We start from the raw sequence: 113838 nt of genomic DNA, 5'->3' as shown, positions 1-113838 counted from the left end.
TGGCGTAGCTGCCCCCAGCGCGTCGTCGCCACGTAAAAATGCCTGTTCAAACCCGGCGGCAAAATGGTCGCTCAGCTCGATAATCAGCTGCTGCGCCGCCTGCTGTCCGAAGGGGACGAGCTTAACGCCCGCCATCACCGCGCTCTCTATCCAGCTGTAGCCGAGGCTCAGCGCCAGCTCGCGCGCGCCAATGCCCCAGCGCACGCCGAGCCACGCCATGCCGCAGAGCTGGCTCTGCGCAAACAGCGGCTGCCACTCTGGCGGGCAGTTCGGCTCCCAGCTTTTAATCAGGCGCGTAAAGGCCGCGCCACGGTTGCGCTCCTCTTCGCGCAGCTCGCGCGTTTCCCGGCAGGCGAGCAAATATGCCGTCCAGCGTTTTGCTGCCGCGACGTCCTGCTGTTCGCAGGCCCGGAACAGCCGGATAAACAGCGGCAGGTCGACGCAGAAAAAGCTCTGCTCCATCTGCTGGATCTGCCAGCGCCTGAAGGCGTCGGTGCTCGTAACCCAGCCCGCCTCTACGGCCCACTCCAGCCCCTGCGACCAGGTAAACGACCCGACCGGCAGGCTGCTGCTGGAGAGCTGCATCAGGCGCAGCCGCTGGCGGGCGTGCTCCATCAGCTCATCAGCGCCAGCAGGGCGGAGACAATCAGCCCGCCGCCGAAGGTTTTACGCAGCCCGTCGTGGCGGCGCAGCAGCAAGCCTGCGGCGAAACTGGCGCCCAGCACCGTCGCGCTGGCCAGCATAAAACCGCTGGTGAACAGCCAGAAGCTGTGGCCAGACATCTCCACCCCGTGCGCCCAGCCGTGGAACATCGCCAGGGCAGGCACCGCCAGCAGCAGGCGGTTTTCAGTTTTAAACATCATCACCCCGCAGACCGCCAGCGAGGCGATAATCAGCATCTCCATGCCGCTAAAGTCGCCGAGCAGGCTGCCCGCAACGGCGCCAACAAGCATCATGCCGAGGGTGGCAAACGGCAGCAGGAGCTTGCGGCCGCTCAGGGCAGACAGCACGCCAGCCCCGGTCAGCATCAGCAGGTGATCCAGCCCGGTCAGCGGGTGGAGAAAACCGGCCTGAAAGCTGTCGGCGCCGTGGCCGGGATGCGCGAGCGCGGGAACGGAAAAAGCCAGCAGTAACAGCGGTAAATACTTACGCATGATTGATCCTTAATGTGAATGAGCGTGAGAGTGAGTGTGGGCATCGCTGGCGTAAGCGCCCGCTTCCGGTTCAAACGGCAGGCTGGCGAAGGTTACCTCCAGCCCGAACTGGCGCAGCATGTCGTCGAGAACGTGATCGTGGTGATAGCGCAGCTCGCCGGGCATGACCTGCAGCGGCACGTGGCGGTTGCCCAGGTGGTAACAGGCGCGGGCGAGCAGGAACGGATCGGCGCAGCGCACCACGGAAACCGACTCCGGGGCGGCGATCACCTCAATCACCTCGCTGCCGTCTTCGTTACTGAGCAGGTCGCCCCCGCGCAGCAGCAGGCCGCGCGGCAGCATCAGTCCGGCTTCGCGCCCGTCGTTAAGCGCCACGCGAGCGCGGCTTTTCACCCGCACGTCAATCGGCAGCGTGACGCTGGCGGTGATCGGGTGCGCGTGGTCCAGGCGTTGGGTCAAATAGATCATCTTCACTCCTCAAAACAGGAAATAGCGTTGCGCCATCGGCAGAACGTCGGCCGGTTCGCTGGTTATCAGTTCGCCGTTGACGCGCACCTCGTAGGTTTGCGAGTCAACGGTGATATTCGGCTGCAGGGCGTTATGGATCATGTCGGCCTTTTTCACCGTCCGGCAGCCTTTTACCACCGCCGTGGCGCTCTGCAGGCTGAGCTGCTGCGGGATGCCGTTCGCGTGGGCCGCCTGAGAAACAAACGTCAGCCGCGTGGCGTGACGTGCGGCGCCCAGCGCGCCAAACATCGGGCGGTAATGCACTGGCTGCGGCGTGGGGATCGAGGCGTTGATGTCGCCCATCGGCGCGCAGGCGATCATCCCGCCTTTGACGATGGTTGCGGGTTTTACGCCAAAGAAGGCGGGGGACCAGACCACCAGATCCGCCAGCTTGCCCGCCTCAATCGAACCGACTTCATGGGCGATGCCGTGGGTCAGCGCCGGGTTAATGGTGTATTTGGCGACATAGCGCTTCACGCGGAAGTTATCGTTATCGCCGGTCTCTTCCGGCAGCGCGCCGCGCTGGACCTTCATGCGGTGCGCCACCTGCCAGGTGCGGATAATCACTTCCCCGACGCGGCCCATGGCCTGCGAATCTGACGAGGTGAGCGAGAACGCGCCGATATCGTGCAGCACGTCTTCCGCAGCAATGGTCTCCCGGCGTATGCGGGATTCGGCAAACGCCACGTCCTCGGCGATATCTGGGTCAAGGTGATGGCAAACCATCAGCATGTCGAGGTGCTCGTCGATGGTGTTCACCGTGTAGGGCAAGGTCGGGTTGGTGGAAGAGGGCAGAATATTCGGGTGCGCGCAGGCGGTGATGATATCCGGCGCGTGGCCGCCGCCCGCGCCTTCGGTGTGGAAGGTGTGGATCGTGCGCCCGCCGATGGCCGCCAGCGTGTCTTCGACAAACCCGGACTCGTTCAGCGTGTCGCTGTGCAGCGCCACCTGAATATCCATCTCTTCGGCCACCTCCAGCGAGCAGTTGATCGCCGCGGGCGTCGCGCCCCAGTCTTCGTGGATCTTCAGCCCGATGGCGCCGGCGGCGATCTGCTCGCGCAGGGCATCCGGGTTGGAGCCGTTACCTTTGCCGAGCAGGCCAATATTCACCGACAGCGTATCGGCGGCCTGCAGCATGCGAGCGATATACCACGGCCCCGGCGTGCAGGTGGTGGCGTTGGTGCCCGCCGCCGGTCCGGTGCCGCCGCCAATCATGGTGGTGACCCCGGAGACCAGCGCCTCCTCCGCCTGCTGCGGGCAGATCCAGTGGATGTGGGTGTCGATCCCGCCTGCGGTGACGATCTTCCCTTCGGCGGCGATGACTTCGGTTGCGGCACCAATCGGGATCGTCACGCCGGGCTGAATGTCCGGGTTCCCGGCTTTGCCGACGGCGAAGATCCGCCCGTTCTTCACGCCGATATCGGCCTTCACGATCCCCCAGTGGTCGACAATCAGCGCGTTGGTGAGAACCAGATCCACGCAGCCGTCAGCGGTCATCTGCCCCTGACCCATGCCGTCGCGGATCACCTTCCCGCCGCCGAACTTGACCTCTTCGCCGTAGACCGTGAGATCGTCTTCCACTTCGATCCACAGCTCGCTGTCCGCCAGCCGCACCTTATCCCCGGTAGTGGGGCCGAACATGTCGGCATACGCCTGACGTGAAATTTCAGCCATGTTTCACCTCGCCCATGACCTCGCCGCGAAAGCCAAAAATGCGCTGCGCGCCCGTCACCTGCACCAGCGTCACTTCTCGCTTCTGGCCTGGCTCGAAGCGCACGGCGGTACCCGCCGGAATGTTCAGCCGGTAGCCCCTGGTGGCTTCGCGATCAAACTTCAGCGCCGGGTTGACCTCGTAAAAGTGGTAGTGCGATCCGACCTGGATCGGCCTGTCGCCGTGATTTTCAACAACAACACTTTGGGCTTCGCGCCCGACGTTGATCGCAATAGTGCCGGGCTGGATCTGGTATTCACCTGGGATCATCACGTGCTCCTTACACGATCGGGTTGTGGACGGTGACGAGCTTGGAGCCGTCCGGGAAGGTGGCTTCCACCTGAATATCCGGGATCATCTCCGGCACGCCCTCCATCACCTGATCGCGCGTCAGGACGTGGCGGCCCGCCTCCATCAGCGCGGCGACGGTTTCGCCGTCGCGCGCGCCTTCCATGATGAAGGCGCTGATCAACGCGACCGATTCCGGGTAGTTGAGCTTTACCCCGCGCGCAAGGCGGCGTTCGGCAACCAGCGCGGCGGTAAACAGCAACAGCTTGTCTTTTTCTCTGGGGGTCAGTTCCATAACGTTTCTCTTATGTCTGCCAGATGCGCGGCGAACAGGCGGTTTTGGTAGTAAGAAGCGGGCGAAGCGACTGCCAGATGTCGCGCATCGCCCGCTGGCAAATCAGGTTGTCGTGGGAGAGAAAACGCACCGACAGCAGAGCGTCGGTGTGCGTTGCCCCCGCAAAATGGCCCAGAGGCGCGAGCAGCGCGCGCACGGTGTCGAGATGTTCTTCCCGGGCCGGATAGAACAGCAGTGTGCCGATCCACGGGTGTCCGGCAACGGGCGTGAGATCGCCGTCGCCGAGGTGCTGGCGCTCTATCAGGCGCGGTTCGTCATCCACCCACACCTCAAGGCGGCTCTCCAGCGTGCCGTGGCTGAAGGTCTCACCGATTACCGGGCGGCCCAGGCAGTACAGCTCCCACGCCAGCAGCGTGCTGGAAGCCTTAAGGTGGAAGACGGAACGCAGCGCGGCGTTCGCGCCGGGAAAGATAATGGTGTCCTGCGGCAGCCACTCCAGCGTGGCGTTTTCATCAAGATAAAAGTGCTGGCTCAGACGCGCCTGCGGGCCGCTGCTGCGGTAGAACTTGCTGGCGCCGGGCATGGTGATAAGCGCGTGGCTTTTGGCATCGAGCCGAACGGAAATATCCAGCGAATCGCCGCCCACAACGCCGCCGGGCGGGTGCAGCAGATAGAGGTGGCAGGTTTTTCCTTCGGGGTAAAACGGACGTTGTACGGTGAGCGGCCCGACGTGGCGCGCGGAACGCAGGAGGGTTTTCTCAGGGGCGTGACAAAACTGCAGGGCAAGCGACGCCTGCCAGCCTTTATACGTATTATCAGTGACCTGAGCTGCTAACATGCTGCTTCCATCTGCGCATCATCGGGGTCGTTTCAGTATGCCCTGGCGGAAATGAAGGCTGTCATATGAGTCGCTTATGGATAGAGGAAATTAAAAAGCACGGCCCGGGGCCGTGCTCTGTATGAAGCATGACGATCCTATTTCAGGTGGTCATGCAATGCTGCACCTGCCTGCTCAAGGGCGACTTTAACCGTTGGCTCCTGGCTCAGCGGGTTAAGCAGGCCGTAATCGTGGATCATACCGTTATAGCGCGTGACGGTCACCGGGACGCCAGCCGCATCCAGTTTACGCCCGAATGCTTCACCTTCATCCCGCAGAACGTCCAGCTCAGCTGTCTGAATCAGCGTCTCCGGGAAGCCTTTCAACTGTGCAGTGCTGGCGCGAAGCGGTGAGGCAAGGATATTGTTACGATCGGCAGCGCTGGTGGTGTAGTTATCCCAGAACCATTTCATCATGTTTTTTGACAGGAAATAGCCATTTTCGAACTGGTGATAGGAAGCCGTATCAAAGCTGGCGTCCGTCACAGGCCAGAGCATCACGTTGTAGCGAATTTTCGGCCCATTGAACTGTTTGGCCTGCAACGCCACTGAAGCCACCATGTTGCCGCCCACGCTGTTACCTACCAGGCCCAGACGGCTGCCGTCCACGCCAATTTCCTGGCCATGCTCGGCTACCCATTTTGTCGCTTCATAGGCCTGATTGATTGCCACCGGGAAATGGGCTTCAGGTGACGGTGTGTAATCAACGTAAACCGCTGCGGCACCAGATGCACGAACCAGATCGCGGATTAAACGTTCGTGGGTTGGAAAATCACCCAGCACCCAACCGCCACCGTGGAAGAACATAAACACCGGGAGCGTACCGGCAGCATGTTCAGGCTTCACAATTTTTAGGGCGATCGTCTGGCCATTGACCTGGATCGTTTTTTCAGTCACCTGAGCGGGCGGCAATTTTGCTCCTTGCTGTGCGCCGATCAGTACCTGGCGGGCCTCCTGCGGGGTCATCTGTTCCATCGGTTTCCCTTTGCCAGCATTCAGGACATCAAGAAATGCCTTTACGCCTGCGGTCGGGGCTGGAGTATTAGTGATTTGAGCGGATGCCGCGGCTGACGCGAAGACGGAAGAAATCAGGATGGCGGTTAATGTTTTCATGGTGGTACCCCTTTTAACGTATTTGATTGGATAACTAAATAGTGCGCTACTTAGTTGTTGATGTAATACTTGCGCGCAAGATACTTTTAGTCAAACATTATTTATAATTTTTTTAGACAACAGATTCAGGGTTGATAGAAAAATGAAAGAAAACAAAACACTAGATGATTTATTGTGCTTCTCGCTGTACTCGGTCACCAATGCGTTCGTGCGCCAGTATCGCCCCCTGCTGCAGGAGATGGATCTGACCTATCCGCAATTTGTTGTTTTGATGGCGCTTTATGAGAAAGACAACATCCCGCTTCGCGATCTCAGCGATAAAACCTATTTTGATTCAGGCACATTGACCCCGCTGGTCCAGAAGCTTGAGGCAAAAGGTTTTCTCAACCGTATGGCGGTTGTGGGGGATGAAAGGATGAAAAATGTCGTATTGACCGATAAAGCGAAAGAACTGAAAAGGCAGGTGATGGCGCTGCCGGACCAGATTCGTTGCAGCATGCGGATGAATGATGATGAACTGGAAATGCTAAAAAAACTCTCCCGAACGCTGCTGGAAGATTTGTAAGCGCACTTCGGTGGGGGTGAACCCACCGAAGCGATGTGTCGTTACCGGTAGTCCTCCGCATCCACATCATACCCGGACGGCTCCCAGCGGATCGCCAGCAATGACGCCAGACCGATAAACGGCGCCAGCGCAATCACCCAGAACACGGCGGTGTCGAGAGACGCGACCAGCAGCGGGAACAGGAACAGCGACAGCGTGGAACTGCTGCGCATCAGCGTCTGGTTTAAGCCGACGCCCACGCCGCGCAGCGAGGTCGGGTAGCTCAGCGAGGCGAACGTCATGGTATGCGCGCCCGGGCCAAATCCCTGACCGAACAGGAAAAGCGCCAGCATCGCCACGGCAAGCACCCCTTCAGAAGCACCGTCCGGTCGACCAATCAGCGCCAGCCCCAGCAGCGCCACAAGCTGACAGGCGTAACCCGCCAGCGACATCCGCCACGCGCCGAAGCGCGGCACGTAGCGCACCGCCAGTAATCCGCCGATAAACGCAAACAGCAGGTTCAGCGCCAGCGAGATCACAATAGTGGTCAGCATAGATTGCACGAAGAAGCTTGAAATAATCACCGGCAGGCCAAAGGCCACGGCGTTATAGGCGAATGAGGAGACGACGGACAGCAGCGTGGCGAGTGTGGTACGCCGCAGATAGATGCCGCGGAACAGGTTCAGATAGTTCGACCATTTGGCTTTATTCACGACAGGCGCAGGCTGGCTGAGCGCATCCTGCGGGACGTGGGCGTTAATATTGTACGACTGCCGCAAAATGGACGCCGCCTCTTTCAGGTTGCCCTGATTCGCCGCCCAGACCGGCGATTCGCTCATATAGCGGCTGCGGATGGCGATAATCACCAGCGCGGGTACTGCACCAAAGCCGAGAATCAAACGCCAGAGCCAGTCGCTGTGGCCTTCCGGCAGCACGGCGTAGAAAAAGAGAACCAGAAGGTAAGAGATGCTGATCGCCGCATACCAGGTAGGGCACCACATCGCGACGCTGGAGGCCTTATTGCCCGGCCCTTTCAGCCTGGCAAACTCGCTCAGGAACGCCATCGCCACGGGAAGGTCGATCCCCACGCCAAGGCCCATCACAAAGCGCGCGCCCGCCAGCACATATTCATTCGGGGCCAGCGCGCAGGCGATAGCGGCGACGACAAAGAATACCATGTCGGCCATAAAGACGCGGTAGCGCCCGATTTTATCCGTGAGGTAACCGCCGAGCAGCGCCCCGACAATCGCACCAAAGGTAATCGCCGAGGCCACCATGCCGGTACCGGCGGGCGTCAGGTTAAATTCGCGGGTAATGTCTTTAATGCCGAACGCCAGCGCGCCTAGATCGTAGGCATCGAGGAAAATCCCGCCCAGAGCGATACCGACCACGATCCGGGCGTTAGCCCGGCCCTGTGAGCCGTCATTAACGAGACGTGAAACGTCCGATGCACTGCGCACCCACTGAATGTCGCCATCAGGGGGAATTCCTGCCGTTGAAAGGGGAGTGGTGTCTGTGATTTCTGCCATTTTCTTTTTGTGTGGTTGTGTTGTGTCTCTAACAGTTACCACAGGCAGAAGGTGACAAAAATCACATTTGGTTATAAGGCATAACTAACCGCCTACTCGGGATCTTTTTTCTTTCGCTTGAGCTTCGTCCAGATCTTCGTTTCCTGGCGTCGCCACAGGCGCTGGATATTGTCGTGATGACGCAGCAGGATCAGGCAGGAGAGCATCGATACCGGGAAAGTGAATTGGGGTTTAAACCACCAGACGTAAAACGGGGCGATCAGCGCGCTGACGATGGCACCCAGCGACGAATAGCCGCTTAGCAGAATGGTCAGCAGCCAGGTCCCGGCCATGACGCCGGTTAAGTCCCATCCGATGGGCGCGATGGCACCAAAGGCGGTCGCCACCCCTTTGCCGCCTTTAAAGCCGAAGAATACGGGCCAGATATGGCCGACGCAGGCGGCGATGGCGATGAGCCCCAGCCAGAACGGCGTGACGCCCAGCGCATAGGCGCCCCAGACGGGTAGCATCCCCTTCAGAACATCAAAAATCAAAACCGCTACGGCTGCTCCCTTGCCGCCAATTCGAAGCACGTTGGTCGCTCCCGGATTCCCGGAACCACTTTCACGCGGGTCAGGTAACCCGGCAATGCGGCAGACCAGAATGGCGCTGGAGATTGAGCCGCAAAGATAGGCGAGGAGGATCATTCCAGGCGCGATTGCACTCATAACGCTGTTCCGTTTTGAAAATGTATCTGTATTCTCAGCATCTGTGGATAATACGCATAATTCGCCGGAAGTGGTATCCGGTTTAGCCAAAAAGCAGGCAGGTCGTGATGGATATTGTATTTATAGAGCAACTTTCGGTAATCACCACAATTGGTGTTTACGACTGGGAACAGACCATCGAGCAGAAACTGGTGTTCGATATCGAAATGGGATGGGATAACCGCAAATCGGCAAAAAGCGATGACGTGAATGACTGTCTGAGCTATGCCGACATCAGCGAAGCGGTGATCGGCCACGTGGAAGGACAGCGTTTTGCGCTGGTGGAACGGGTGGCGGAAGAGGTGGCGGATCTGCTGCTGACCAAATTCAACTCACCGTGGGTACGCATTAAGCTGAGCAAGCCGGGGGCTGTGGCGCGCGCCGCCAATGTGGGCGTCATCATTGAGCGTGGCACAAATCTGAAAGGAAAGATTTAACGTCATAATTGCTAAACCATTTTAGGTTATATCGGTCTTAAGGCTGTATCTTTCACGGTAGCCGTTAGGGGCGACCGTTTTTTTATATCTTTTTTTAGGGGTTTATAGATGAGCGATATGCACTCGCTGCTGGTGGCGGCAATTCTGGGTGTGGTCGAAGGATTGACGGAGTTTTTACCGGTTTCCAGTACGGGCCATATGATTATCGTTGGCCATCTGCTGGGCTTCGAAGGCGATACCGCAAAGACGTTTGAGGTGGTAATTCAGCTGGGCTCGATTCTGGCGGTGGTGGTGATGTTCTGGCGTCGCCTGTTTGGCCTGATCGGCATCCATTTTGGCCGTCTGCCGCAGCGTGAAGGAGAGGGCAAAGGCCGCCTGACGCTGATTCACATCCTGCTCGGGATGATCCCGGCGGTGGTATTGGGGCTGGTATTCCACGACACCATTAAATCGCTGTTTAACCCGATTAACGTCATGTACGCGCTGGTGGTGGGCGGTTTCCTGCTGATTGCCGCGGAAGTGCTGAAGCCAAAAGTCCCGCGTGCGGAAGGCCTGGACGATATGACCTATCGTCAGGCGTTTATCATTGGCTGCTTCCAGTGTCTGGCGCTGTGGCCGGGCTTCTCCCGTTCAGGTGCGACCATTTCAGGCGGGATGCTGATGGGCGTGAGCCGCTATGCGGCGTCCGAGTTCTCGTTCCTGCTGGCGGTGCCGATGATGATGGGCGCCACCGCGCTGGACCTTTACAAAAGCATTGGCTTCCTGACCACAGGCGATATTCCGATGTTTGCCGTGGGCTTTATCACCGCCTTTATCGTGGCGCTGATTGCCATCAAAACCTTCCTGCAGCTGATTAAGCGTATCTCGTTTATTCCGTTCGCGATCTACCGCTTTATCGTCGCGGCTGCGGTGTACGTAGTCTTCTTCTGATAACCGATTGCCCTCACTCTTTCGGCTGAGGGCAACGCTTTTCCTTCCACGCGGTAACCGCGTCAATCCGCCGTTTGGTTAGCTCCTCGCGAATCTCCGGGCCTTTAAATCCTGCCTCAACCACGTCTTTCGTTGGCACCGCTTTTGCGACTTCCCACGCTTCGCGCAGCAAACGCCCCTGGGGATAATCGGACGCTTCAAACCCGGTGCGGCCGCGCACGTCCGCTTCGCTGGTGAGCGCAATCTGCTCCACGCGCTGCGGCTTGCGCCAGGCGTCAATATTATCGAACAGCTTCACGATGGTGGCGGGCTTCAGGATCGGGAAGGTATGGATCAGGTCGTGGAACTCGGCGACCAGCTTTGCCAGATCGCGGATGTCATTCGGCACGCGCAGACGCTGGCAGAGCCCGTCAACCAGCTTTACCCCCGCCGGACCGTGCCCGTGATGGCGCGGCCAGAACTCTTTCGGCGTTAAGCCTTTGCCGAGATCGTGGCACAGGGTGGAAAAACGTACGTCCACCTCAGGGCTGAGCATGGCGGCCATGCTCAGCGTCATCAGCGTGTGCACGCCGGTATCAATTTCGGGATGCCATTTCGCCGGTGCGGGCACGCCAAACAGCGCGTCGATTTCCGGGAACAGCACCTTCAGCGCGCCGCAGTCGCGCAGAACCTGGAAAAAGACCTGCGGGTTGCGGGTGGTGAGGGCATTTTCCGTCTCTTTCCAGACGCGCTCCGGCGTCAGGTGTTCCAGCTCGCCCGCCTCGGTCATGGCCGTCATCAACGCCATCGTCTCATCCGCAATACGGAAGCTCAGATGCGCGTAACGCGCGGCAAAACGCGCCACGCGCAGCACGCGGAGCGGATCTTCAGAAAATGCCGGGGAGACGTGACGCAAAAGACGATCGCGCAGGTCGTCCTGCCCGCCGTAGGCGTCGATGATATGGCCGTTTTCGTCCTGGGCCAGGGCGTTAATGGTGAGATCGCGGCGCAGCAGATCCTGCTCCAGCGTCACATCCGGCGCGGCGTAGCAGGTGAAGCCCGTATAACCGGAACCGGATTTCCGTTCGGTACGCGCCAGGGCGTACTCTTCCCGGCTTTTCGGATGCAGGAACACGGGAAAATCGCGGCCTACCTGCTGGTAGCCCGCGTCGAGCATCTCTTCCGGGGTGGCGCCCACCACCACCCAGTCTTTATCTTTGACCGGCAGACCTAATAACGCATCACGTACCGCACCACCGACCAGATAACTCTTCACGCCCAACTCTCCCGTTTTCTCTTTTCCAGAATGATACGTAAGTCTGGCAGAGAAGACGAATTAGTTCATCCAGCGATCTTTACGCTTACGGCTTGGGATCAGATGTGGCAGAACCAGACCCAGCACCAGACCAACGCCCAGCACGCCGCCGCCATACATAAACCACTGCATGATGATGGTGCGCTGTTTGTCATCAAGCTGCAGGTTCGCGGCGTTCACTTTTTTCTGCGCGACGATCAGCTCGTTTTTCAGCTTCTGGTTCTCTTCTTTCAGACCGTTGATCACGCCGTCGCTCTGCGCCACTTTCTGCTGCATTTCAGCGGTGCGCTGGTTCCAGGTCCCGTCGATGTTGTTCAGCTTGTCGGTCAGGGTCTTCACCTGGTTTTCCAGATCCGGCACGCGGGTGCGCAGGCTTGGCACGGTGCTCAGCTCTTTCATTGGGATCCAGGAGGTACGGCCGGAACTGTCGCGAACCTGACCGTAATTGGTCTCCGCGTTGGTCTGCAACAGGGTGACTTCCTCGCCGGCATTCACCGTGCCCACGAGGCGATAATTATCTCCGGGGCCACTGCGCACCCAGGTGTTAAGTTCGTCAGAAACGTAACGCTTCTCTTCAGCGTGCACTGCGGTTGCGGCGCTAAAAGCGAGTAAAGTAAGTCCAATCAGGCGTAATTTAAGCATCATTAGTCGTTATTTTCATAAAAAGTGGAACGATAGTAGTGGCAACAGTGTCTCTACGCAAAGCATTCATCAGCAATCAGAATCATCTGTGTCACGACTCTACACATTTACGCCCGACAAATTGCTCATTGCATGGCAATTTGGCGCAAAATACTATGTACTGACAAATAAATGGCGAGGAAGTTCGCCCTCATTGACGCGTCTGTGACGCCCGCAAAAGTACAAGGCTATGGCTCAGGAAATCGAATTAAAATTTATCGTCGAAAAAGACAGCGTTGACGCGCTCCGTCAGCATCTGAATACGCTCTCCGGCGAGCACCATGAACCCGTACCGTTGCTCAACATCTACTACGAAACGCCGGACAACTGGCTGCGCAACCACGATATGGGGCTACGCATCCGCGGCGCGAATGGACGCTACGAGATGACGATGAAAATCGCCGGCCGCGTGGTCGGCGGTTTGCATCAGCGCCCGGAATACAATATCGACATCAGTAAGCCAGAACTTGAGCTGGAACGTTTCCCGGCGGAAGTCTGGCCGGAAGGCGAACTGCCCGCCACGCTGGCAGGGCAGGTGCAGCCGCTGTTCAGCACCGATTTCGCTCGCGAGAAATGGCTGGTGACGGAAGGCAAAAGCCGCATTGAAATCGCGCTGGATTTAGGCGAGGTGAAGGCGGGTGAGTTCCAGGAACCGATCTGCGAGCTGGAGCTGGAACTTCTGGAAGGGGATGCGAGCGACGTGCTGAAGCTGGCGCGCAAGCTGGTAAGCCAGCCGGGTTTACGTCAGGGCAGCTTGAGCAAAGCGGCGCGGGGCTACCACCTGGCTGCCGGAAATGCGCCACGCGTGCTGAGAGAGACTCCGATTTTGCGCGTCGTCCCGAAAGCCAGCATTGAGCAGGGCATGGAAGCGGCGCTGGAGCTGGCGCTCTCCCAATGGCAGTACCATGAAGAACTGTGGGCGCGTAACGTCAAAAATGCCAAAAAACAGGTGCTGGCCGCTATTGGACTGGTGCGTCATACCCTGACGCTGTTTGGCGGTATCGTACCGCGTAAAGCTAGCGCTCACTTACGCGATCTGCTGACCCAGACCGAAACGCTGCTGCTTTCCGACGTGTCGGCGCAAACCGCGCTTTATAGCCCGCAAAATGCCGCGGCAAAACTGGCGCTGACCGAGTTTCTGGTTACGCGCGGCTGGCGCGTCTTCCTCGATGCAAAAGCGCAGACCAAAATCGCGGACAACTTTAAACGCTTCGCGGATATCCATCTTTCCCGCCACGCCGCCGAGCTGAGAACCACCTTCGCGCATCCGCTGGGCGACCAGTATGGCGACCAGCTTCCCCGCCTGGCGCGTAATATCGACAGCATGTTGCTTCTGTCGGGAGCGTACGAGGGCGTGAAGGCGCAGGCCTGGCTGGAGAACTGGCAGGGGCTTAAGCATGCCATTGAGACCCGTCAGCAGATTGAGATCGAGCATTTCCGCAACGAAGCCATTTCGCAGGATCCATACTGGCTGCACAGCGGAAAACGTTAATTCTGGCAAGGAACCCCTGATATGCCGCTTTCTTCGCAGTTACAGCAGCACTGGCAAACCGTTTGCGAACGTCTGCCCGAGTCGTTACCCGCGTCATCGTTAAGCGAGCAGGCGAAAAGCGTGCTCACGTTCAGTGATTTTGTGCAGGAGAGCGTCAGCGCCAATCCTGACTGGCTGGCAGAGCTGGAAAGCGCGCCGCCGCAGGCTGACGAGTGGCGGCACTATGCTGGCTGGCTGCAAACCGCGCTGGCAGAGGTGGCGGATGAAGCCACGCTGATGCGCGTCCTGCGCCAGTTCCGCCGCCGGGTGATGGTGCGCATTGCCTGGGCGCAGGCGCTGGAGCTGGTGAGTGAAGAGAGCACCTTGCAGCAGCTGAGCGAGCTGGCGCAGACGCTGATTGTCGCCGCGCGGGACTGGCTCTACGCCGCCTGCTGTAAAGAGTGGGGCACGCCGTGCAGCGAAGAAGGGGTTCCGCAGCCGCTGTTGATTCTGGGGATGGGCAAGCTGGGCGGCTGCGAGCTGAACTTCTCCTCGGATATCGACCTGATCTTTGCCTGGCCGGAGAATGGCGCCACGCGAGGCGGTCGTCGCGAGCTGGATAACGCCCAGTTCTTTACCCGACTCGGGCAGCGTCTGATTAAGGCGCTGGACCAGCCTACGCAGGACGGCTTTGTTTACCGCGTGGACATGCGCCTGCGCCCGTTTGGCGACAGCGGCCCGCTGGTGCTGAGCTTCGCCGCGCTGGAAGATTATTACCAGGAGCAGGGGCGCGACTGGGAGCGTTACGCGATGGTCAAAGCGCGGATCATGGGCGACAGCGACGACGCTTACGCCAATGAGCTGCGCGCCATGCTGCGCCCGTTCGTGTTCCGCCGTTACATCGACTTTAGCGTGATCCAGTCCCTGCGCAATATGAAAGGGATGATCGCCCGCGAGGTGCGCCGTCGCGGTCTGAAGGACAACATCAAGCTTGGCGCGGGCGGCATCCGCGAAATCGAATTTATCGTTCAGGTCTTCCAGCTGATCCGCGGCGGGCGCGAGCCGTCGCTGCAGTCCCGCTCGCTGCTGCCGACGCTGAGCGCCATTGAGCAACTGCATTTGCTGCCGGACGGCGACGCGCAAACCCTGCGCGAGGCCTATCTGTTCCTGCGCCGTCTGGAAAACCTGCTGCAAAGCATTAACGACGAACAGACCCAGACCCTGCCGGGGGATGACCTTAACCGGGCGCGTCTGGCCTGGGGCATGCGGGTGGATGACTGGTCAACGTTGACCGAACAGCTGGATGCCCATATGGCAGGCGTTCGCCGCATCTTTAACGATCTGATTGGTGACGACGAAAGTGAATCGCCGGACGATGCGCTCTCCGAGCACTGGCGCGAACTGTGGCAGGACGCGCTCCAGGAAGATGACACCACGCCGGTGCTGGCGCACTTAAGCGACGATGCCCGCCATCGCGTGGTGGCCTTGATTGCCGATTTCCGCCTTGAGCTGAACAAGCGCGCCATTGGCCCGCGCGGTCGGCAGGTACTGGATCATCTGATGCCGCATCTGCTGAGCGAGGTCTGCTCCCGCGAGGATGCGCCGGTGCCGCTGTCGCGCATGATGCCGCTGCTGAGCGGGATTATCACGCGTACCACCTACCTGGAACTGCTGAGCGAGTTTCCCGGCGCGCTGAAACACCTGATTTCCCTCTGCGCCGCGTCGCCGATGGTAGCCAACAAGCTGGCGCGATACCCACTGCTGCTGGACGAACTGCTTGACCCGAACACGCTCTATCAGCCGACGGCGATGGACGCCTACCGCGACGAGCTGCGCCAGTATCTGCTGCGCGTGCCGGAAGAGGACGAAGAGCAACAGCTCGAGGCGCTGCGTCAGTTTAAGCAGGCCCAGATGCTGCGCGTAGCGGCAGCGGATATCGCCGGTACGCTGCCGGTAATGAAAGTGAGCGATCACTTAACCTGGCTGGCGGAGGCGATCATCGACGCGGTAGTCCACCAGGCGTGGGTGCAGATGGTGGCCCGCTATGGCCAGCCGAAGCATCTTGCTGACCGCGAGGGGCGAGGGTTTGCCGTGGTTGGTTACGGCAAGCTGGGCGGCTGGGAGCTGGGCTACAGCTCCGATCTGGATCTGATTTTCCTGCACGACTGTCCGGCGGACGTCATGACCGACGGCGAACGTGAGATTGACGGGCGGCAGTTCTACCTGCGCCTGGCCCAGCGCATCATGCACCTGTTCAGCACCCGCACTTCGTCGGGCATTCTGTACGAGGTGGACGCGCGCCTGCGCCCGTCCGGCGCGGCAGGCATGCTGGTCACCTCGACGGACGCGTTTGCCGATTATCAGAAGAACGAAGCCTGGACGTGGGAACATCAGGCGCTGGTGCGCGCCCGCGTGGTGTACGGCGATCCGCAGCTCAAAACGCAGTTCGATGCGATCCGCAAGTCAGTCATGACGACCCCGCGCGAGGGCAGCACCCTGCAAACTGAAGTGCGCGAAATGCGTGAGAAAATGCGCGCGCATTTGGGTAACAAACATCGCGATCGCTTTGATATCAAAGCCGATGAGGGCGGGATTACCGATATTGAGTTCATCACCCAGTATCTGGTGCTGCTGCACGCGCACGACAAGCCGAAGCTGACCCGCTGGTCCGATAACGTGCGCATTCTGGAACTGCTGGCGCAAAACGACATTATGGACGAGCAGGAGGCGCAGGCCTTAACCCGCGCCTACACCACGCTGCGCGACGCGCTGCATCACCTGGCCCTGCAGGAGCAGCCGGGGCACGTGGCGCTGGACTGTTTTGTCGCAGAACGCGCTCAGGTAACGGCCAGCTGGCAGAAGTGGCTGGTGGAACCGTGCGTAACAAATCAAGTGTGATATTATCGCGCGCAAATTGTGAATCTTTCTGGAGTCAGGAATGAAAGTAACACTGCCAGAGTTTGAACGTGCTGGAGTAATGGTTGTTGGGGATGTGATGCTGGATCGCTACTGGTATGGGCCGACCAGCCGCATCTCTCCGGAAGCACCGGTACCGGTGGTCAAGGTTGACACCATTGAAGAGCGTCCCGGCGGCGCGGCAAACGTGGCGATGAACATAGCCTCGCTGGGCGCGCACTCGCGTCTGGTGGGCCTGACCGGTATCGACGATGCGGCGCGTGCGCTGAGCAAGTCGCTGGCGGACGTGAACGTGAAGTGCGACTTCGTTTCTGTTCCGACACACCCAACCATCACCAAGCTGCGCGTGCTGTCGCGTAACCAGCAGCTGATCCGCCTCGATTTTGAAGAAGGGTTCGAAGGCGTTGATCCCGAGCCGCTGCACGAGCGCATTAACCAGGCGCTGGGCAACATCGGCGCGCTGGTGCTGTCTGACTACGCCAAAGGCGCGCTGGCGAGCGTGCAAACGATGATTCAGCTGGCGCGTAAAGCCAGCGTGCCGGTGCTGATCGATCCGAAAGGCACCGATTTTGAGCGCTATCGCGGCGCAACCCTGCTGACGCCAAACCTTTCTGAGTTCGAAGCGGTGGCGGGCAAGTGTAAAACCGAGGAAGAACTGGTTGAGCGCGGCATGAAGATCATTGCTGACTTCGAGCTGTCCGCGCTGCTGGTCACCCGTTCCGAACAGGGGATGACGCTGCTGCAGCCGGGCAAGGCGCCGCTGCATATGCCAACCCAGGCGCAGGAAGTGTACGACGTGACCGGTGCCGGTGATACGGTGATCGGCGTGCTGGCGGCAACGCTGGCGGCGGGTAACTCCCTGGAAGAGGCGTGCTACTTCGCGAACGCCGCGGCGGGCGTGGTCGTCGGTAAATTGGGTACTTCAACCGTTTCGCCAATCGAGCTGGAAAACGCGGTGCGCGGGCGTGCGGATACCGGTTTTGGCGTGATGACCGAAGACGAGCTGAAGGTGGCCGTCGCCGCCGCGCGCAAGCGCGGTGAAAAAGTGGTGATGACCAACGGCGTGTTTGACATCCTGCACGCGGGCCACGTTTCGTATCTGGCGAATGCGCGCAAGCTGGGCGATCGCCTCATTGTGGCAGTGAACAGCGATGCGTCGACCAAACGCCTGAAGGGCGAAACGCGCCCGGTGAACCCGCTCGAGCAACGTATGATTGTGCTTGGCGCGCTGGAAGCGGTGGACTGGGTGGTGTCGTTTGAAGAAGATACCCCGCAGCGCCTGATTGCCGGGATCCTGCCAGACCTGCTGGTGAAGGGCGGCGATTACAAGCCAGAGCAAATCGCAGGCAGCGAAGAGGTCTGGGCCAACGGCGGTGAGGTGATGGTGCTCAATTTTGAGGATGGGTGTTCAACCACCAACATCATCAAGAAGATCCAGAAAGACAGTCAGTAAAAAACGGGCCAGTTGGCCCGTTTTTTTTCACCCTCTCCCTGTGGGAGAGGGTATCAGGCCGCACTTACTCCTGATCGTCCACCGGTGGAATGGCCGGTGCCGGCTTCACTTCTTCCGGCGCATTGCGGTTTTCCAGCTCGCTCAGACGCTGTTCCAGCAGCGCCAGCTTCTCGCGGGTGCGCAGCAGAACCTGGGTCTGCACGTCAAACTCTTCGCGGCTGACTAAATCAAGGCGAACCAACTGCGCCTGCAGCGTCTGGCGGATTTTCTTCTCAACGTCATCACCAAATTCACGAATGCCCTTTGGCATGGACTCATGAACCTGACGCGCGATCTGCTCAATTTTTTTCGGGTCAATCATAATGGCTTCCCTTGATAAGTCGGTGTTGATGAACATTGTAGCGCGTCATGACCCAGGATAAAGCAGATTTGTTTGAAGCTTATGCATTGCCCAGGTTAATCAATAGCGTTATAGTTATCTCGCTTATTCTCAGGGCGGGGCGAAATTCCCCACCGGCGGTAAATCAGCTTAGCGCTGAAAGCCCGCGAGCGCTTTGGGTGAATTCTCAAAGGTCAGCAGATCCGGTGTAATTCCGGGGCCGACGGTTAAAGTCCGGATGGGAGAGAGTAACGATCCAGTCGGGCATGGGCCCGCTCACGTTATCTTTTTGCCGCTTATACGGCGCTCCTAAGACTGCCCTGATTCTGGTAACCATAATGTTAATGAGGTTTTTTTACCATGAATCAGACGCTACTTTCCTCTTTTGGCACTTCAACTCAACGTGTTGAACATGCACTGGATGCACTGCGCGAAGGCCGCGGTGTGATGGTGCTTGACGATGAAAACCGTGAAAACGAAGGCGACATGATTTTTGCCGCCGAAAACATGACCGTTGAACAGATGGCGCTGACCATCCGTCACGGCAGCGGCATCGTATGCCTGTGTATTACCGAAGATCGTCGTAAGCAGCTTGAGCTGCCGATGATGGTTGAGAACAACACCAGCGCCTTTGGTACCGGCTTTACCGTGACCATTGAAGCGGCGCATGGCGTGACTACCGGTGTATCGGCGGCTGACCGCCTGACCACCGTGCGTGCCGCCATTGCTGATGATGCGAAACCCTCCGATCTGCATCGTCCAGGCCACGTCTTCCCGCTGCGCGCGCAGGCGGGCGGCGTGCTGACCCGTGGCGGTCACACCGAAGCGACGATCGACCTGGTGACACTGGCGGGCTTTAAGCCTGCGGGCGTGCTGTGTGAACTGACCAACGATGACGGCACCATGGCCCGCGCGCCAGAGTGCATCACCTTTGCGCGTCTGCACAACATGCCGGTTGTCACAATTGAAGATCTGGTGGAATACCGCCAGGCGCACGAGCGCAAGGCCAGCTGAGACAGCTAATGTGAAAAAGCCGGGGAAACCCGGCTTTTTTGTCGCTAGTGGTAGTTAATTTTAAACAGCACCACGGTTTCAAACGGTCCGGACTGGATCGCTTTTCCCTCATCCCACGACAGCTCTGCCGTGTACTTTTGCTCATACTGCAACGTACTCCCGGTGAAGTCGGCATACTCCTGGTAGTGGTTGAAGGTAAACGGATCCGTTCCGTTCAGAATACGCAGTTTTAGCCCATTCCCAATCAATAGCGCCGTATCGTCAGCGCTGAGTTTTTCGTTCGTGTAGAATGACGAGTCCATTTTGAATCCATCAGAGCACTGCGCGTCCTGCACCTTGGTGGTTTTGACCGTAAATTCGCGAACGCGCGTTTTCTGGTTCACGATGTCGCGAGCGCTGAAGGTGCCAAAATCGATCTCCTGGTTTTCAGGGTAGATGCTGAAGGTTGCCCCGCAGTCCAGAACGGTAATGTTTTGCAAGCCGTTGATGTGATACTTCAGGTTTTTCGCGTCGGCCATCTGGTTGACCCCGCCTTTACCGTCAAACTGCACCACGATGTAATCGCCGAGGGAACTCACGTAGCCGTGAGGCGGAATCGCCTTAATTTTTACAAACAGGCGAAAGCGGGCAATAAACGTGCGTGTCGGATGAATGTCATCCGGGTTTCCGGAGCAAATCAGGTTTTCCCAGCCCATCTGCCGTATCTGATCCGGTGTATAGATGAGGATATTCTTGTTATCAAGACACTGGCGGGTGTCCACGCCATTCGGCTGGCCCGTGGCATCGTAATCCACCCCTTCGTAGGTTACGCCAAGCTCATAGTAAGGGTCCGTTGCGGCAGGATAAGGGTTAACCCAGGCGAATACGTCTTCCGGCTCAAAGCCGCCGTTGACGTTGTGATCGCAGGTGACCGGGATTTTAATGTCATCTGATTCCCAGATTTTCTGCCCCACCTGCGCGTTGCTGGGGATAGCAAAGGGCGAGATGGTTTTTGTCTCTTCAACCGGCCCGCCTGAAGCACCAAGATAGCAGTCCAGCGCCAGCGCTTCTCTTACGGGCAGAGCGGATATCAGCAGCAGGAACAGCAGATTAGCGAGCTTGCGCATCTTTATCGACCTTATGCTCGCTGAGCGTACATTTCGCCGTACCTGAACATTGCGCGTCGACCTTTTTCAGCGCACCGTAATCATCGATGTAGCCAATGCTGTAGTAGTTGCCGTGATAGTCACCGGTAGAGGTTGTCGCCGTCGCAAACGGGGCGATCATCAGGCTGTCAAAACCGGGCAGCATGGTTTTCGCATTTTTGCTCAGCCACGCCAGCGTGATGTAATAAGGCGTAGGGTTATGCACGGTGAGCCCTTTCGCGTTTGCGGTGACTTCCATACGCATTTCTGCCTGATCGCCTGCCTTTTTGGCGATCGCTTTGGGACGCCAGAATAGTTTGATCCTGCTCTGCATCGCGACCTGCATGACGCTGCGTTCCTCGCTCGCGCTGGAACTTTTCGGCGGCACCTCGCGCAGGTTGAAATAAAACAGCGATTCCCGGTCTTTCGGCAACCGGGCGGTCGCGGCCTGCTTCACAATCCGGACCTGAGACGAGGCGCCCGCTTCAAGACGTTGAATCGGCGGAAGCGCCATAAAATGGCTGTCCTCCTTGCGTCCGTTTTCATCTTCTATCCAGGAGAGCGCCAGATAAGGCAACGTTTTGCTCTGATTATCAATCTTGAGGCTGCTGGCCTTATCGCTTTCCGGAAACACAATGCGGGTGCGGTCCAGGTTAACGGCGGCGTGGGTGGTAAATGCGGTGCCGATTAACATCAGGCACAGGCTAGTGAATGAGGTCAGTTTCATCATGGTTTCTTACTGGCATGGCAGTATCAACTGCATACTGTTTTCAAGGTGTGAAGGCAGCGAGAAGCGACACTGCTGATTGTCACCCCACGTTACCCGGAATTGTTGTTCAGGCTCGACTGCTCCCAGCCAGACGTGGCCTTCGTCGGCGACCATGCCGATTTGCTGGTCACTTTCCAGCAGGTGAACAATCGCGCCCAGCGGCGGAGTGCCGGCTGGCGTACGGATAATGCCGGCAATATCGTTGCCAGCGCGCGTGGCAATCTGGCGGTAGCCAATCGCCCCCTCGGTCCAGGTGGTGGTCGTGATGCGGTTGTCCACATCGACGCCGTCAGGCAGGTTATCCAGATTGACCTGTACGCTGGCGGGAGAGTAACTGGAAACCGACGGTAAAACGCCGATACCAAAGCGGTTGGTTTCATCCCGCGACATGTTCAGCGGAATGTTGCCGACGCCGTCGGTGCTGACCATTACGCGCGGTTCGTTTCCGTAGCTGCGACGGTGCAGCGCCGCGCCTTTGGCCGTTGAGGTAAACGAGCCATTCCAGCTGGCGCTCAGGGAGTTATATTCATCAGCTTTATAACTTCCGGAGATATTCAGATCGCCAAACGGTGAATAATGCTGATAGTTGCCGCTCATCTGTGCGCCCGCGTCCGCGTGTTCACTCTCCGTCCCCGCGGAGACGCCCCAGGTATTATTGCGATCGGACGTGTCGTACCAGGAGACATTTTGGCTCAGGCTATCGCTGTTGTGCAGATCGTAACTGAGGCGATGATCCGGATCGATCGGTACGCTCAGGGAAAGATAAAACTGCGTATCGTCGTCTTCATCTTCGTAATGCGTCTTGCTCCAGGAGAGGGTGACGCCGAGGTTTTTCCAGCGCCCCAGATCAAAGTTATAGCCTGCGGTAATGCTTCCGGTCGTGGACGGGGCTTCGTTCCACCAGGTCTGACGCAGTACGTTGACGTAGAGGTTGAGCGATAACGAGCTGATGTACTGGCTGGCGGTTACGCTCAGCGTCTGCTTTTCTGTCTGACGATCGTTGTCGTCATAATCAAGGAAGCGGGCATAGCTCAGGAATTTCCGATCGGAGTAGCGGTAGCTGGCAAGCGTAAGCTGGCTGCCGGTGGTATCGAAACGCTTACTGTAGTTAAAACGGTAGCTGTAACCCGTCTGGCTATCCTGGAAGGGGAGCTGGCTGGTGGCCTGCGTGACGTCAAAAGAGAGGGCACCCAGATGCGCCATATTTTGCCCGATCCCGGCTGCAATGGAACGGTAATGATCCCCGTCGGCAAGCGTCCCGCCATAGAGCGAGGTGTTTGACAGCATTCCCCATGAGAATTCACCGCTCATAAAACCGGTGTCTTCGACGTCATGAGAGGCGTCTTTACGCGCTTTACCCGCCGCCAGCTTGTAGCGAACCTGCCCTTTACGCGTTAAAAAAGGCACCGATTCCGCCGAGACCTGGAAGGTGCTGACGCGCCCGTCTTCCTCCGTCACTTTTACGTCCAGCGTCCCCTGAACGGACTGGTTAAGATCCTGAATAACAAAGGGGCCAGGCGGAACTTTACTTTGATAAATTACGCGATCGGACAGGCTGACGGTGACGGTCGCGTTGGTTTGCGCGATACCGGTAATTTGTGGCGCATAGCCACGCAGCGACCAGGGGAGCATGCGCTCATCGCTGATCAGGGAGGCGCCGGTATAGGTAAAAGCGTCAAAGATTGAGGACTGGAAGTCCGTTTCACCCAGCGTCAGCTTAGCACCAAGTGAAGGAAGAGGGCGGAACATGTAGACGCGCGAAAAGCGTCCGTCATGATCCGAACCTGCATCGGTATGCGTTTGGCTGTACTGATAATCACTGCGCAGGCGCCATGCGCCCATATTCGCGCCCGCCGTGCCATAGGTGTTGGCGTTGTTGGTGCTGCTGCCGTCGCTGGGCTGATAGTGGCTGGCGAACAGGTTGTAATCCAGAATCACGCCCGGTACGCCATTGTCCCACGTTGCGGGTGGCATCCAGTCGGCGGCGCGGTACTGCAACCATGCCTGGGGTACGGTGACCTTCAGCGTCTGGGTCGCTTGTTCAAAATTAAAGGTGATATCCGGTCTGGAGGAAAAGTCGACGCATCCCTCTTTTTCGGGTAAGGCGTCGCGGACTTCCTCTTTCAGGGCAAACGTATCCGCCAGTTCAGGAGGAATACACACCTGTACCGTGTTATTTACCTCTTTCCAGCTAAGCTGCCAGCCGTTAGCCAGCGGTGTGTCGTTAATTGATACGGTAACAAAATAGCTGCCAGGGGTAACCGCTATTTCATTTTTAAAAAGGGAGAGATCAACGCTGCCCCGCTGGTCTTTATCAATGGCATTGATATTAAACTCGGTGGCAGAGGCAATCTTCGTCATTAACAGGGACGCAATGATGATTTTAGATTGTAATTTATATGTCATCATCCTGTTACCAAAATAATATCACATACCGGCTGGCAAATAATGCCAGCCGGTTTTATCGTGATGCATTGCCTTATTTGTACATCAGCACATAGTTGGCAGTCGCTTCAACCTGACCCGCTGTGGCAGTTTTACCCTGAGCAACTTCCATTAATGCTTTGAAGTGCAGAGTCTGAGTGGTGGAACCCGACAGCAGATCGACCGTTTGAGCCGAACCCAGGGTGATGTTGGCTTCGTTGTTGTCCAGCAGACGAACACCGACGTTTTGAGCACCGCTAGCATAGGTGTTGCTCATCAGGCTGGTGTCAGTAGCGTCAGTTGCTGCGCTGGTGAAGGTCACGTCAACTTTGGTCACTGGCGTATCCGTTTCGTCCGCCGGATCGTCAAGCTGGCAGTTCTCCAGATTGATATCAACCGGAACAGCGGTTGATTTTTTGTTAGCGTTAATCACGGCAGTGGTGACTTCACCCAGGTCCACTTCTTTATCAACGCTGTCTGGTGCAATGCTGCACGGTGCATCAATGACCACGCCTTTGAATTTGATTTTGCCGGAACCCTGGTCATCAGCAAAAGCAGAACCCGAAACAATGGCAGCCATAGCAACCGCTAACAGTACTTTTTTACCCATATACATGAAAATATCCTTTTTCAATTGAATTCATAATCTGAATATTAATTTCAGAATACTCGTAAAGTATAACGGGTTGAGGGCGGCTTTTACGATTAATGAGGCTTAAAGATATTTTTAGAGGAGGTTAATATATAATTTATTACTATCGTAACCGATTAATATTTCATGCAGCAGCGGTTTTTTAAGCGCAATTTAATTGGGGAATATTGCGCTTAAAAATATCCATAAAAACTCTTGATTTTCCAATTGTAAATACAGAGCCGCAGACAGTGTAAAATGCAACGGCTGCGCTGGGGCGCATCAAAGAATTGCCCTCATCGATGAGGGCATCCGTGTCAGCCTATACCTGCCGTTTGCAGCAGAACCAGGCTTAACCCCATCACCGACATGCCGCACAGCACGCCGTAGCTGGGATTATTGTTAGGATCGATCTCTTTCGCCAGCGGCATCAGCTCATCTACGGAGAGCGCAACCATAATCCCGGCCACGGCAGCCATAATCGCCGCCATCACGACAGGGGAGACGAGGCTTCCAAGGATCAGCCACGCCAGCACGCCGCCGAGAATTTCGGCCATCCCGGAAATCCCCGCCCAGAAGACGGCAGTACGTTTTGAACCCGTTGCGGCATAAACCGGCCCGGCCACGGCAAGTCCTTCAGGAATATTGTGTAAGGCTACCGCCAGCGCGACACCAAATCCCATTTCCAGATTGCTGCTGGCCGTGACATACGTGGCGACACCTTCCGGGAAGTTGTGCAGGCTGATACCCAGCGTCAGCAGGATCGCCGTGCGCTTGATGTTGCCGGGGATTGGAGTAACGCTTTTTTGCATCAAATCCTGAGGGTGGGCGTGGGGCAGCATACGGTCGAGCGCAAAATAGCCCAGCAGACCAACGATGAACATGCCGTAGCCCAGAACCGGAGACATTCCCTCGGTGTGAAGCGCTGCTGGCAGCATCTCCATCAGCGAGATAAGCAGCATGATCCCAGCGGCGAAGCCCAGCGAGAACGCCAGAAGACGATTAGACGGTTTTTGCCCGAGCACGCCGAGGAACGCACCGATAAAGGTCGCGGCACCCGCAAGCACGGTCAAAATTAAGGGTACTGACATGCACTCTCCTTAAGCGATATCTTACGTTCAAATTTCCTGATGATGATCTTCACGGTTATCTGCGTTTATCTTCACCTGAATGCGCGTAATGTAGAACCATCAAATTGACACCTTCTCTAAGGATACCACCATGTCTTCTTCTCGTATGCCTGCACTGTTTTTAGGCCACGGCAGCCCAATGAACGTTCTGGAAGACAACGTTTATACCCGCGCCTGGCGTCATCTGGGGGAGACATTGCCGCGTCCGAAGGCGATTGTGGTGGTGTCTGCGCACTGGTTTACCCGTGGTACCGGCGTGACGGCCATGGAAACGCCTAAAACCATTCATGATTTCGGCGGCTTCCCGCAGGCGCTGTATGATACGCATTATCCGGCTCCCGGCTCGCCTGCGCTGGCACAGCGGCTGGTAGAGTTGCTCGCACCTGTTCCAGTGACGCTGGATAAAGAAGCCTGGGGATTTGACCACGGCTCGTGGGGCGTACTGATTAAGATGTACCCTGATGCAGATATTCCGATGGTGCAGTTAAGCATCGACAGCACTAAACCGGCGGCCTGGCATCTGGAAATGGGCCGCAAACTGGCGACCCTGCGTGATGAGGGCATCATGCTGGTGGCAAGCGGCAACGTGGTGCATAACCTGCGTACGGCGCGCTGGCACGGTGAGAACACGCCATACCCGTGGGCGAGCGCTTTTAACGCCTACGTCAAAGCGAACCTGACCTGGCAAGGCCCGGTTGAGAAGCATCCGTTAGTGAACTATCTGGATCACGAAGGCGGTTCGCTCTCTAACCCGACGCCGGAACACTTCCTGCCGCTGCTGTATGTGTTAGGTGCATTTGACGGTCAGGAGCCGGTTACCATTCCGGTTGACGGCATTGAGATGGGCAGTTTGAGTATGCTGTCGGTGCAGGTGGGGTAAAAACATGCCCGGTAAGCGTAGCGCCACCGGGCAAGTTTTATTCAACAAAAATATGCGGATAGAACCGTGACAGATCCTGCGTAATCAACGCGCGATCTTCGCGAATACCAATCCCGGCAGGTTGATCGTTAATAAGCCAGCTGCCGATCAGCGTATAGCTGTCGCCAAACTTCGGCAGTTGATAAAACTCCTGGACGATCATCCCTTCTTCACCGTACGGCCCTTCAACCGCTTCCAGCGTTTTACCGTTTTCGATAATGGAGACGTTCGCGCCTTCGCGGGAAAAGATAGGCTTAACGACGTATTTCTCCATCGGCGGGAACTCATCTTCGGCAAAGTAAGCTGGCAACAGGTTAGGGTGGTTCGGGAACATCTCCCACAGCATCGGCAGCAGGGCTTTGTTGGAGATAATGCTCTTCCACGCCGGTTCCAGCCAGCGCACGCCCGCGTCTTCCAGCTTGGTGGAGAACATTTCACGCAGCATATATTCCCACGGATAGAGCTTGAACAGGTTGCTGATCACCTGATCCTGCATATCCGTAAACTGACCTTTTTCACCCAGGCCGATATCCTCGATATAGAGGAATTCAGTCGCCACTTCCGCTTCGGCCGCGCAGTCCTGCAGATACTGAACCGTGCCCCTGTCTTCTTCCGTGTCGCGACAGCAGGCAAGATGCAGCAGATTGAAGCCAAACTGCTCCCGCAGTTCGGCGAAACGCTCAATCAGCTTTTCCTGCAGGCTGTTGAACTGGTCGCTACCTTCCGGCAGGTTTCCGGCGTTCATCTGATCTTCCAGCCAAATCCACTGGAAGAATGCCGCTTCGTAAAGAGAGGTCGGCGTATCCGCGTTGTTTTCTAAAAGCTTCGGCTCACCCACGCCATCCCACGCCAGATCGAGGCGAGAGTAAAGCGAAGGCTGATTCGTTTTCCACGACTGACGGACGAAACTCCAGGTGTGCTTCGGAATACGGAATTTAGTCATCAGCTCGTCGCTGTCGATGACTTTATCCACCACCTTCAGGCACATCTGGTGCAGCTCGGCCGTCACCTCTTCCAGTTTTTCCACCTGGTCGAGCGTCAGTTTGTAGTAAGCATCTTCACACCAGTACGGCTCGCCGTACATGGTGTGGAAGTTAAAACCGTATTCAGTGGCTTTTTCGCGCCAGTCCGGGCGCTCGGTAATACCGACTCGTTCCATGATCAGCCGCCCATTGAGCGAGTGGAAGTGCCTGTTGCACTACGCTGCATGCTGGTCTGTTTCGCCACAGACTCACCGAACCCACCGCGGGTGATGGTGCTGGTGGTCGCAGGCTTCGGCGCCATCGCGGTTTTCGGGACGGTCACGGTGCGGCCCGGGGTCGCTGCGCCATAACCTTTGCCGCTGGCATCGGTATATTGACCATAAGCCGGGCTGGCCGGGTTTTTCGAGCTAAACAGCGGTTGCTGCTGATAGCCCGCACCGCCTCCCATCAGGCGGCCCATCATGTAGCCTGCCATTAATGGCATCCAGAAGCTGCCGCTGGACTGCGCCTGCGCCTGATTTTCCGGCGCAGTACCTGCCTGAGCTGGCGTCTGCTGACACTGTCCTTCACCAAATTCCGCCACGCAGTCTTCGCGTGAGGCGTATTTCGGCGCGGTGCGTTCCGCTTCTTTCAGGGCGTTGGTGTAGGCGGTTTTACATTCTGCTGTCTGGCCGGTTGCGGCGGAGCAGTCGTCCGCGTTTTGATACAGCGAAACCGTTTCGTCGTTTTTCTCACAGCCTGCCAGCATAAAGACAGCGGTTACTGCCAGCGCAACAGGGGTGAGATGACGTGCGTTCCAGCTTTTGCGGAACGACGCGTGGTTAATCGTTTTTGTCCGTTTCATGTTTGTCTTCCAGGACCCAGTGGTAATAACGCTCAGGATAGTGGATGAGTGGTTGAAAATGAAGCGAAGAGGGGCGGAATCAGGGGGATCTTTACGTTGGCTTACGTTCGGGTGTGATTCAGCTGCGCCCTCTCCCGGTGAGAGAGGGCGTGATAACACTCTTAGTTACGGAACGGGTTAGAACCGCTGCTTGCAGGTGCCGTGCTACGCGCGGCCGCTGGCTGTGCGGCAGGGGCGCTGCCGTTAGCGTTGAAGTTATCAACGGCGGCAACCTGCTCCGGGTTCTCCGGCGCAACGCTGTCCGGCGAGGTAGAGACCGGCTTGCCCAGCGCGCTGTTCAGCATCTGCAGGTCTTGCTCGTTCAGCGTACCCAGAGCCTGCTTAATGTTCAGCTGGTTAATCAGGTACTGATAACGCGCGCTGGAGAGCTGCTGTTTCGCGTTGTACAGCGTGGTGGTCGCGTCGAGCACGTCAACGATAGTACGTGTACCGACCGAGTAACCCGCTTCCATCGCGTCCAGGGAGCTCTGTGCAGACACAACGGCCTGTTTATAGGCGTTGATGCTACTGATAGACGCGTTCACGTTGTTGAAGGACGAACGCACGGTCTGCACCACGTTGCGGTGCGCGCTTTCCAGCTGCTCGCTCGCGCCAACAAAGTTGTACTGCGCCTGTTTCACCTGAGAGTTTACCTGACCGCCCTGGTACAGTGGCAGAGAGAAGCTCAGGCCCACTTTGTTCTGACCCATATTGCTGTCGTCATACTGGGCAGAATTGGTTTTAGAGCCGCTATAGGTCGTGTCAGAAACGCCGGTGGACGCGCTCAGGCTCAGGGTTGGCAGATGGCCGTCCTGCGCCTGACGAATTTGCTCGCGGGCCAGGTCCTGGCTCAGACGCGCCTGCAGCAACGTCAGGTTGCGGTTTTCCGCCTCTTTCAGCAGGGCGTTAACGGCTTGCGGCTTATCCGTTTTGAAGCTATCCACGTTCAGGGAGGCCAGCTCAGGGTAGTAATTCCCGGTCACCTGGCGCAGGGATTCCAGCGCGTTGTCGAGGTTATTACGCGCGGTCACTTCGTTGGCCAGCACGGTGTCGTACTGTGAACGGGCGTTCTGCACGTCGGTGATCGCCACCAGACCCACGTTGAAGCGCTGGGTGGTTTGATCCAACTGGCGGTAGATCGCCTGTTTCTGCGCTTCGGTGTAGGAGAGCGCGTCAATGGCGCTCAGCACGTTGAAGTACGCGGTGGCAGTATTCAGGATCAGCGTTTGCTGGTCGGTCTGATAGGTCACATCCTGGATGCCCGCGCTCTTTTCCTGCAGGGTCAGGGCGCGCCATTTGGACATATCAAACAGCGTCTGTGTTAATTGCAGTGAGGCGCTGGTAGCATTGGAGTTAACGCCGTTAGCGTCGCGGAAACCGTTGCTGTAGGTATAATCTGCACCTAAACCTAACTGCGGCAGCAGTGGGCTACGCGCTTCGTTAATCTTTTCAAACGCAGCATCACGATCGGCCGCTGATTTACGTAAATCAGGGTTGCCCAGACGTGCCTGCTGGTAGACCTGTAACAGGTTTTCCGCCTGGCTCATTGCACTGAAGCCCGTCAGGCTCAGGCCGATAAGGATGGGGAGCAATTTCTTCATTTGCATTCCTTGTTGTGAAGCAGTATTAGCGCTGATCTAATTAAAAAATAATTGCCGATTCTAACAGAATCATCCACACCAAAAGGTTGGCGTTACGTGCCATCTGGCGGTAATTTGCACCAATCTACCATATAGCCTTACAAACGGCAGCCAAACAGCCTTGAAATTCATAATTTCATCACCATTGCTACCAGGACTCGACTCATGCAAAAACCAGAAAAGTTGCCCGTGACATTCGCCAAAAACGATGTAGAAATTATTGCACGAGAAACGCTTTATAGCGGTTTTTTTTCGATGGATCTTTACCGTTTCAGGCATCGCCTGTTCAACGGTGAAATGAGCGGCGAAATCAGACGTGAAATTTTTGAGCGCGGGCATGCGGCTGTCTTGCTACCCTTTGACCCAGTGCGTGACGAAGTCGTGCTGGTGGAGCAGATCCGCATTGCCTCGTATGACACCAGTGAAAGCCCGTGGTTGCTGGAGATGGTGGCAGGGATGATCGAAGAGGGCGAGTCGGTTGAAGACGTCGCCCGTCGCGAGGCGCTGGAAGAGGCCGGGCTGGTGGTAGGCCGCACTAAACCGGTGTTGAGCTATCTGGCGAGTCCGGGTGGCACCAGCGAACGCTTATCCATTATGGTGGGCGAAGTGGACGCCACGACCGCAGAAGGTATTCACGGTCTGGCTGATGAAAACGAAGATATTCGGGTTCATGTGGTGAGCCGGGAACAGGCTTATCAGTGGGTAGAAGAGGGGAAAATCGACAACGCAGCGTCTGTCATCGCCCTGCAATGGCTGCAGCTGCATTATCAGACATTACGAAACGAGTGGAAAAAATGAAGCGCTATACGCCTGACTTCCCAGAAATGATGCGCCTGTGCGAAACCAATTTCGCACAGCTGCGCCGCCTGCTGCCGAGAAACGACGCACCCGGCGAAACGGTAAGCTATCAGGTGAGCAACGCGCAGTATCGGTTAACGATAACAGAATCAACGCGCTACACTACGCTGGTGGAAATAGAACAAACAGCGCCCAGCATCAGCTACTGGAGCCTGCCGTCAATGACGGTGCGTCTCTATCATGACGCGATGGTCGCTGAAGTGTGTTCAAGTCAGCAGATCTTTCGCTTCAAGGCGCGGTATGATTATCCGAATAAAAAGTTGCATCAACGCGACGAAAAGCATCAAATTAACCAGTTTTTAGCCGACTGGCTAAGATATTGTTTAGCACATGGAGCAATGGCGATTCCGGTTTGTTAGCGTCATAAACCTACCTAAGGACACCATTTGGAAAGCCTGTTGAACCTGACTGTTGCTGGTGGGGCGCCAGTCAGGATATTACAAATCACCGATACCCACCTTTTTGCCGAAAAGCATGAAACTTTGCTGGGGGTTAATACCTGGGAGAGTTATCAGGCGGTACTGAGCGCCATTCACGCTGAACATCGCGACTGCGACCTGATTGTCGCAACGGGCGATCTGGCGCAGGACCAGTCCTCCGCGGCCTACCAGCATTTTGCTGAAGGCATCGCGAGCTTTAGCGTGCCTTGCGTCTGGCTGCCCGGAAACCACGATTTCCAGCCCGCAATGTACAGCTCCCTTCAGGATGCGGGGATTTCTCCGGCGAAGTGCGTATTTGCGGGTGAACAGTGGCAGATCCTGCTGCTGGACAGCCAGGTATTTGGCGTCCCGCACGGTGAATTAAGCGAGTTTCAACTCGACTGGCTGGAGACCAAACTGGCTGCCGAACCTGAACGTCATACGCTGCTGTTGCTTCATCATCATCCGCTGCCGGCGGGCTGCAGCTGGCTGGATCAGCACAGCCTGCGTAACTCCGCGGCGCTGGATAGCGTGCTGGCGAAATACCCGCGCGTGAAACACCTGCTGTGCGGACACATCCATCAGGAACAGGATCTCGACTGGAACGGACGCCGCATGCTGGCGACGCCGTCAACCTGTGTGCAGTTTAAGCCGCACTGCGCCAACTTTACGCTGGATACCATCGCGCCAGGCTGGCGCTGGCTGGAACTGCATGCCGACGGCACGCTGACCACGGAAGTCTGCCGTCTGGCAGGCGCAGAGTTCCGCCCGGATACCGCTTCAGAAGGCTACTGATGTCTACGCTCCTTTATCTGCACGGATTCAACAGCTCGCCGCGCTCCGCAAAAGCGACGCAGTTTCGCCAGTGGCTGAGCGAGCATCACCCCCACGTTGAGATGATTATCCCGCAGCTGCCGCCGTACCCGGCGGAGGCGGCGGAAATGCTCGAGTCGATCGTGCTTGAACACGGCGGTGAATCCTTTGGCGTAGTCGGCTCATCGCTGGGCGGGTACTATGCCACCTGGCTCTCACAATGCTTTATGCTGCCCGCCGTTGTGGTTAATCCGGCGGTACGGCCATTTGAGCTGCTGAGGGACTTTCTTGGCGAAAACGAGAACCCCTACACCGGGCAGCAATATGTGCTAGAGTCACGCCATATTTACGATCTCAAAGTTATGCAGGTCGACCCGCTTGAAGCGCCGGATCTCATCTGGCTGCTGCAGCAGACGGGTGATGAAGTGCTGGATTACCGCCAGGCAGTGGCGTATTACGCCTCCTGCCGCCAGACTATAGAAGAGGGCGGAAACCATGCTTTCACGGGCTTTGAGGATCATTTCACCCAGATTGTCGATTTTCTTGGACTGCACAGCCACTGACAATCAATGCGAATTGCTAGTTTAAATCATGACGCAAACCTATAACGCTGATGCCATTGAGGTACTCACCGGGCTTGAGCCGGTTCGCCGCCGCCCGGGGATGTATACCGATACGACGCGCCCGAACCATCTGGGCCAGGAAGTTATTGATAACAGTGTGGACGAAGCGCTGGCGGGCCATGCCAAACGCGTTGACGTCATCCTGCACGCCGATCAGTCGCTGGAGGTCATCGACGACGGTCGCGGCATGCCGGTGGACATCCACCCGGAAGAGGGCGTGCCTGCCGTTGAGCTGATTCTCTGCCGTCTGCACGCGGGCGGTAAGTTCTCCAACAAGAACTATCAGTTCTCCGGTGGTCTGCACGGCGTGGGGATTTCCGTGGTGAACGCCCTGTCCAAACGCGTGGAAGTGAACGTCCGTCGCGACGGTCAGGTGTACAACATCGCGTTTGAAAACGGCGAGAAGGTGCAGGATCTGCAGGTTGTCGGCACGTGCGCTAAGCGCAACACCGGCACGAGCGTCCACTTCTGGCCTGACGAAAGCTTCTTCGACAGCCCGCGTTTTTCCGTTTCTCGCCTGACGCACCTGCTGAAAGCCAAAGCGGTACTGTGCCCGGGCGTGGAAATTACCTTTAAAGATCACGTCAACAACACCGAGCAGACCTGGTGCTATGCCGATGGCCTGAACGACTACCTGTGCGAAGCGGTAAACGGCCTGCCGACGCTGCCGGAAAAACCGTTTGTCGGTAACTTTAGCGGTGATACCGAAGCGGTGGACTGGGCGCTGCTGTGGCTGCCGGAAGGCGGCGAGCTGCTGACCGAAAGCTACGTTAACCTGATCCCAACCATGCTCGGTGGTACCCACGTCAACGGCCTGCGTCAGGGACTGCTGGACGCGATGCGTGAGTTCTGCGAATACCGCAACATTCTGCCGCGCGGCGTGAAGCTCTCGGCGGAAGATATCTGGGACCGCTGCGCCTACGTGCTCTCCGTGAAGATGCAGGATCCGCAGTTTGCCGGTCAGACTAAAGAACGTCTGTCATCGCGCCAGTGCGCGGCGTTCGTCTCCGGCGTGGTGAAAGATGCGTTTACCCTGTGGCTGAACCAGAACGTTCAGGCGGCTGAGATGCTGGCTGAAATGGCCATCTCCAGCGCCCAGCGTCGTCTGCGTGCCGCGAAGAAAGTGGTGCGTAAAAAGCTGACCAGCGGCCCTGCGCTGCCGGGCAAGCTGGCGGACTGCACCGCGCAGGATCTCAACCGCACCGAGCTGTTCCTCGTGGAAGGGGATTCGGCGGGTGGGTCGGCCAAACAGGCGCGCGATCGTGAATATCAGGCGATCATGCCACTCAAGGGTAAGATCCTGAACACCTGGGAAGTCTCTTCAGACGAAGTGCTGGCCTCGCAGGAAGTGCACGACATCTCCGTTGCGATCGGCATCGATCCGGACAGCGAGGATCTGAGCCAGCTGCGCTACGGCAAGATCTGCATTCTCGCGGATGCGGACTCCGATGGTCTGCACATCGCCACGCTGCTGTGCGCGCTGTTTGTGAAGCACTTCCGCACGCTGGTGAAAAACGGTCACGTCCACGTGGCGCTGCCGCCGCTCTACCGTATCGACCTCGGCAAAGAGGTTTACTACGCGCTGACGGAAGAAGAGAAGGCGGGCGTGCTGGAGCAGCTTAAGCGTAAGAAGGGCAAACCAAATGTGCAGCGCTTTAAAGGGCTGGGCGAAATGAACCCGATGCAGCTGCGCGAAACGACGTTGGATCCGAACACGCGCCGCCTGGTGCAGCTGACGATCAGCGACGAAGACGAACAGCAAACCAACGCCGTGATGGATATGCTCCTCGCCAAGAAACGTTCGGAAGACCGACGTAACTGGCTGCAGGAGAAAGGGGATATGGCGGATATTGAGGCCTGATGCCCTCACCCTAACCCTCTCCCACAGGGAGAGGGAATGGATCGTAGGCCCGGTAAGCATTAGCGCCACCGGGCTTTTTTACATCAAAACTCCATCTTCACCGTAAACTGCACTTCGCGCGGGTCGCCAATCTGGTTGCCCAGGTTGTTGGTCGCAATCGACGACGTGTAGTAGGTCTTATCAAACAGGTTCTTCACGTTCACCTGCAGCGTCACCGGATACTGCAGCTTCATCTTATACGCCGCAAACGCATCCGCCACGAAATAGCCCGGCAGATAATAATCCGCGCCGTTGGTCGCCGAGCGGCGGCTTACGCCGTGCCCGCCGCCGCCGAGCGTCAGGGTATTCCCGGCAAACGCATTATGAATATCGTACGTCAGGAAGAGTGAGCCGGTGTGGCGCGGCACGTTCGGCAGCGGTTTGCCCGCGTAGTCCGGGTCTTCAAGCACCTTCGCGTCGGTATAGCCGTAGCTGGCGATAATATTGGTGTTCTCGGTCAGTGACCCGGCAAGATCCACCTCCACGCCCTGGGAGCGCACGCGGCCCGCGGTTTTGGCGATGGTTTCACCTCCCACGCTTTCGGTATACAGCACGTTGCGCTTGTGAATATCAAACAGCGCGATATTGGCGGTAATGCCGTCGAACAGATCGAACTTTGCGCCTACTTCGTACGCGTTTGAGGTTTCCGGCGGCAGGTCGCCAATGTAGCTCGCAATGGACGACTGCGGCATAAACGTCTGCGAATAGTTGGCAAACAGCGAGACCGCGGGCGTCAGTTTGTAAACCAGCCCCAGCTTCGGCGTCCACTGCTCGTCGCGGCTATCGGTATTGACGTTAAACGGACGGCCTTTGCCCGCGTACTGGGTGTAATACTGGTAGCGCAGCCCGGCGACGGCGATCCATTTATCCGTCAGGTACAGGGCATCCTGGGCGTAGGCCGAGTAGCTCTCCTGCTTGAGCGTCTGGTCGCTGTCAGCGGCGGAGACGGTTGTACACTCGTCGAGTTTGCCGTAAACCGGATTATAGATATTGAAACCTTTAACGTTCTTACAGCGCATCATGTCCGTGCGCAGCAGATCGTAATTTTCATACGACACGCCGGTGAGGATCTCATTATAAAAGCCCGCGATATCCACGTTGCCCTGCAGATCCGCACGGGTGCTGTGCATGCGCTGGGTCGAGCCCTGGGTTGCATCCACCCGGCGGGTCAGGGTGCCGGTTTTTGAATCGTAGGCCATGACGCGGGCCTGGTTGTCACTGTATTTATCCTGGCTGTAGCTGTAGTCGAATCTCGCGGTCCACTGGCTGTTGAGGCGATACTCCGCGTTAAGCTGAGCGAGATCGGACTGCCCGTCGGTCACGTTAAACGGCTCGTCAAAGCGGGTTTTGCGATCGACGTCGACGGCCTTTTTAGTGTTGAGATCGAAGATCGTTCCGCGATCGAACGGCGTCTTATAGTCGCGATGCGAATAGAGCACGCTCACGGTGGCATCGTCGCCGAACCAGGTCAGCGACGGGGCGATAAACGTGCTGCGTTCGTTGCCGAAGTTGCGCCAGTAATCCTCGTCCTGATACTCGCCCGTGAGGCGATACGCCAGGCGCGTGCCCTCAATCGGACCGGTGACATCGACCTGTCCGGTGCCGCCGCCAAAGCTGGAAGAGGTGGCAGAAATCGAGCCACCGAAGATTTTCTCCGGGCGCTTCGTGACGACGTTAATCAGGCCGCCCGGATCGAGAATGCCGTACAGCGTTGAGGCCGGGCCTTTCAGCACCTCCACGCGTTCGGTTGAGGCGTTAAAGCTGCGCGGCAACACGGTGCGCAGGCCGTTGGTCATGATCGAGCCGTCGCGGTTTGCGCCAAACCCGCGGCGTACGAAGGCATCCTGCGTACCGCCCAGAGTGTTGGTCTGCACCACGTTGCTGACGTTATAGAGCGCTTCATCGAGCGTGGTGGCGTGCTGATCCGCCAGCACCTTATCGCTGACGGTATTCACCACCTGCGGGATATCCAGCATCGGCATGTTGGTCAGCGTGGCGGTGGAGGTATTCAGCGGCTGGTAGCCGTTGGTGGCCTCCGCCGTAGCATTTGGATCGGCGGTGACGGTAAGCGTTTCGCCGTCTTTAGCCGTGGTGTCTGCTGCCTGCGACAGCGGCGCCATAAACAGCAGTGAAAAGAGCGCGCGCCCTTTTATCCCAGAGAGTGAAGGTGTGAACGTAGCCATTACAACTGTTATCCCAAAATATCCGTGAAGCACCTTCACGGAAGAACCTGTGAGTCATTGCCCTTTATGGTCTGCCCGTTAGCCAGAACTGGCATCGAACATGTAATTGAGAATCATTCAATCATGCGGAAATGTAGTAGTAAATGAAAAAAGCTAAAAATCGGCTACATCTCTGAAACGTAACGGGAAAGCACAGGGGTAATCAATTAATCAATTGAAAATTAAGTCTTTATTGTTTTACCGGCCAGTGTAGTAGCACACCGTTACCCCTGGTTTTTTCAGGGTGTTTCTTCCCTTGACTACTACATGGCGCGGCCTCAAACTCTCAAAAGAGAATGATTTTTATTTATATTTGTTTCCCTTTTTTATTACGTTGGCATGCACGTGGCTCACAACACGACAAAACCGGGTCTGGTTCTGGAGAATCTTTCTGCCGGTTATCAGAAAAAAATCATCGTTGATGATATTTCCCTTGCGATCCCCCAGCAGAAAATCACCGTTCTGGTGGGGGCGAACGGCTGCGGAAAATCCACGCTGCTGAGTACCATCGCGCGTTTGCTTCAGCCGCTTGGCGGCGCGGCGGTTCTCGACGGCAAGGCGATCCACGCGCAGCCGACGAAAGCCGTCGCCCGCCAGCTTGGTATCCTGCCGCAGTCTCCGCTGCTGCCGGAAGGGTTAACCGTCTTTGAGCTGGTCTCGCGCGGGCGTTTTCCCTGGCAGAACGTTATGCGCCAGTGGAGCGACGAGGACGAGCAGGCGGTAGAGGAGGCCCTGCGCCTGACCGGCACGGCCGAGTTTGCCCACATGCCCGTCGAAAGCCTGTCCGGCGGCCAGCGTCAGCGCTGCTGGATCGCCATGGCGCTGGCGCAGCAAACGCCCTATATCCTGCTGGATGAACCCACCACGTTCCTCGATCTCCGCTATCAGGTGGAGATCCTCGAACTGCTGCATACGCTGACGCGCGAGCACGGACGTACCGTGGTGGTGGTGCTGCACGATCTCAACTTCGCCGTGAGCTACGGCGATTCGCTGGTCTTTTTACGCCAGGGAAAAGTCGAGGGCGTACTGCATGAAGGGGACGCCTGCACGCCGGAGCTGATTAAAGCGGTGTTTGATGTCGACGTGCATATGTCCATCAATCCGCTGACCGGTAAACCGTTCTTTATGCCGTTTCGCCAGATCGCAAAACAGCCATGATGCGCACCTCTCTGGCTTTCCTGATGTTCGCCCTGCTGCTGGCAACGGGCGCGATTGCCCATCTGGGGATCGGCGCCCGCTTTATCGCCCCGCAAACGGTGGTGGAGGCCATCCTCCACTTCGATCCGCGCAATTTCGACCATAACATCATCATCAAGCTCAGACTGCTGCGCCTCTGCGCCGCGATGGTGGCGGGGGCCGCGCTCGGCGTGGCGGGCGTGCTGCTGCAATCCACGATCCGCAACCCGCTCGGCGAACCGCATATTCTGGGGCTCAACGCCGGGGCGGCGCTCGCGGTGGTGCTGACGAGCGCGCTGGGGATGACGCTGCCGTTTGGGCGCCCGCTGATTGCCGCCGCCGGAGCCGCGGCGCTGTTTCTGCTGGTGCTCACGTTCTCCTCGTCCGGACGCACCGGGCTTACGCCGATGAAGGTCACGCTGTGCGGCGTGGCGATGTCGGCGCTTGCCTCGTCGATTACCGCCACGGTGCTCATCCTCGATGAACAGACGCTGCTCGCCATGCGCACCTGGCTGGCGGGGGATTTAGCGGGGGTCAGCGGTGAAACGATTGCCGCTGCCCTGTGGGTGGCTGGCGTGGGCTTTGCGCTGGCGCTCTGGCTGTCGCCCTCGCTCAACATGCTGGCGCTGGGCGACAGAATGGCGCAGGGGCTTGGCGTATCGCTGCTGAAAACGCGGCTGCTTGCCCTGATGGCCATCGCGCTGCTCTGCGGTGCGGCGGTCTCCCTCGCCGGGCCGATCGGCTTTATCGGCCTCGTGGTGCCCCAGCTCGTTCGCCGTCTGGTGTCGGTCGATCTGCGCGTGATGGTGCCGCTGTCCGCCCTGTGCGGGGCGCTGGTTCTGCTGCTGGCGGATATCGCTGCCCGCACGCTGTTTTCGCCCTGGGAGCTGGCAACCGGCATCATGACCGCGCTGGTTGGCGCCCCTGTCTTTATCTTCATGGCCTCGAGGATGTTTAAATGAACCGCGCCGGACTGCGTGCGCTACGCGTTGGCACCTTCTCGGCGCTGGTCCGCCCAAAGGCGCTGGTATGTCTGGTCTTCCTGACGCTGGCCGCCTGCCTGCTGACGGGGTTTGGCCTGACGCACGGCTCTCTGCCCATCCCCACTTCCGCCATCGGGCGCGCGCTGTTTTATCCAGAAACCCTGACGTCAGAGACGCGCTACATCGTGATGGATATCCGCCTGCCGCGCCTGCTGATGGCGGCGCTGTGCGGTGGGATGCTCGGCATGGCGGGGGCAGCAATGCAGTCCATTACCCGCAATGGCCTGGCCGATCCGGGGCTTATCGGGGTGAAAGAGGGCTGTAGCGCGGCGGTACTGCTGCTGATATTTCAGTTCCCGGCGCTGGGCCTGGCCTGGCGGCCGCTGGTTGGCATGGCCGGGGGGCTGCTCACCGCGCTGCTGGTGGTAGCCCTGGCGCGCGATATCTCACGTCCGCGATTCATCCTGATCGGCATCGGCGTGTCGTGGGTCTTTGCCGCCGCAATGGGCGTCTTTATGACCACGGCGGACTTGCGCGACGTGCAGACGGCGATGCTATGGCTGGCGGGCAGCCTCCACGCGGCAAACTGGACGCTGGTCTGCATTGCCGCAGCCTGGGCGCTTCCGGCGTTTGCGCTGCTGCTGGTTACCGCCCGCGCTGCGGACGTGGCGCTGCTTGGTAACCACACCGCAGCGGGCCTTGGCGTGCGCACAAACCGGCTGGCGCTTCTAAGGGTTCTCGCCCCGGTAGTGCTGACGGCGGCCTGCGTCTCCTGCGTGGGCAGCATTGGTTTTGTCGGGCTGATTGCGCCGCACATGGCGCGCCTGCTGCTCCGCGGCGGGCAAACGGCGCTCCTGACGGGTAGCGCCGTGCTGGGGGCGCTGCTGGTGCTACTGGCGGATAACGTCGGGCGGCTGGCATTCCTCCCGCTGCAGCTGCCGGCGGGAATTGTGATTTCACTGATTGGCGGACCGTTTTTCCTGCTGCTGCTCTGGCAGCGTCGGGACAGATTTTAGGGGATTAACATGCGCATACTGTTTTCATTGCTGTTGCTGGTGGGATTTGCGGCGAGCGCGACCGAGCCGACGCAGACGTTTACTGACGATCTGAACCGTAAGGTGGTGGTGCCGGTGCATCCGAAACGGATCGTCTCGCTACACGACCTGGACATTACTATTCCGCTGATTGAGCTTGGCGTACCGCCGGTGGCGAGCCATGGCCGCACCCGGCCGGACGGCAGCCATTTTCTGCGCTCCAGCGGCATGTTGACCGGCGTCGACTTCGATAATTCCGACATCAAGTTTATCGGCACTGCGGATATCGACATTGAAGCCATCGCCGCCGCAAAGCCTGACCTGATCATTACCGAGCCGACGCGAAATACCCCGGTGGAACAACTGGAGAAAATTGCCCCGACGGTGAGTATCGATCATCTCGACGGCGGCGCGCCGGAGATCTACCGCAAGCTGGCGCAGCTGACGGGCACGCAGGCGCGGCTCAAGATTCTGGAGCGGCGCTATCAGGAGCAAATTAAGGCGCTGAAAGCGACTATTGATACCCGCAAAGTGAGCGTGTCGGTGATTCAGGCCAATCAGGGGAAAATCAACGCCATGCACAGCTATCACTCGCTGGGCCGCGTGCTGCGTGATGCCGGGTTCACCTTCCCGCCGCTGATTGAGTCCATCCCGGAAGGGGGACGAATTGACGTCAGCGCCGAGCGGCTGCCGGAGCTGGATGCGGATTTCGTTTTCGCCACCTGGCGCGGGGATACGGGCGGCAAACCGCAGGATGAGCTGGCGGCGATGGATGCGGTGATGCCGGGCTGGTGTCAGTTCCTGAATGCCTGTCGCACCGGACATTACGTTCTGATCTCGCGTGAAGAGGCCATCTCGAACTCGTTCGCCTCGTTAGGGCTGATGGCCGCGCAGGTCCAGTCGCAGATTGCCGGACGTCCGCTGCCGGAGGCGTCACGATGAGCCGTAAAGTTGATCTCTTCGGCGACCGCCTCCGCTCCCGGTCGCACCAGCTCACGCCGCGCCTGCTGCAGGTGGCGCGCTATATCAATGAAAATCGTGAAGCGGTGATGGAGCAGACGGCAATGGAGATCGCGACGCTGCTGAAAACGTCGGACGCCACCGTCGTTCGCGCCATCCAGGCGCTGGGTTTCGCCGGGCTGCGCGATCTCAAGCAGACGCTGGAGCAGTGGTTTGGCCCGGTGGTCACCTCCAGCGAAAAGATCTCCACCACGGTGAATACGCTGACCAGCGACGTCAATGCGAGCATTGATTTCGTGCTGGAGGGGCATCAGCACACCTGTGAGGTGTTGTCTGAACCCCACAACCGCTTCGCGATGGCGCAGGCGGTCTCGCTGCTGGCGCAGGCGAGGCAGGTTGCCATATTTGGGATTGGCGCATCCGGGATTTTGGCCGACTACACCGCCAGGCTGTTCAGCCGGATGGGGCTACCCGCCACGCCGCTTAACCGCACCGGAATAGGGCTGGCCGAGCAGCTGATAGGTCTCCAGCGCGGGGATGTGCTGATCATGATGACGCAAAAATCCGCGCATCGGGAAGGACAGACCACGCTGCGCGAAGCGAAACGGCTGGGGATCCCCACCATTTTGCTCACCAATGCCACCGACTCCCGATTCAGCAAAGAGGCCAGCGTGGTGATCCACGTTCCGCGCGGCGGCGAGAAGGGCAAAATCCCGCTCCACGGCACGGTGCTGCTGTGCCTGGAGATGATTGTTTTATCCGTCGCCTCCACCGAGCCGCAGCGCACCATCAAGTCGATGAAGCGCATCAACGAGCTTCACCGTGGGCTAAAGCCGGGCAAGAAAAGCAGTTGATTGTCTCCCTCTTCCCGCGGGAGAGGGGCGGGTGAGGGTGTCATACCGCACGATGATTCTTCCGGTACTGCAGCGGCGTCTCGCCAATCCCCTTCTTAAATGCGCTGATAAACCAGGTCACGTCGGAAAATCCCACCCGCACGGCAATCTCCCGCACGCTCGCGTCACTGTGCAGCAGGCATTCGCACGCCTTACGCAGGCGGAGCGTGTTCAGGTAGTGGTGGATTTTCTCCCCCGTCTCCGCATGAAATTTTCGCGACACGTAGCTGCGCGATCTGCCCAGTTCCGCTGCCAGCGCGTCGAGGCGGAATTTCTCCTGATAATGCTCGTCCAGCCAGAACATCACCTGGCTGGCGATCCCCGTGCTGCTGCCCGGTGCGCCGGTACGATCGTCAGGCAACATAGCAAACAGGCTAATCAGCAGCCCGGCGATGCTTTCGCTGCTCATCGGCGGCGGATAACAGCTGAACAGATGATCGACATGGCTGTGGCAGTGTGCCAGGTCAACCACCCACGCCTCTGAGCCGCGACGCGAGAGTTTCTCCAGCCGCTGCTGCGTGTGCGGAAAATCACGCAGGCACTTCAGCACCGCGTGGTGGTCGAGGTGAATAATCGTGCGGCGGTAAATCGCTTCCGCCTGTTCGTCCACCCTGACTTTATGCAGGGTAAATGGCGGAAAGAAAAACAGGCGTCCGGGGCGCATGGTGTAGTGACGGTTATCGACAATCGCGACGCCAAACCCTTCTTCCACATAGAGAATTTCAAGACACTGATGCCAGTGGTGGTAACGCACCGTGTTAGCAAACAGGCGGCTGAACGACGCTACGGTGTCGTTTAAAGTAATGAGCTCAAGACGATCGGTTATGGGCGCGTCATGCATAGTGCAATAAAACTCAACTTTTTCCCGTCAGAAGAGATTTATAAACCACCTTTTTAAATTTTATCAACCGCAGGTTTATCGAACGTTCCCACCTGTGACGTGGCTAACATTTCTCCACCTTACGCATTCACTATGCTTGGCCGCAGTTGATGACGAGGGTGGAACTATGCGGGCGGAAAGCGAAGAAAAATCAAATCTGTTGTCTTCACGCCAGGACGTCGTGGCGTCTCTGAATACCTTACTTGGCGCGCTGGATAAGCAGTTTCCGGTAAATCATTCGCGGTTCTCGCTGGGTGATACCTGCGCGCACTACGCGACGGATATCGCGCAGATGGAGGGGCTCTCCCGCGCGCTATGGGGGCTGTTTCCGCTGTTGGCTTCGGGCGATGCTTCGCCGTTTAGCGAGAAGTACATGCAGGCCATCAGGATCGGCACCGATCCGCAAAGTCCGGGCTACTGGGGCGAAACCGGTCCGTACGATCAGCGTCTGGTCGAGATGGCATCCTACGGTCTGGGGCTTTCCCTGCTGGGGAATAAACTCACCGATTGCTTCAGCGAGCGCGAGGTGATGAACCTGCACGCGTGGCTGAATCAGATTGCCGACGCGCAGATGCCCGACAGCAACTGGAACTACTTTGCCATTATGGTCCAGCTGGGCTTCAAACGCGCCGGGCTGCCGTACGACCAGGCCGCCATCGACCATCGGTTTGCGCTGATGGAGGCCTATTACCTGGGTGACGGCTGGTATTCCGACGGCGCGGGTCGCCCGAAAGATTATTACATCTCCATGGCGTTCCACTTCTACGGCCTGATTTACGCCACTTTAAGCGGCGACGAGGCGAGGGCAGAAGTGCTGCGCGAGCGCTCGCGTCTGTTTGCGGAGGACTTTATCTACTGGTCCGCCGCGGACGGCGCGTCGGTACCGTTTGGCCGCAGCCTGACCTACCGCTTTGCGATGGTCGCCTTCTGGAGCGCGGTTGCCTTCTCTGAACTTGACGTGTTCACGCCGGGTATTGTGAAAGGCATTATCCTGCGCCACCTCCGCTGGTGGCAGCAGCAGACGATTACCGATCGGGACGGCATTTTGACCCTCGGTTTTGCCTGTCCGAACCTCGCCATGTGTGAGGACTATAACTCTCCCGGCTCGCCCTACTGGGCGCTAAAAAGCTACCTGATTCTGGCGCTGCCGGAGACGCATCCGTTCTGGCAGGCAGAAGAACAGCCGCTGCCCGCGCTGGCGGAGAAGCACGTCATCCCGCACGCGCAGCAGATCCTGATGCATTCGACGAATTCTCAGCACGTCACCATGCTCACCGCCGGTCAGCTGGAGCTGAACAACTACGTCAACACCGAAGCGAAATACACCAAATTTGCCTACTCCAGCCGCTTTGGCTTCACCATTGAGCGCGGGCGCTTTGGCCTGAAGCATGCGGCCTGTGATTCCATGCTGCTGCTGGCGGACGGGGATAACTATTTCCGCGGACGTCGCGAGTGCGACGCGGTGCGGGTGGATGAAAACTACATCTATTCACGCTGGTCGCCGTGGCACGACGTGCACATTGAGACCTGGCAAATCCCCTTCGGCGAGTGGCATTTGCGCCTGCACCGCATCAACAGCGCGCGCACGCTGCAAACGGCGGAGGGCGGTTTCGCCGTGATGAAAACGGAGCACCAAATCCGCGCGCGCGGCAGCTATCTGGCGGCAGAGAACGGCAGCAGTGCGATTGTCGATCTGTCGCCTTTCATTGAACGCACCCCGGACAGCATCGTCACGCCGCCGAACAGCAGCATCATGTTCCCGGAGTGCGCCTCCATTCCGCTGTTAAAAACCGATCTCCAACCGGGAGAGCGCTGGCTCTGCTGCGCCGTCATTGCCAGTGAAAAACAGAACGTTGCGGCCGCGCCGCAGCTGGATATGAACCATAACCGGGTCGTAATCCGCGATCCTGGAGGCGAACGTCTGCTGTCGTTCACGTTATAAAAATTCTGACCCTACACCTCGGCGAGGATGGTATGAAAAATACATCGACAACCAACAGAACCGAATATTACAAAATCAGCAGCTTTATTTTTCTCTATTTCTTTACCTGGTCCGCGAGTATTGGCCTGCTGGCGATCTGGCTGGGTCAAAAAGCGAATCTCAGCGGGACGGTAATTGGAACCGTGTTCGCGGTGAACGGAATATTTTCCGTTATCCTCAAACCCATCTACGGCTATATTCTCGATAAAATCGGCATGAGCAAATACCTGCTCTATTTTGTGGTCGCCATGTCGGCCCTGATGGCGCCGTTTTTTATTTACGTCTATCAGCCGCTGTTAATGTCCAGCACCTTGCTGGGGATTATTATCGGCGCGCTCTATTTAAGCTTTGCCTGGTATGCGGGCGTGGCGGCGTGTGAATCCTATTCCGACCGATTCAGCCGCTTAAACGGCATGGAGTTCGGGCAAATTCGTATGTGGGGCTCGCTCGGCTGGGCGGTGGCATCGTCCTTCTCCGGCCTGCTGTTCAACCTCTCACCGACCTATAACTTCATTATGGGCAGCGTGACGTCGATCGTGATGCTGGTTGTCCTGCTCAGCCTGAAAGTGAACACTAACTCCGTTCATGCCGATGCGGTACTGACCAAAGAGAAAATTGCCCCCGCAGATGTGTACGCCCTGCTGCGTAACCGTAAATTCTGGGCTTTTTGCCTGTACGTGGCGGGCGTGGCGTGGATGATGTTTATCGCCGAGCAGCAGTTCTCGCGCTATTTCGTTACCTTCTTTGACGATATTCATGAGGGCAACGCGGTGTTTGGTTATCTCGGCACCGTGCAGTCGGGCATAGAATTCGTCATGTATATGGTTGTCCCGCTGTTCGTTAACTTTATTGGCGCCAGGCGCGGGCTATTAATTGTCGGGCTGATCGTCGGGGCGCGTTTGATTATTTCCGGGATGTGCGACTCGCATCTGTTAATTTCCGTGCTCAAGCCGCTATATGGTATAGAAATTTGCCTGCTGCTGGTGTCGGTCTTTAAATATATTGCGGAGCATTTCGACAAGCGCGTGAACGCCACCATGTATTTGCTGGGCTATCAGGCGATGCTGTACGTGGGGAACGTGGTGGTTTCCTCGCCTGCCGGATATATGTATGACCGCATCGGCTTTGAACAGACCTATATCATCATGGGGGCGACGGCGCTGATCTTTACCCTTATTTCTGCTTTTACGTTATCCGCCTGCCAGAGCAAATGGCGCGGCCCCCGCCCGCTGAACGTAGCAGAACCTTCATCACGCTGACCACAAGGAACCGAAATATGTTAAGTCGTATCAGAGAGGAACGCCTGTCTGCCATTCCTGCTCCCGTAGACTCGCGCCTGTTTAGCGATGAACTGATCTCTGCGCGTAGCCACGTCCTCGAGTTGATTAGCCGTCATTTAACGGCATTCGGAGAGCAGTTCCCGGCGGAAACCTGCCGGAACGGTTATTACCCGCTGACCGACAACGTAGAGTGGACAACCAGCTTCTGGACCGGCCAGCTGTGGCTGGCGTGGGAGATGAGCGGCGAGGAGAAATTCCGCTCGATGGCGGAAAAACACGTGCGCTCCTTCGGCCTGCGCATCGCCGGGCGCAGCGACACCAACACTCACGATCTGGGCTTCCTGTACACGCTCTCCTGCGTGGCGGCCTGGAGACTTACCGGCAGCCGCGAGGCGCGCGGTTTCTCCCTGCTGGCGGCTGAAGCCCTGCTGGAGCGCTTTCATGAGAAGGCGAAAATCATTCAGGCGTGGGGCGATCTTTCAGACCCGGAGCAGGCCGGACGGATGATCATCGACTGCAACATGAACCTGCCGCTGCTCTACTGGGCGACGGAGCAGACGGGGGATCCGCGCTTTGCTGACGCCGCAAAAGCGCACGTCATGCAGGCGGCAAACTATCTCATCCGCGACGATGCCTCCACGTTCCACACCTATTATATGGACGTACAAACCGGCGCGCCGCGCTACGGCAATACCCAGCAGGGCTATGCCGATGACTCCTGCTGGTCGCGCGGGCAGGCGTGGGGGATTTACGGCTTCCTGCTGAGCTATATCTATACCGGCGACGAGACGATGATTGCCCTGTCGAAGCGGCTGGCGAACTACTTCCTCAACCGCCTCCCGGAAGACTACGTCTGCCACTGGGATCTGGCGCTGGTGGGGACCAACGCGCTGCGCGATTCGTCCTCGGCGGCGATTGCGGTGTGCGGGCTGCTGGAGCTGGTGAAGCACCTGCCCGTGACGGATCCAGACCGGGAGCGGTATCTGGAGTGGGCCAAAGGCATTATGTCGTCACTGACGAAGCACTACCTGATGGGCAAAGAGGAGAAGGGCACCGGGCTGCTGAAGCACTCGGTCTATCACCTGGCGAGCAACAAAGGGGTGGACGAGTGTGCGAGCTGGGGAGATTACTTCTACGTGGAGGCGCTGGTGCGCTTTACGCAGAGCTGGAAACTGTACTGGTAAAAACGGTCGGGGGGCGACCCCCGACTCGCGGATCACGCTTTAGGAATACGCAGCGTCTGGCCGGGATAGATTTTATCCGGGCTGGAGAGCATCGGGCGGTTAGCCTCAAAAATCTTGTTGTACTGGTTGGCATCGCCGTACACGGTTTTGGAGATAGCGCTCAGGGTGTCGCCGGATTTTACCGTGTAGTAGGTGGCTTCATCTTTGGCATCGGTCGTGGTGATGTTGTTCTCCACCTCGCTGACGCCCGCGATGTTGCCGACGGCGACCTGGATTTTTTCTTTCTGCTCCTGGGTCAGCCCGTCACCCGTCACGCTGGCCTTGCCGTCGGTAACATTAACCTGAACTTTGTCTGAACCGGGAATGTTGAGTTTCTTGAGGTGCTCGGTGATTTTGTCGCTCTGACCTTTGTGGTCGGTCAGGTTATCCCATAGCTTTTCGCCTGCTTCTTTCACGAAGTTAAAAAGACCCATTCCATCCTCCTGTTAATCATGAAGTCAGAATAAGCATAGCAGGTCAGAGAGAATTCCCTCCCCGGAAGGAGAGGGAAGGCAGGTTTTAAACCCCTTGCTCCAGAATACGGATGTGGGTCTCCAGCACGTCACCCTTCACCGCATCGCTCCACGCTTTCATGTGCGTGGTCTGCAGGTGTGCTTCGAGGTGCGCGACGGTTTCCCACTGCTCAACCATGATAATGGAGTCTGGCGCAGTGGCCTGGAAGCTTGCGTCGGTAGCGGCGTCCACCATCGGCGCGTAGCCGTGGCAGCCTTCTTCTTTCAGTACGGTTGGGATGATTTTCGCGAACTGATCCAGCACCGCCTGGCGGTGATGTTGACCTGGACGAGTACGGATTTCTGCGATTACTGTAAGCATGGTTACTACTCCTTTAATTCCAGGCTACCAGTTAAGCAAAAATTTTCGCGAGATGCTTGCGATATTCTGCGATATAGCTCGGGACGTCAGGCATTTTAATCACGTCGTTGACGATAAAGGTCGGCAGCGGATCCATCCCCAGGAACTGGTTCGCCTTGTGGAACGGCAGATACGCGCCGTCTACGCCCACGCCTTCGAAGAACTGATCTTTTTCGGTGAAGGCCTCCAGAGGGGCGTTCCAGGTCAGGGAGAGCATATATTTTTTGCCCTGAATCAGGCCGCCGGAGCCGTATTTTTTAGAGGCGTCTGAGCGGGTGCGTCCGTCGCTGGCATACAGCGAACCGTGACCTTCGGTGAAGACGTCGTCCATGTACTTTTTCACGGTCCACGGCGCGCCCATCCACCAGCCCGGCATCTGCCAGACAACCACATCGGCCCACAGGAAGTTCTGCACTTCGGCCTTCACGTCATAGTTGCTGTCCGCGCGCACGACCTTAACATCATGCCCGGCGTCGCGCAGGAAACCGTCCGCGACCTCGGTCAGGGTGTCATTCAGCTGGCCTTTAGAGTGCGCGAACTCTTTAGCGCCGTTGATAATCAGAATATTGCTCATTATTTGTCCTCGGTGATGAGAGTATGCCAGGTATTCTACGCGCGAGGACGGAGCGGAAAAATAAGCAAAATGTGCAAAGTCTTTTGCGCTAAATGCAATAATCCCTTACCAGTTAACCTTCACTTCAAAGCCGCCTTCTGGCGCATTGCCCAGTGAGACGCGCATGCCGTGCAGCGCGGCAATGCGTTTCACAATGGATAGCCCCAGCCCGCTGCCCGTGGCGTCCTGACCCGGTGGACGATAAAAGCGCTCGCCGAGACGCGCCAGCGCATCGGGCGAAATGCCCGGGCCATTGTCGCGCACGGTAACGCTACGGGTGTTCAGCGTCACGTCTACCACGCTGCCGCGCGGGCTGTAGCGGGTGGCGTTATCCAGCAGGTTACGCGCCAGCAGGCTCAGAAGCAGCTGCTGACCCGTTCGGGTCACCTCCGGCGCGTTGATGTGCAGGCGTATATCAATACCCGCCTGCTGTGCCGAAGGATAAATATCCATTACCGCAGACTGCAGCAGATCAGCCATCGCTATCTGTTCTACGCCGTCCAGGCTGTCCAGAGAGTCCAGGCGCGACAGGGTGAGGAGCTGATCCACCAGCCGGGAGGCGCGGTCGATACCCGCGTGCAGCTGCGCCAGCGCTTTTTCCTGCGCCTGCGGATCGTCCTGAGAAAGCTGCGCCACGTCGGTTTGCACCTTCAGCGCCGCCAGCGGGCTGCGCAGCTCGTGGGCGGCGTCGGAGGTAAAGCGGCGCTCGCGGGTCATCATCTCCTGGGTACGGGTAAAAAGATGGTTCAGCGAGTCGAGCAGGGGGCGCACTTCCGCCGGCACGCCCTGAGTGGGCAGGGCGTCGGTGGCGTCCGGCGAGCGGGAACGCAGGGTCTGGGCCAGCTTTTTCAGGGGCTTCAGCTCCCGGCTCAGCAGGACAATAAGCAACAGCAGCATCACCGGCAGCGCCACCAGCCACGGCGTCAGCTGCGAGCTGACCACGTCCAGCGCCATATCCTGCCGGTACTCCCACTCCTGGCCGACAACGACACGGTATTTTGCGTCTGGCGACGTCAGCCATAAAAAGCGCCATTCATCGTTGTCATCCTGAAGCCGTCCGTCATCAAAGCCGTCACGACGATAGTGATACGGGATATCGCGCCCGTTTTCGCCGTCGTTAAGGAGCATCGTGCCGTCTGAAGCGTAAATAGCGAAGGCCAGCGCGTCATCGTCCAGATGCCCGTGTTTGGCCTTTTTCGGCACCTCGCGCATGCGCTCCGGCGCGCGGATCTCGTCCAGATCCATCGTCAGCAGCCGTTTGGCAAACAGCATCTGCTGGGTGTCGAACAGCTTATCGAGCTTGTGGGTGGTCTGCTGCCACGCCACCAGGCTGGCGGCAAACCAGGCCGTCAGAGACAGCGCTAAAAAGAGGAGCGTCAGGCGCAGCTTCAGGCTCAGCTTCATGCGTCACCCAGGGTGTAGCCGATGCCGTGCACGGTGCGGATAAACTCGCTCCCGAGCTTGCGGCGTAAATGATGGACATGGACTTCGACGGCGTTGCTGGAGACGTCATCGTCCCAGGTATAAAGCTTTTCCTCGATCAGCTTGCGCGGCAGCACCCGGCCCGCGTTGCGCATCAGCAGCTCCAGCAGGGCGAACTCTTTGGGTTTAAGCGTCAGCGTTTCGCCCTCCAGCGTGGCGACGAGGCTTGCCGGATCGAGCGTCACCTTGCCGTGGCGCAGCTCGCTGCGGGTATGACCGTGGCTGCGGCGCACCAGTGCTTCCAGACGGGCGGCCACTTCTATCAGCGCGAACGGCTTACAGAGATAATCGTCCGCACCGAGGCGCAGCCCTTCAACGCGCTGGTTCAGCGCATCCCGCGCGGTCAGGATCAGTATCGGCTCGCTGCGGCCGCTTTCGCGCCAGGCGCGCAGGATCTCCAGACCGTCAATTCCCGGTAGAGTCAAGTCAAGCACCACGGCATCATAGGGCGCTGAGGCGAGCGCGGCCTGCCCGGTTTTCCCGTCGGTAAACCAGTCCACGCTAAAGCCCAGTTTGCTTAAGCCTGCTTTGATGCCATCGCCGATTAACCTGTCGTCTTCTACCAGTAAAATGCGCATGTTCCCTCCTTGATGCCGTCAGTAAACCCTCTGCAAGCGCCTGCTGTACAGTAAAAATAAATAAATTTTTCCCTTAAGAAGTTGTTAAGGTTTACCCTGTTTAATGGACTGCGAAACGACGTTAAAGGGAGAGATGAAGATGAAAAAATTCGCTGCAATTGCTGCCATCATGATGATGACCACCGCGCCGGTCTTTGCTGCACAGGGCGGCTTTACTGGACCATCTGCGACACAGACCCAGACGCAAACCCAGCAGGGCGGTTTTGTCGATAACAACGCCAACCTCACCACCGCGGCTAAAGTGAAAGATCTGAAGGACGATGCCTGGGTGAAGCTGCGCGGGAACATTACCGAGCGCCTGTCCGATGACCGCTACACCTTCCGCGACGAGTCCGGCACGGTGGTGGTTGAGATTGACCACAAGCGCTGGAACGGCGTGACCGTCACCCCGCAGGATAAAGTAGAGCTGCAGGGTAAAGTCGACAAAGACTGGAACGAGTTTGAAATCGACGTGAAGCAGGTTATCAAGCTGAACAAATAACCCGAAAAGGGCCGCTTATGCGGCCCTTTTTCTTTGTGACTCAATTCGTCAGATGAGGTAGTATCTGCGGCAATATTGCCTGAAACCCTTCGGTTTCTGAGTTGAGGAATCACACGTAATGAGCGATATGGCAGAGCGCCTCGCGCTACATGAATTCACGGAAAACGCCTACCTGAACTACTCCATGTACGTCATCATGGACAGGGCGTTGCCGTTTATCGGGGATGGCCTGAAGCCCGTTCAGCGCCGCATCGTCTATGCGATGTCCGAACTGGGGCTGAACGCCACCGCTAAGTTCAAGAAATCCGCCCGTACCGTGGGTGACGTACTGGGTAAATACCATCCGCACGGCGACAGCGCCTGCTATGAAGCGATGGTGCTGATGGCCCAGCCGTTCTCTTACCGATATCCGCTGGTGGACGGGCAGGGGAACTGGGGGGCGCCGGACGATCCGAAATCCTTCGCAGCGATGCGTTATACCGAATCCCGCCTGTCCAAATACGCCGAAGTGCTGCTGGGCGAGCTGGGTCAGGGAACCGTTGACTGGGTGCCAAACTTCGACGGTACGCTGCAGGAGCCGAAGATGCTGCCTGCGCGTCTGCCGAACATCCTGCTGAACGGCACCACCGGTATTGCGGTCGGCATGGCGACGGACATTCCGCCGCACAACCTGCGTGAAGTGGCGAAAGCCGCCATCACCCTGATCGAGCAGCCAAAAACCTCGCTGGACGAGCTGCTGGATATCGTGCAGGGGCCGGATTACCCGACCGAAGCCGAGATCATCACCTCGCGTGCAGAAATCCGCAAAATCTACCAGAACGGTCGCGGCTCCGTGCGCATGCGCGCGGTGTGGAATAAAGAGGACGGCGCCGTGGTGATCACCGCGCTGCCGCACCAGGTTTCCGGTGCCAAAGTGCTGGAGCAGATCGCCGCCCAGATGCGCAATAAAAAGCTGCCGATGGTGGACGATCTGCGCGACGAATCGGACCACGAGAACCCGACCCGTCTGGTGATCGTGCCGCGCTCTAACCGCGTGGACATGGAGCAGGTGATGAACCACCTGTTCGCCACTACCGATCTGGAAAAAAGCTACCGCATCAACCTGAATATGATTGGTCTGGACGGTCGTCCGGCGGTGAAAAACCTGCTGGAGATCCTCAGCGAGTGGCTGACGTTCCGCCGCGATACGGTGCGCCGTCGTCTGAACCATCGTCTGGAGAAAGTGCTTAAGCGCCTGCATATCCTCGAAGGTTTGCTGGTGGCGTTCCTCAATATCGACGAAGTGATTGAGATCATCCGTACCGAGGACGAGCCGAAGCCTGCGCTGATGTCGCGCTTTGGCATCAGCGAAACCCAGGCCGAAGCGATCCTCGAACTGAAGCTGCGCCATCTCGCTAAGCTGGAAGAGATGAAGATCCGCGGCGAGCAAAGCGAGCTGGAAAAAGAGCGCGATCAGCTGCAGGCGATCCTCGCCTCCGAGCGCAAGATGAACACCCTGCTGAAGAAAGAGCTGCAGGCCGATGCCGATGCCTTCGGTGACGACCGTCGTTCTCCGCTGCACGAGCGCGAAGAAGCGAAGGCGATGAACGAGCACGACATGCAGCCGTCCGAGCCGGTGACCATTGTGCTGTCGCAGAGCGGCTGGGTGCGCAGCGCCAAAGGCCACGATATCGACGCGCCGGGCCTAAGCTATAAAGCGGGCGACAGCTTTAAAGCGGCCGTGAAAGGCAAGAGCAACCAGCCGGTGGCGTTTATCGACTCCACGGGCCGCAGCTACGCTATCGACCCGATCACGCTGCCTTCCGCGCGCGGCCAGGGCGAACCGCTCACCGGTAAGTTGACGCTGCCGCCGGGCGCAACGGTTGACCACATGCTGATGGAGGCCGACGACCAGAAGCTGCTGATGGCGTCCGATGCGGGCTACGGCTTTATCTGTACCTTTAACGACCTCGTGTCGCGTAACCGTGCCGGTAAAGCGCTGATCAGCCTGCCGGACAATGCCCGCGTGATGACACCGCTGGTGATTGAGAACGAGAGCGACATGCTGCTGGCGATCACCTCTGCCGGACGCATGCTGATGTTCCCGGTCAGCGACCTGCCGGAGCTGTCGAAAGGTAAGGGCAACAAGATCATCAACATCCCGTCGGCGGAAGCCGCGAAAGGTGAAGATGGCCTGGCGCACCTCTTCCTGCTGCCGCCGCAGAGCACGCTGACCATCCACGTTGGCAAGCGTAAAATCAAGCTTCGCCCGGAAGAGCTGCAGAAAGTGGTGGGCGAGCGCGGTCGCCGCGGTTCGCTGATGCGCGGCCTGCAGCGTATCGACCGCGTGGAGATTGATTCGCCTGCGCGCAGCAGCGCGGGCGACAGCGAAGAGTAATGTCATGACACCCCCTCTGTCCGGAGGGGGTATTTCAATAAAATTTCCCGTAAAATCGTTGTTAATTCGTGCGTTGCGATTAACAATACGCGCTCGTAATAAAGTCCTTACCTGGCCACAGGTGAAGTATAATTGTCAGCTGTCAGGGCTTCAGAGGTCGCTATGCTATACATTGTTCGTCTCATTCTTACCGTTATTTACTGCATTCTGGTCTGTATTTTCGGCTCTATTTACTGCCTGTTCAGCCCGCGTAATCCGAAGCATGTTGCCACCTTTGGCCATATGTTCGGTCGCCTTGCGCCGCTGTTTGGTCTGAAGGTTGAAAAACGCCTGCCTGAAGGAGCGGAGAACTTCGGTAACGCCATCTATATCGCCAACCATCAGAACAACTACGATATGGTGACGGCCTCCAATATTGTTCTGCCTCCGACCGTGACGGTGGGGAAAAAAAGCCTGCTGTGGATCCCGTTTTTTGGCCAGCTGTACTGGCTGACCGGTAACCTGCTGATCGACCGTAACAACCGTGCAAAAGCGCACGGCACGATTGCAGAAGTGGTGAATCATTTTAAAAAGCGCCGGATCTCTATCTGGATGTTCCCGGAAGGGACGCGTAGCCGCGGCCGCGGCCTGCTGCCGTTTAAAACCGGCGCGTTTCATGCCGCAATTGCGGCAGGTGTTCCAATTATTCCCGTGTGCGTTTCCAATACTTCTAATAAGATTAATCTTAACCGCCTGAATAATGGTCTGGTGATTGTCGAAATGCTGCCACCCGTCGATACCAGCAAATACGGTAAAGACCAGGTGCGCGAACTGGCAGCACACTGCCGCGAGCTAATGGCTCAGCATATTGCGCTGCTGGATAAAGAAGTCGCAGAAAGAGAAGCCGCCGGTAAGGTTTAATTCGGCGTTAAAGGGAAAAAGAATTCCCGCGTTGTTAGTCGTTTCAGATGGAGCTTATATGTCACTCAGTCGGCGTCAGTTTATTCAGGCTTCGGGGATTGCCCTTTGTGCGGGTGCGATGCCGCTGACAGCCAGCGCCGCCGGGCAGCAGCAGCCGCTGCCCATTCCGCCGTTGATTGAATCCCGTCGCGGGCAGCCGCTTTTCCTCACGCTTCAGCGCAGCCACTGGTCCTTTACCCAGGGCACGCGCGCGCCGGTGTGGGGCATTAACGGGCGCTACCTCGGGCCGACCATCCGCGTGTGGAACGGCGATGACGTTAAGCTCATTTACAGCAACCGTACGGCTGAAAATGTCGCCATGACCATCAGCGGCTTACAGGTTCCTGGCCCTTTGATTGGCGGCGCGGCGCGAATGATGTCCCCCAACGCCGACTGGGCGCCCGTCCTGCCGATTCGCCAGAGCGCGGCAACCCTGTGGTATCACGCCAATACCCCTAACCGTACGGCGCAGCAGGTCTATAACGGTCTGGCCGGCATGTGGCTGGTGGAAGATGAGGTCAGTAAATCTCTGCCGATCCCGAACCACTACGGCGTGGATGATTTCCCGGTCATTATTCAGGACAAACGTCTGGATAACTTCGGCACGCCGGAGTACAGCGAGCCGGGCAGCGGTGGCTTTGTCGGCGATACCTTGCTGGTTAACGGCGCGCAGAGCCCGTACGTGGAAGTGTCCCGCGGCTGGGTGCGCCTGCGCCTGCTCAACGCCTCTAACTCGCGTCGCTATCAGCTGCAGATGAGCGATGGCCGCCCACTGCACGTGATCTCCGGCGACCAGGGCTTTTTACCCGCGCCGGTCTCCGTTAAACAGCTGGCGCTGGCGCCGGGTGAACGTCGTGAAATTCTGGTGGATATGACCAACGGGGACGAAGTCTCCGTCACCTGTGGTGAAGCCGCGAGCATCGTTGACCGTATTCGCGGGTTCTTTGAGCCGTCGAGCATTCTGGTTTCCACGCTGGTGCTTACTCTGCGTCCAACCGGCCTGCTGCCGTTGGTCACCGATAGCCTGCCGATGCGCCTGCTGCCGCAGGAGATCATGAGCGGCTCGCCGGTGCGCAGCCGTGATATCAGCCTGGGCGACGATCCGGGCATCAACGGCGCGCTGTGGGATGTAAATCGCATTGATATCACCGCTCAGCAGGGAACGTGGGAGCGCTGGACAGTCCGGTCAGACATGCCGCAGTCGTTCCATATTGAAGGTGTGTCATTCCTGATCCGCAACGTTAATGGCGCGATGCCGTTCCCGGAAGATCGCGGCTGGAAAGATACCGTGTGGGTGGACGGCCAGGTTGAACTGCTCGTCTACTACGGTCAGCCTTCGTGGCCGCACTTCCCATTCCTGTTCCACAGCCAGACGCTGGAGATGATGGACAGGGGCTCGGTAGGGCAGATGCTGGTGAATCCGGCGCCGTAACGTGCTTTTCTCCCTCTCCCTGTGGGAGAGGGTTGGGGTGAGGGCAACAGCCCGCATAATACCCCTTCATTTCCCACAATGTTCCAGCGTATAATCCCCGCCCTTTTGTCTATTTTTTCTTCGGAAGCACTATGAGCGCAATTTCCCTGATCCAGCCGGATCGTGACCTCTTCTCCTGGCCCCAGTACTGGGCGGCCTGCTTTGGACCGGCGCCGTTCCTGCCGATGTCCCGGGAAGAGATGGACCAACTGGGCTGGGACAGCTGCGATATCATTCTGGTCACGGGCGATGCCTACGTTGACCACCCGAGCTTCGGCATGGCCATCTGTGGCCGTATGCTCGAAGCGCAGGGCTTCCGCGTGGGGATCATCTCCCAGCCCGACTGGAACAGCAAAGACGACTTCATGCGTCTGGGAAAACCAAACCTGTTCTTCGGCGTGACCGCTGGCAACATGGACTCGATGATCAACCGCTATACCGCCGACCGTAAGCTGCGCCATGACGACGCCTACACGCCGGATAACGTGGCGGGCAAACGTCCGGACCGCGCGACCCTGGTTTATACCCAGCGCTGCAAAGAAGCCTGGAAAGACGTGCCGGTGATCCTCGGCGGCATCGAGGCGAGCCTGCGCCGCACCGCGCACTACGACTACTGGTCAGATACCGTGCGCCGCTCGGTGCTGGTGGACTCCAAGGCCGACATGCTGATTTACGGTAACGGCGAGCGTCCGCTGGTGGAAGTGGCGCACCGTCTGTCGCAGGGCGAGCCGGTGAGCAGCATCCGCGACGTGCGCAATACTGCGATCATGGTGAAAGAGGCGCTGCCGGGCTGGAGCGGAGTGGATTCACGCATTATTGATATGCCGGGCAAAATCGACCCGATCCCGCACCCGTACGGTGAAGATCTGCCGTGTGCCGATAACAAGCCGGTTGAGCCGAAGAAAGCGGAAGCGAAGGCTATCGTTGTGCAGCCGCCGCGCCCGAAGCCGTGGGAAAAGACCTACGTGCTGCTGCCGTCCTACGAGAAGGTGAAAGCCGACAAGGTGCTCTACGCGCACGCGTCCCGTATTCTGCACCATGAAACCAACCCGGGCTGCGCCCGCGCGCTAATGCAGAAGCACGGCGAGCGCTTCATCTGGATCAACCCACCGGCGATCCCGCTCTCCACCGAAGAGATGGACAGCGTCTTTGCGCTGCCGTACAAGCGCGTGCCACACCCGGCGTACGGCAACGCCCGTATCCCGGCGTATGAGATGATCCGCTTCTCGATCAACATCATGCGCGGCTGCTTCGGCGGCTGCTCCTTCTGCTCCATTACCGAACACGAAGGCCGTATTATCCAGAGCCGCTCTGAGGATTCGATCATCAATGAGATCGAAGCCATTCGCGACACGGTGCCGGGCTTTACCGGCGTGATCTCCGATCTCGGCGGCCCAACCGCGAACATGTATATGCTGCGCTGCAAGTCGCCGCGCGCGGAGCAGACCTGCCGTCGTCTCTCCTGCGTCTACCCGAGCATTTGCGAGCACATGGATACTAACCACGAGCCGACGATCAACCTCTACCGCCGCGCGCGCGATCTGAAGGGCATCAAGAAGATCCTCATCGCTTCCGGGGTGCGTTACGACATCGCCGTGGAAGATCCTCGCTATATCAAAGAGCTGGCGACGCACCACGTCGGCGGTTATCTAAAGATTGCGCCGGAGCACACCGAAGAAGGCCCACTGTCGAAGATGATGAAGCCGGGCATGGGCAGCTACGATCGCTTTAAGCAGCTGTTCGACACCTACTCGAAGCAGGCGGGCAAAGAGCAGTATTTGATCCCGTACTTCATCTCCGCGCACCCTGGCACGCGCGATGAAGACATGGTGAACCTGGCGCTGTGGCTGAAGCAGCGTCGCTTCCGTCTGGATCAGGTGCAGAACTTCTATCCTTCACCGCTCGCCAACTCGACGACCATGTATTACACCGGCAAAAATCCGCTGAGTAAGATTGGCTACAAGAGTGAAGAGGTGGTGGTGCCGAAAGGGGATAAACAGCGTCGTCTGCATAAGGCGCTGCTGCGTTACCACGACCCGAAAAACTGGCCGCTGATCCGCCAGGCGCTGGAAGATATGGGTAAAAAACACCTTATTGGCTCGCGCCGCGACTGCCTGGTACCCGCTCCTACGCTGGATGAGATGCGCGAAGCGCGTCGCCAGAACCGCAATACGCGCCCGGCGCTGACCAAACATACGCCGATTGTGCATCAGCGTTCGAACGGTAATTCCAGTGTAAAGAAACCTGTGAAGCGTAAAGCGTAAAAGAAAACCCCGGCTTGCCGGGGTTTTTTGTAGGTCGGGTAAGGCGAAGCCGCCACCCGGCGTTTTAACGCGATTAACCGCCAAACTGATCCGGGTCCGGCCCAAGCCGCTTACCTTTATCCAGCTTCGCAATTTCACCCAGCTCGTCTTTGTCCAGTCGGAAATCCCAGACGTCGAAGTTCTCGGCAATGCGCGACGGCGTGACCGATTTCGGGATCACCACCAGGCCGTTATCCAGATGCCAGCGAATGACGATCTGCGCCGGGGTTTTGCCGTATTTATCCGCCAGGTCGCGGATGATTTTCTGATCGAACACGCCTTCACCGCCCTGCGCCAACGGGCTCCAGGACTCGGTCTGGATCTTGTGGGTGGCGTTCCAGGCGTGAAGCTGGCGCTGCTGCAGCAGCGGGTGCAGCTCGATCTGGTTAATCACCGGAGCGACGCCCGTTTCGTCAATCAGGCGCTGCAGGTGATGCACCTGGAAGTTACAGACGCCGATGCTTTTCACCAGCCCCTCTTTCTGCAGTTCAATCATCCCTTTCCAGGCGTCAACGTAATGGTCGATGGCCGGAACCGGCCAGTGCATCAGGTACAGATCGACGAAATCAAGCTGGAGTTTCTCCAGGCTCTCCTGCAACGCTTCGCGGGGGCGCTTTTGATCGTCGTTCCATAGTTTAGTGGTGATGAACAGCTCATCGCGAGGGACGCCGGCGCTGGCCAGCGCGGTCCCCACGCCGTCCTCGTTTTTGTACGCGGCGGCGGTATCAATCGACCGATAGCCGACTTCGAGTGCTTTATGAATGGCGGAGACGACCTCGTCGTTACCGGCTTTCCATACACCTAGCCCCAGCTGGGGCATCACGTTGCCGTCCTGCAGCTTGATTACGGTTTGGTTTGCCATTTTTCCTCCTTCAGGTGCGCATCGCCGGAGGGGGACTCCGGCGATGGGGTGTGCATTAAGTCTGGACGAAATGTCAAAAAACGAAAGTCAGGATGCCAAAAACGCTTAGCGTGCCGCTTCGTAGATTCGACGGCTGACGTCCAGCGTAATGTCGCCATGCTCGCCCAACTGGGTCATGCCGTGCTCTTCAAGTTTTGCCAGCAGGGCAGGGATGGAGCTGCCGTCCAGGCCGTAGCCGGACAGACGCGTTGGCACGCCCAGGCTTTCAAAGAAGTTACGGGTCGCTGCAATGGCGGCATCAATACGCGCATCGTCAGAACCCTCGGTGATGTTCCACACGCGCTCGGCGTACTGCAGCAGTTTGGCGCGCTTGGTATCCCGTTTTTCGTTCCACAGCGCAGGCAGCACAACGGCCAGCGTCTGGGCGTGGTCCAGGCCGTGCATCGCCGTCAGCTCGTGGCCCAGCATATGGGTTGCCCAGTCCTGCGGCACGCCAGCGCCGATCAGGCCGTTCAGCGCCTGCGTCGCGGCCCACATGACGTTGGCACGCACGTCGTAGTTTTCCGGCTCTTTCAGCGCTTTCGGGCCGTCTTCAATCAGCGTCAGCAGAATGCCTTCCGCGAAGCGATCCTGAATTTTGGCATTAACAGGGTAGGTCACGTACTGCTCGACGGTGTGTACAAAGGCATCGACCACGCCGTTCGCCACCTGACGCGCGGGCAGGGTGTAGGTGTAAACCGGATCCAGAATGGCAAAGACAGGCTGAACGTGTTCGTTCATAAAGGCCTGCTTGTCGCCGGTAGTTTTGCGGGAGATCACCGCGCCCTTGTTGGATTCAGAACCCGTCGCTGGCAGGGTCAATACGGATCCCATCGGGATCGCGCTTTTAATGTCGCTGCCGCGGGTTTCCAGGATGTGCCACGGATCGATGCCATCAGCGTAGTGCGCTGCTGCCGCGATGAATTTAGTGCCGTCCAGCACGGAGCCGCCGCCGACCGCCAGCAGGAAGGTGATGTTTTCTTCGCGGGCGATTTTCACCGCGTTCATCAGCGTTTCGTAAGACGGGTTTGGCTCAATGCCGCCGAACTCACGCACGTCCAGTCCGTCCAGAGCGCTGTAAACTTGATCCAGCACGCCGGTTTTTTTCACGCTGCCGCCACCGTAGGTGATCAGCACGCGGGCGTCAGCAGGGATCTGCGCGCGCAGGTCGGCGATAGCGTCTTTACCAAACAGAATGCGGGTTGGGGTGTGAAGATTAAAGTTGTTCATTGCTCGTTCCCTTTAGTGGGTGAAAAACCGTGGTGGCGCTGATGGCTACCTGATGCTGCTCATTGTGGCCGTCCGGGGCCAGGCTCTCAATGCACATTCCTGCCGATGTCTTGCCCATTTCTACAGAGCGCTGGAGAAACTTCGTAAAAATGCGCAGACTGTGAGGGTCGGAAACCGTACCCGGAGTAACGTAAAATGAACCGTGAAGCGATCTGCCTTCAGCTTACCTCGCAGATTAAAGTGCTGATAGATAAAGAAAATAATGTTAGCGACCTGCTGCCGGACATTCGCCTGCTCTACGGCACGCAGCCCGGGACGCGCACGCCGGTGATGTACCAGCCGGGCATCGTTTTTCTCTTTTCAGGCCATAAGATTGGCTATATCAACGAGCGGGTGTTCCGCTACGACACCAATGAATATCTGCTCCTGACGGTACCTTTACCCTTCGAATGTGAAACCTTCGCGACGGAGGCGGTCCCGCTGGCGGGTATTCGCGTCAACGTCGATATTCTTCAGCTGCAGGAGCTGCTGATGGAGATTGGCGAAGACGAGCTTTTCCAGCCGTCGATGGCCTCCAGCGGGATTAACTCGGCGACGCTGTCGGAAGAGATCCTCTGCGCCATTGAGCGCCTGCTGGACGTCATGGAAAGGCCGCTGGACGCGCGTATTCTCGGCAAGCAGATTATCCGCGAAATTCTTTATCACGTGCTGCTGGGGCCGGGCGGCGGGGCGTTACTTGCGCTGGTGAGCCGACAGACCCACTTCAGCCTGATCAGCCGCGTGCTCAAGCGTATTGAAAGCCAGTACACTGAGAACCTCAGCGTTGACCAGCTGGCGGCGGAAGCGAACATGAGCGTTTCGGCGTTTCACCACAACTTTAAGTCGGTGACCAGCACCTCGCCGCTGCAGTACCTCAAAACCTACCGTTTGCATAAGGCACGGATGCTGATGATTCACGACGGCATGAAGGCCAGCGCGGCGGCCATGCGCGTCGGCTATGAAAGTGCGTCGCAGTTCAGTCGGGAGTTTAAGCGCTATTTCGGCGTCACGCCGGGAGAAGATGCGTCACGTATAAGAACGATGCAGGGCGCCTGAGGGGAAACGTAGGCCGGGTAAGCGGTAGCGCCACCCGGCTTTTGTTTATGCACTGCAATACTTTTTCTTAATCACCACCGCAATGGTACCCACCAGCCCAGCAACCAGCAGGAATATCGGCAGGATCATCAGGAAGGTCATCACCTGATCTTCATGGTGCTTCACAAAGGGGATCATGTTCAGCGCGTAGCCGAGGGTGGTTACCACGCCAACCCACAGCAGGGCGCTCAGCCAGTTGAAGAACTGGAAGCGGCGGTTAGACAGCCCGGAAATACCCGCCATGGTGGGCAGAAGGGTGCGAACAAACGCCAGGAAACGCCCGGCGAGCAGCGCCAGCAGGCCGTGGCGGTCAAACATACAGGTCGCACGCTGGTGATATTTATGCGGTAACTGCGCCAGCCAGCCCTTCACCACACGCGTGTTCCCCAGCCAGCGGCCCTGCAGATAGCTCAGCCAGCAGCCCAGGCTCGCGGCGGAGGTAAGGATAACCATCGTTGGCGTAAAGTCCATGACGCCTTTGCCGATCAGCGCCCCGGCAAGCAAAAGCAAACTGTCACCGGGTAAAAACGAGGCTGGCAGTAATCCATTTTCCAGAAACAGCGTCGCGAACATCACGAAATAGACGACGCCTACAACGTGGGGATCCGCCAGGGCGGCAAAATCATGTTGCCAGAGCGCCGCGATAATATCTTGAATAACAGCCATGGACTTTCCTGTGGAACAGCAGAGATAACGCTATTGTACTCCCAATTTCACCTGTCGGGATTGATCGCAGGCGCAACTCATGCAGACTTTTCTGCTTGCAGTGTTCACAAATGCGTCCGGGGAGTACATTTTCAGCCCGCACTCTACACGATACGTTCAAAGCCTGCAGATAAATCCGCAATTAAATCGTCCACATTTTCTAAACCGATATGCAATCTAATGAGGGTGCCGCTGAAGTCCACTTCACCACCGGGGCGCAGGGCCGCGATCTGCTCCGGCTGATTCGGCAGGATCAGAGATTCAAAACCGCCCCAGGAGTAGGCCATGCTGAAGAGGGTAAAATTATCCAGATAGCTTGCCAGTTCGTCATTACTCAGCCGTTTTTTAAGCACAAACGAGAACAGCCCGCTGCTGCCCGTAAAGTCACGTTGCCAGAACTCATGACCTTTACTACCCGGCAGCGCCGGATGGTTCACGCGCTCAACCTGCGGATGCTGCGCCAGCCATTCAGCGATTGTCAGGCTACTTTCATGATGCTGACGCAGACGCACGCCGAGCGTACGAATGCCCCGGCTGGTCATGTATGCCGTGTCTGCATCCACCATCTGGCCCATCAGGTAGGCATTTTCCCGCAGCTGGTCCCAGCAGCGCGCGCTGGAAACCGCGGTGCCAATCATCCCGTCAGAGTGTCCAATCAGGTATTTCGTTGCCGCCTGAATCGAGATATCAATATCGAATTCCAGCGCCTTAAACAGCACACCTGCCGCCCAGGTGTTGTCGATCATGATAATCGCCTCTGGCGCTTTGCTGCGCGCGGCCTTCACGATAGCCGGAACGTCGTGCACTTCCATGGTGATGGAGCCAGGAGATTCCAGGAACACAATGCGCGTGTTTGGCTGGATAAGTTCAGCAATGCCTTCACCAATCAGCGGGTCAAACCAGCTGGTGGTCACGCCGAGCTTGCTGAGAATTTTGGTGCAGAAATCCTGGCTGGGTTCATAGGCGGTGTTGGTCATCAGGATATGGTCGCCCTGTTCCACAAACGCCAGAATGGTGTTGGCGACCGCCGCCGCACCGCACGGGAACAACGCGCAGCCTGCGCCCCCCTCCAGCTCGCACATCGCTTCCTGCAGCGAAAAATGGGTTAGCGTGCCGCGGCGACCGTAGAACAGCCCACCTTTTGCGCGGTTACGCGTGGCGATTTTTTTCTCCTCAACGGTATCAAACACCAGCGAGGAGGCGCGTTGAATCACGCTGTTGACCGATCCCTGAGTGTATTTCTTGCTGCGTCCCGCCTGCACCAGCGTGGTATCAAGATGCTTCTTGGTCATGTTCGCTAACCCTGTTTTTATACGTCTGGACGTCCAGACTACCACGATTGTAAAAAACTGCACCCGCATGCTTATCGAATAAGCAGAAAATATTAGCAAAAAAGCGCATAAGAAATTTTTACTGCGTAAGCGCAAGGAAACTGAGCGAAAATTACGGCACCATGTAAATACTAATGAGAACGACTATCAATTCGACGGCTTTTTGATATTATTACGTTCAGATTTTGTGATTTGCGTCCTGGAGATACAGAGTGGGTAATAATTTGATGCAGACGGATCTCTCCGTTTGGGGCATGTATCATCATGCTGACATCGTGGTTAAGATTGTGATGATCGGCCTGATTCTGGCGTCCGTTGTCACCTGGGCTATCTTCTTCAGCAAAAGCGCCGAGCTGCTTTCGCAGAAGCGTCGCCTCAAGCGGGAACAGCAGCAGCTGGCAGAAGCCCGCTCTCTGGATCAGGCTTCTGAGATGACCTCATCCTTCCACCCGAAAAGCCTGACCACCCTGTTAGTGAATGAAGCTCAGAACGAGCTGGAACTCTCCGCCGGCAGTGAAGATAACGAAGGTATTAAAGAGCGTACCGGTTTCCGTCTGGAGCGTCGCGTTGCGGCCGTTGGCCGACACATGGGACGCGGCAATGGGTATCTGGCGACCATCGGCGCGATTTCACCGTTCATCGGTCTTTTCGGTACGGTCTGGGGCATCATGAACAGCTTTATCGGCATTGCCCAGACCCAAACCACCAACCTGGCGGTAGTTGCCCCGGGTATCGCTGAAGCGCTGCTGGCGACGGCAATCGGTCTGGTCGCGGCAATTCCGGCGGTGGTTATCTACAACATTTTCGCGCGTATGATCGGCAACTACAAAGCCACGCTCGGTGACGTTGCTGCACAGGTTCTGCTGCTGCAAAGCCGTGACCTGGACCTCAACGCCAGCTCCGTTAAACCGGTGCATGCGGCCTCTAAACTGCGCGTAGGTTGATCGTATGGCAATGCGTCTAAACGAAAATCTGGACGATAACGGTGAAATGCATGAGATCAACGTGACGCCGTTTATCGACGTCATGCTGGTTCTGCTGATTATCTTTATGGTGGCTGCACCCCTGGCGACGGTTGACGTGAAGGTGAATCTCCCGGCCTCATCCAGCCAGCCGCAGCCGCGCCCGGAAAAGCCAATTTATTTGTCGGTGAAAGCGGATAAATCCATGTTCCTGGGGAACGACCCTGTGACGGATGCCTCCGTTATTCCGGCGCTGGACCAGCTGACCGGCGGCAAGAAGGACACCACCGTCTTCTTCCGGGCGGACAAAACCGTCGACTACGAAACCATGATGAAGGTAATGGACACGCTGCATCAGGCGGGTTATCTGAAGATTGGGCTGGTCGGGGAAGAGAAAGCGGCCTCGAAGTGATAAAGAAGCTGGCGAAAGCCGGCTTTTTTTATGCCTGTCGGTTTATGCGTTTTTGTTGTCCGTCGGTGCGGTAGAGGGGGTGGTCAGCGCGTCCTCATCGAGCGCAACGCAGGTGACGTTTGACGTACGGTACTCACCGGCTGACAGTTTGCGCGTCAGGCGCAGGGTGGCGACTTCTCTGGCAAGCAGATACTGATAGTTGGCCTCAAGACGTCCCAGCAGTTTCTCTTTCAGTTCTGGAAGCTGTTCGATGATGGCGTTCATCACGGCGCCGTAAATTTCTTCTTTAACCTGTAACGGATAAATCTCACGGCGATTCTGCCATTTCAGACGCACCAGCGTTGCCGGGATCGATACCAGGTCTTGTGTAATACGCGTCATCTCGGCATTTTTTGCATTTCTTAGCGCCTCGATATTTTGCTTTAAGATAAATTCATCACTTTTTTTATCATCTAAAGTCAAATAAACGTTATTGTCTTTAACTTTAACTTCTTTCACGTTAATCTTCCCCCAGGGTATAAAAAATAGGGTTGTTTTTTTCTCGCGTAATTAGATTAAGCCAAATTTCATTGCCGGCCTCATTTATTTCCTTCGTTTTTTCAGACATTATTTGACTTAGTTTCTGCGCATCTATTTCGCCTTCTGCCTGCAGGTCATTCAGCAGGTGGACGAAGGCTTCAATTTTTATAGCGCGAAATAAGCGGTCTTTTATATGGCGATCGTGCTCTTCCAGCAGCATATTACGGGATTTGCCAGTGTGAGAAACGCCAATTAATATATCAGGCTCGAAATCAGAGAGCTTTCTTTTCCCCTGAGTGAAACTGGCCTTTTTTTCTTCTTCCGTCGGTTGCTGTTCCACAGGCGTAATGTGGTACTTAGCCGGGACGAGATAGTCGGGCAGCATTTTTAATTTCCTTTAATTTCAACAGGGTGGGGTTGGTAAAGGCGTGAGATTCGTTGACAATATCATGAGGCAATTTTAAAATCAAAAAAAATGGAGCCAACCCATGAACAGCATCTTTTTTACGGTCATCACATTACTATTACTGACCGCTGGTGTGCTTTTATTGATGCAGGAGTTCAATAAAACGAAAGTGTCGAAAGACACCAGTGAACCGCCACAATCTGAACTGATGACAAAAGAGGAAGGAGAAGATCATTTCTCTGTTTTGATGAACTCCGTTACGCCTGTCTGGTACTGGCGGGTGAATCATGAATATATCGACTTCTTACACGCGACAATTAAGCGCATGAAAATGTCGGAAATTAATGACACGCCCGGTCTGTTTGAGGCGCAGCGTCGCTGTAGCGATCTGAATTCAGCGGTTTATAAATATTACGACAACATCAAAAAGCGCTGTCTTAACGGTGAGAAGGTCTCGTATTCAGACCTGGACGTATTAAACCTTCGCCAGTGTTTTCGCGAGTTTAGCCTGGAAGCCTACCCGGAGCTGGTGGTGCTGGTCTGGCCGGAGTATGCGCGTCCTGAGGTTAACCCGGACGACGTCTGAGTGGCGTACTGGTTAGTTCTTGCAAACAGTCAGCGCCGTTGAGATATACTGAGCGCTGGTTTCGTTTGCAGACAGGATTTTATGGAACGCTTCTTTGAAAACGCAATGTATGCCTCTCGCTGGCTGCTCGCACCCGTCTATTTCGGTCTTTCCCTGGCGCTGGTCGCCCTGACGATCAAGTTCTTCCAGGAGATTTTCCACGTATTGCCTAACATTTTCTCCGTGGCGGAAGCTGATTTAATTCTGGTTCTGCTGTCGCTGGTGGATATGACGCTGGTGGGCGGCTTACTGGTGATGGTGATGTTTTCCGGTTATGAGAACTTCGTCTCTCAGCTTGATATCGCCGAGCATAAAGAAAAGCTCAGCTGGCTGGGGAAAATGGACGCCTCGTCGCTGAAGAATAAAGTTGCGGCATCTATAGTGGCAATCTCCTCTATCCACCTGTTGCGCGTGTTTATGGACGCGAAAAACGTCCCGGATAATAAGCTGATGTGGTATGTGATTATCCACCTGACGTTTGTGCTGTCGGCGTTTGTGATGGGGTATCTGGATAAGATCAGTAAGAAATAAGGTACACATTTCTCCCCTCACCCTAACCCTCTCCCGGGGAAGGGTTAGGGTGAGGGGAGAAAGCATCGAACCACACTATTTATCCGACGACGCCTGCCACAAATTCAGTTCCCCGTCCGCCACGTGCTGGTCAATCCGCGTCAGTTCATCTTCCGTAAAGCGCAGATTACCCAGCGCCTGAACATTCTCCTCCAGCTGTTCCGGGCGGCTCGCGCCAATCAGCACTGACGTCACGCGAGCATCTTTCAGCAGCCAGCTCAACGCCATCTGCGCCATTGTCTGCCCGCGCGCCTGCGCCATCTCATTAAGCAGACGAAGACTGTTCAGGTTAGCTTCCGTCAGCATTTTCTGCGTCAGGCCGCGCACTTTGTTCCCCTCGCGCTGCATACGAGAACCTTCCGGAATACCGTTCAGGTATTTTCCGGTCAGCAGACCCTGCGCCAGCGGGGTAAATGCAATACACCCCGTGCCGTTTGCTTCCAGCGTATCCAGCAAGCCGGTCTTGTCGACCCAGCGGTTAAGCAGGTTATAGGACGGCTGGTGGATCAGCAGCGGGATCTTCCACTCGTGCAGCAGCGCGGCCATTTTTTGTGTGCGCTCGGTAGAGTAGGAGGAAATGCCCACGTACAGCGCTTTCCCACTCTGAACAGCATGAGCCAGCGCGGAGGCCGTCTCTTCCATTGGCGTATTTTCATCCACGCGGTGGGAATAGAAAATATCCACGTATTCGACGCCCATACGTTTCAGGCTCTGGTCGAGACTGGCGAGCAGATACTTGCGTGAGCCGCCTGAACCGTACGGGCCTGGCCACATGTCGTAACCGGCTTTAGTGGAGATAATCAGCTCGTCGCGATACCGGGCAAAGTCCTCACGCAGCAGGCGTCCAAAGTTCTCTTCCGCGCTTCCCGCAGGCGGGCCGTAGTTGTTGGCAAGATCGAAATGGGTAATCCCTAGATCGAAGGCTTTACGCAGCAGCGCGCGCTGGGAGTCAAGGGGCTGAACGTGGCCGAAGCTATGCCACAGGCCCAGCGACAGCGCGGGAAGGCGCAGGCCGCTCTTGCCACAGTAGCGGTACTGCATATTCTCGTAGCGGGTAGCGTCAGGGTACCAGGACATGATGTCTCCTTTTCTTATAGATGATTTTTTTGAAACGACGTTTTCATTCTGAACTTATCACATCATGTCGTGCGAAGATAAGGGTTAACGGTGGCTGTGCGACCTGTGAAGCCACGCTAACGAAAAATAATCACAAAAGGTTATAATTTCCCTGCACCCTGCCGATAACGAGAGTAGCACTCGCCTCTGGGCGAATTCACCCTCACGGCAAGGAAGACTTATGAATATGCTCCGTAATTTCACGATCCGTTTCGTCATGCTGACGATCCTCGGGATTTTTTGTTTAATGTGGGCGGGCGTTGGGCTGTACAGCACCTGGTCCCTGTCACGGGTATCAGACGGCAATGAAGTCGATCGCCAACTGGTTAAACAGATGATGGTGCTCAGCCAGGGCAACGATCAGTATTTCCGCTTTGTCACTCGTCTGAGCCGCGCCATGGAGGTCAAAGCCGCTGGCGGCACGCCGGATTTGTCCTCTGCCCAACAGGCGCTGGACAACATGGGTAAGAAACTGGCCGAAATGAAGGCGATCTCGCCTGGCCCAATGGATGAGCAGGTCTCTGCGCAGGTGATCGGTGCCTGGCAGGCGCTGCTTGAACAGGGCGTGACGCCGCAAATGGAGCAGGCGAAGCAGGCGACCCTGGACGGCTACCGCCAGCAGGCCAACAACGTTACGCCGCCGCTGAGCCGTGCGTTCGGTGCCGCTGCCGAGAAGTTCAATAATGCCGCCGCGAAGACGCTCGACAGCACCCGCATGGTGGTCGACGGCCTGACCAGCATGACCCGCACGGTTATTATCGTCGCCACCATTATCGGCCTGCTGATCCTGCTCTTTACCGACCGCTACCTGGTGGCGATGCTGGTCAAACCGCTGGAGCGCATTCGCCAGCAGTTCCGCCAGATTGCCCAGGGCGATCTCAGCCAGCCCATTGCGCCTTTCGGCCGCAACTGCGTGGGACAGCTGGTGCCGCTGCTGAGCGCCATGCAGGACAGCCTGCGTGAAGCGGTCAGCACCATTCGCTCCGGCAGTGAGAATATCTGGCGCGGCGCGACGGAGATCTCCAGCGGCAACAACGATCTCTCTTCCCGTACCGAAGAGCAGGCTGCCGCGCTGGAAGAGACGGCGGCCAGCATGGAACAGCTGACCGCTACCGTGAAGCTGAACGCCGAAAGCGCGCGTCAGGCCAGCCAGCTTGCCGATGTGGCCTCAACCACCGCCAGCCGCGGCGGCTCGCTGGTGGAAGAGGTGGTCACCACCATGAGCGGTATTTCGGAAAGCTCGAAGAAAATTGCTGAAATCACCAACGTCATCAACAGCATTGCCTTCCAGACCAATATTCTGGCGCTCAATGCGGCCGTAGAAGCGGCGCGAGCGGGCGAGCAGGGGCGTGGATTCGCCGTGGTGGCGGGTGAAGTCCGCAACCTGGCAAGCCGAAGCGCCAATGCGGCAAAAGAAATTGAGGGTCTGATTACCGATTCCGTCACCCGCGTCGAGCAGGGTGCGCAGCTGGTGAGCGAGACGGGCACCACCATGAATGCGATTTTGCGTGACGTGACGGAAGTGACGACCATTATGAAGCAAATCGCGTCGGCTTCTGAGGAGCAAAGTAAGGGCATTTCGCAGGTCGGGATTGCCATTACGCAGATGGACGGCGTCACCCAGCAGAACGCCTCGCTGGTCGAAGAGGTTTCCGCGGCAGCTGCGGCGCTGGAACGCCAGACCGAAGAGCTTCAGCGTTCGGTGCAGAAGTTCCGCTTGACGGCATAACACAACAGGCCGCCTGATGCGGCCTTACTTCTTTCTTTTCCCGATGCTGTTAGTGCGTCGCTTCACCGATCAGCGCGCCCGTGCCGGCACCCACGGCCGCGCCTTTCAGCACGCTATTGCCCGTCACCGCAGCCGCGCCCGCGCCAACGACGGCACCCACGGCACCGCCCTTACGTGCGTCTTTGCCTTTTTCGCCGTTTTTGAACATTGCACCCGTGCCTGCGCCAACCACGGCACCGCCCACGGTTGATTTCAGATCTTTGCCCGTGGCTGCGCCAATAGCAGCACCTGCTACCGCGCCGGCGGCGGTTTTGTCGATGGCCATTCCCGAGGTGGAAAAAATGAGGGAGCTGATAACCAGCGTTGTTTTAATAAGTTTCATAACAGATCCTTTGTGACTGCTGTCAGTTGATACGGCGTTTCTCATTCTGAGGTGAGAAAAACGTCCAGATAGTGCCAGCAATAGCCACTCAACCTTTAGGCTAATCATGCCCTGGGCAAGGATCGCGGCTGCCGGGCGGGGAGCCGCCCGGCGGAACGTTACGCCTGACGCTTGTCTTCCGTATTAGTATCGAAGTCGCTCGCCGCGTGGCGTTCGTGGAGCTGCTCGTTCAGCTCGCCGCTGGTGCGGTTAACGATGCGACCGCGCTTAACCGCATGGCGGTTCGCCACGTCCTTCGCCCAGCGCTGGACGTTGGTGTACTTCTCCGCGTCCAGGAACTCGGCGGCGTTATAGACGCTGCCCAGTGCCACGCAGCCGAACCACGGCCAGATCGCCATATCCGCGATGGTGTACTCCTCACCCGCCACGTAGCGCCCGCGCGCCAGCTGTTTATCCAGCACGTCGAACAGGCGCTTAGCTTCCATGGTGAAGCGGTCAATCGCGTACTCGATTTTTACCGGCGCATAGTTGTAGAAGTGGCCAAAGCCGCCGCCGAGGAACGGTGCCGCACCCTGCAGCCAGAACAGCCAGTTCAGCGTCTCGGTGCGTCCCGCCGGATCTTTCGGCAGGAAGTGGCCGAATTTCTCCGCCAGATAGAGCAGGATATTGCCGGATTCAAAGACGCGCGTTGGCGGGTTCGTGGAGTGGTCACGCAGCGCCGGGATTTTCGAGTTCGGGTTCACGTCGACAAACCCGCTGGAAAACTGGTCGCCCTCGCCGATGCGGATCAACCACGCATCGTATTCCGCGCCCGTCACGCCCAGTGCCAATAGCTCTTCGAGCATGATCGTCACCTTCTGGCCGTTCGGTGTGCCCAGCGAGTAGAGCTGCAGCGGGTGAGAGCCTACGGGCAAATCCTTCTCATGCGTTGCGCCGGAAATTGGACGGTTGATGTTGGCGAACGCGCCGCCGCCGTTCTTTTTCCATTCCCATACTTTTGGTGGCTGATACGTGTTGTCTGACATGTTGGCCTGCCTTTTTAGTGATGTGTTGAGGCAGTGTAGCAGGAGATTTGTGAAGCGTTTAACGTTGTGAGCGCAAGCAATTAACCGCTATTCCTTCTGCTGCTTATATATATCAAATCCGGCATAAGCTTAATCGAAAATCGCATTTTCATAATTAATGCGTAAACCACTAAAGCTGAATATGATGCTTCAACATAAATAAAAGATGCAGTAATAAACACTTTATAAGGCAAGGAGTTAGTGAGATGCGCAAGCTTCTGTTATCGGCAGTGGTCGTTTCGCTCGCGTTAGGCCTGGCGGGCTGTGATGATGCGAAAAATAAAGAGGCAAATTCGGCCGCGGCGGCAAAAAGCGACGCGCCAAAAGAGGGCGGTTCGCTCATTATCGGGATTACCTCCGGCGACCCGTTAGCCGTTAATCCGCTCTACGCCAGCGACCGCACAACATTAACCATCATGCAGGCGCTTTATGCCCCGCTGTACAGCTTTAATAACGGCAACATTGAGTGGGGCCTGGCGGAAAGCCTGACGCCTTCTGCCGACAACCTGAGCTATACCCTGACGCTAAAACCCAACCTAAAATGGCAGGACGGCCAGCCGCTGACGGCGGACGACGTGGTCTTCACCTTCAATAAGCTGCTGGATGCCAAACAGCACAGCTTCTTCCGCAGCATGTTTACCTACGGCGGCAAGCCTGTTGAAGTGAACAAGGTTGATGAGCGCACCGTTAAGTTCACCTTACCGCAGGTCAGCGCGGCCTTTACCGGCACCCTGGTGCAGATCTACCCGATCCCGCAGCACGTGTTCGCCGGTGAAGGCGACCTGGAAAAGAGCACCAAAAACGATGCGCCGGTCGGTTCCGGGCCGTTCAAATTTAAAGAGTATCGCGCCGGTCAGTATTACGCCCTTACGCGCTTCGACGATTACTGGAACGGCAAACCGAAGCTCGATTCCGTCACCTACCGTTTCGCCAAAGACAGCAACGCCGCCAACCTGGCGCTGCAAAACGGTGAAATCAACCTCAAGATGGTTGACCCGCAGGATGTGAACCGCCTGAAAAATACCGGGAAATTTGACTTCGTGGTCTATCCGGAAGGCCGTCTGGCCTATATGACGTTCAACCAGAACGTGGCGGTGATGAAGAGCAAAGCGCTGCGTCAGGCCATCGCGTACGCCATCAACAAAGACGAGCTAACCCAGACCGCGTTTACCTCGCTGGACTACGCTAAACCGGCGACGTCGTTTCTGACGCCAGATACGCTTTATAAGACGGATGACGTTGAACAGTACAAATTCGATCTGCAAAAAGCCAAAGACCTGCTCAAGACGTCCGGCGCGCCGGATAATCTCAAGCTGCGCCTGGCGTATGTGAACACCAACAAAACCCAGGAGAGCATGGCGCTCTACATTCAGCAGGCGCTGAAGGGCATTGGGGTGAACGTGGAGCTGATGCCGCTGGACTCCAACGCCATGTCTCAGCGCAGTCTTGATATGAACAACACCGCGTGGGAACTGAACCTGGGCGGCTACATTATGGGATCAGAGCCGGACGGTTACAAATCGCTGTTCATGAGCAACGAAGCCTATAACTACGCGCACTACAAAAATCCGCAGTTTGATGCCCTGTGGGATAAAGGTGCCGTGGAAACCGACGCCGCGAAACGTGCCGATATCTACAAGCAAATTCAGCAGACCGTGGCGAACGAGATGACCTACTACCCGATCGCCTACACCAATGCGACCGTCGCCGTGGATAAACGCTTCGGCGGCACGAAGGAAGCGGAGCCGAAGCCGGTTTATCTGTTCCAGGATCTGTCAAAAATTTATCAAAAATAGGCTGTTGCCCCGGTCGTAATATCGGGGCCTTTTAAGGGCACGTCGTGAACACACTCCTCACGCGTCGGCTGCTGCAGCTGCTGCCGATGCTTTTCTTTATTTCGCTGGTGGCGTTTTTGCTGGTCAAGCTCGCGCCCGGCGACCCCGTGGCCGCGTACATCACGCCGCGTATGGCGCCGGAAGATATTGAGCGCATTCGCCAGAGCCTGGGGCTGGATAAGCCGCTGGTCACGCAGTACGTCCTGTGGCTGAAAAGCGTCCTGCAGGGCGATCTCGGCTATTCGTTGATTTACCACCGCCCGGTGCTGGAGATGATCGGCGAACGCATTCCGGCCACGCTGGGGCTGATGGGGGTGTCGCTGCTGATGGCTATCGTGCTGGCGATCCCGCTGGGGCTGCTGGCGGGGGCATTTAAGCACCGCTGGCTGGATCACCTGTTGAACCTGTTTGCCTATATCGGCATCTCGGTACCGATTTTCTGGTTCGGCATTTTGCTCATCACCGTTTTTGCCGTGCAGCTTAACTGGTTCCCCAGCATGGGGATGCGCACCATCGGCATGGAAGATAATGCGCTGGATCTGCTGCGCCACGGCGTGCTGCCGTGTATTGCTCTCACGTTTTATAATCTTTCCAGCTACGTACGCTACATCCGCTCCAACACCATCTCGCAGCTCTCGGCCGACTACGTGCAGACCCAGCTGGCCTACGGCGCCACGCGTTCCAGCATTCTGTTCCGCCACGTGCTGAAAAACGTGCTGCTGCCGGTGATCACCCTGTTCGGATTGTCGTTCGGTGAGCTGATTGTGGGGGCCTATGTGACGGAAAGCGTCTTCTCCTGGCCGGGGATGGGGCTGCTCGGGATCCAGTCGATCGCCTCGCTGGACTACCCGCTGATTATGGCGATCATCATGCTCTCGTCGATAATGCTGATCGTCGGTAACCTGATCGCCGACGTGCTTTATCGCTTCGCCGATCCCCGCATTCGTACGCTGAGGTAACCGGATGAGCAGACGCTGGCAGCAGGTTCGTCACCAGCTGCGCCGCAACCGTCCGGCGCAGTTCTCCCTGTTTGTGCTTTTTATTTTCGTTGTCGCCGCGCTCTGTGCGGGGTTAAGTCCGTACGATCCAGATCGGATGGCGCTCGGCGCGCGCACGTTGCCGCCGGATGCCGCGCACTGGTTCGGCACCGACGAATACGGGCGCGACTACTTTACCCGCGCGCTGTACGGCGGCCAGATCTCCCTGATGGTCGGTTTTCTTGCCATGCTCTTTTCCACGCTTATCGGCACGGTGGTAGGAACGGTGAGCGGCTATTTTGGCGGCTGGCTGGATAACCTGATGATGCGCACCGTGGATATCCTGATGGCCATTCCGGCCTTCTTCCTGCTGCTGGTGGTGAATGCTTACCTCAAGCCGGGCGTGGATAACATCATTCTGATTATCAGCCTGCTGACGTGGATGAACATGTCGCGTCTGGTGCGTGCTGAAACCCTATCGGTGAAAGAGCGCGAGTACGTGCTTTATGCCCGCGCGTCGGGAGCGCATCCGCTGCGTATTATCGTGCGCCACATCATTCCCGGCGTGCTGCCGACCATTATCGTGGCGGCCACGCTGAATATCGCCTCGGCCATTCTGATGGAGTCTACGCTCAGCTTCTTAGGGCTGGGCGTGCAGGCACCGGCGGCATCATGGGGAAGCATGCTTAACAACGCCCAGTCTTATATTGGCGAAGCGTCGTGGCTGGCGATGTTCCCCGGCATTCTGATCCTGCTGACGGTGTTCAGCTTTAACGTGCTGGGCGATGTGTTCCGTACCGCCTTTGAGCCGGGAGCAAATCGCGATGAGTAACTTATTAGCGCTTGAGAACCTGCAAACCACGTTCCGCACCCGCGAGGGCGAGGTTCACGCGGTGCGCGGCGTGAGCTTTCAGGTTCAGCCGGGGGAACTCGTCGGTATCGTCGGCGAGTCGGGCTGCGGGAAAAGCGTCACCTGTAAGTCGATTATCCAGCTTCTGGGGAGCAACGGACGGATAACCGGCGGCAGCATTCGCTTCCAGAATGAGGACCTGGCGCAGAAAACGCCCGCGCAGATGCGTGCCATTCGCGGCAACGAGATCGCGATGATTTTTCAGGATCCGATGACCGCCCTGAACCCGGTGCTCACTATCGGCAAGCAGATGTCTGAGATCCTGGTGCGAAATAAAAAACTGTCGAAAAAAGCGGCCAAAGCGGCAGCAATAGCCATGCTGGATCAGGTGGGCATTGCTGAAGCGGAACGCCGATACGACCAGTATCCCCACGAGTTCAGCGGCGGGATGCGCCAGCGGGTGATGATCGCTATTGCGCTCTCCTGCAACCCGAAGCTTCTTATTGCCGATGAGCCGACCACCGCGCTGGACGTGACCATTCAGGCGCAGATCCTGCGCCTGCTGAAAAGCCTGCAACAGCAGACCCGAACCGCGATTCTGCTGATCACCCACGATCTCGGCGTGGTGGCGCAGGTCTGTAGCCGCGTGGTAGTGATGTACGGCGGGCTGGTGATGGAGGAGGGGAGCGTGGAAGACATTTTTTATCGCCCTGCGCATCCTTACACCCAGGGGCTGCTGGCCTCGCTGCCGCGCCCGGATGAGGTCAACCAACGTTTATCGCCCATTGAGGGCGCGCCGCCTGGCCTGCTTAACCCGCCCCCGGGCTGTCCGTTCGCCGAACGCTGCCCGAAACGCATGCCCCAGTGTGAACGGCAGCCCGCTTTTTACGCCATGGGGGAAGGCCATCGCGCCGCCTGCTGGCTAGGGGCCGATAAGGAGATTCAGGCATGAGTGAACAACAGGTCCCTTTAGTGAGCGTGCGCGATCTGCGCAAGCACTATCCGCTCAACGGCGGTTTGCTGCGTAAAGGCGTGGCCGTGAAGGCGGTTGATGGCGTGAGCTTTGATATCCAGCCCGGCGAGACGTTTGGCCTGGTGGGTGAGTCCGGCTGCGGAAAATCCACCCTCGGGCGCGCCATACTGCGCCTTTTCGATATTACCTCTGGCGAGATCCACTTTGCCGGACAGGCAATCGCCCACGCCCGCGAAAGAGAGCTCAAGCCGCTGCGTAAGCGGATGCAGGCAATTTTTCAGGATCCTTACTCCTCGCTCAACCCCGGTATGACGGTCCGACAGCTGGTGGCCGAACCGATGCAGATCCACGGCTACAGCCGCGAAGAACAGCGAGAACGTACGGAAACGCTGCTCTACAAAGTGGGGCTGAAGCACGAACACCTTGAACGGTTCCCGCATGAGTTCAGCGGCGGGCAGCGTCAGCGCATCAGTATTGCCCGCGCGTTGTCCGTGCATCCTGAATTTGTGCTGTGTGATGAGCCGCTCTCGGCGCTGGACGTATCGGTGCAGGCGCAGGTGGTGAATATTTTGCAGGACCTGCAGCAGGAGTTGGGGCTAACCTATCTGTTTATCGCCCACGATCTCTCCATGGTGCGCCATATCTCCAGCCGCATTGGAGTGATGTATCTCGGCAAACTGGTAGAGGTGGCCCCGGCGAATGAACTGTATCAGCGCCCGGCACACCCTTACACCCGCGCGCTGCTGGCGGCGGTTCCCCAGCCCGATCCGCGCATCCGCAATCTCGAAGACGCCACCCTGCGCGGCGACATTCCAGGCCCCACGTCCGCGCTGCCAGGCTGTAAGTTCTGCAGCCGCTGCCCGCACGCCATGCCGGTTTGCCAGACGCAGGAGCCTGCGATGCAGGAGATTGCGCCAGGGCATTTCGCGGCATGCTGGCTGTTTTAAATGTTATTCACGCGTCGCGCAGGTGTATGATAAACGCTCCTCTGTCAGGTTAATTACAACGTGCAGACGACGACAACCCATAAAAAATTGCCGCCTGCCTGTTTTAGGTTGGATACATGCGTAAAGGAAAGTTAAGCAGTGATGCGCCATTCGGGACGTTGTTAGGCTATGCGCCGGGTGGCGTGGCGATTTACTCATCGAATTACGGCAGTCTGGATCCGCGAAAATACCCGGAAGACGCGGATTTCCGCAGCTATATCGGCAACGAATACATGGGCCACAAGTGGCAGTGCGTTGAGTTCGCCCGCCGTTTCCTGTTCCTCAACTATGGATTCGTGTTTACCGACGTCGGCATGGCGTGGGAGATCTTCTCCCTGCGCTTTTTACGCCAGGTGGTGAACGATAACATTCTGCCCCTTCAGGCTTTTGCCAACGGCTCGAAGCGCGCGCCGCGCGCCGGGGCGCTGCTGATCTGGCAAAAAGGCGGCGAGTTTCACGAGACCGGCCACGTGGCGGTGATCACCCAGCTTCTGGACGATAAGGTGCGTATTGCGGAGCAGAACGTTATTCACTCCCCGCTGCCGCTCGGACAGCAGTGGACGCGCGAGCTGCGCATGACCGTGGAGAACGGCTGCTATACCCTTCATGACACCTTCAGCGATACCGAAATTCTCGGCTGGATGATCCAGACGGACGACACGGAGCACAGCATTACCCAGCCTGAACCGGACGGTGAACTACTGAAAATTAGCGGCGCGCGGCTGAAAAACAAACGTCAGTTCGACGGAAAATGGCTAAACGAAAATGACGCGCTGCAGCAGGCGTATATCCGTGCGAACGGACATGTGATCAACAAAGATCCCTGCCAGTACTTCACCATTACCGAAAGCGCCGAGCAGGAGCTGATCAAGGCCACCAACGAACTGCACCTGATGTACCTGCACGCGACGGACAAGGTGCTGAAAGACGACAATCTGCTGGCGCTTTTCGACATCCCGAAAATCCTCTGGCCGCGCCTGCGCCTCTCCTGGCAGTGGCGTCGCCACCATATGATCACCGGTCGTATGGATTTCTGCATGGATGAGCGCGGGATTAAGGTCTACGAGTACAACGCCGACTCCGCCTCCTGCCATACCGAGGGCGGGCTTATCCTTGAGGAGTGGGTGAAAAACGGCTATCGCGGCAACGGGCACAACCCGGCGGAAGGGCTGCTGGAAGAGCTGACCGGCGCATGGAAGCATAGCCACGCCCGGCCGTTCGTCCACATCATGCAGGACAACGATGTCGAAGAGGACTACCACGCGCTCTTTATCCAGCGCTCGCTGATGCAGGCCGGGTTTGAAACCAAAATTCTGCACGGGCTTGGCGCCCTGAGCTGGGATGCCGCCGGGCAGCTGATTGACGACGAAGGTCGTCACGTCAACTGCGTGTGGAAAACCTGGGCGTGGGAGACGGCGATAGAGCAGATCCGCGAGGTCAGCGAAACCGAATACGCCGCCGTGCCGATCCGCACCGGGCATCCTGCGGGCGAGGTACGCCTGATTGATGTTCTGCTGCGCCCGGAAGTGCTGGTCTTTGAACCGCTGTGGACCGTTATTCCCGGCAACAAGGCGATTCTTCCGGTACTGTGGCAGCTGTTCCCGAACCACCGTTACCTGCTCGACACCGATTTTGAGGTGAACGACCTGCTGAAGCAGACCGGATACGCCGTCAAGCCGATTGCCGGACGCTGCGGCAGCAATATCGATCTCATCAGCGCCCAGGACGAGCTGCTGGATAAATCCAGCGGCAAGTTTGTTGACCGCAAAAATATCTACCAGCAGCTGTGGTGCCTGCCAAACGTCGACGGCAAGTACATACAGGTCTGTACCTTTACCGTGGGCGGAAATTACGGCGGGACCTGCCTGCGTGGCGATGACTCGCTGGTGGTGAAAAAAGAGAGCGATATCGAGCCGCTGATTGTACTCAAGGATAAGTAACGTGCATCTGCGCTAAAAAGCCCCCGCAGGGTATTCTCTGTGGGGGCTTTTTGTTACTGCGCTTCCTCGTCCTGCTGCGCGCTGGTTTTCAATTCGATGATGCGTCCAATCTGGTCATGATAAACCGTCAGCAGGTTGTGCTGGCTCATCTCCGAGATGAGCTGCGGTGAGACGTTAAAGCTGCGGGCAAGTTCGTCATGATGCAACAAGCCCGGCTGACGTCGTCTTACGTTCGCGCGGCGGCGGTTGTACTGATACCACAAAATCAGCAGCCAGCCGTTGAGCGCGGCGAACAGCAAATAGATCAACACCGTATTAAAGGAGGCAATAATCACGCTCCACCGGTGGTCGCTCTCCTCGGTTAACTGCATCCACAGCCTGGCATACAGGAAGAACAGAAACCCGCCCCACGCCACCACGGTTAACGCGGCATCAAAAAGTCGTGGCAGCAACCGATGTTCAGTCAAAATTAAGGTATTTTCGTTCATTGAAGGCTTCCTTTTCCCCGGTCCGGACTGATCCAGCGCGCGCGGGCGCGCTGACGTTTAAGCATGACTTTTGGAAATGCGACGAGGGTGGTGAACAGACCAATCATCCAGTAGACCATTGGGAACCAAATCACCCAGAAAAGCGAGCTGGCCACCTTGCGCTCATAGCGCCGCTCGATGTACAAGCTGACCAGGAACTGCAGCAGGCACATCACGCCCAGCAGCAGCCCGGTAAACGCCGGGGGAAACAGGGTTTCAACGGTCAGCCTGGCGGGAATGGGCGCGACGTGGCTGATGATGTACAGCAGCACCGTTATCGCATACGCGAAGGCCCACAGCGTTGACAGCGCGTACTCCAGAAACAGGGGCCACATGCGGTGATGCTCCCAGCGCACCATCTTGCGCAGGTTCACCAGAAATACCTCCGCGCCGCCCTGTGCCCAGCGCAGACGCTGCTTCCACAGGCCCTTCAGCGTCTCAGGCATCAGGATCCAGCACAGCGCCCGCGGCTCGAAAAAGATATCCCAGTGGCGCAGCTGGAGCTTCCAGCTGATGTCGATGTCTTCGGTGATCATGTCCGGGCTCCAGTACCCGACGTCCGCCAGCGCCTGTCGGCGAAAGGCGGCGATGACGCCGGAGATGGTAAAGACCCGGCCATAGATCCGCTGCGTCCGCTTGATGAGCCCAATGATGGACGAAAACTCGCCAACCTGAATGCGGCCAATCAGCGTGGAGCGCGTGCGAATGCGCGGGTTCCCGGTAACCGCCCCGACGTGGGGATACTGAATCAGCGGCGCGACCAGATAGGCCGCGGTGTCGCGGTCGAGCAGGGCGTCGCCGTCAATGCAGACCAGCAGATCGCCACGGGCCGCCGCCGCCCCGGCTTTGAGCGCCACCGCTTTTCCCTGGTTCTCCGCGAGGTTAATCACCCGCAGGCGCGGCTGCTCCAGCGCCAGCTGCTGCAGCACCTGCGCGGTGTTATCAGACGAGCCGTCGTTGATGGCGATCACTTCAATATTCTCGTACCGCTGAGCCAGCGCGGCGCTGATGGTCTCTCTGGCATTTCTTTCCTCATTGAAGCAGGGGATTAGAATTGAGATGAGCGGCTCGCCGGCGAGCGTCGGGGCGGGCGTGTCTTTATCCCACGACCAGCGGCGTTCAAGCTGAAACCAGAAATAGAGGCCGCCGGTGACCCAGAGCACGGACATAAACAGCGGCCAGAAGAAGACAAAATCCAGAATCAGCTCGCCGGTAAAGAGGGCGGCCACCCCTAACGGCAGCCCGAATACCAGACACAAAATTGAAAAGGCGATTATGCGATCAGTCATTGTCAGGGTACCAGTAGGAAGAAAAGACGGGCCTGATGCGCGAGATATCAGGCTGGTTATTGATGAAATCGTCAGGGTAGTAGCCGTAGTTTTTGATGCCGTTCAGCTGGAGGACGCGCATCCACGCCGCAAGCTGACTGTCGGAGACGGCGCGCTGCGGCTTCTGCTCCCAGTCTCTGGCCTGCAGCTCGAAAATGGTTTTATCCAGCGCGCCGGGCCGCGCGGCGACGGCCTTGATCAAACGCGTCAGCCAGGCATTGCTCTCGTTCGCCGGAACGGACTCCATCAGCGGCATTGCCATGGGGACCGTCCAGTCATAGGCCGCCAGAAAATCATCGAGATTCTGCGCAAACCACGCTTCGCTTTCGGGCTGCAGAATGGGAAGGACGAACATATTGCGCGCGGTTTTTATCTGCGGGCCGCGGATGTGCTTCACCGCCTGGCTCAGAGCGCGGGTAAATCCGATAAGCCTCCGGCTTTTCTGGCGCGTCGTGTCCTGCCCGGCAGCGTCAACGTCCGTCAGTACCGCATCGTCATGGAACAGGATCCCGTTGAAGCTGGCATGGCGGGCCAGATCTTCATAGATTTCCGTCACCTGCAGGCGAACCTGCGGGTCCCACGGTGAAAGCCTGATGTAGGGCTCATTGGCCTCGCGCAGCTGGCCGGTTCGATCGTCCCGGCGCTGCACGCGCGGCAGGGCAGGATCGAGATCGAACGAGAGCACCGGCATCCACGCGTAGACCTTCACCCCCGCGCGGGTTTGCAGCTGCCAGGATACGAAGTTAAAGAGATCGGCCCGGACCGGAAGCCGGCGGTTGGGGAAATAGAGCGCCCTGATCCTGCCGTCGCCCTGCGGGTCGGCAAACGCCTGCAGGAAGACGTGGCTGATTTTCATGTCGTAGACCCGCTGGATCAGCCTGTTGATGTTTTGGGTCTGCTGAGCCGGATCGGGATCGTAAACGTAGTCGAGATCGACGTGCATCACGCGCACGGGATCGTGCTCCTGAACCCGGCTGACCGAACTGGCAAACGCTTTGAGCGAGGGGTTGCCGGCGATCAGCAAACGGGGAATGCTACCGAGATTGCGCACGTCACCCAGCCCGTCCTCCAGAGTAAAGGCGAGCCGGTAGCCCTGCTGCCTGGCGATGGCGAGCGACGTACCGCTGGCGGCACCGTAAGGCCAGACCCAGGCGCGCGGCGCTTTGCCCGTCACCTGCGCGATTTTCTCCGTCACCTTGCGGACGTCATCGCCGATCCGCTGGCTGAACTGCTGGTCAGTTTCATAGCGCCCCGTCGCTTTATCATAAAAGCGGTTGGCGATGGCCGGTTCGCGGCTGCCCTGCGGGTTGGCGACGATGCCGTAATGCGAGGCCCAGGTATGCGATCCGATCTCAACCAGCGGAGACTGGCTGAGCTCGCGCACCATGTCCCAGGTCGCGAAGCGATCCCGGGGCGTCATCAGGCCGCCAAAGTTCACCTTCTGGTTTGCTGGCGTATCCACCCAGCTGCCCACCGGCGCCCAGAGCGCAGGCACGTTCCAGGCCTTAAGCAGCGGCCAGACGCGGGTGTAGAAGCTACTGTAGCCGTCGTCAAAGCTAAGCAGAACGGCTTTCGGCGGCAGCGATTTTTTGCCGTCATGTGCGTCCAGAATGTCCTGCACGCTGATGGCGTGATAGCCGTTGTGCAGAAGCCAGCTAATCTGCTCGTTTAGCGCGCTGGTGCGCACGGAGAGGTAGCGCTGATCGGCGGCATCGTCTTCGACGTCGTGGTAGGCCAGCACCAGGAACTGGTTCTGCGGCCAGGGTTTGCTCGCCTCCGGCTGCGGCCGCTCGCCGGGCGCAATGAACGAGATCGCCTGCGCCCAGACGCTCGCGCTGAGGCAGAGCCAGCCGATGAGGATCAGGCTCACGGAAAAACGTGTGTTCAGCATATTCATCCTTAAAAGCGTAAAGTCGCATCAAGCGTGACGGAGAGGTTGCTCTCGCGTTTGCCGTCGTAAGGGCGTTTATCCCAGTTCAGCATCACGCCGGTATCAATGACGTTATTCCACTGGACGCGTTGCCCGTAGCCCAGCAGGGCGATGGCGCCAACGGGCTGGTTTTTCTGCCAGTAGCTGCCGCCTCCCGCCACCAACTGCTGGCTCCAGAGGGTGTCGTAATGGCGGTACATCTCATGGTCCACGGACAGGGCGGCCGTCACGGACAGATCCCGCGCCGGGTTGTAATAGAGCGTGTCCCGCAGGCTGTTTTTACTGGCGGCGATCCCCGGTTCAAGATCCAGCGTCAGGGTCGGGGTCTGCCAGAGACGCTCCTTACCCGTAAGGGTGTATTCCTGTCGGCGATTATGGTCTGAGAAGCGGCTGACGGCGGCGCTGAACTGGTACTCACGGCGCTCGTTTTGATACCAGCGGATCCCGCCTTCACCCCGGTTGGCACTAATCCCGTTGCGTAATGCCCGTAGCGGCGCGGTGCGGGATAAGCGTTCAAGGCTGCCGCTGACCTGCCAGTTATCATTGAGAAAGTACGTGGTTGAGAGGCGAGCACCTGGCTTGTTTTCACCGTGATAGCGGTTGCTGGATACCTCGGCTTCGAGCTGAAGGTCGCGAGGACGCCACTCGATGCCGCCCAGGAGGTGACGGCTGGTGCCTTTGCCTTCATCGAAATTACCCTGCGCATAGCGGGTACCCGCAAACAGCCGCCAGCTATCCGCTACCGGTGGACCATAGAGCGTGGCATCCCCGTTCAGGTCGTGCGTTCCGCTGATGGGGTTATCGGAGTGCAAGCCCTTGCTCGCGTTAAGGCGCAGCTCGGACATGTGATGCACCGTTCTGAGCCTGTCCAGACGCCTTGCGCTGCGAGCAACGGGCGCGCGGGCAAGCACGTCGTCGGCCAGTAAATCCATCTGGCGCCACTCCTGCAGATCCATGGCGACGTAAGCCTGCTGCTGTTCCAGCTCCAGATTAGATGGCTCCAGCGCCTCCGTCCTTTTTAACGTTTGCTCGGCCGCGCGCGGCTGGCCCCGCGCCTGAAGCAGGGTGGCATAGTCAATCTGCAGCCCCTGATTGCCCGGCGCCGTTGTGGCCAGACGGTGCGCCAGCTTATCCGCGTCCGGCAGGGCGTTGGTTGAGAGCAAATAGTTAAATTTGAGCGACTGCCCGGTAAGCCACCGATCGTTGGGCTGCGGAGTGGGCGAGCCGAAATCGTAGCGGATCCACGGAACGCTGCGGGTCTGGCGCTCTACGTACTGTCGAGCGGCCTGATACTGCCCCGTGTCCAGCCAGGCGTAGAAAAGCGCATGCTCCTCGTCCTGCGGATCGGCGGCGTATTGCGGATAGCGTTGCAGCAGCGAGAAGGCGGCAGTGGCGTTTTTCTCCTGCAGATACGCGGAGATCGCCCAGCCGATGGCCCAGCCCGGCACCGAATGCTGCGCCTCCGTCAGCGCCTGATATTCACGGATGACCTGCGGGTAATCGCCATGCGCGTACAGCGCACCCAGCCTGTCGATACGGGCGAGGATGATGTCTTCCGCTGCCTGCGGTTCGTGTTGCCAGCGTGAGAGCAGGGCGTCGTAACGATTCAGTGCCGTTTGCGCCAGCTGCAGGCGCTCCTTTTCCGTTCTGCCAGGCACGTCGGCAAGGCGAACCCATTCTGCGGCGGCATTAAGCTCCAGACGGCGGCGCTGCGCGGGGGTCAGCGTTACCCTTTGTGACAGCATCAGCGCGGGAGTACTCACCCGGTTATCCGTTAGCGCGTCAATTAACTCGCTAAGGAGCGCGTTATTCTCCGGCGCGAGGGTCAGCGCGCGCGTGTCCGCTAAAAGCCGATCCCAGCTTTTTCCCTGGCGTAACCAGACGTACGAGAGCGTCTGAAGATGCGCCGGAGAGGGATCTTCCGTCACCAGCTGGCGGGCTTCCTGCAGAGCGAGCGTATCCATGCGGGCATCGGCCAGGGTTTTGATATAGCCGATACGATAATCGTCATTATGTGGCGCAAGGCTAAGCGCCTCTTTCCACAGTGATAAGGCAGGCTGCCACGCTTTTTGATCTCTTCTGGCCTGCGCGACAGCCGCAACGCCGCGAGCGGGCAGCGGCATATAAATGCCATAGCGCTGCCAGAGCTGAATCACCTCGTCATGACGACCTGCCCATGCAGCCACCTGTAACCAGTCCGCCACTTGCTCGGGCGTCAGAGCATGCTGTTGCTGATACCGCTGAAGATAATTGAGAAACGGCGTGTAATTACCGTTACGTGCCTGTTGAATCTGTTGCTCATAAACGGATTCCGTTGCCTGAACGAGAACAGGAAACAGAAATAGCAGAAACAATAATCCTGGGGCGCGATAAAAGAATAACGTATTGAAGCGAAGCGATCTTTCCATATCTATTTGCCATTTGTTTATCATGAATCCATTGCATAACACGGCCGCCTTTTAACTCTGCGTTAAAGGCCATAAATGAGAACATTAAATCTGAATGCAGTAACGTTATGGGGTACTTACTTTAAGGTAATTATGGAACCTCCGCTTTGGGAACTGGGTGGAAGGTAATGTACACCTGATATGTTGCCGGATAAATATGGTGAAATGCAGAGGGGTAGTTTTGGGATAATTCTGGAATGAGATGTCTTTTGTGATTATTTTGAATTGAATATGTATTTGTAACTCTTTGATATTAATGTGTTTTATTTATGTCTTTTTGAGTTTGCTTATATTCCCGGCGAGGTTTTATTGTAGCAATTAAAGTACTTTCTGGTGCATGTTTGGGAAGTTTCATGACAAAAAGTCTTAATGTTCAGCGAAGTGACTTTTCTGCGATTGTTTTTTATTTATAATTAACGCCAGCCATTGAATGAAAGTCTACAGGAAGTCTTACTCATCAATGTCTGTATTGAGGGATGTTCAACGCCAGAATACATATTGTCGTTAATATTACAGCGCTATAAAACGAAGGCGGCCTTCTTTCTGAAGGTGCGTTCTTGCTTTAATCTAAAAGGGATGGTTAGTGGCAACTTCAATAGTGTTAGTGACCCAGGATCGCTATCTTGTCAGGGGGATGAGGCTATTTTTCCCGGATATTATCCTGCTCGACTCGATTGACAGAAACATATTTGATAACGGTGCAGATGAATATTCTGTGTTGATTGATAGCCGTTCTCCGCTCCGTTTATATGATTACCTGATACGCCATCCGGCCAGAACAAAAAAAACGATCTGCTGCGTTATGCTGGATATGCGACATCGCGAGGAGAATCTACTCAGTATGAAGTTGTTTATGAACACGTCGCTTACGGCGCCGGATATGGCATCGTTATTTAACCTGGTGCTCAATATGAAGGGCAGGCGTCTGACCACCAAATGGCTGCTTAACTTACGGCTTGGCACGCACGAAGCGATCATGCTGCGGTTGTTGAGGGCAGGGATGTCGATGGAAGCGATTGCCGATGAACTGAACACGTCGGTGAAGAGCCTCTATCGCAAACGGACGGCGCTGTCGGAACGCCTGGGGGCGGAGAACTTCAACGAGGCGTGTTTGTTTATCTTTAAAAACAAACTGCTGGATGCGGTTGGGAACGATCCCTGAATTCCTGAGAGCCCAAAAGCAAAAACCCGCCACAGGGGCGGGTTCTTTTACTGGAAATAATTCAGAACGACCAGCGCAGATTAGCGTTAACCGAGTTGACGCGGGTATCCGCACCATATTGCCCCTGATAACCCACATCCAGCGTCGCAGCACGCGACAGCTGTACGCTCACGCCGATATCACCCACCATCACGTCCTCATCCACGGCCTGCCCCTGAGTAATGAACGCGTCGCTGCCCGCAAACGCCATGCGCGAAGAGGTATTCTTATCGCCATAGGCGTGCTGCCAGCCCAACGAACCGTAGAGGTTCACGTTCTTTGGCAGCTCGGTCACACCGCGCACCCCGAGGGTGGAGTAAAAGGTATTCATCGTTTCGTTACGCACGCTCAGCGCGGCGGCACCGCCGTCTTCCCTGAAGCTGTCGGTATGCAGTCGAATGTACGATAAATTGACGAACGGCTCGATATTCATATCAGGCTGGCCGAAGCGGTAGCCCGCTTCGGTGAATGCCAGCAGCGAGTTGGCGTCGTAATCCGACTTCAGCCGATCCGAGAAGCCGCTGAAATCAACGCTGCGCTCGCCTTCGATCTTGTGCCAGGTGTAACCCAGCGCGCCGCGAAGGGAGAACGCATCCTGTTGACCCGCCGCATACAGGCCAAGGTGGTAGTTATCGGTATCCGTTGAGGAACGACGGCTGTCGACGTCGTAATCACCGCGGCTGTAGCCGAAGTAGCCACCGACACGCACGTTATGATCCGCCAGCTTGCGATCTGCCCCCAGCAGGAAGCCGGTGGTGTTGCCGTCCAGCTTGCCCACGTTACCGTCGCCGTCGTTTCGGCTCCAGGAGCTGAAGGTCTGGCCCCAGACGCCATTGTTTTGCGGCTCCGGCTGCTGCACCAGCGACATCGCTAACGGTGGTATCGGCAGGCTGTCGTTATCAAACGCGCGCTGCATACGCTGGTTTAAGACGTTAAACACCTGCGTGCTGCCGGCGATCAGGTTGGACTGCATTGACGGATAAACTTCACCGGACAGCTGGTTGAACGCCTCGCGCGCTTCCGGCGCGCTGAGTACCAGCAGCGAGTTATACAGCGCCAGCGACGGGCCGCTTTGCGTCAGGGTGGAGAGCGCGCCGGCGGTATTCCACTGGTTGCTGCTTTTGGCGACGGTCTGGAAAATCCCCGGCTTGCCGCTGCCCGGATTCTCACTGCCAGGGTTTTCTCCGCCCGGGTTCTCACCGCCTGGGTTTCCTCCTCCTGGATTTTCACCTCCTGGATTTTCGCCTCCCGGGTTTTCACCTCCCGGATTCTCGCCGCCGGTCTCTTTCTGCGCGATAGTCAGATCGACGGCGTTGGTGCTCTGGTTGAGCGCCACGTCCAGGAAGGCGGATTTAGACACCGCCCCCGCGAACTGACCGTCAATTCCCCCGTCGGAGGTTAAAATGCGGTAGCTTTGGCCCGTTTTGTAGCTGGTTTGCGGATCCAGCGCAGTGACCTGTACCTGAGCCCGATCGCTGATGGTCGTTTTGCCTGCGACCAGCAGCTGGTCGTTGCGGCCATCACCGGCGATATCGACATCATAGAAAGAGTCACCCACAAAATTCAGATAACGTTTCAGCGTCAGCGTGCCGATATCGCCATCCCCGGGCGAGATATGCCCGCCGGAAAGGATCTCGGTCTGGCCCAGCGTGCCGTTCCCTCCCAGCGTTCCGCCGGCCTTGATTGAGGCGGCGCTGCTGTAGCCCAGCCCGTCGCTAACGTCGGATCCCGCCGTCGCGTTGAGGATCAGCGTCCCGCCGTTCTCGGCGCTAAGAGTCTGAATATCAAAAATATCGTCTTCTGGCTGGGTGTTGATGTTGCTGGCGATAATGACTTTGCCACCGCGCGCGGTCACGTTCGCCTGAAGGGCTGAAAGATCGCCATTCAGCGTTGTCTGCCCGGAAGTATTGATCACCTCACCTTCGCCGCTCATCTTGTTGCTGAAGACGTAATTTTCATCGGTATGGTTGAAGTAGACATAGCTGCCGAACAGCCCGCCGCGCAGGCTGATTGCCGTATTCGCATCGAGAGTCCCCGCGCCGCCCGCTGTGCCAAGCGTTGGCTCAGTTAAACCCGTGCCGGTGTCCATATTGCCGCGGCTGCCGATAATGAGCGCACCCCGGTTCGAGCCGGAACCCGAGGTCCCCACGATCAGCGTATTGCTGCCAGCGGAAAATGAACCGCCGTCAATCACCGACAGCACGCCATTGCCATAATCGCCCACGCTCACGCTGCTGCCGCTGGTAAAGCGCGAGTCTTTGCCCGCAATAACCAGCTCGGCGGTTTTACCTGCCCCGGATATGCCCGCCACCTGCACGCCGCCAACGTTAACCGCACCGCCGTTCAACACGTCCAGGTCGCCATAAAGCGTCAACGTACGGCCAACGTTCCACTGTGAGCCGCTCCCCGTGACGGTGGCTTTCGGGCTTAGCGTGTCGGTTTCACCCGGCCCGGTACCATTGCCGATGCGCGCATCATAGGCGGTGCTGAGCGTCGCGCCGTCTTCAATCGCCAGCGTGGAGCGTGCCCCCAGATCGGTACCTACGCTGAGAAAATTACTGGTCACGCGAGAGCCGGCGCCAGTGGCGATAAGGTGACTGTCGTAGCCGCGGGTGGTGCCGACAACGATTTCTTTTGCGCTGGCCAGCGCGCCTTCTTCGATTCGCAGGGTGCCGAGGCCAAGATTCAGGTCGCCGCGCAGGACGTACTGATCGTTGACTGCGTTAAGTTCAGCGTTTGGCCCACGGACCGTGACCACGCTTTCATAAATTTGGCCGTCGAACAGCCGACCGATGTTGATGTTATAGGCGGTGATTTTGCCATTATCAATCAGCAGGTTTCCGGGTTGATTACGTCCAACGTAAACATCTCCGGTGTAACCCAGCGTTTCGGTTATACGCGCCTCGCCATCAAAAATGGCATCGGCTGCACGCGCGAAATCGGCAGGTGAAAGCAGTAACAGTGGCGCGGAAAATAGAGCGAGGTAAAGTCTGGAAAGCGGCGTCTTAACCGCTAAAGCATGCGATGTAGAGTTATTCACGGGCTATCTCCGTACTCATTAGCGTGATGTCTGGAAAATCGTTTTTATGAAAACTCAGATACGTCAGAAAATATAAAAGGCGTTATTTATGTACGCCTTTTCATTTGCCGTTAATTATTTATGCGTGACAACAGGGGTACAGGTAGGTGCGCTGAGCGTCGGGGCGGATCCTAAAATCCCCGGCATCATCATTGATGAGCAATCGAAAATACGCCCTTTTTCCGTCGTAGCGCGATAAGACAGTTTTTGCCCTCCCAGTGCGTCCGGCTGGGCGCCATTAACATTGGTCACGGTTATTTCATCCGATGAGCCCAGCCCCAGCATTTTAGCGGTCTCCGCCTGCAGGAGTGGAATAGCCTGATCGGTTTTTAGCGTGGAACAACCGGCGAGCATCAACGTAACGCTTAAAAAGATGAGTGGTTTTTTCATAAATTATCCTTGATATCCAATCAGTTAATTTCACTGATTGTATTTATGTTTTCAATTACCCAAATCAGCGAATAATATATTTCCCTTTCCTAATCGAAAAAACCCTCCTAAAGTAGGGTGGGTAGATAATAATTCATCTGTACACTCAGATATGCGAAGGTAAAAGGAGGATCCTTTGGGGCAGAATTATGCGTTGGTCGTTGATGACCATCCATTGGTAGCAAGCGGCATCGCTAATTTTCTGATTTCACATTGCCAGTTTAAGCAGGCGAGCGTGGTGACGAATGAGGAAGATTGCTACCGTCAAATTAGGGATAATGGCCCGCCGCGTTTGCTGGTAATCGATTTTTGGCTTTCGTCCGGAACGGCACTGAAATTACTCAAAGAAGTAAAACAACATTACCCACAGGTACGGTTCCTGGTGGTCAGCGGGGACGACAATAATGACATCTGGCAGAAAGTTCACGCCGCCGGGGGACACGGATTTGTATTGAAAAGCGAACCGCCTGAAATGTTCTCACGGGCCGTTTGTGCACTCCTTGATAATCTGACCTGGTTTCCTGAGAGAAACGATTTTCCCGTTGAATCGAATAATGAGAAGTTAAGTAAATTTAACTTAACGCCGCGACAAATAGACGTTTTAAATATGATTATGCGCGGCCTGCCAAATAAACGAATCGCCGCGCAGCTTTCAATTTCTGAGCCCACGGTCAAAGAACACATCAGCAATATATTGAAAAAGATAGGCGTTAACAGCCGGGTCGAAGCCATCACGCTTCTGCATGGCAAGCGGGAATCATCAGAATGAGGTTTTTCCAGAGTTTACAGAAAGATGGTATCTCATCTCCCGCGCAGATCCGTTTGCTAAACAACACTTTTTTGCGGCTGGTGTTCAGCTTTAGCGCGGTGCCATTTGTCGGTATTCCTTTTGCCATCTGGATCTATTTGCTGGGCGATGAACTTGGCCCAACCATTATCTGGATAATTATTTACCTGCTATGTGCCGTGGCAATCCGCATATTGCACCGACGCTACCAGCGCGAAGTGAAAAAGCATGATGAAGAGGACGTCCTGCGCCGCTGGCTTCCGCGCATAAATAAGATCGCTTTTATTCACGGGCTGGGGATTTCATCTCTCTATTTAATTACTCCGCAGACGCAGAACTTTGACTTTTTCCTGCTCCTTAATATCAGTATTGCCGCCATCGTCGCCGCCAATGCAACGCATCTGACGCCGGTCATCAGCACTTTTACGTGCTTTTTCTTCGCCTCCTGGGGAGTATTGAATATCGGCATCATCTGGCGGCTGGACGAGCTGATATTCATTGTGCTGATGCTGAACCTGCTGTACGGCTTCGCCATTTACCGCCATGCGTTAACGTCGCACGCGTACTTTATTCAGCAAGCGCTGCTTGAGGAAAAAAGCTCACGCCTGGCAGAACAGTTTCGCCAGGCCAAAGAGGAAGCGGAGCAGGCGCTGCTGGATAAAAATCAGTTCCTGACGACAGCCAGCCACGACCTGCGTCAGCCGGTACACGCCATGGGCTTTCTGATCGAAGCGATTATCCACCGAAACCGGGACGACAGCCTGACGCCCCAGCTGCTTGACCTGCAGCAGAGCGTTCGCTCGGTGCATTTGATGTTCAATTCTCTGCTCGACCTCAGCAAGATTGAATCCGGAAAAGTGCTCACTGCCCCTACCAAAGTGGACATCGGCGCTCTGCTCGACTCGGTGATCACGCTGTTTCGCGAAGAGGCCAACAGCCGTGCACTTAGGCTGTCCACCCGTCGACCCAAACGCCGCATCCACGTGATGGGCGACCCGCTGCTGGTGCGACAATCGCTGATTAACCTGATTCAAAACGCCCTTCGCTACACGCAGCAGGGCGGTGTGCTGGTTGCCATCCGACCGCGCGGTGACGAGTGCCTGGTGGAAGTGTGGGACACAGGTGTCGGTATCGCTGATGACGAGAAAGGTAAAATCTTCTCCCCTTACTACCGCCCCGAACTGGCCTGGAAGATCGACAGCGCCGGACACGGGCTGGGCCTCGCCGTGGTTGCCCGCTGTGCCAGGCTGATGAAGGTGAAGTACGGGATGCAATCCATAGAAGGTAAAGGCTCACGCTTCTGGATGCGCTTCACTCAATATGCTGGCGAAGAGAACGCGACGGACATCCCGCCCGCCGATAACAACGCCTCTGCGCCGGTACGCTATGCGCCGCTTCGCGGTTCTTGCCTGGTTGTCGATGACGACCCGCTGGTGACGTCAGCCTGGGAGAGCCTGATGAGCGTTTGGGGAATCAACGTGCGCTGCGCGGCCTCCGCTGAAGAAGCGTTCGCCATCATCGACGACGGCTTCACCCCGTTCGCCGTGCTGTGCGACCAGCGCCTGCGATCCGGCGAAAGCGGCTTCGACATCCTGAAAGCGCTTTTTGAACGTCTGCCGGACATGAGCGGCGCGATGGTCAGCGGCGAATTTAATTCGCCTGTTCTGCTGGAGGCGGAGCAGGAAGGGTATCTGGTGCTGCGCAAGCCTCTGGAGCCGGCTAAACTGCATGCGCTGCTGACGCAGTGGTCAGGGTGTCGTGGATAGGGGAATAGATAACAGCAGCAGCGTTGCGCTTCACTGTAGGGCCTGATTAATGATTTCATCATGCATGATTCAGCCTCCTGTGGTGATCTGCATGTTGCTTCTACCGGGCAGGGCGGGAGATGTTGGAAACGGCCCCGAAGGAGTCATTAGAGTTGCTACCAGCGAAGTTCCGCAGTGGGCAATAATGTCAGTTTTCGAGCGTATACTCTAAGATATCTTCAACCCGTTGATATATATTAATTTGATGAATATCGTCAGGTAGCGATTTATCCGCCAAATTAAGTTAAACTTCGTCACAGGTTTCAGTGAGTTATGGGACGGATAACAGAATGACCAGCGAAGAGGCACTTTTAAAATCAGGTTTTAGCAAACGAGATATTCAAAAGCTAAAAAACAATATTGAAAATTACGGTGGTTCGTTTGATAGCGTAACTCATGATCTGGCCAATCGTTTTAAGGCTATGAAGTGGATAACTATTATTGCCTTCATCATACTGGCTTTAACTCTTTTACTTGCATCCAAGGATACAAGCCTGACACTAGCACTCACGTTATTGATTGTACTACCTTTCATCTGGTATATAACGCCAGCAAAACTTGGCTACAAATCCTGGCGTTATCGGAAATTGCTGACTAATTCTGGGACGGGTCGCTGACGGACAACAGATCAAAAATAATCTTAGCTTTCACGCCATAACCCGCTATTTTCATTGTAAGCTGCGGGCGGCTCAGTGTGCTCACCTTGCGGTAATAGTCAGCAGGGAGATAACGAAACAGTCGCCAGGTACCAGGTCGCCGTAACAAGCCAAAAATGGTGTACGCATTAGCGGCCAGTGAAATTGATTTGTAGACACCTAACCCATTCTCACGACTAAAGCCCATAAACTCAGCTGTAGACATCGCGGCATTCGCTACCAGCCCTTCACTGGTAGTGTTGTTAGTTGCGTAGCGAGCCACTTCTTTACTGATGCTGTTTGCCCCGTCAGTAACCAGAATCGCACCAGCAAGAACCCCGAGAGGGGTCATAGTGCCTATGAGGGTAAATCCTGCGGCTATTTCAGCACCGGCCAGGACAACACTAACAGCCGAAATCACATACCCAACAATTTTGTTATTCTCTCGGATAAACTCGACTTTAGCGTAAAGCTTCGCTGCCTTCGTTCTTAATAAACGCGCTTGTTCCAGCAGGTTACTGTTTTCTTCTCTGAGAGTTTTAACGCATTCCATGCATTCTTCATCTGATTTAGCCCGACGAGCTAACGTAAATTGTTCTTCTATGAGGTCCCGAATTTCCTGAACAAACTTCATTCGAGTCAAACTATCGCTGAGATGAAAAGCCGACAGAGTGTTGGCTGTATTTACCAGTTTCCTGGCTTCCATATTCACCATCGTTTCCGCCCAGGCTTTATTTCTTCCACCTGAGCGCATCATGTTAAGTAATGCTGCATCCATTGTAGTTCCTCTCAATTGCTTTACCGGCCTCTGCTTAGACTGATAAACGCCCCCCTGACAGCCATGCGTGCCAACGCACACACAATATAGTAGCAATGTGGTTACGGTGTCTGAAGTAGAAGTCGCTTTTTACAGCTTCGTTCCTCGGCCTACTTTACTGCGGTTAGCCAGGGCCTGTTCCAGCAGTGTACGGAACGCCGACAGGTCACTTTTCAGGATGTCCCGGATGGATTTACCACCAATTAATCTAATAAAACAGTTAGCCGATGGGGTGTACTCACGGATACGTGATGCCGCTCTGTCGGGCTCTGTACAATTGATATGTGCATTTGTAATGCTCAAATAGATTGGTGAAGGTCAGGTTTTTCTGCTTCTGTGTGGAGGTAAAGGCGGTAAACACGCCAGTTGTACCACCGGGAAGCGGGGTCGGAGGAAAGATAAGGGGGGTAACTACTGTTCAAACAACGAGTTGCTGACTCAGAAAGCAAAAACCCCCGCCGAAGCGAGGGTTATAAATAAGTGGTGCCCGGACTCGGAATCGAACCAAGGACACGGGGATTTTCAATCCCCTGCTCTACCGACTGAGCTATCCGGGCAACGGGGCGCATTAAACCCGATCTGCCCGTTGCCGTCAACGAAAAATGTTGTTTTCGTTACAGACTGCGCAATCTCTCGCCATTTCGCCGCAATCTTAAGCGAAAAAGTGCGTCCAGAGCGCAGAGAGCGGCATGGCGAGCAGTAATGCGGGCAGCATATTCACCACGGCAAACATTTTGATCCCGCAAATACGTAGGCCCGTCGCCAGCAGCAGCAGGCCGCCGACGGCGGTGAAGTCCGCCATCATCGCTGGCGTGGTCAGCGGGAGAATCAAGGTGGCGCAGGTGGCAAGCGCGAGTTGAATCAGCAGCATCGGCACGCTAATCGCCGCAACGGCAACGCCGAGCGTGGTGGCGAAAATGGTGGCGGTGAAGAAATCGAGAAACGCTTTTGCAATCAATATGCTTGGGTCGCCCGTCATCCCTTCCTGCATCGAGCCGAAAATCCCGGTGCCGCTTGCGCAAAACAGAATAATGATGGCGACGTAGTTCTGAATAAACGACTCGTGCGTGCCGTGTTTCGCCTTGCCCGGTCGGGCAATCAGGTTTTTGGCTTTGCCCACCGCGCTATTGATGCCTTTTTCCAGATAGCAAAATTCACCAATCAGTGCGCCGAGCAGTGTAGCCAGCACCATGACGGGCAGGTTGGCGCATTTGATCACTAGAAGGATGCCGATGCCTAAGGATGCCAGGCCGAATATAGAGGGCATGGATGAACGGATACGCTCCGGCAGCCGCTGACTCAACACTGCGCCCAGTACGCCGCCCAGCAATACGGCTCCGGCGTTAATAAATGGCCCGATAACCACAGTTAACTCCTGTTATTTACTCATTGATATTGCATTATTATGGCACGTCAGGGCTGCGCGAGCCTTAGCTTTGGGTGGTTTCGTGCATACTGATTCCTTCTTGCGCGTGAAAATAAAAAGTGACATGATTGCGCGAATTTTCTCCTCCCTGTCTCACCGCTCGGTGAGGGTATTTGCGCTTATGAAAACCATGAAAATTGCCGTCAGCCATGAGCTGGTATCCAAAGTTTCTACGCACCGTGAAAAGGTGACGCTGGATAACACCGATTTCACCGATGTGGCGGCAGTCGTCATTACCGTTGTTGAAAGCTACAGCGGCATTCTCGCGTTGCTGAAGCGTACGGGCTTTCAGCTACCGGTGTTTATGTTCTCGCAAGAGCCAGGAGAGGTGCCTGATGGCGTCACGGCGATTATCTCGGGTAAAGCTCAGGAGTTCCTGGAACTGGAGAGCGCCGCCTGCCGTTACGAAGAGGAATTGCTGCCGCCTTTTTTCGATACCCTGAGCCAGTATGTAGAGATGGGTAACAGCACCTTCGCCTGTCCGGGCCACCAGCACGGGGCTTTTTTCAAAAAACACCCGGCAGGGCGACAGTTCTATGATTTCTTCGGTGAGAACGTGTTTCGCGCCGACATGTGCAACGCCGACGTTAAGCTGGGCGATCTGCTGATCCATGAAGGCTCCGCCAAGCACGCGCAAAAATTCGCGGCGAAAGTATTCAACGCGGACAAAACCTACTTTGTGCTGAACGGCACGTCGGCGGCCAACAAGGTGGTGACCAACGCGCTGCTGACCCGCGGCGACCTGGTGCTGTTCGACCGCAACAACCATAAATCTAATCACCACGGCGCACTGATCCAGGCGGGCGCCACGCCGGTGTATCTTGAGGCGGCGCGCAATCCGTTTGGCTTTATCGGCGGGATCGACGAGCACTGCTTTGATGACGCGTATCTGCGGGATCTGATCCGCGAGGCGGCGCCGGAAAAGGCCGACGAGGCCCGCCCGTTCCGCCTGGCGATCATTCAGCTTGGCACCTACGACGGGACGATCTACAACGCCCGCCAGGTGATCGACAAGATCGGCCATCTGTGTGACTACATCCTTTTTGACTCCGCGTGGGTGGGCTACGAGCAGTTTATTCCGATGATGGCAGAAACGTCCCCGCTCTTGCTGGAGCTTAACGAGAACGATCCGGGCATTTTCGTGACCCAGTCGGTGCACAAGCAGCAGGCCGGGTTCTCGCAAACGTCGCAGATCCATAAAAAGGATAACCACATCCGCGGTCAGGCGCGCTTCTGTCCGCACAAGCGGCTGAACAACGCGTTTATGCTGCACGCCTCCACCAGCCCGTTTTATCCGCTGTTTGCGGCGCTGGACGTGAACGCCAAAATTCACGAGGGCGAGAGCGGGCGCAGGCTGTGGGCGGAGTGCGTCGAGCTGGGCATTGAGGCGCGCAAGGCCATCATCGCCAACTGCCATATGATCAAACCGTTTATCCCGCCGGTGGTGGCGGGGCGGCCATGGCAGGATCACCCCACGCAGGTCATCGCGAGCGAGCGTCGCTTCTTTAGCTTCGAGCCGGGGGCCAAATGGCACGGATTTGAGGGTTATGCGAGCGAGCAGTATTTCGTCGACCCGTGCAAGCTGCTGCTGACCACGCCGGGCATTGATGCAGAAACAGGTCACTATACCGATTTCGGCATTCCGGCGACCATTCTCGCCCACTACCTGCGCGAAAACGGCATCGTGCCGGAGAAGTGCGACCTCAACTCGATCCTGTTCCTGCTGACGCCTGCCGAAAGCAGCGAGAAGCTGGCGCAGCTGGTGGCGATGCTGGGGCAGTTTGAGCAGCATATTGAAGACGACACGCCGCTCGCCGACGTGCTGCCGACCATCTACCAAAAATACCCGGTGCGTTACCGCGACTACACGATCCGTCAACTGTGCCAGGAGATGCACGATCTCTACGTCAGCTTTAACGTGAAGGATCTACAGAAGGCGATGTTCCGCCGGGAGAGCCTGCCCGCCGTAGTGATGAACCCGCAGGATGCCAACCAGGAGTACATTCGCGGGAACGTGGAGCTGGTGCGTATTCGTGACGCTGAAGGGCGCATTGCCGCCGAAGGTGCGCTGCCGTACCCGCCAGGCGTGCTGTGCGTGGTGCCGGGAGAAGTCTGGGGCGGGGCGGTACAGCGTTATTTCCTGGCGCTGGAAGAGGGCATTAATATGCTGCCGGGCTTCTCGCCGGAGTTGCAGGGCGTTTACAGCGAGAAGGATGCGGACGGGATTAAGCGGCTGTATGGGTACGTATTGAATGTCTGAACGTAGGCCCGGTGGCGCAAGCTTACCGGGCCTATAATACTTCGTCAGGCTTCTGCGCGGCGGTACATCCTTCTCGGATGCCCAATCTTCCCGTACAGCATCTCCACCGTCAGAAAACCCACCTCCACGCAGTGTTCCAGATAGCGTCGGGTGGTGGTTTTACTCAGTCCCGTCTCGCTCACCACCTCATCCACCGTAAAGCAGTGCGCCGCCTTGCTGTTAAACAGCGTTTGCACCCGCGCCAGCGTGTTCTCCTCTATTCCCTTGCTGCCGTTGTCCAGACGATAGTTTTTCGCCTGTAACTGATAGAGTGAATCCACGTTCTGCTGGTCGACAATCTTCCAGACCCGCTGTTGTTCTGCAAACTGCACAAAACGCTCCAGCGACTGGCTGAGCCGCTTCCAGGAGACCGGCTTAAGGATATAGTCAAACGCGCCGTTTCGGATGGCCTGGCTACAGGTGTCCATATCGCTGGCGGCGGTGATGAAAATCACCGAGCAGTTGGCGCGGGCCAGCATCGGGTTGCTGATAAGGGTGATGCCTTTGCCGTCCGGCAGGTAGTTATCCAGCAGCATCAGCTTCGGCTGTTTGCTCTCCAGCTGTCGCTGCGCGTCGGCCAATGACGCGGCAATCCCCACCAGCCTCAGGCGCGGATGTTTACCGATAAGCTCCGCGTGCAGCTGTGCCAGTTCGTTCTCGTCTTCAACAATCAGTACGTCGATAAGTTCATGTTGCATAGTCGGTATCTTCCAGTTGCCGGACGGTTCCCGGGGCCGGGATAAACAGTGAGAAAATGGTCCCGTGCGGCATGTTATCGGCAACTTCTATTGTGCCGCCAGCCTGCGTGACGTAGCTTTCGATCAGATACAGGCCAATCCCGTGATCGCCCCGCGTTTTGGTGGTGATGCCGCGTTCAAATATCCGGTCACGGATCGCCGGGGTAATGCCAACGCCCTGGTCGGCTACTTCAATAATCAGCTCCTGCTCGCTGAGCTTTATCAGCACTTCCACTGGCGCATGCGGGAGCGGCGATCGCTGCGTCGCTTCGATGGCGTTATCCAGCAGGTTGCCAATAATCGAAATCAGCTCTTGCTCTCCCAGCGGCAGGAACGGTTTGTCCAGCCGACAGGCCGGGTCGAAACTCAGCTCCACGCCTTTCTCACGCGCGCGAGCGGCTTTTCCCAGCAGCAGCCCGCAAAGTGTCGGGGAACTAAAGCGGGAGGAGATAAAGTCCAGCAGCTCCTGAGCATGCTCCGACTGCGCCTGAATGTAGCGAATGGCCTCTTCATAGCGGCCCATATGCAGCAGGCCGGAGAGGGTGGTCATCCGGTTCAGCTGCTCATGACGCATAATGCGCAGGTTATCGACGTAGCGTTTTACCTGGCTGAGCTGGCTGCTGAGAGAGTCGATCTCGTTGCGATCGCGGAAGGTGATCACCCAGCCCTGCAGCGACCCCTCAAGCATGATGTGTACCCGGCTGGCAATCACCGTGAGATCGTTAAAGCGGCAAATCTCGTCATGGGTATCTTTCGCCAGCATCGTCTGCGTGTCGAAGAACGGGACCGGATCGATCACCTGGCTTATCAGCTGCCCGCGCAGTTCCCGGGCCGGCTGGCTCAGGCCCAGCAGCTTGCGCGCCGCCTGGTTGATCACCTCTATGCGCCGTTCGTTATCAATGGCGATCACGCCTTCGTAGATGGACTCCATCATCGCCTTTTGCTGGCGCACCAGCAGGCCGATCTCTCGTGGCTCCAGGGAAAAGATCTGTTTCTTAATACTACGGGTAAAGAACCAGGAGAAGACAAAGAGGGCGATCAGCAGCAGCACGGCGGCAATCAGGATATTGACCACTTTACTGACGGTAATTGTGTCCAGGTAGCTGGTGAGATAGCCAACTGAAACAATGCCGACCACCTGCCCGGCGTCGTTGAAAATGGGCGCTTTACTGCGCAGTGAAATGCCCAACCCGCCTTTACGTATGGTTGTCGTGCTTTTCCCCTGCAATACGGCTTCATTGTCGCCGCCGACCAGCGTCGTGCCCACCCTGTCGGCAAAGACGGAGTGAAAAAGATGCCGTCCCGTATTATCGCCAATGACAATAAAGCTGGCGTCGCTGTGCGCGGCCATTTTCTGCATGAACTCATGAATGGCGTTGATATCTTTTTGTTCAACTTCAGTACGCAATGACGGAATAAGCGCAATCTCTTCTGCCTGTATTTTAGCGCGCGCACTCATTTCCTGATAAAGCTGTTTTCCGACATCGGCATAATAATATCCGCCCAGCAGCACAAAAAGCACTGAGAAAAAGGCAACCAGCGAAATAAACAGCTTAATCTGGAAAGAGACTTTCATAACTATCACGCAAAGTAGCGGCAAAGATCGTCAATATATCATCTTTTTTCATGCGGATGTCCGCTTTGCGGGAAACTTGTGATCCCTTGCACAGCAAGGGCTGTAAATGATTTATCCAGAAGGCTTATGATCTTCATGCTGCTACGTTAAATGTTATTTGGTCGTTCAATTCAGAAAAGAAACCATAAAAACCACGATAATAAATAAGGCATAAATCACATTAAATAAAAGAAACCATAAAAACCATAGCTGCCATTAAAACTTCGCTTTTAATATGCCATTCCTCACATAAAGTAGGCCTTTGTGACTCTAAGCTGAACGCACAAAATAACTAAGGGGCTTATTATGAGCACAACTGATGATTCTTTCTCTGTTACCCACGACCCGATTGAAATTCAGCGGCCATCCCTCAAGGAGCGGTGGTGGCATATTATGGATACCTGGAAAATCGGGATTATTCCTCTGCCGCTGTTCGTTCTGGCGGGCGCGCTGATCGCGATTGATTGCCTGGGCGGAAAGCTGCCGAGCGATATCGTGGTGATGGTGGCGACGCTGGCCTTCTTCGGCTTTGCCTGCGGTGAGTTCGGCAAACGCCTGCCGATTGTCGGCAAGCTTGGTGCGGCGGCGATTTGCGCCACCTTTATCCCTTCCGCGCTGGTCTACTACGGTTTGCTGCCGGACGTGGTGGTGGAATCCACGACCAAATTCTACAAATCCACCAACATTCTCTACCTCTATATCTGCTGCATTATCGTCGGCAGCATCATGAGCATGAACCGCACGGTGCTGATTCAGGGCTTCCTGCGCATCTTCTTCCCGATGCTGTGCGGTGAAATCGTCGGCATGATTGTTGGTATGGGCGTGGGGCTGGCGCTGGGCCTGGAGCCGTTCCAGATCTTCTTCTTTATCATTCTGCCGATCATGGCGGGCGGCGTCGGGGAAGGGGCGATTCCGCTTTCCATCGGCTATGCCACCCTGCTGCATATGGACCAGGGCGTAGCGCTCGGCCGCGTGCTGCCGATGGTCATGCTCGGCGGGCTGACGGCAATCATCATCTCCGGCTGCCTGAACCAGCTCGGTAAACGCTACCCGCACCTGACCGGTGAAGGCCAGCTGATGCCTAACCGCGCGAATGCCGATGCCACCGTCTCTCAGCCTGCGTTCTCCGGTAAAGCGGACGTGACCACTATCGCCTCCGGCGCGCTGCTGGCGGTGCTGCTGTACATGCTGGGCATGCTCGGCCACAAGCTGATTGGCCTGCCTGCGCCCGTTGGCATGCTGTTTATGGCGGTGCTGGTGAAGCTCTGCAACGGCGCTTCTCCGCGCCTGCTGGAGGGCTCGCAGGTGGTGTACAAATTCTTCCAGACTTCCGTGACCTACCCAATCCTCTTCGCCGTTGGCGTGGCCATCACCCCGTGGCATGAACTGGTGGCCGCCTTCACGCTGACCAACCTGCTGGTGATTATCAGCACCGTCTCAGCGCTGGTGGCGACCGGGTTCTTCGTCGGCAAAAAGATCGGTATGCACCCGATTGATGTCGCCATCGTCTCCTGCTGTCAGAGCGGACAGGGCGGTACCGGCGACGTGGCGATACTGACCGCAGGCAACCGCATGAGCCTGATGCCGTTCGCCCAGATTGCTACCCGTATCGGCGGGGCGATTAACGTCTCTGTCTCACTGCTGATTCTGGGTAACTTCCTCGTCTAAGTATTCAGGAAAAAACAATGAAACTCGCAAGCTTTTTATACCAGGGAAAACGCAGCTACGGCATCGTTCAGGCCGAGGGCGTGATTGATTTAGGCCGCCGTCTGGGCGACCGCTATGGCGACCTTAAAGCGCTGCTGCAGGGCAACGGGCTGGCGCAGGCCACCCGTTACCTGAACGACGCGGTGGACGTGCCGCTGAGCGCCATCACCTTCTTACCGGTGATCGTGCAGCCGGAAAAAATCCTCTGCGTGGGCATGAACTACGCCGACAAGCGCAAGGAGTTTGACCAGCACAACCCGGCTCCGACGCTGTTTGTCCGCTTCCCGGATTCACAGACCGGCCACAACGAGCCGGTGCTGAAGCCGCGCCACTCCAGCGAATTCGACTACGAAGGCGAGCTGGCGGTGATTATCGGTAAGGGTGGAGAGAACATCAGCCGCGATGACGCCCTGCGCCACGTGGCGGGCTACAGCTGCTACATGGACGGCTCCGCCCGCGACTGGCAGCACACCTGGTTCACCGCCGGTAAAAACTGGCGTCAGACCGGGGCGTTTGGCCCCTGGATGGCGACGGCGGATGAGATCCCGGACCCGCACAGCCTGGCGATCCGCACTTGGCTTAACGGCCGCATGGTGCAGGAGGACAACACCAGCAGCATGATCCACAAGGTCGCGGAGCTCATCGAGTACATCAGCACCTTTACCCGCTTAAGCCCGGGCGACGTGATCATCACCGGCTCCCCGGGCGGCGTGGGTAAAAAGCGTAACCCGCCGCTGTTTATGAAAGAGGGGGATCGCATTGAGGTGGAGATCGAGCATATCGGTCATCTGAGCAACGTGATTGTTGAAGCGCCAGCCGTCGGGCTTGCGGCGGCACACTGAGAAAGGCGGCATGAACAGTCAACCCATCGATTTTCGCCAGACGCTGGTGGCGAAACACCCGGAACGCTTAAGCCAGATCCGCTACCTGCTGGCAGACAGCGGCCTTGGCCTGGACAACGACATCACGCTATTTGTCGAAGCCTGGTCCGGCGCGCAGCTGGTGGGTTGCGCAGGACTTGCCGGCAACGTTATCAAATGCGTGGCGGTCAACGAGCAGCTTCGTGGGGAAAACCTCAGCGCGCGGCTGCTGGCAGAGGTGGAAAATGCGGCGCTGGAGCGCGGCCATTTTCACCTCTTCCTCTGCACCCGTCCGTGCAATCGGGAGCGCTTTGCCCGCAGCGGCTTCTGGCCAATTGCCCAGAGCGGGAACAACGCCGTGCTGATGGAGAACACCCCGCAGGGGATCGCGCGCTACTGCCGTACCTTAAGCCGGATGCGAAAGGGCGGGCAGAAAACTGGCGCGATAGTGATGAACGCCAATCCGTTCACCCTCGGCCACCGCCATCTGGTGGAGCAGGCGGCGGCGCGGTGTGACGCCCTGCATCTGTTCGTGGTGCGTGAAGACGCCTCGTTCTTCCCGTTCAGCGCGCGTCTCGAGATGGTGCGCGCGGGCGTAGCCCATCTGCCGAACGTGGTGGTGCATGAAGGCTCGCAGTACATCATCTCCCGCGCCACCTTCCCGGCCTACTTCCTGAAGGAGACCGGCAAAGTGCAGCAGGCGTGGAGCGAGATCGACGTGCTGATCTTCCGGGACTTCATCGCCCCGGCGCTCGGCATCACGCACCGCTTTATCGGCTCGGAGCCTTTTTGCGACATCACCCGCCAGTACAACCAGACGCTGCATGACCTGCTGGCCTCGCATATCGAGGTGGTGGAAATGCCGCGCATCAAGGCCACCGGCAACGCCATTTCGGCGTCCGAAGTGCGCCGTTTACTCAAGACACAGCAGTTTTCCCGGATCCGGGAGATCGTCCCGGATTCCACCTTCGCGCATCTCGAAACACACTATCGTGCGAGTGCGGAAGTCGCATAACTATCAGGAATTTATCATGAATATTGTAAGGGAGGCGCTGGCCGGAACGCAGGAGTCCAGCGACCTGATGGTGAAAATCGCCCCCGCTCACGGCGAGCTGGAGATTGTCATCCACAGTGAAGTGATTAAGCAGTTTGGCGAGCAAATTCGCCAGGTGGTCAACGACACGCTGCGCGCCATGAACGTGCGCCAGGGGCTCATCATTATTGAAGACAAAGGGGCGCTGGACTGTGTTATTCGCGCCCGCCTGCAAAGCGCGCTGATGCGTGCCGCCGATGAACAGGCCATCAACTGGGAGGCGCTGAAATGAGCAAACTCCGCCGCAGTATGCTGTTCCTGCCGGGCGCCAACGCCGCCATGCTTTCCACCGCGTTTATCTACCGCCCCGACTCCATCATGTTTGACCTTGAGGACGCCGTCGCCCTGCGTGAGAAGGACACCGCGCGCCTGCTGGTATTCCACGCGCTACAGCACCCGATGTATCAGGATATCGAAACCGTGGTGCGCATTAACCCGCTCAGCACGCCGTTTGGCCTGCTGGATCTGGAAGCCGCCGTGCGCGCGGGTGTGGACGTGATCCGCCTGCCAAAAACCGACACCCCGGACGACGTCTACGAGCTGGAAGGCCATCTTGAGCGCATTGAACGCGAGTGCGGCCGCGAGGTCGGCTCCACCCGCGTGATGGCGGCGATTGAGTCGGCCATTGGCGTCATCAATGCCGTGGCGATTGCCCGCAGCTCCCCGCGCCTCATCGGCATCGCGCTGGCCGCCTTTGACTACGTGATGGACATGCAGACCGAGCGCGGCGACGGCACCGAGCTGTTCTATGCCCGCTGCGCCGTGCTGCACGCCGCTCGCGCCGCGGGCATCGACGCCTTCGATGTGGTGTGGTCAGACGTTAACGACGAGGCCGGGTTCCTTCGTGAGGTCGATCTGATCCGCAAGATGGGCTTTAACGGCAAATCGCTGATTAACCCGCGCCAGATTGACCTGCTGCACAACGCTTATGCACCGACTCAGGAAGAGGTGGATCATGCCAAAAGGGTGATTGAAGCGGCAGAAGAGGGCGAGCGTAACGGCCTGGGCGTGGTGTCGCTAAACGGCAAAATGGTGGATGCACCAATTATTAACCACGCGCAGGTGGTGCTGGAGCGCGCGGCGGCTTCCGGCGTGCGTCGGTAAGGATAAGACAATGAATCAGACTGAACTTCTCCACGTAAACTTCCCGCATCTGCGGGACCTGAAACCCTTTGATACCGCCCACAGCGCGACGCCCTGGCTGGCGGACAGTGACGCGAAGCACAACCGCAAGCTCTGTGCCTCCCTTGAAGAAGCCGTAGCGCGCAGCGGCCTGCAGGACGGGATGACCATCTCCTTCCACCATGCCTTTCGCGAAGGCGACCGGGTGATCAACACCGTTGTGGCGCTGCTGGCGCGGATGGGATTTAAAAATTTGACGCTGGCCTCCAGCTCGCTGATGACCTGCAACGACGCTCTGATCGAGCATATTGAAAGCGGCGTCATCACCCGGATTTACACCTCGGGCATGCGCGGCAGGCTGGCGGACGCCATCTCCCACGGGCTGATGGACGAGCCGGTACAGATTCACTCCCACGGTGGGCGCGTGAAGCTGCTCCAGGACGGCGAGCTGAATATCGACGTGGCGTTTCTCGGCGTGCCGTGCAGCGATGCGTTTGGCAATGCCAACGGCACGCACGGTAAATCGTGCTGCGGCTCGCTCGGCTACGCGATGGTGGACGCGCACTTTGCCCGCAAGGTGGTGCTGCTGACCGAAGAGCTGGTGCCGTTCCCGAATATGCCCGCCAGCCTGGTGCAGGACCAGGTGGACTACATCGTGCAGGTGGAGAGCGTGGGCGATCCGGCGAAAATCAGCGTCGGCGCGGCGCGCGTCACCAGCAACCCGCGCGAGCTGATGATCGCCCGCTATGCGGCGGACGTGATCGAGCATTCCGGCTACTTCAAGCCGGGCTTCTCGATGCAGACCGGCTCCGGCGCGGCGGCCACCGCCTGCACGCGCTTTATGGAAGAGAAGATGGAGCGCAGCGGCGTGAAGGCGCGCTTTGCGCTCGGCGGCATCACCGGCAGCCTGGTGGATCTGCACGAGAAGGGGCTCATCGAAAAGCTGCTCGACACCCAGTGCTTTGACGGCCAGGCGGCGGCTTCGCTGGCGCGCAACCCGAACCACGTAGAGATCTCCACCAACGTCTACGCCAACCCCGGCAGCAAGGCGGCAAGCTGCGACCAGCTCGACGTGGTGATCCTCAGCGCCCTGGAAATTGACGTTGATTTCAACGTCAACGTCATCACCGGCTCCGACGGCGTGATGCGTGGCGCATCCGGCGGGCACTGCGACGTGGCGGCGGCAGCCAACCTGACCATCGTGGTCGCGCCGCTGCTGCGCAGCCGCATTCCGACGGTCGTGAAGCGCGTCACCACGCGCCTCACGCCGGGGGAGAGCATCGACGTGCTGGTTACCGATCACGGCATCGCAGTCAACCCGGCGCGCCCGGAGATCCGCAAGCGGCTGCTGGAGGCCGGGCTGAAGGTAGTGGACATCAGCGCGCTCTATGAGCGGGCGATTTCCCTGACCGGCGTACCGAAACCGATTGAATTTACCGACAAAATCGTCGGCGTCATCCGTTACCGCGACGGCAGCGTGATCGACACCGTACGACAGGTGAAGGAGTCAGTATGATTTTAGCGACACCCGTGCGGGCGGGTGTCAGCCTGGAGGAACTGCTGGCGGCGAAAGAGCGTCGCGCAGCCCGTCAGGCTGACATGCTTAAGCACTATCAACAGCCGGTGATCTCCCTCACACTGGTCACGCCCGGGGAAATCAAGGACAGCCTGCGCTATCGCAACACCATGGGCGTGGCGCTCCAGATGTGCGACCAGCTGCTGTGGGAGAACCGCTGGCAGGTGCTGGACCGCCAGGTGCTGTGGCTGCCCACCGGACCGGAATCCTTGTGGTGCGTCGCCCATCCGGCGGCGGAAATCAAAGCGCACTGCGCGGAGCTGGAGCAGACGCACCCGCTCGGCAGGCTGTGGGATCTGGACGTGATCTGCCCTCAGCACGGCCACGTCGGGCGTCAGTCGCTGGGAGAGAATCTCCGGCGCTGTCTGATCTGCGACGAGCCCGCGCATGCCTGCTCCCGTTCGCGCAATCACCCCGTTGAGCAGGTTGTTTCCCGCGTGGAGAAGACGATCGATGACTGGTTTGCTCGCGACTAAACCGCGCCCGGTTGACGTGCCCGGGCTTGCCGAAGCGGCGCTGTGGCAGGAGCTGGAGCTAACTCCCAAGCCGGGGCTGGTGGACAAGCTTAACAACGGTTCCCATCGCGATATGGACCACGCGCTGTTTGTCCGTAGCATTGCGGCGATTACGCCGTGGTTTGCCCGTTTTGCGGAGCTGGGCGAGGCACATGCGGACAAGCCAGCCGCTCAGCAGCTGCGGATTATCCGCCCGATGGGGATGGCCTGCGAACAGGCGATGTATGCCGCGACGAACGGGGTGAACACCCACAAGGGTGGGATTTTTGCCCTGGGTTTACTGTGCTTTGCCGCCGGGCGTGTGAAAAAGCTCTCCGCAGAGAGCCTCTGCTGTGAGGTGAGTAACATCTGCCGCGGGCTGGTGTCGCGGGAGCTGGCAGCGCGCAGCGGGCAGGCGACGGCGGGCGAGCGGCAGTTTCAGCAGTACGGCTTAACCGGGGCGCGAGGCGAGGCGGAGAGCGGCTTTGCGACGGTGCGTAAGGCGCTGGGGCAGTGTAACGGACAGTCGCTTCACAGCCTGCTGTTGCGCCTGATGGCGGTCAATCAGGACAGTAATCTCGTGTCGCGCGGCGGCATTCAGGGGCTGCGCTACGTTCAGGGCTATGCGCGGGAACTGCTGGCTAACGGCTGGGATCGCGAGGCGTTGCTTAAGATGGATGAGGCACTGATTGAACGAAACCTGAGTCCGGGCGGCAGCGCGGATTTGCTGTCGGTGGGGTGGGTGCTCTCTGCAATAAAATAGCCGGGTGGCGCTAACGCTTACCCGGCCTACTCTCCGTGCTTTTGTAGGCCCGGTAAGGCGAAGCCGCCACCGGGCAAAAGACATCAAGGATTAATGCGCAATCGGCTGTGTACCGTGCGCTGTGCGAACGTGCTTGTACTTGAACAGCGCGAGGAACGCGAAGAACAGCACCAGCGAATACGCCGCGAAGATCAGCCACACGGGCTGCCAGTCGGTGATACCGTTGGTGGTGTACATCTCAACCACTTTACCGCTCACCACGCCGCCCAGAATACAGCCGAAGCCGTTGGTCATCATCAGGAACATGCCCTGCGCGCTGGCGCGGATTTCAGGCTTCACCTCTTTTTCCACAAACACCGAACCGGAGATGTTGAAGAAGTCGAAGGCGCAGCCGTAAACAATCATCGACAGCACCAGCAGCACGGTGCCGAACGCGCTCGGGTCGCCGTAGGCGAACAGGCCGAAGCGCAGCATCCACGCGGCAATACTGATCAGCATGACGTTTTTGATGCCGTAGCGGCTCAGGAAGAACGGGATGGTCAGGATGAACAGCGTCTCGGAGATCTGCGAGATGGACATCATCACCGACGCGTGCTCAACGATAAAGCTCCCGGCAAACAGCGGATCGTTATCGAAGCTGTGCAGGAAGGTGTTGCCGAACATGTTGGTGATTTGCAGCTCCGCGCCCAGCAGCATGGAGAAGATAAAGAAGATCGCCATGCGCTTGTTTTTGAACAGCGCGAAGGCATCCAGGCCAAGCATGGTGCTCCAGCTCTGGTTTTTCTGCTGGTTAGACACCGGAATGGTTGGCAGCGTCAGGGTGAACAGCGCCAGCAGTACGGAGAGCGCAGCACCAATATACAGCTGCATGTGGCTCAGCTCGAAGCCCGCGAAGCTCACGCCCCACATCGCCATGATAAAGCCGATGGTGCCCCAGATACGGATTGGCGGGAAGTCGGTGACGATATCCAGGCCGGCAGATTTCAGGCGGTAGTAGGAGATGGAGTTGATCAGCCCAAGCGTTGGCATGTACGCCAGCGAGTTAAGCAGGATCACCATAAACATCGCCCCCGGCGTGGTCACTTCGGCCGCCATAAACAGCGTCCCCGCACCCACCAGATGGCAAAGCATATACAGCCATTTCGCACTTAACCATTTATCCGCCACGATACCGAGCAGCGTTGGCATGAAAACAGCCGCAATACCCAGCGAGCTGTAGACGGCACCGATTGACGCACCATCAAACTTGAGCGTCACAAACATATAGGAGCCGAGTGTAGTCAGCCAGCTACCCCACAGGCAGAACTGCAGAAACGACAAGATTTTAAGCTGCAGCTTAAGGTTCATGTTACTTTCCTCACAAGTGAGCGGGAGATATGTTGTTATAGGAACATTCAGGGTTGTTATTTGATGCAATTCTATCAGTTGGCAACGATATGTTTTGTTACCTCCCGCAAAAAAATGCAATCCACATTAATTTGCAGTTTGGATTGTGATGCAAATAACATTTTCGTATGGGTGGAGGATAGGTGCGGCCTGATGCCCTCACCCTGACCCTCTCCCACAGGGAGAGGGGAAGCAGAACACCTTCTCCTTGCTGGAGAAGGTGTGTTGATTATCGACGACGATAATTTTTCTGCGCCGTATTCACCTTATACAGGTACCGGCGGGATTCCGCAGACGGGTGGCGGGTGGTGAGGGTGGAGTAAACATCCCCCGGCGCCATGCTGTTGATGATGTTCGCAGCCTGCACTTTGTCATTCGAGAAGACGCGCAGCACGCTGCCCGCGCCGCCGTTATAGGCGGTGATCACCGCGTAGCGACGCGACGTCGGATTATCAATTCCGCCGAGATAGACATTGTTCAGCATCGCCAGATAGGCCGTGCCGGTATCAATGTTGCTTTGCGGATCGAACAGGTAGCTGCGGCTCGGCGTGCCGGATTTCCCCTGCGAGCGGAAGACGTCTTTACCGGCGCTGTGCTGGACAACCTGCATCAGCCCCAGCGCGTCGGAACGGCTCACCGCGTACGGGTTGAACGAGGATTCGGTCTGCATAATCGCCAGGATCAGCGACTCGTCCACGCCATACTTACGCGACGCCTGACGCACCATACCCAGATACTTATGCGCACGCTTGTCGAGGTGGTTCGGGACAAGGTTAATGGTAACGCTGTAGATAATCTTCAGGCCGTTAGAGCGGCTCTTCAGGCGCGTCTGCAGCAGGTAGTCGGCAAATTTCGTGGCGCGACCTTCCCAGCGGATCGGCTGTCCGGTCTGGTCGACAACCTGACCGTACAGGAACGGCTCTTTCGAAATGGTGATGTCGTCCGCATCGGAGTAGAGATCGATAGATCCCGGATCGTCACCCATCAGCAGGGTTTTGACGATCGCCTGACGCAGCCGTGCCGCAGGGTCGGTGCCTGCGATGGTCTCAATGGTGATCGTACCCTCATCAAAGTTGATGTGGCTACGGGTCAGATAGGCGTCGGTGTACTTAACGTAGTCCTTCGGTCCGGCAATAAGAACTTCGTTAAATCCCCATATGTTCTCGATGTTATGGGCAAACTGCCCCATCAAAATGTCAAAACCGTTGGTGTCCTTGACCCAGGCTTCGTTGTAATCATCGCCTTTTTTGGACGAGCACGAGACCAGCAACGGCGCAACAAGGGCTAGCGCTAAAAGTTTTTTCATCATTCCGGGAGTGCGTGTTGTGTTTGCTTTAACGGCGGGGTTTCACCCGCACGCTGTTATTTTTCCGGCGGCGTATAGCCTTCGATGTGGACGTCTTTGCCCTCGAACAGGAAGCTCACCATCTCCTGCTCCAGCAGCTTGCGGTGCTCCGGGTTCATCATGCTGAGCTTCTTCTCGTTGATCAGCATGGTCTGTTTTTTCTGCCACTGTCCCCAGGCTTCTTTGGAGATCTCGTTATAGATGCGCTTGCCCAGGTCGCCCGGGTAGAGCTGGAAATCCTGGCCTTCAGCGTCGCGCTGCAGGAAAGTACAAAAAATGGTTCTGGCCATACGTATTCCTCTTTGTGTTGCCGATGCTAAACCATTGCACCGGCACGTAATTGCTGTAACAGGCGCTCCACGGGAGCCGCCAGCCCGACTGATGGCGGTTGCGCTAAGTTATACCAGAGAGCGGTGCCTTCATCCATGCAGGAGGTGAATGAGGACACGGGAAGCCACATGGGTACTATATCCAGATGGAAATGGCTGAAGGTGTGGCGAAACGCGGTCAGCTGCGTCAGGGTATCTGCCGCAATGCCGCGCTGTTTAAGCCATTCACGCAGCAAGTCTTCATCTTCAAACTGTGGGAAGCAGTATAGACCACCCCACAGACCGCTCGGCGGACGCTGGGCGAGGAAGACGTCGTCACCGTGCTGCATCAGCAGCATATAGCCGGTGCGCTCCGGCAGCGTCTGTTTGGGTTTCTTACCCGGATACTGCGCCCATGACTGGTTGGCATACGCCACGCAGAGGTTGTTCACCGGGCAGAGTTCGCACTTCGGTTTTGAGCGCGTGCAGACCATCGCGCCGAGATCCATCATCGCCTGGTTAAAACGCTCTACGCCCTTCGCCGGGGTGACCGCTTCAGCGATCTCCCACAGGCGTTTTTCAACGTCTTTCTTACCCGGCCAGCCGTCAACGGCGTAGCAGCGTGCGAGCACGCGCTTCACGTTGCCGTCGAGGATCGGGAAATGCTTGCCTAATGAAAGGGAGAGGATCGCGCCTGCGGTTGAACGTCCGACGCCGGGTAAATCGGCCACCTCGTCGAAGGTTTCCGGAAATTTACCGTTGTGGCGGGTGGCGACCTGCTGCGCGGCCTTGTGCAGGTTGCGCGCGCGGGCGTAATAGCCCAGCCCGGTCCACAGGTGCAGCACTTCGTCCAACGGCGCGTTTGCCAGGTCGGTGACCGTCGGGAAGCGTGCCATAAAACGCTCGAAGTAAGGGATCACGGTGGCGACCTGCGTTTGTTGCAACATCACCTCGGAGAGCCATACTTTGTAGGGCGTTTTTTCAATTTGCCAGGGCAGGGTTTTACGCCCGTATTTGTCGTACCAGTCCAGCACCTGGGCTGAAAATTGAGAGGCTTGCATGGTCATCGATTCGCATAATCAGGGACGCAGATTGCAGCACAGCGTCCATCTGCTGTAAACCGGATCTTTCCCATGCTTGCATAGAAGCCTTAACTTTGGATAATGCCCGTTTCCCGAACATTCTCACAAGCAGACAACTCTTTTATGAAAAACGACGTCATTTCACCGGAATTTGATGAAAACGGTCGCCCGCTGCGCCGTATTCGCAGCTTTGTCCGCCGTCAGGGCCGCCTGACCAAAGGGCAGCAACACGCGCTGGACAACTACTGGCCGGTGATGGGCGTTGAGTTCAGCGAGCAGCCGCTCGACTTTATCGAGCTGTTTGGCCGCGACGCGCCCGTCACGCTGGAGATCGGGTTTGGTATGGGCACCTCGCTGGTCACCATGGCGAAAGCGCGCCCGGAGCAGAACTTCCTCGGCATTGAAGTACACTCGCCGGGCGTCGGCGCGTGCCTGGCAACGGCCCACGAAGAGAGCGTTGAGAACCTGCGCGTGATGTGTCACGACGCGGTGGAAGTGCTGCACAAAATGATTCCTGACAATTCTTTGAACATGGTTCAGCTCTTTTTCCCTGACCCATGGCACAAAGCGCGTCATAATAAACGCCGTATCGTTCAGGCACCGTTTGCCGAGCTGGTGAAAAGCAAGCTCAAGCTGGGCGGCGTTTTCCACATGGCGACCGACTGGGAACCTTATGCGGAACACATGCTGGAAGTAATGTCGTCGCTGGACGGGTACAAAAATCAGTCCGAGAGCAACGACTACGTACCGCGTCCGGAATCGCGTCCGGTGACAAAATTTGAACAGCGTGGCCATCGTCTTGGTCACGGCGTATGGGACTTAATGTTCGAGAGGGTGAAATAATGGCAAAGAATCGTAGCCGTCGTCTGCGTAAAAAGATGCACATCGAAGAATTCCAGGAAGTGGGCTTCTCCGTTGCCTGGCGTTTCCCGGAAGGCACCAGCGTTGAGCAGATCGACCAGGACGTTGATGCGTTCATCAACGAGGTGATCGAGCCTAACAAGCTGGCCTTCGACGGTAGCGGCTACCTGGCATGGGAAGGTCTGATCTGCACCCAGGAAGTGGGCAAATGCACCGAAGAACATCAGGCCCTGGTTCGCAAATGGCTTGAAGAGCACAAGCTGGAAGATGTCCGCGTGAGCGAACTTTTCGACGTTTGGTGGGACTAATAAAGCAGTAAGCGGGCCAGCATTAGCTGGCCCATTTTGTCTGAGGGAGTGTTTAAGATGCGCAAAACGTTGCTGGCTGTTGCTTTGATGGCAACCGGATTCACCGCCCATGCGGATTATCAATGTAGCGTCACCCCGCGTGATGACGTGGTGTTAAGCCCGCAAACCGTGCAGGTCAAAGGCGAGAACGGCAATCTGGTGATTACGCCGGAAGGGAACGTCACCTTTAACGGCAAACAGTACAACCTGACTGCCGCACAGCGTGAGCAGGCGAAAGATTATCAGGCCGATTTGCGTACCGCGCTGCCATGGATTAATGAAGGTGGCCTGACACGCGTCGAAAAGAGCCGCGTCGCGCTGGACAAAATCATCACCAAAGAGGTGGGGGAGAGCAGTAATATGCGCTCCCGCCTTACGAAGCTCGACAAGCAGCTCAAAGAGCAGATGAACCGCATTATCGAGACGCGCTCTGATGGCCTGACGTTCCACTATAAGGCGATCGATCAGGTCCGCGCTGACGGCCAGCAGCTGGTGAACCAGGCGATGGGCGGCATCCTGCAGGACAGCATCAACGAGATGGGCGCCAAAGCCGTGCTGAAAGGCGGCGGTAACCCGCTGCAGGGTGTGCTGGGCAGCCTTGGCGGCTTGCAGACTTCCATTCAGAACGAGTGGAAGAACCAGGAAGATGATTTCCAGCAGTTCGGCAAAGACGTGTGTAAACGCGTGGTGTCGCTGGAAGATAGCCGGAAGGCGCTGGTGGGGACGCTGAAGTAAGTTCTCTGCGCGCTGGGCCCCTCACCCCAGCCCTCTCCCCATGTACAGTCCGGGGACATGGTAGACAGGTGTTCGGGGACATGGTGAACACTTTTTAACATCCTTTACCCATGGTGATCGACTTTTTCTTCAGGTCGATCACCCCCACTTTCGAGGTGTACCACCACACATCATAGCAGCCGTCATA

Annotated in this window: 106 protein-coding genes, 1 tRNA gene, 3 pseudogenes and 1 riboswitch (1 of these 111 only partly in view); of the genes and pseudogenes, 55 read left to right on the top strand and 55 right to left on the bottom strand. The window is 57.3% G+C overall.

Annotation, left to right across the window (positions count from 1 at the left end):
- From IM265_RS00995 to IM265_RS00960, 8 genes are all read right to left on the bottom strand, one after another.
- Window positions 1-615, bottom strand: partial view of an urease accessory protein UreF gene (locus IM265_RS00995; RefSeq protein WP_155026375.1) — the 5' portion only. Its footprint begins 60 nt before the window's first position; 615 of the gene's 675 nt are visible here — the first part of the coding sequence; the start codon lies at window positions 613-615; the stop codon falls past the left edge of the window.
- Window positions 615-1154 (bottom strand): HupE/UreJ family protein, encoded by a 540-nt coding sequence (locus IM265_RS00990; protein WP_193031801.1) that lies wholly within the window; start codon window positions 1152-1154, stop codon window positions 615-617. The genes IM265_RS00995 and IM265_RS00990 overlap by 1 nt, the downstream gene beginning before the upstream one ends.
- 9 nt (window positions 1155-1163) lie before the next feature.
- The gene (gene ureE / locus IM265_RS00985; RefSeq protein ID WP_193031803.1) at window positions 1164-1622 is read right to left on the bottom strand and encodes an urease accessory protein UreE; all 459 of its coding nucleotides are present in this window, start codon (window positions 1620-1622) and stop codon (window positions 1164-1166) included.
- A 9-nt stretch (window positions 1623-1631) separates the two neighbouring features.
- A complete protein-coding gene (gene ureC / locus IM265_RS00980) occupies window positions 1632-3335 on the bottom strand; it encodes an urease subunit alpha (RefSeq protein ID WP_193031805.1) in 1704 nt (567 codons plus the stop codon).
- Entirely contained in the window at window positions 3328-3642 is a 315-nt protein-coding gene (locus IM265_RS00975; protein WP_028014465.1) for an urease subunit beta, read from the bottom strand. Before IM265_RS00975 ends, ureC begins: the two co-directional genes overlap by 8 nt.
- Before the next feature lie 10 nt (window positions 3643-3652).
- The gene (locus IM265_RS00970; protein WP_041908071.1) at window positions 3653-3955 is read right to left on the bottom strand and encodes an urease subunit gamma; all 303 of its coding nucleotides are present in this window, start codon (window positions 3953-3955) and stop codon (window positions 3653-3655) included.
- A 10-nt stretch (window positions 3956-3965) separates the two neighbouring features.
- Window positions 3966-4793, bottom strand: coding sequence for an urease accessory protein UreD (locus IM265_RS00965; RefSeq protein ID WP_193031807.1), 828 nt, complete (start codon window positions 4791-4793; stop codon window positions 3966-3968).
- Window positions 4794-4930: 137 nt separating this feature from the next.
- Window positions 4931-5944: an alpha/beta hydrolase gene (locus IM265_RS00960; protein WP_136484995.1), complete on the bottom strand. Its 1014-nt coding sequence runs from the start codon at window positions 5942-5944 to the stop codon at window positions 4931-4933.
- 142 nt (window positions 5945-6086) lie between these two features.
- Between IM265_RS00960 and IM265_RS00955 the strand changes: the two genes are divergently transcribed.
- A complete protein-coding gene (locus IM265_RS00955; RefSeq protein ID WP_126817111.1) occupies window positions 6087-6509 on the top strand; it encodes a MarR family winged helix-turn-helix transcriptional regulator in 423 nt (140 codons plus the stop codon).
- 41 nt (window positions 6510-6550) lie between these two features.
- Here the strand turns inward: IM265_RS00955 and IM265_RS00950 are convergent, their stop codons facing one another.
- Window positions 6551-8017 carry an MFS transporter gene (locus tag IM265_RS00950; protein WP_193031809.1) on the bottom strand — a complete coding sequence of 489 codons (1467 nt, stop codon included), beginning with the start codon at window positions 8015-8017 and terminating at the stop codon, window positions 6551-6553.
- A gap of 92 nt (window positions 8018-8109) precedes the next feature.
- Window positions 8110-8724 carry a glycerol-3-phosphate 1-O-acyltransferase PlsY gene (gene plsY, locus IM265_RS00945; RefSeq protein ID WP_014833311.1) on the bottom strand — a complete coding sequence of 205 codons (615 nt, stop codon included), beginning with the start codon at window positions 8722-8724 and terminating at the stop codon, window positions 8110-8112.
- 107 nt (window positions 8725-8831) lie between these two features.
- On the opposite strand from plsY, the gene folB reads away from it, so the two are divergent.
- Both folB and bacA read left to right on the top strand, forming a co-directional pair.
- A complete protein-coding gene (gene folB, locus IM265_RS00940; RefSeq protein WP_028014460.1) occupies window positions 8832-9200 on the top strand; it encodes a bifunctional dihydroneopterin aldolase/7,8-dihydroneopterin epimerase in 369 nt (122 codons plus the stop codon).
- A gap of 108 nt (window positions 9201-9308) precedes the next feature.
- Window positions 9309-10130: an undecaprenyl-diphosphate phosphatase gene (gene bacA / locus IM265_RS00935; protein ID WP_028014459.1), complete on the top strand. Its 822-nt coding sequence runs from the start codon at window positions 9309-9311 to the stop codon at window positions 10128-10130.
- A 13-nt stretch (window positions 10131-10143) separates the two neighbouring features.
- On the opposite strand, the gene IM265_RS00930 is transcribed toward bacA, so the two are convergent.
- Entirely contained in the window at window positions 10144-11385 is a 1242-nt protein-coding gene (locus IM265_RS00930; protein ID WP_028014458.1) for a multifunctional CCA addition/repair protein, read from the bottom strand.
- 60 nt (window positions 11386-11445) lie between these two features.
- The gene (locus tag IM265_RS00925) at window positions 11446-12066 is read right to left on the bottom strand and encodes a TIGR04211 family SH3 domain-containing protein (RefSeq protein ID WP_028014457.1); all 621 of its coding nucleotides are present in this window, start codon (window positions 12064-12066) and stop codon (window positions 11446-11448) included.
- 229 nt (window positions 12067-12295) lie between these two features.
- Here IM265_RS00925 and IM265_RS00920 point away from each other — a divergent pair, with 229 nt between their 5' ends.
- The 3 genes from IM265_RS00920 to hldE are packed head-to-tail and all read left to right on the top strand — an operon-like array spanning window position 12296 to window position 17945.
- Entirely contained in the window at window positions 12296-13597 is a 1302-nt protein-coding gene (locus IM265_RS00920; RefSeq protein ID WP_028014456.1) for an inorganic triphosphatase, read from the top strand.
- A 21-nt stretch (window positions 13598-13618) separates the two neighbouring features.
- Window positions 13619-16474: a bifunctional [glutamate--ammonia ligase]-adenylyl-L-tyrosine phosphorylase/[glutamate--ammonia-ligase] adenylyltransferase gene (gene glnE, locus IM265_RS00915; protein ID WP_193031811.1), complete on the top strand. Its 2856-nt coding sequence runs from the start codon at window positions 13619-13621 to the stop codon at window positions 16472-16474.
- Between the two features lie 40 nt (window positions 16475-16514).
- The gene (gene hldE, locus IM265_RS00910; RefSeq protein WP_003862540.1) at window positions 16515-17945 is read left to right on the top strand and encodes a bifunctional D-glycero-beta-D-manno-heptose-7-phosphate kinase/D-glycero-beta-D-manno-heptose 1-phosphate adenylyltransferase HldE; all 1431 of its coding nucleotides are present in this window, start codon (window positions 16515-16517) and stop codon (window positions 17943-17945) included.
- A 64-nt stretch (window positions 17946-18009) separates the two neighbouring features.
- Here hldE and ubiK read toward each other — a convergent pair whose 3' ends face one another.
- On the bottom strand, window positions 18010-18306 hold the full coding sequence (gene ubiK, locus IM265_RS00905) for a ubiquinone biosynthesis accessory factor UbiK (RefSeq protein ID WP_028014454.1): 297 nt from the start codon (window positions 18304-18306) through the stop codon (window positions 18010-18012).
- Window positions 18307-18427: 121 nt separating this feature from the next.
- Window positions 18428-18578, top strand: a riboswitch (FMN riboswitch).
- 106 nt (window positions 18579-18684) lie between these two features.
- On the opposite strand from ubiK, the gene ribB reads away from it, so the two are divergent.
- On the top strand, window positions 18685-19338 hold the full coding sequence (gene ribB, locus IM265_RS00900; RefSeq protein ID WP_028017147.1) for a 3,4-dihydroxy-2-butanone-4-phosphate synthase: 654 nt from the start codon (window positions 18685-18687) through the stop codon (window positions 19336-19338).
- Between the two features lie 44 nt (window positions 19339-19382).
- Here ribB and IM265_RS00895 read toward each other — a convergent pair whose 3' ends face one another.
- From IM265_RS00895 to IM265_RS00885, 4 genes and pseudogenes are all read right to left on the bottom strand, one after another.
- Window positions 19383-20444 carry a fimbrial protein gene (locus IM265_RS00895; protein ID WP_063438598.1) on the bottom strand — a complete coding sequence of 354 codons (1062 nt, stop codon included), beginning with the start codon at window positions 20442-20444 and terminating at the stop codon, window positions 19383-19385.
- Window positions 20428-21189: a molecular chaperone gene (locus tag IM265_RS00890; RefSeq protein ID WP_048959459.1), complete on the bottom strand. Its 762-nt coding sequence runs from the start codon at window positions 21187-21189 to the stop codon at window positions 20428-20430. The genes IM265_RS00895 and IM265_RS00890 overlap by 17 nt, the downstream gene beginning before the upstream one ends.
- 9 nt (window positions 21190-21198) lie before the next feature.
- A complete protein-coding gene (locus tag IM265_RS22170; protein ID WP_350308980.1) occupies window positions 21199-21417 on the bottom strand; it encodes a FimD/PapC C-terminal domain-containing protein in 219 nt (72 codons plus the stop codon).
- 48 nt (window positions 21418-21465) lie between these two features.
- Window positions 21466-23082: pseudogene (locus tag IM265_RS00885) on the bottom strand (fimbria/pilus outer membrane usher protein); the annotation flags it as partial.
- Between IM265_RS00885 and IM265_RS22165 the strand changes: the two are divergent.
- Window positions 23032-23139 (top strand): annotated as a pseudogene (locus IM265_RS22165) (hypothetical protein); the annotation flags it as partial. The pseudogenes IM265_RS00885 and IM265_RS22165 sit on opposite strands and share 51 nt — an antisense overlap.
- Window positions 23140-23160: 21 nt before the next feature.
- Here IM265_RS22165 and IM265_RS22160 read toward each other — a convergent pair.
- The 3 genes and pseudogenes from IM265_RS22160 to zupT all read right to left on the bottom strand — a co-directional run.
- Window positions 23161-23592, bottom strand: a pseudogene (locus IM265_RS22160) (FimD/PapC N-terminal domain-containing protein); the annotation flags it as partial.
- Window positions 23593-23710: 118 nt separating this feature from the next.
- Complete coding sequence (locus tag IM265_RS00880) at window positions 23711-24271, bottom strand: fimbrial protein (protein WP_126344887.1); 561 nt, start codon at window positions 24269-24271, stop codon at window positions 23711-23713.
- 332 nt (window positions 24272-24603) lie between these two features.
- Window positions 24604-25377 carry a zinc transporter ZupT gene (gene zupT, locus IM265_RS00875; protein WP_028014448.1) on the bottom strand — a complete coding sequence of 258 codons (774 nt, stop codon included), beginning with the start codon at window positions 25375-25377 and terminating at the stop codon, window positions 24604-24606.
- A 130-nt stretch (window positions 25378-25507) separates the two neighbouring features.
- Between zupT and ygiD the strand changes: the two genes are divergently transcribed.
- On the top strand, window positions 25508-26296 hold the full coding sequence (ygiD, locus tag IM265_RS00870) for a 4,5-DOPA dioxygenase extradiol (RefSeq protein WP_193031813.1): 789 nt from the start codon (window positions 25508-25510) through the stop codon (window positions 26294-26296).
- A gap of 37 nt (window positions 26297-26333) precedes the next feature.
- On the opposite strand, the gene IM265_RS00865 is transcribed toward ygiD, so the two are convergent.
- From IM265_RS00865 to tolC, 3 genes are all read right to left on the bottom strand, one after another.
- Window positions 26334-27494: a glutathionylspermidine synthase family protein gene (locus IM265_RS00865; RefSeq protein ID WP_047364600.1), complete on the bottom strand. Its 1161-nt coding sequence runs from the start codon at window positions 27492-27494 to the stop codon at window positions 26334-26336.
- Between the two features lie 2 nt (window positions 27495-27496).
- Window positions 27497-28162, bottom strand: a complete 666-nt coding sequence (locus IM265_RS00860; protein WP_049000611.1) for a DUF1190 family protein — start codon at window positions 28160-28162, stop codon at window positions 27497-27499.
- 161 nt (window positions 28163-28323) lie between these two features.
- A complete protein-coding gene (tolC, locus tag IM265_RS00855; protein WP_028014444.1) occupies window positions 28324-29802 on the bottom strand; it encodes an outer membrane channel protein TolC in 1479 nt (492 codons plus the stop codon).
- 204 nt (window positions 29803-30006) lie between these two features.
- On the opposite strand from tolC, the gene nudF reads away from it, so the two are divergent.
- From nudF to parE, 5 genes are read left to right on the top strand one after another with little or no spacing between them, the layout of a single operon-like run.
- Window positions 30007-30639 carry an ADP-ribose diphosphatase gene (nudF, locus tag IM265_RS00850; protein WP_193031815.1) on the top strand — a complete coding sequence of 211 codons (633 nt, stop codon included), beginning with the start codon at window positions 30007-30009 and terminating at the stop codon, window positions 30637-30639.
- Entirely contained in the window at window positions 30636-31058 is a 423-nt protein-coding gene (locus IM265_RS00845) for a DUF1249 family protein (RefSeq protein ID WP_003862516.1), read from the top strand. The genes nudF and IM265_RS00845 overlap by 4 nt, the downstream gene beginning before the upstream one ends.
- 27 nt (window positions 31059-31085) lie before the next feature.
- The gene (gene cpdA / locus IM265_RS00840; RefSeq protein ID WP_028014441.1) at window positions 31086-31913 is read left to right on the top strand and encodes a 3',5'-cyclic-AMP phosphodiesterase; all 828 of its coding nucleotides are present in this window, start codon (window positions 31086-31088) and stop codon (window positions 31911-31913) included.
- Window positions 31913-32494 carry an esterase YqiA gene (gene yqiA, locus IM265_RS00835; RefSeq protein WP_041908103.1) on the top strand — a complete coding sequence of 194 codons (582 nt, stop codon included), beginning with the start codon at window positions 31913-31915 and terminating at the stop codon, window positions 32492-32494. Before cpdA ends, yqiA begins: the two co-directional genes overlap by 1 nt.
- Before the next feature lie 28 nt (window positions 32495-32522).
- Window positions 32523-34415: a DNA topoisomerase IV subunit B gene (gene parE / locus IM265_RS00830; protein WP_028014439.1), complete on the top strand. Its 1893-nt coding sequence runs from the start codon at window positions 32523-32525 to the stop codon at window positions 34413-34415.
- 83 nt (window positions 34416-34498) lie between these two features.
- On the opposite strand, the gene IM265_RS00825 is transcribed toward parE, so the two are convergent.
- Window positions 34499-36637, bottom strand: a complete 2139-nt coding sequence (locus tag IM265_RS00825; RefSeq protein WP_193031818.1) for a TonB-dependent siderophore receptor — start codon at window positions 36635-36637, stop codon at window positions 34499-34501.
- 384 nt (window positions 36638-37021) lie between these two features.
- On the opposite strand from IM265_RS00825, the gene IM265_RS00820 reads away from it, so the two are divergent.
- The 5 genes from IM265_RS00820 to IM265_RS00800 are packed head-to-tail and all read left to right on the top strand — an operon-like array spanning window position 37022 to window position 41683.
- Window positions 37022-37834: an ABC transporter ATP-binding protein gene (locus IM265_RS00820; protein ID WP_049000697.1), complete on the top strand. Its 813-nt coding sequence runs from the start codon at window positions 37022-37024 to the stop codon at window positions 37832-37834.
- On the top strand, window positions 37831-38814 hold the full coding sequence (locus IM265_RS00815) for an iron ABC transporter permease (RefSeq protein WP_193031820.1): 984 nt from the start codon (window positions 37831-37833) through the stop codon (window positions 38812-38814). Before IM265_RS00820 ends, IM265_RS00815 begins: the two co-directional genes overlap by 4 nt.
- Window positions 38811-39851: an iron ABC transporter permease gene (locus IM265_RS00810; protein WP_193031822.1), complete on the top strand. Its 1041-nt coding sequence runs from the start codon at window positions 38811-38813 to the stop codon at window positions 39849-39851. The genes IM265_RS00815 and IM265_RS00810 overlap by 4 nt, the downstream gene beginning before the upstream one ends.
- A 9-nt stretch (window positions 39852-39860) precedes the next feature.
- A complete protein-coding gene (locus IM265_RS00805) occupies window positions 39861-40811 on the top strand; it encodes an iron-siderophore ABC transporter substrate-binding protein (RefSeq protein WP_028014434.1) in 951 nt (316 codons plus the stop codon).
- Window positions 40808-41683, top strand: coding sequence for a MurR/RpiR family transcriptional regulator (locus tag IM265_RS00800; RefSeq protein ID WP_193031824.1), 876 nt, complete (start codon window positions 40808-40810; stop codon window positions 41681-41683). Before IM265_RS00805 ends, IM265_RS00800 begins: the two co-directional genes overlap by 4 nt.
- A gap of 40 nt (window positions 41684-41723) precedes the next feature.
- Here IM265_RS00800 and IM265_RS00795 read toward each other — a convergent pair whose 3' ends face one another.
- Complete coding sequence (locus IM265_RS00795; protein WP_028014432.1) at window positions 41724-42563, bottom strand: AraC family transcriptional regulator; 840 nt, start codon at window positions 42561-42563, stop codon at window positions 41724-41726.
- Between the two features lie 166 nt (window positions 42564-42729).
- Here IM265_RS00795 and IM265_RS00790 point away from each other — a divergent pair, with 166 nt between their 5' ends.
- The 3 genes from IM265_RS00790 to IM265_RS00780 are packed head-to-tail and all read left to right on the top strand — an operon-like array spanning window position 42730 to window position 47047.
- Window positions 42730-44544 carry a DUF2264 domain-containing protein gene (locus IM265_RS00790; RefSeq protein WP_193031826.1) on the top strand — a complete coding sequence of 605 codons (1815 nt, stop codon included), beginning with the start codon at window positions 42730-42732 and terminating at the stop codon, window positions 44542-44544.
- A 32-nt stretch (window positions 44545-44576) separates the two neighbouring features.
- On the top strand, window positions 44577-45842 hold the full coding sequence (locus tag IM265_RS00785) for an oligosaccharide MFS transporter (protein ID WP_028014430.1): 1266 nt from the start codon (window positions 44577-44579) through the stop codon (window positions 45840-45842).
- Between the two features lie 17 nt (window positions 45843-45859).
- Window positions 45860-47047, top strand: coding sequence for a glycoside hydrolase family 88 protein (locus IM265_RS00780; protein ID WP_193031828.1), 1188 nt, complete (start codon window positions 45860-45862; stop codon window positions 47045-47047).
- 32 nt (window positions 47048-47079) lie between these two features.
- Here the strand turns inward: IM265_RS00780 and lysM are convergent, their stop codons facing one another.
- From lysM to qseB, 5 genes are all read right to left on the bottom strand, one after another.
- On the bottom strand, window positions 47080-47520 hold the full coding sequence (lysM, locus tag IM265_RS00775; protein WP_028014428.1) for a peptidoglycan-binding protein LysM: 441 nt from the start codon (window positions 47518-47520) through the stop codon (window positions 47080-47082).
- 85 nt (window positions 47521-47605) lie between these two features.
- Window positions 47606-47920 (bottom strand): putative quinol monooxygenase, encoded by a 315-nt coding sequence (locus IM265_RS00770; RefSeq protein WP_032664433.1) that lies wholly within the window; start codon window positions 47918-47920, stop codon window positions 47606-47608.
- 31 nt (window positions 47921-47951) lie between these two features.
- Window positions 47952-48533, bottom strand: coding sequence for an NAD(P)H-dependent oxidoreductase (locus IM265_RS00765; protein WP_041908121.1), 582 nt, complete (start codon window positions 48531-48533; stop codon window positions 47952-47954).
- Window positions 48534-48638: 105 nt separating this feature from the next.
- Window positions 48639-49976: a quorum sensing histidine kinase QseC gene (gene qseC, locus IM265_RS00760; protein WP_193031830.1), complete on the bottom strand. Its 1338-nt coding sequence runs from the start codon at window positions 49974-49976 to the stop codon at window positions 48639-48641.
- Window positions 49973-50632 carry a quorum sensing response regulator transcription factor QseB gene (qseB, locus tag IM265_RS00755; RefSeq protein WP_193031833.1) on the bottom strand — a complete coding sequence of 220 codons (660 nt, stop codon included), beginning with the start codon at window positions 50630-50632 and terminating at the stop codon, window positions 49973-49975. The genes qseC and qseB overlap by 4 nt, the downstream gene beginning before the upstream one ends.
- Window positions 50633-50771: 139 nt before the next feature.
- Between qseB and IM265_RS00750 the strand changes: the two genes are divergently transcribed.
- From IM265_RS00750 to IM265_RS00730, 5 genes are all read left to right on the top strand, one after another.
- Window positions 50772-51173: a YgiW/YdeI family stress tolerance OB fold protein gene (locus IM265_RS00750; protein ID WP_023309189.1), complete on the top strand. Its 402-nt coding sequence runs from the start codon at window positions 50772-50774 to the stop codon at window positions 51171-51173.
- Window positions 51174-51291: 118 nt separating this feature from the next.
- The gene (parC, locus tag IM265_RS00745; RefSeq protein ID WP_041908127.1) at window positions 51292-53550 is read left to right on the top strand and encodes a DNA topoisomerase IV subunit A; all 2259 of its coding nucleotides are present in this window, start codon (window positions 51292-51294) and stop codon (window positions 53548-53550) included.
- 162 nt (window positions 53551-53712) lie between these two features.
- Window positions 53713-54450, top strand: coding sequence for a 1-acylglycerol-3-phosphate O-acyltransferase (gene plsC, locus IM265_RS00740; protein WP_028014424.1), 738 nt, complete (start codon window positions 53713-53715; stop codon window positions 54448-54450).
- Between the two features lie 58 nt (window positions 54451-54508).
- Entirely contained in the window at window positions 54509-55921 is a 1413-nt protein-coding gene (gene ftsP, locus IM265_RS00735) for a cell division protein FtsP (RefSeq protein ID WP_028014423.1), read from the top strand.
- Window positions 55922-56052: 131 nt separating this feature from the next.
- Window positions 56053-58224, top strand: coding sequence for a YgiQ family radical SAM protein (locus IM265_RS00730; protein ID WP_224066003.1), 2172 nt, complete (start codon window positions 56053-56055; stop codon window positions 58222-58224).
- A gap of 73 nt (window positions 58225-58297) precedes the next feature.
- Here IM265_RS00730 and dkgA read toward each other — a convergent pair whose 3' ends face one another.
- The gene (dkgA, locus tag IM265_RS00725; RefSeq protein ID WP_021242117.1) at window positions 58298-59125 is read right to left on the bottom strand and encodes a 2,5-didehydrogluconate reductase DkgA; all 828 of its coding nucleotides are present in this window, start codon (window positions 59123-59125) and stop codon (window positions 58298-58300) included.
- Between the two features lie 105 nt (window positions 59126-59230).
- Complete coding sequence (gene yqhD, locus IM265_RS00720) at window positions 59231-60394, bottom strand: alcohol dehydrogenase (protein ID WP_041908132.1); 1164 nt, start codon at window positions 60392-60394, stop codon at window positions 59231-59233.
- A gap of 195 nt (window positions 60395-60589) precedes the next feature.
- Here yqhD and IM265_RS00715 point away from each other — a divergent pair, with 195 nt between their 5' ends.
- A complete protein-coding gene (locus IM265_RS00715) occupies window positions 60590-61489 on the top strand; it encodes an AraC family transcriptional regulator (protein WP_193031835.1) in 900 nt (299 codons plus the stop codon).
- Between the two features lie 45 nt (window positions 61490-61534).
- Here the strand turns inward: IM265_RS00715 and yghB are convergent, their stop codons facing one another.
- Both yghB and metC read right to left on the bottom strand, forming a co-directional pair.
- Window positions 61535-62194, bottom strand: coding sequence for a DedA family general envelope maintenance protein YghB (gene yghB, locus IM265_RS00710; RefSeq protein WP_028014419.1), 660 nt, complete (start codon window positions 62192-62194; stop codon window positions 61535-61537).
- A gap of 143 nt (window positions 62195-62337) precedes the next feature.
- Complete coding sequence (gene metC / locus IM265_RS00705) at window positions 62338-63525, bottom strand: cystathionine beta-lyase (protein ID WP_193031837.1); 1188 nt, start codon at window positions 63523-63525, stop codon at window positions 62338-62340.
- A gap of 251 nt (window positions 63526-63776) precedes the next feature.
- Between metC and exbB the strand changes: the two genes are divergently transcribed.
- A complete protein-coding gene (exbB, locus tag IM265_RS00700; RefSeq protein ID WP_136485020.1) occupies window positions 63777-64508 on the top strand; it encodes a tol-pal system-associated acyl-CoA thioesterase in 732 nt (243 codons plus the stop codon).
- A 4-nt stretch (window positions 64509-64512) separates the two neighbouring features.
- Window positions 64513-64938 (top strand): TonB system transport protein ExbD, encoded by a 426-nt coding sequence (exbD, locus tag IM265_RS00695; protein WP_032643392.1) that lies wholly within the window; start codon window positions 64513-64515, stop codon window positions 64936-64938.
- 42 nt (window positions 64939-64980) lie between these two features.
- Here the strand turns inward: exbD and IM265_RS00690 are convergent, their stop codons facing one another.
- Window positions 64981-65457, bottom strand: coding sequence for a cytoplasmic protein (locus IM265_RS00690; RefSeq protein WP_370551789.1), 477 nt, complete (start codon window positions 65455-65457; stop codon window positions 64981-64983).
- Window positions 65438-65842 (bottom strand): hypothetical protein, encoded by a 405-nt coding sequence (locus tag IM265_RS00685; protein ID WP_193031839.1) that lies wholly within the window; start codon window positions 65840-65842, stop codon window positions 65438-65440. Before IM265_RS00685 ends, IM265_RS00690 begins: the two co-directional genes overlap by 20 nt.
- A gap of 103 nt (window positions 65843-65945) precedes the next feature.
- Between IM265_RS00685 and IM265_RS00680 the strand changes: the two genes are divergently transcribed.
- Window positions 65946-66449, top strand: coding sequence for an ESA_00282 family adhesion-associated protein (locus IM265_RS00680; RefSeq protein WP_028014411.1), 504 nt, complete (start codon window positions 65946-65948; stop codon window positions 66447-66449).
- An 81-nt stretch (window positions 66450-66530) separates the two neighbouring features.
- Complete coding sequence (locus tag IM265_RS00675; RefSeq protein ID WP_003862473.1) at window positions 66531-67019, top strand: TIGR00645 family protein; 489 nt, start codon at window positions 66531-66533, stop codon at window positions 67017-67019.
- Window positions 67020-67094: 75 nt separating this feature from the next.
- Here IM265_RS00675 and IM265_RS00670 read toward each other — a convergent pair whose 3' ends face one another.
- On the bottom strand, window positions 67095-68135 hold the full coding sequence (locus IM265_RS00670; protein ID WP_028014410.1) for an aldo/keto reductase: 1041 nt from the start codon (window positions 68133-68135) through the stop codon (window positions 67095-67097).
- A gap of 220 nt (window positions 68136-68355) precedes the next feature.
- On the opposite strand from IM265_RS00670, the gene IM265_RS00665 reads away from it, so the two are divergent.
- Window positions 68356-69903 carry a methyl-accepting chemotaxis protein gene (locus IM265_RS00665; protein ID WP_193031841.1) on the top strand — a complete coding sequence of 516 codons (1548 nt, stop codon included), beginning with the start codon at window positions 68356-68358 and terminating at the stop codon, window positions 69901-69903.
- Between the two features lie 49 nt (window positions 69904-69952).
- Here IM265_RS00665 and IM265_RS00660 read toward each other — a convergent pair whose 3' ends face one another.
- Window positions 69953-70285: a glycine zipper domain-containing protein gene (locus IM265_RS00660; protein WP_126326461.1), complete on the bottom strand. Its 333-nt coding sequence runs from the start codon at window positions 70283-70285 to the stop codon at window positions 69953-69955.
- Window positions 70286-70443: 158 nt separating this feature from the next.
- Window positions 70444-71310 (bottom strand): glutathione-dependent disulfide-bond oxidoreductase, encoded by an 867-nt coding sequence (gene yghU / locus IM265_RS00655; RefSeq protein WP_028014407.1) that lies wholly within the window; start codon window positions 71308-71310, stop codon window positions 70444-70446.
- A gap of 245 nt (window positions 71311-71555) precedes the next feature.
- Between yghU and IM265_RS00650 the strand changes: the two genes are divergently transcribed.
- The 6 genes from IM265_RS00650 (at window position 71556) to gss (ending at window position 78910) form a co-directional block, all read left to right on the top strand.
- Window positions 71556-73145 (top strand): ABC transporter substrate-binding protein, encoded by a 1590-nt coding sequence (locus IM265_RS00650; RefSeq protein ID WP_193031844.1) that lies wholly within the window; start codon window positions 71556-71558, stop codon window positions 73143-73145.
- Window positions 73146-73189: 44 nt separating this feature from the next.
- Complete coding sequence (locus tag IM265_RS00645) at window positions 73190-74143, top strand: ABC transporter permease (protein ID WP_193031846.1); 954 nt, start codon at window positions 73190-73192, stop codon at window positions 74141-74143.
- A gap of 4 nt (window positions 74144-74147) precedes the next feature.
- Window positions 74148-74993 carry an ABC transporter permease gene (locus IM265_RS00640; RefSeq protein WP_193031848.1) on the top strand — a complete coding sequence of 282 codons (846 nt, stop codon included), beginning with the start codon at window positions 74148-74150 and terminating at the stop codon, window positions 74991-74993.
- Complete coding sequence (locus IM265_RS00635) at window positions 74986-75963, top strand: ABC transporter ATP-binding protein (protein ID WP_193031850.1); 978 nt, start codon at window positions 74986-74988, stop codon at window positions 75961-75963. Before IM265_RS00640 ends, IM265_RS00635 begins: the two co-directional genes overlap by 8 nt.
- On the top strand, window positions 75960-76931 hold the full coding sequence (locus tag IM265_RS00630; RefSeq protein ID WP_193031852.1) for an ABC transporter ATP-binding protein: 972 nt from the start codon (window positions 75960-75962) through the stop codon (window positions 76929-76931). Before IM265_RS00635 ends, IM265_RS00630 begins: the two co-directional genes overlap by 4 nt.
- 116 nt (window positions 76932-77047) lie before the next feature.
- A complete protein-coding gene (gss, locus tag IM265_RS00625) occupies window positions 77048-78910 on the top strand; it encodes a bifunctional glutathionylspermidine amidase/synthase (RefSeq protein WP_193031854.1) in 1863 nt (620 codons plus the stop codon).
- A gap of 53 nt (window positions 78911-78963) precedes the next feature.
- Here gss and pgaD read toward each other — a convergent pair whose 3' ends face one another.
- From pgaD to pgaA, 4 genes are read right to left on the bottom strand one after another with little or no spacing between them, the layout of a single operon-like run.
- Window positions 78964-79398: a poly-beta-1,6-N-acetyl-D-glucosamine biosynthesis protein PgaD gene (pgaD, locus tag IM265_RS00620; protein WP_045260787.1), complete on the bottom strand. Its 435-nt coding sequence runs from the start codon at window positions 79396-79398 to the stop codon at window positions 78964-78966.
- Complete coding sequence (gene pgaC, locus IM265_RS00615) at window positions 79395-80726, bottom strand: poly-beta-1,6-N-acetyl-D-glucosamine synthase (protein WP_193031856.1); 1332 nt, start codon at window positions 80724-80726, stop codon at window positions 79395-79397. Before pgaC ends, pgaD begins: the two co-directional genes overlap by 4 nt.
- Window positions 80719-82656: a poly-beta-1,6-N-acetyl-D-glucosamine N-deacetylase PgaB gene (pgaB, locus tag IM265_RS00610; RefSeq protein ID WP_193031858.1), complete on the bottom strand. Its 1938-nt coding sequence runs from the start codon at window positions 82654-82656 to the stop codon at window positions 80719-80721. Before pgaB ends, pgaC begins: the two co-directional genes overlap by 8 nt.
- Window positions 82657-82664: 8 nt before the next feature.
- A complete protein-coding gene (pgaA, locus tag IM265_RS00605) occupies window positions 82665-85103 on the bottom strand; it encodes a poly-beta-1,6 N-acetyl-D-glucosamine export porin PgaA (RefSeq protein WP_193031860.1) in 2439 nt (812 codons plus the stop codon).
- Window positions 85104-85776: 673 nt separating this feature from the next.
- Between pgaA and IM265_RS00600 the strand changes: the two genes are divergently transcribed.
- Entirely contained in the window at window positions 85777-86304 is a 528-nt protein-coding gene (locus tag IM265_RS00600) for a helix-turn-helix domain-containing protein (RefSeq protein WP_045260784.1), read from the top strand.
- Window positions 86305-86365: 61 nt separating this feature from the next.
- Here IM265_RS00600 and IM265_RS00595 read toward each other — a convergent pair whose 3' ends face one another.
- Window positions 86366-89383 (bottom strand): autotransporter outer membrane beta-barrel domain-containing protein, encoded by a 3018-nt coding sequence (locus tag IM265_RS00595; protein WP_193031862.1) that lies wholly within the window; start codon window positions 89381-89383, stop codon window positions 86366-86368.
- Window positions 89384-89497: 114 nt separating this feature from the next.
- Window positions 89498-89812 carry a lipoprotein gene (locus IM265_RS00590; RefSeq protein WP_028014394.1) on the bottom strand — a complete coding sequence of 105 codons (315 nt, stop codon included), beginning with the start codon at window positions 89810-89812 and terminating at the stop codon, window positions 89498-89500.
- 175 nt (window positions 89813-89987) lie between these two features.
- Here IM265_RS00590 and IM265_RS00585 point away from each other — a divergent pair, with 175 nt between their 5' ends.
- The 3 genes from IM265_RS00585 (at window position 89988) to IM265_RS00575 (ending at window position 93060) form a co-directional block, all read left to right on the top strand.
- Window positions 89988-90620, top strand: coding sequence for a response regulator transcription factor (locus IM265_RS00585; RefSeq protein WP_028014393.1), 633 nt, complete (start codon window positions 89988-89990; stop codon window positions 90618-90620).
- Complete coding sequence (locus IM265_RS00580) at window positions 90617-92404, top strand: hybrid sensor histidine kinase/response regulator (RefSeq protein WP_193031864.1); 1788 nt, start codon at window positions 90617-90619, stop codon at window positions 92402-92404. The genes IM265_RS00585 and IM265_RS00580 overlap by 4 nt, the downstream gene beginning before the upstream one ends.
- Before the next feature lie 329 nt (window positions 92405-92733).
- On the top strand, window positions 92734-93060 hold the full coding sequence (locus IM265_RS00575) for a hypothetical protein (protein ID WP_193031866.1): 327 nt from the start codon (window positions 92734-92736) through the stop codon (window positions 93058-93060).
- Here the strand turns inward: IM265_RS00575 and IM265_RS00570 are convergent.
- The 3 genes from IM265_RS00570 to IM265_RS00560 all read right to left on the bottom strand — a co-directional run bounded on the left by IM265_RS00570 (window position 93038) and on the right by IM265_RS00560 (window position 95261).
- A complete protein-coding gene (locus IM265_RS00570) occupies window positions 93038-93856 on the bottom strand; it encodes a DUF4225 domain-containing protein (RefSeq protein ID WP_155026355.1) in 819 nt (272 codons plus the stop codon). The two genes, IM265_RS00575 and IM265_RS00570, sit on opposite strands and share 23 nt — an antisense overlap.
- Window positions 93857-94376: 520 nt before the next feature.
- A tRNA-Phe gene (locus tag IM265_RS00565) sits at window positions 94377-94452 on the bottom strand.
- A 95-nt stretch (window positions 94453-94547) separates the two neighbouring features.
- Complete coding sequence (locus IM265_RS00560) at window positions 94548-95261, bottom strand: DUF554 domain-containing protein (protein WP_182034360.1); 714 nt, start codon at window positions 95259-95261, stop codon at window positions 94548-94550.
- A gap of 181 nt (window positions 95262-95442) precedes the next feature.
- Here IM265_RS00560 and IM265_RS00555 point away from each other — a divergent pair, with 181 nt between their 5' ends.
- Window positions 95443-97581 (top strand): ornithine decarboxylase, encoded by a 2139-nt coding sequence (locus IM265_RS00555; protein ID WP_193031868.1) that lies wholly within the window; start codon window positions 95443-95445, stop codon window positions 97579-97581.
- A 44-nt stretch (window positions 97582-97625) separates the two neighbouring features.
- On the opposite strand, the gene IM265_RS00550 is transcribed toward IM265_RS00555, so the two are convergent.
- Together IM265_RS00550 and IM265_RS00545 are read right to left on the bottom strand one after the other, a co-directional pair.
- Window positions 97626-98318, bottom strand: a complete 693-nt coding sequence (locus IM265_RS00550) for a response regulator (protein ID WP_047367414.1) — start codon at window positions 98316-98318, stop codon at window positions 97626-97628.
- Window positions 98308-99933, bottom strand: coding sequence for a sensor histidine kinase (locus IM265_RS00545; RefSeq protein ID WP_193031870.1), 1626 nt, complete (start codon window positions 99931-99933; stop codon window positions 98308-98310). Before IM265_RS00545 ends, IM265_RS00550 begins: the two co-directional genes overlap by 11 nt.
- Before the next feature lie 345 nt (window positions 99934-100278).
- On the opposite strand from IM265_RS00545, the gene IM265_RS00540 reads away from it, so the two are divergent.
- From IM265_RS00540 to citG, 8 genes are read left to right on the top strand one after another with little or no spacing between them, the layout of a single operon-like run.
- Window positions 100279-101640, top strand: coding sequence for a 2-hydroxycarboxylate transporter family protein (locus IM265_RS00540; RefSeq protein WP_045630637.1), 1362 nt, complete (start codon window positions 100279-100281; stop codon window positions 101638-101640).
- A 17-nt stretch (window positions 101641-101657) separates the two neighbouring features.
- Window positions 101658-102521, top strand: coding sequence for a fumarylacetoacetate hydrolase family protein (locus tag IM265_RS00535; RefSeq protein WP_059355464.1), 864 nt, complete (start codon window positions 101658-101660; stop codon window positions 102519-102521).
- Between the two features lie 10 nt (window positions 102522-102531).
- A complete protein-coding gene (citC, locus tag IM265_RS00530; RefSeq protein ID WP_193031872.1) occupies window positions 102532-103554 on the top strand; it encodes a [citrate (pro-3S)-lyase] ligase in 1023 nt (340 codons plus the stop codon).
- 16 nt (window positions 103555-103570) lie between these two features.
- Window positions 103571-103864 carry a citrate lyase acyl carrier protein gene (gene citD, locus IM265_RS00525; protein WP_028014384.1) on the top strand — a complete coding sequence of 98 codons (294 nt, stop codon included), beginning with the start codon at window positions 103571-103573 and terminating at the stop codon, window positions 103862-103864.
- Window positions 103861-104736 carry a citrate (pro-3S)-lyase subunit beta gene (gene citE, locus IM265_RS00520; RefSeq protein ID WP_041908314.1) on the top strand — a complete coding sequence of 292 codons (876 nt, stop codon included), beginning with the start codon at window positions 103861-103863 and terminating at the stop codon, window positions 104734-104736. The genes citD and citE overlap by 4 nt, the downstream gene beginning before the upstream one ends.
- A gap of 10 nt (window positions 104737-104746) precedes the next feature.
- Window positions 104747-106270: a citrate lyase subunit alpha gene (citF, locus tag IM265_RS00515; RefSeq protein ID WP_088204260.1), complete on the top strand. Its 1524-nt coding sequence runs from the start codon at window positions 104747-104749 to the stop codon at window positions 106268-106270.
- A complete protein-coding gene (gene citX / locus IM265_RS00510; protein WP_193031874.1) occupies window positions 106267-106806 on the top strand; it encodes a citrate lyase holo-[acyl-carrier protein] synthase in 540 nt (179 codons plus the stop codon). The genes citF and citX overlap by 4 nt, the downstream gene beginning before the upstream one ends.
- Complete coding sequence (gene citG, locus IM265_RS00505) at window positions 106784-107587, top strand: triphosphoribosyl-dephospho-CoA synthase CitG (RefSeq protein ID WP_193031877.1); 804 nt, start codon at window positions 106784-106786, stop codon at window positions 107585-107587. The genes citX and citG overlap by 23 nt, the downstream gene beginning before the upstream one ends.
- A 90-nt stretch (window positions 107588-107677) precedes the next feature.
- On the opposite strand, the gene IM265_RS00500 is transcribed toward citG, so the two are convergent.
- From IM265_RS00500 to mutY, 4 genes are all read right to left on the bottom strand, one after another.
- Window positions 107678-108934, bottom strand: coding sequence for a nucleoside permease (locus IM265_RS00500; RefSeq protein WP_041908317.1), 1257 nt, complete (start codon window positions 108932-108934; stop codon window positions 107678-107680).
- A 268-nt stretch (window positions 108935-109202) separates the two neighbouring features.
- Window positions 109203-110279, bottom strand: a complete 1077-nt coding sequence (gene mltC, locus IM265_RS00495; RefSeq protein ID WP_045260773.1) for a membrane-bound lytic murein transglycosylase MltC — start codon at window positions 110277-110279, stop codon at window positions 109203-109205.
- A gap of 56 nt (window positions 110280-110335) precedes the next feature.
- Window positions 110336-110608 carry an oxidative damage protection protein gene (locus IM265_RS00490; protein ID WP_023309138.1) on the bottom strand — a complete coding sequence of 91 codons (273 nt, stop codon included), beginning with the start codon at window positions 110606-110608 and terminating at the stop codon, window positions 110336-110338.
- A gap of 26 nt (window positions 110609-110634) precedes the next feature.
- On the bottom strand, window positions 110635-111687 hold the full coding sequence (mutY, locus tag IM265_RS00485) for an A/G-specific adenine glycosylase (RefSeq protein WP_192829016.1): 1053 nt from the start codon (window positions 111685-111687) through the stop codon (window positions 110635-110637).
- 144 nt (window positions 111688-111831) lie between these two features.
- Between mutY and trmB the strand changes: the two genes are divergently transcribed.
- From trmB to IM265_RS00470, 3 genes are read left to right on the top strand one after another with little or no spacing between them, the layout of a single operon-like run.
- A complete protein-coding gene (gene trmB / locus IM265_RS00480; protein WP_193031879.1) occupies window positions 111832-112551 on the top strand; it encodes a tRNA (guanosine(46)-N7)-methyltransferase TrmB in 720 nt (239 codons plus the stop codon).
- On the top strand, window positions 112551-112877 hold the full coding sequence (locus tag IM265_RS00475) for a YggL family protein (RefSeq protein ID WP_028014375.1): 327 nt from the start codon (window positions 112551-112553) through the stop codon (window positions 112875-112877). Before trmB ends, IM265_RS00475 begins: the two co-directional genes overlap by 1 nt.
- A gap of 57 nt (window positions 112878-112934) precedes the next feature.
- Window positions 112935-113651 (top strand): DUF2884 domain-containing protein, encoded by a 717-nt coding sequence (locus tag IM265_RS00470; protein WP_193031881.1) that lies wholly within the window; start codon window positions 112935-112937, stop codon window positions 113649-113651.
- 94 nt (window positions 113652-113745) lie between these two features.
- On the opposite strand, the gene IM265_RS21925 is transcribed toward IM265_RS00470, so the two are convergent.
- The coding region (locus tag IM265_RS21925; RefSeq protein WP_226839260.1) for a hypothetical protein at window positions 113746-113838 on the bottom strand (93 nt) is incomplete at its 5' end.

It is taken from the genome of Enterobacter cloacae complex sp. P17RS (genome assembly GCF_014895885.1).
Lineage (GTDB): Bacteria > Pseudomonadota > Gammaproteobacteria > Enterobacterales > Enterobacteriaceae > Enterobacter > Enterobacter bugandensis.
This window is presented reverse-complemented; position numbering and strand designations above follow the sequence as displayed.

Bases quoted from the DNA above. Each gene is read 5' to 3' on its own strand.
- IM265_RS00990 (WP_193031801.1), bottom strand. From the start codon at position 1,154: ATGCGTAAGTATTTACCGCTGTTACTGCTGGCTTTTTCCGTTCCCGCG.
- ureE (WP_193031803.1), bottom strand. From the start codon at position 1,622: ATGATCTATTTGACCCAACGCCTGGACCACGCGCACCCGATCACCGCC.
- ureC (WP_193031805.1), bottom strand. From the start codon at position 3,335: ATGGCTGAAATTTCACGTCAGGCGTATGCCGACATGTTCGGCCCCACT.
- IM265_RS00975 (WP_028014465.1), bottom strand. From the start codon at position 3,642: ATGATCCCAGGTGAATACCAGATCCAGCCCGGCACTATTGCGATCAAC.
- IM265_RS00970 (WP_041908071.1), bottom strand. From the start codon at position 3,955: ATGGAACTGACCCCCAGAGAAAAAGACAAGCTGTTGCTGTTTACCGCC.
- IM265_RS00965 (WP_193031807.1), bottom strand. From the start codon at position 4,793: ATGTTAGCAGCTCAGGTCACTGATAATACGTATAAAGGCTGGCAGGCG.
- IM265_RS00960 (WP_136484995.1), bottom strand. From the start codon at position 5,944: ATGAAAACATTAACCGCCATCCTGATTTCTTCCGTCTTCGCGTCAGCC.
- IM265_RS00955 (WP_126817111.1), top strand. From the start codon at position 6,087: ATGAAAGAAAACAAAACACTAGATGATTTATTGTGCTTCTCGCTGTAC.
- IM265_RS00950 (WP_193031809.1), bottom strand. From the start codon at position 8,017: ATGGCAGAAATCACAGACACCACTCCCCTTTCAACGGCAGGAATTCCC.
- plsY (WP_014833311.1), bottom strand. From the start codon at position 8,724: ATGAGTGCAATCGCGCCTGGAATGATCCTCCTCGCCTATCTTTGCGGC.
- folB (WP_028014460.1), top strand. From the start codon at position 8,832: ATGGATATTGTATTTATAGAGCAACTTTCGGTAATCACCACAATTGGT.
- bacA (WP_028014459.1), top strand. From the start codon at position 9,309: ATGAGCGATATGCACTCGCTGCTGGTGGCGGCAATTCTGGGTGTGGTC.
- IM265_RS00925 (WP_028014457.1), bottom strand. From the start codon at position 12,066: ATGCTTAAATTACGCCTGATTGGACTTACTTTACTCGCTTTTAGCGCC.
- IM265_RS00920 (WP_028014456.1), top strand. From the start codon at position 12,296: ATGGCTCAGGAAATCGAATTAAAATTTATCGTCGAAAAAGACAGCGTT.
- glnE (WP_193031811.1), top strand. From the start codon at position 13,619: ATGCCGCTTTCTTCGCAGTTACAGCAGCACTGGCAAACCGTTTGCGAA.
- hldE (WP_003862540.1), top strand. From the start codon at position 16,515: ATGAAAGTAACACTGCCAGAGTTTGAACGTGCTGGAGTAATGGTTGTT.
- ubiK (WP_028014454.1), bottom strand. From the start codon at position 18,306: ATGATTGACCCGAAAAAAATTGAGCAGATCGCGCGTCAGGTTCATGAG.
- ribB (WP_028017147.1), top strand. From the start codon at position 18,685: ATGAATCAGACGCTACTTTCCTCTTTTGGCACTTCAACTCAACGTGTT.
- IM265_RS00895 (WP_063438598.1), bottom strand. From the start codon at position 20,444: ATGCGCAAGCTCGCTAATCTGCTGTTCCTGCTGCTGATATCCGCTCTG.
- IM265_RS00890 (WP_048959459.1), bottom strand. From the start codon at position 21,189: ATGAAACTGACCTCATTCACTAGCCTGTGCCTGATGTTAATCGGCACC.
- IM265_RS00880 (WP_126344887.1), bottom strand. From the start codon at position 24,271: ATGTATATGGGTAAAAAAGTACTGTTAGCGGTTGCTATGGCTGCCATT.
- zupT (WP_028014448.1), bottom strand. From the start codon at position 25,377: ATGTCAGTACCCTTAATTTTGACCGTGCTTGCGGGTGCCGCGACCTTT.
- ygiD (WP_193031813.1), top strand. From the start codon at position 25,508: ATGTCTTCTTCTCGTATGCCTGCACTGTTTTTAGGCCACGGCAGCCCA.
- IM265_RS00865 (WP_047364600.1), bottom strand. From the start codon at position 27,494: ATGGAACGAGTCGGTATTACCGAGCGCCCGGACTGGCGCGAAAAAGCC.
- IM265_RS00860 (WP_049000611.1), bottom strand. From the start codon at position 28,162: ATGAAACGGACAAAAACGATTAACCACGCGTCGTTCCGCAAAAGCTGG.
- tolC (WP_028014444.1), bottom strand. From the start codon at position 29,802: ATGAAGAAATTGCTCCCCATCCTTATCGGCCTGAGCCTGACGGGCTTC.
- nudF (WP_193031815.1), top strand. From the start codon at position 30,007: ATGCAAAAACCAGAAAAGTTGCCCGTGACATTCGCCAAAAACGATGTA.
- IM265_RS00845 (WP_003862516.1), top strand. From the start codon at position 30,636: ATGAAGCGCTATACGCCTGACTTCCCAGAAATGATGCGCCTGTGCGAA.
- yqiA (WP_041908103.1), top strand. From the start codon at position 31,913: ATGTCTACGCTCCTTTATCTGCACGGATTCAACAGCTCGCCGCGCTCC.
- parE (WP_028014439.1), top strand. From the start codon at position 32,523: ATGACGCAAACCTATAACGCTGATGCCATTGAGGTACTCACCGGGCTT.
- IM265_RS00825 (WP_193031818.1), bottom strand. From the start codon at position 36,637: ATGGCTACGTTCACACCTTCACTCTCTGGGATAAAAGGGCGCGCGCTC.
- IM265_RS00815 (WP_193031820.1), top strand. From the start codon at position 37,831: ATGATGCGCACCTCTCTGGCTTTCCTGATGTTCGCCCTGCTGCTGGCA.
- IM265_RS00810 (WP_193031822.1), top strand. From the start codon at position 38,811: ATGAACCGCGCCGGACTGCGTGCGCTACGCGTTGGCACCTTCTCGGCG.
- IM265_RS00805 (WP_028014434.1), top strand. From the start codon at position 39,861: ATGCGCATACTGTTTTCATTGCTGTTGCTGGTGGGATTTGCGGCGAGC.
- IM265_RS00800 (WP_193031824.1), top strand. From the start codon at position 40,808: ATGAGCCGTAAAGTTGATCTCTTCGGCGACCGCCTCCGCTCCCGGTCG.
- IM265_RS00795 (WP_028014432.1), bottom strand. From the start codon at position 42,563: ATGCATGACGCGCCCATAACCGATCGTCTTGAGCTCATTACTTTAAAC.
- IM265_RS00790 (WP_193031826.1), top strand. From the start codon at position 42,730: ATGCGGGCGGAAAGCGAAGAAAAATCAAATCTGTTGTCTTCACGCCAG.
- IM265_RS00785 (WP_028014430.1), top strand. From the start codon at position 44,577: ATGAAAAATACATCGACAACCAACAGAACCGAATATTACAAAATCAGC.
- IM265_RS00780 (WP_193031828.1), top strand. From the start codon at position 45,860: ATGTTAAGTCGTATCAGAGAGGAACGCCTGTCTGCCATTCCTGCTCCC.
- lysM (WP_028014428.1), bottom strand. From the start codon at position 47,520: ATGGGTCTTTTTAACTTCGTGAAAGAAGCAGGCGAAAAGCTATGGGAT.
- IM265_RS00770 (WP_032664433.1), bottom strand. From the start codon at position 47,920: ATGCTTACAGTAATCGCAGAAATCCGTACTCGTCCAGGTCAACATCAC.
- IM265_RS00765 (WP_041908121.1), bottom strand. From the start codon at position 48,533: ATGAGCAATATTCTGATTATCAACGGCGCTAAAGAGTTCGCGCACTCT.
- qseC (WP_193031830.1), bottom strand. From the start codon at position 49,976: ATGAAGCTGAGCCTGAAGCTGCGCCTGACGCTCCTCTTTTTAGCGCTG.
- qseB (WP_193031833.1), bottom strand. From the start codon at position 50,632: ATGCGCATTTTACTGGTAGAAGACGACAGGTTAATCGGCGATGGCATC.
- IM265_RS00750 (WP_023309189.1), top strand. From the start codon at position 50,772: ATGAAAAAATTCGCTGCAATTGCTGCCATCATGATGATGACCACCGCG.
- parC (WP_041908127.1), top strand. From the start codon at position 51,292: ATGAGCGATATGGCAGAGCGCCTCGCGCTACATGAATTCACGGAAAAC.
- plsC (WP_028014424.1), top strand. From the start codon at position 53,713: ATGCTATACATTGTTCGTCTCATTCTTACCGTTATTTACTGCATTCTG.
- ftsP (WP_028014423.1), top strand. From the start codon at position 54,509: ATGTCACTCAGTCGGCGTCAGTTTATTCAGGCTTCGGGGATTGCCCTT.
- IM265_RS00730 (WP_224066003.1), top strand. From the start codon at position 56,053: ATGAGCGCAATTTCCCTGATCCAGCCGGATCGTGACCTCTTCTCCTGG.
- dkgA (WP_021242117.1), bottom strand. From the start codon at position 59,125: ATGGCAAACCAAACCGTAATCAAGCTGCAGGACGGCAACGTGATGCCC.
- yqhD (WP_041908132.1), bottom strand. From the start codon at position 60,394: ATGAACAACTTTAATCTTCACACCCCAACCCGCATTCTGTTTGGTAAA.
- IM265_RS00715 (WP_193031835.1), top strand. From the start codon at position 60,590: ATGAACCGTGAAGCGATCTGCCTTCAGCTTACCTCGCAGATTAAAGTG.
- yghB (WP_028014419.1), bottom strand. From the start codon at position 62,194: ATGGCTGTTATTCAAGATATTATCGCGGCGCTCTGGCAACATGATTTT.
- metC (WP_193031837.1), bottom strand. From the start codon at position 63,525: ATGACCAAGAAGCATCTTGATACCACGCTGGTGCAGGCGGGACGCAGC.
- exbD (WP_032643392.1), top strand. From the start codon at position 64,513: ATGGCAATGCGTCTAAACGAAAATCTGGACGATAACGGTGAAATGCAT.
- IM265_RS00685 (WP_193031839.1), bottom strand. From the start codon at position 65,842: ATGCTGCCCGACTATCTCGTCCCGGCTAAGTACCACATTACGCCTGTG.
- IM265_RS00680 (WP_028014411.1), top strand. From the start codon at position 65,946: ATGAACAGCATCTTTTTTACGGTCATCACATTACTATTACTGACCGCT.
- IM265_RS00675 (WP_003862473.1), top strand. From the start codon at position 66,531: ATGGAACGCTTCTTTGAAAACGCAATGTATGCCTCTCGCTGGCTGCTC.
- IM265_RS00670 (WP_028014410.1), bottom strand. From the start codon at position 68,135: ATGTCCTGGTACCCTGACGCTACCCGCTACGAGAATATGCAGTACCGC.
- IM265_RS00665 (WP_193031841.1), top strand. From the start codon at position 68,356: ATGAATATGCTCCGTAATTTCACGATCCGTTTCGTCATGCTGACGATC.
- IM265_RS00660 (WP_126326461.1), bottom strand. From the start codon at position 70,285: ATGAAACTTATTAAAACAACGCTGGTTATCAGCTCCCTCATTTTTTCC.
- yghU (WP_028014407.1), bottom strand. From the start codon at position 71,310: ATGTCAGACAACACGTATCAGCCACCAAAAGTATGGGAATGGAAAAAG.
- IM265_RS00650 (WP_193031844.1), top strand. From the start codon at position 71,556: ATGCGCAAGCTTCTGTTATCGGCAGTGGTCGTTTCGCTCGCGTTAGGC.
- IM265_RS00640 (WP_193031848.1), top strand. From the start codon at position 74,148: ATGAGCAGACGCTGGCAGCAGGTTCGTCACCAGCTGCGCCGCAACCGT.
- IM265_RS00635 (WP_193031850.1), top strand. From the start codon at position 74,986: ATGAGTAACTTATTAGCGCTTGAGAACCTGCAAACCACGTTCCGCACC.
- IM265_RS00630 (WP_193031852.1), top strand. From the start codon at position 75,960: ATGAGTGAACAACAGGTCCCTTTAGTGAGCGTGCGCGATCTGCGCAAG.
- gss (WP_193031854.1), top strand. From the start codon at position 77,048: ATGCGTAAAGGAAAGTTAAGCAGTGATGCGCCATTCGGGACGTTGTTA.
- pgaD (WP_045260787.1), bottom strand. From the start codon at position 79,398: ATGAACGAAAATACCTTAATTTTGACTGAACATCGGTTGCTGCCACGA.
- pgaC (WP_193031856.1), bottom strand. From the start codon at position 80,726: ATGACTGATCGCATAATCGCCTTTTCAATTTTGTGTCTGGTATTCGGG.
- pgaB (WP_193031858.1), bottom strand. From the start codon at position 82,656: ATGCTGAACACACGTTTTTCCGTGAGCCTGATCCTCATCGGCTGGCTC.
- pgaA (WP_193031860.1), bottom strand. From the start codon at position 85,103: ATGGAAAGATCGCTTCGCTTCAATACGTTATTCTTTTATCGCGCCCCA.
- IM265_RS00600 (WP_045260784.1), top strand. From the start codon at position 85,777: ATGAGGCTATTTTTCCCGGATATTATCCTGCTCGACTCGATTGACAGA.
- IM265_RS00590 (WP_028014394.1), bottom strand. From the start codon at position 89,812: ATGAAAAAACCACTCATCTTTTTAAGCGTTACGTTGATGCTCGCCGGT.
- IM265_RS00580 (WP_193031864.1), top strand. From the start codon at position 90,617: ATGAGGTTTTTCCAGAGTTTACAGAAAGATGGTATCTCATCTCCCGCG.
- IM265_RS00575 (WP_193031866.1), top strand. From the start codon at position 92,734: ATGACCAGCGAAGAGGCACTTTTAAAATCAGGTTTTAGCAAACGAGAT.
- IM265_RS00570 (WP_155026355.1), bottom strand. From the start codon at position 93,856: ATGGATGCAGCATTACTTAACATGATGCGCTCAGGTGGAAGAAATAAA.
- IM265_RS00555 (WP_193031868.1), top strand. From the start codon at position 95,443: ATGAAAACCATGAAAATTGCCGTCAGCCATGAGCTGGTATCCAAAGTT.
- IM265_RS00550 (WP_047367414.1), bottom strand. From the start codon at position 98,318: ATGCAACATGAACTTATCGACGTACTGATTGTTGAAGACGAGAACGAA.
- IM265_RS00545 (WP_193031870.1), bottom strand. From the start codon at position 99,933: ATGAAAGTCTCTTTCCAGATTAAGCTGTTTATTTCGCTGGTTGCCTTT.
- IM265_RS00540 (WP_045630637.1), top strand. From the start codon at position 100,279: ATGAGCACAACTGATGATTCTTTCTCTGTTACCCACGACCCGATTGAA.
- IM265_RS00535 (WP_059355464.1), top strand. From the start codon at position 101,658: ATGAAACTCGCAAGCTTTTTATACCAGGGAAAACGCAGCTACGGCATC.
- citC (WP_193031872.1), top strand. From the start codon at position 102,532: ATGAACAGTCAACCCATCGATTTTCGCCAGACGCTGGTGGCGAAACAC.
- citD (WP_028014384.1), top strand. From the start codon at position 103,571: ATGAATATTGTAAGGGAGGCGCTGGCCGGAACGCAGGAGTCCAGCGAC.
- citE (WP_041908314.1), top strand. From the start codon at position 103,861: ATGAGCAAACTCCGCCGCAGTATGCTGTTCCTGCCGGGCGCCAACGCC.
- citF (WP_088204260.1), top strand. From the start codon at position 104,747: ATGAATCAGACTGAACTTCTCCACGTAAACTTCCCGCATCTGCGGGAC.
- citX (WP_193031874.1), top strand. From the start codon at position 106,267: ATGATTTTAGCGACACCCGTGCGGGCGGGTGTCAGCCTGGAGGAACTG.
- citG (WP_193031877.1), top strand. From the start codon at position 106,784: ATGACTGGTTTGCTCGCGACTAAACCGCGCCCGGTTGACGTGCCCGGG.
- IM265_RS00500 (WP_041908317.1), bottom strand. From the start codon at position 108,934: ATGAACCTTAAGCTGCAGCTTAAAATCTTGTCGTTTCTGCAGTTCTGC.
- mltC (WP_045260773.1), bottom strand. From the start codon at position 110,279: ATGAAAAAACTTTTAGCGCTAGCCCTTGTTGCGCCGTTGCTGGTCTCG.
- IM265_RS00490 (WP_023309138.1), bottom strand. From the start codon at position 110,608: ATGGCCAGAACCATTTTTTGTACTTTCCTGCAGCGCGACGCTGAAGGC.
- mutY (WP_192829016.1), bottom strand. From the start codon at position 111,687: ATGCAAGCCTCTCAATTTTCAGCCCAGGTGCTGGACTGGTACGACAAA.
- trmB (WP_193031879.1), top strand. From the start codon at position 111,832: ATGAAAAACGACGTCATTTCACCGGAATTTGATGAAAACGGTCGCCCG.
- IM265_RS00475 (WP_028014375.1), top strand. From the start codon at position 112,551: ATGGCAAAGAATCGTAGCCGTCGTCTGCGTAAAAAGATGCACATCGAA.
- IM265_RS00470 (WP_193031881.1), top strand. From the start codon at position 112,935: ATGCGCAAAACGTTGCTGGCTGTTGCTTTGATGGCAACCGGATTCACC.